A 111,758-nucleotide genomic window follows, 5' to 3' on the forward strand; every position below is an offset into this window, starting at 1 on the left:
GTCAGCACCCCGGCCGCCCGGCCGCCCACCAGCACCACCACGGCCGGGTGCCCGCCGCCGCCCGCCAGCAGCGCCCGCGCCTCGGCCGCCGACTGCCCGACCCCCACCGTCGGCAGGGCCGCCCCGAGCAGCGGGGCCACCGGGCCGTCCGGCTTGGCCGCGCCGTCCGCGAGCGCCGCCGCCAGCACCTCCCGGGACACCGAGCCGACCACCTCCGTCGCGCTCACCCCGAACGGGCGGGCGGCCCGCGCCAGTACGGCCGGGGCGACGCCGCCGGGCACCGCCCGCAGTGCCTCCAGCGCCTCACCCACGGTCGCGTCGGCCTCGACCACCACCAGCGGGTCGGCCTCGTCGAGCAGCGGGCGGAGGGTGTCGCCCTCCTCCAGGAAGCCCCACTCCCGCATCCACACGTCGCTGTGCACCTTGGACAGGTAGGAGCGCCCCGAGTCCGGCAGCACCACCACGACGAGGTCCTCCGGCCCCAGGCGGCGCGCCAGCCGCAGCGCCGCCGCGACCGCCGTACCGGAGGAGGGGCCGGCCAGGATGCCCTCCTCGCGGGCCAGGCGACGGGCCGTCAGCAGCGACTCGCGGTCCGGGATCCGCTCGTAGGAGTCCACCACCTCCCCCCGCAGCGCCTGCGGCCAGCGGTCCTCGACGGTGTCGGGGTGGAGGTAGTGCCCGATGCTCTCGACGAACCACGGGCTGCCGTCCCCGCCCCCGTAGGAGGAGGACTCCGGGTCCGCGCCGACCACGGTGACGGCGCCGCCGGACACCTGCTTCAGGTACTCGCCGGTGCCGGTGACGGTGCCACCGGTGCCGACGCCCGCGACGAAGTGGGTCACCCGGCCGCCGGTCTGCTCCCAGATCTCGGGGCCGGTGGTCCGGATGTGGGCGTCGGGATTGGCCAGGTTGTCGTACTGGTTGGCCAGCCAGGCGCCGGGGATCTCCTCGGTGAGGCGCTGGACCAGGTTGAACAGGTGCCGCGGATCCTCCTGCGGCACGGCGGTCGGCCCGAGCACCACCTCGGCCCCGTACGCCCGCAGGATGTCCGACTTCTCGGGCGCCGACTTGTCGGCCACCCCGACGATCACCCGGTACCCGCGCTGCCGCCCGACGATGGCCAGCCCGATGCCGGTGTTGCCGGAGGTCGCCTCGACGATCGTCCCGCCCGGCTTCAGCAGGCCCTCCCGCTCGGCGGCCAGCACCATGGACAGCGCGGCGCGGTCCTTGACGCTGCCGCCGATGTTGAGGAACTCGGCCTTGGCGTAGATCGGCGCGGCGAGACCGGCGCCGAGCCGGGCGAGGCGGAACAGGGGCGTCCCGCCGATCGCGTCGAGTACGGATTCATACACTGCGGCCATCATGGGCCCCTTTCACTGGCTGTCCGCCCGAGCCTGCCCAGGCCGGCGGCCCGCTAGACGGCGACGGCACCTCCCGTCATCCGCGCGCAACGTTGCCCTACGGGTCCGGGCGCGCGCGGGCCGACGGGCCCGCGCCCGCCTCGGCATCGCGGCGCAAAGAGGGGCGCGGATTGATCATTGCGCGCCCCGCAGACTCGACGCACTCCAAGTCGCGCAACGGTGCGGCGTGTGCCCGCCCCGCCGATCGGGGCGCACACGGAGAGTTACTGATCGTCAGATCAACGGCCCGAAGAGCCCGCGCTCCCAGTGCCCGAGCCAGGAGGCCGTGGCGGACGGCAGTTCCGCGTCCTCCGTGGACTCGTCGTACGGCAGCACGGCGGTCGGCGCGAACCAGCCCTCACCCGGCTCGATGCGGACCCGCAGGACGCTCAACCGCTTCCGCTCACCGACGTAGAACCGGACGTCGTCGGTGTGCGGGTGGTGGGTCTCGTAACGGTCGCGCACCGTCCGACAGATGGACTTGATGTCGCGGGCCGCGAGCAGGAGGAAACGGTCACCGGGGCCGAGGTTGACGCAGAGTCTGCGGCGCGCGGTGTCGCGGTCGGCGTACGACAGGTTCTGATGGTTGTCGATGTGCAGGCCGGGGCGCAGGCCGCTCTCCGGCAGTCGGTGGGTGACGGGTTCGCCGGGCGGGTCGTCCATCGCGGCGAGCGGGACGGGGTGGGGATCGCCCAACTCGTTGACCAGGACGGCGAGCGAGTGCCGGTCGGTGACGGTGGAGGGGAGCCGGAAGAACTCCACCAGGCCGCTGTCCTTGGTGAAGACGCACGGCGCGTACCGGGCGGGCAGGTCCTCGGACAGCGGGGCCCAGTCGCCGAGCGGGACCACGGCGCCCGACTCGTAGCCGGGTTCGCCGTGGAGGAGACGGACACCGCCGATCTCGCAGCGGTCCAGGAGGGCGGCCGGGTCACGGAAGGCGATCGCGGCGGGGTGCAGGTCAGTCATGGGGGGCGACCTCGGGATCAATCATCGTCGTCGGTGGAGCCGTTGTGGCGGGTGAGGCCGGTCATCAGGGCGGCGGCCAGGGTGGCCCACCAGACGACATCGGCGGTGGCCGGCTCGCGCGGAGGGACGAGCTCCGAGGCGAAGCAGGCGAGGGCGAGGCTGGCGAACGCGGTCGCGGCCGCGGCCGCGGGGGCGAGCTTGATGGGGATCAGCTCCCGGGCGGGGACGGGTCGTTGGCGGGGTGGAGCAGGATGCGCGCCCAGACCCGCTTGCCCGTGTCACGGCGGACGATGACGCCGAAGTCGCAGGCGAGCTGCCGGACGAGCTCGATTCCCCGGCCGCCTTCGGTCAGGCGGCGCGGTTTCGCCTGGTGGAGCCGGAGGTCGCCGCGCGGATCCCAGACTTCGAGGCGACAGTCGCCGCCGAACTCCTGGAGGAGGAGGCGGACTTCGTCCCGCCCCTGGCAGGCGTGGACCACGGCGTTGGTCACGAGCTCGGAGGCGATGAGGACGAGGTCGTCGACGGGATCACCGGTCCAGCCCCAGGAGGCGAGCTGGTCGCGGATCAGTCGGCGGGCGGTACGGACCGAGGTCGAGTGCTCGGTGAGGGTGGTCTCCCAGGTTCGGAGGACCGGGTTACGCAAGGTGGACATGAGTCACCCCACACCTTCAGTGGCGTGTTCAAGCGGTCACGTTGAGTGTGGAGCAATGAAAATCGAAATTGCAACCCGAACTCCTACAAGCAAAAAATAAATTAGTTGATCTTGTGGTTGAGTTGAGCCCCCGCAGCACAGCCAGCGAGACTGGGGCGGACCAAGGGAGGGACGTGTTGAGCGAGGACCCGTCAGCGATCAGGCAGATCCGCCTCGGAGACGAGCTTCGAACGTGGCGGACTGAGAACAACAAGACGCTCGCCGAGGTGACCGCCGGCCTGAGAGGCTGGAACCCGGCCCGGCTCAGCAAGATCGAACGAGCGCTGTTGCCAGTGACCGCCGCCGACTTGGCCGTATACCTGGATCATTGCGGGATCACGGGCCTTGAGAGGAACGAGATCGAGGCCCTCGCCACTGACCTCCCCTCCAGGCACTGGTGGCAGGACCACGAGTTCGCCGACACGATCACCTCGGCGTTCGCCGAGTTCCTCAGCCTCGAAGCCGACGCGACCCAGATGTTCGACTACTACCTGTCAGCCTTCCCTGGCCTGTTGCAGACCGAGGACTACGCCCGAGAGGTCATCGCCGCTGGCCTTGACGGCCTCAGCGAGGACCAGAACGAGGCTGCTGCCGAGATCCGCATACTGCGCCAACGTCGCCTCACCGAAGCTCCCCTGCTCCAACTCGACGCATACTTCGGAGAGGTGGCTCTCCTGGTCGGCGGTGACAAAGAAGTCCTTGTCGGCCAGATTCAGCACGTCATAAAGGTTGCGCAGTACCCCAACGTCACACTCCGGATGGTCCCGCTCAGTGCTGGCCGGCCCGGGATTCTGGCATCTGGGCTGACGCTTCTCCGCTTCCCAGGGAAGCCAGGAGAGGGCTTCGCCTTCGTCGAAGCTGTCGGAGGTATGCTCCCGCGTAAATCGGGACGCGAGGTCCGCCGGGCTGAGCGAGCCTTTGCCCGCCTGAAGCGCTGTGCGCTGTCACCGGACGCCACCGTTGCCGCCCTTGAACGCAAGTTGGAAGAGATCACGTGAGCGAGAAGCACGACCCCTACGACCACGCCCCCGCCTCCGCCGACTGGGTCAAGTCCCCTTTCTCCGGCGACTCCAACGGCAACTGCGTGATCATCGCGCGCTTCTCCAACGGCGACGTCTGGGTCGGCGACGACAAGAACCCCAACCGCCCCCACCTCGCCTTCAACCAAGCAGAGTGGACCGCCTTCATCCAGGCCATCGAAGCCCGCGACCCCCGCTTCACCGCCTGACCACCCAGCGCCCCCAGGAGAGCCCGGCCGCACGGCCGGGCTCTCCTGTCAAAAGTGCCCATGCGGCCGACCCGCGGGTGCCCTGGCCATACGAGCGGTCAATCCAGGAGCATTGCCCGCCTGTTCCGCGCGACCGGGGTTCCAGGCAGCGGACATCCAGCTTGGAACGGCTGGCCGAGCAGCGGTCCCGGGGCCGCTCCGCGTCGTCCGCTCCGCCACGGCGGTGGAGCCCGTCTGCTCGAACACCCACGGCTCCTCCCTGCGGTGACCCACCGTCCGCTGCGAGCGGCGAAAGTGCTCGTAGCGGACGGTGCGAGGCAGTTTCAGCACGTGCTGCTCGGTGTCGGGGAACCGGAGCCGTTCGTGCTCCGGCAGGCCCGCGGCAAGGAGACCGGCGGCAACCGCGCCGATTGCCGGTGGGGTCAAGCAGGCAGACGGCCAGCCACGAAACCCTGCGGTTCCCCCGGAACCTTCCCTGTGTTCAGGCGCCGCACCGCCTCCGCCGCGATCAGCGCGGTCAGGACGGCCGCGATCGGCACCGTCCACCACGGCAGGCCGACCCAGTACGCGAGCGCCGCGGGCGCGAAGCAGGAGAACAGTGTCCGGAAGAAGAGCGACCGGGCGAGGGCGACCGTGATGGGGCGGCCGGTGAACAGGAGCGTGCCCAGGGCGGCGGCGAGCACCGCCAGCATGGCGAGGAAGGTGCCCAACCCGGCCATGATCTGGGCCTCGTCGCGGGGTTCGGCGGCGGTGGACTGCGCGACGCCGGCCCGCTCCATGCGCGTCACGTGGCCGCGCCACAGTGTGCCGTTCACCTGGTCGCCGGGCTTCAGGTCCTCCAGCAGCGGCCCGTTGTTGATGAACTGCACCGTGCCGCTCCAGAACGGCGCGCCGTCCACGGTCGCGACGTGGTCCTTGGGCCGGACGACCGTGCTGTTGACGGTGAACGGCACGGTCCGCACGCACTCCTCGACCGCCGCGCCCGGGCTCCCGGCCGGGCAGGTCGCGGCGACCGCGTACTCGTGGGACCGTGCGGCGTCGTCCGGCATCCGGGTGTCGAACACGTACCAGGCGGCCGCTGCCGGGACGAGTGCCGACGCGGCGAGCAGCGCGCCGCCGGTGCGGGTCCATGGTGAGGGACGGTGGGTCATGATGGTTCTCCCCCCAGTCCGGCGCGTGGCCGGAACGCCTGGGTTGCCGTCGCCGGGGCGTGCCGCCCCGCCCCCTTCCGGGGTCGGACGGCACCGGGCGGCCGGAACGCCGGACGGTGTTTCAGTTCTCGGAATCTGTCCGAAGTCCACTGAAGCCCTGTGGACGGTGTGCAACGCCTGAGGGGGCCGGGGCCGGCGTGAGGGGCGGCAGGTCCGCAGCCGGGGCCGGGCCGACGACGTGCCGGCGGACCTCGCGTCGAGCGCCACGCACATCACCCCCGGATCGGCTCGCGGACACAGCTGTCCCTTGTTCGCCGACCAGGCTTCCCGGCACTCCTTCGTGCACGCTACCGGACTCCGCCCCGGCTTCGCACACGGGTTCGCCGGTCACCACCTCGGGAGAGTCGGCGGCACACATCCCGCAGCGTCGCCCGGGGAACGACCTCCGCGCGGCTGATGACCTCACCCGTCCACGCCGGATCGAACCTGATCGACCGGACAAGTCCTGACAGAGCGGTCCGCGTGCGGTTCGGACCCGGCCGCTACAAGCTCGTCCCTCCCGCCACGAGCATTCGAGCCGAACGGCTGACCACTCGCCGAACCGTCCCCAGACTGCCGCACGTGAATCTCGGACTACTTTCGTTGCTAGTGCTCATCGGGGGCTCTGCCTTGCTCGCCCTCACGATCCGGCGGGCGGCCAAGCGACGCAAGCACCTCATGGCCGTTGAGGAAGCGAGGTTGGAGCGCATCGTGAGCGCGACCGAGCAGCCCCGCACCGTGCACCACTACGAAGCCGGCGTCGTAGATGATTGGCGACCACAACAAGGCCCACGATGTCACCACTCACTTTGGTACCGACCAATCTGCGTCGCTGTTGCAGTTGGTCGCCGCTCTCGGTGCGGTGGCACAGAACGCCGAACTGCAACCGCAAGTGCGGGAAGCAGCCGGCCGGGCAGCCGAAGAGCTCGACGGGGCCGAACCGAGCCAGATCCCGATCATCATCGAGCGGATCCGGGGCATCGCGAGCGTCGCGGCGGCCGGTTTCGAGATCGTTCGCCCGATACTGGATGCGCTCGGCTCCATCAACTGACGGCCTGCTGAGCTTCGGATGCGCAACCCTGGTGCTGCTCCGCAGAGTTGGCTCCCCTCCCCCGACGCCCAGCCCTACGACGGCACGGCGGGCGAACTTCAGACAGCCCCGGAAGTCCGCGTGGAGTCCATCTGCGAGCAGCACCAGGCCGCCGCCGTCCTCAAGGCCGTCCGTGCCGTCCACCCGTACGAGGAGGCAGTGATCAACTTCCTCCCGATCTTCGAGCCCGTCCCCGGCTGAGTGCTCGTCAGCGACACGGGGGCAAGGAAAGCTCCGGTCCGGGCTGACCGCCACTACGGCCAGTCCACCCGCCTCGAACGACGAGTTCCCTGCGATCGCCCGAGCGAGCCGGTCCAAGGGCGTGCACGGCAACTTCGCGAGAGCCGGAAGCCGTCATTGATCGCCCTTTCGGTCCATTCCGCAGGCCGAGCGCAGGCCACGGCCAACTCGATCCGGCAGGATCGGTCGGGCCTGAGCCGGCAGCGGGCCGGCCGCTACGGAAGGAAGACGATGCTCCGCAGGACCGCAGCACTCACCTCGATCGCGCTCAGCCTGTTGATCGCCCTGTCGGCCCCGGCGTCGGCCGACGCCCCAGGACGGATCGGTGACGAGCAGCACCGGACATCGCCGTCACAGGACGCGTGCCTGGCGGCTGGGAAGGCCAGTATCCAGTCGGTGGTGCACTTGCTCAACGTCGGAGTCCAGGCCACGGAGGAAGAGCTGAAGCAGTGCGCCGCCGACGAGAGTGAGACCGCGATTCGCGACATCCTCGCCGATATTCCGGTGGTCGGCCCGGCCGCGTAGTGGTGCGAAGCCCGACATGCGCCCCGGCATAGCCGTCTGCTCAGCCCGATTCCGCCCATCAGCCGTTCGGGTTTCCGTCGCCGCGACGGGAACCCGAACGGCTTTCCGAGAAGGCGTCGATCCACGAGCCACTGACCGGGCACTACAGATTCAGACGCAGCCTCTCGGCGGCCGGGAACCGACAGACAGTGCCAACGGGCTCGAAGGCGGGGGGTTCCTCATGATCAACGCCAGGGACAAGTTCGGCTCCGACGCCGACCCGGCTCTCGCCACCCTGCACCTGGCCTCCCGGCCGACACACGCAGCGACCGTGACCGGCCGTCACCAGCCGCCCGGGTGGCGGGACAGCCAGTCGGCGTGGCGCTCCTTCAGGCGGTCGCGCTCCTCCGTCGTGGTCAGGTAGACGTCCGCGCCGCCGTCGTAGGGGTGGTAGAGCCGACGCAGGGCGGTGTCGGTGATGCTCACACCGGCCTCCTGTTCATCGGCGACGCGGCGCAGCAGCCAGTCCAGGCTGCCCGGCAGCCACCGTCGCCGCTCGACGAAGACGTGGCAGTGGGTGCGGAACTCCGGTTCGGGGTCGTCGGTCTGGAGCCAGCTCCGCCAGTGCTTCGCGTCCCGGCGCATGCGCGGGGCGCTCGCCCTGCCCGTCCACCTCGGCGTGAGGACGTACACCTCGGCACCGGCGAACAGTTCGTCCAGCACGGTGTTGTGGCGCTCCAGGACGATCGCGTACTCGCGCTCGTCGTCGGGGTAGCGCTTGGATTCCGGCAGGCTGTGGAAGCGCACCCACTGGTCCCGCCCCCGCTCGTCGAGCTCGTCGCCGATGGGCGGGCAGCCTGGCCAGCGCCGTTCCCAGAGCGCCGTCAGCGCCTCGCGATCCATCCGGTTCCTCTCCTCCTCGCCGGCAGGCGAGTCTGTCACACCCTCCCCACCAGTCCCGGCCTGGCGAAATTCCCTCGTCATGGCCACGTGGCTGCCGTAGCGTGGTTCGGTCGATCTTGAGGGCAGAACGGGGCACCACACCATGCAGCAGTACCAGGGTTGGGCCGACGAACGCTTCGGCGCCGTGGCCGACGTCTTCGCCGCCAACTTCGCCGAGTTCCCCGAACTCGGCTCCGCCGTCACGGTGTTCGCCGGCGGCCGCAAGGTGGTCGAGCTGTGGGGCGGCACCGCCGACGAGCGCACCGGGCGGGCCTGGACGCAGGACACCCTCGTCCCGGTGTTCTCCTGCGCCAAGGGCGCGGTGAGCATCAGCGCGCTGCTCCTCGCCCAGCGGGGGCGGCTCGACCTGGACGCCCCGGTCGCCCGCTACTGGCCCGAGTTCGCGCGCCACGGCAAGCAGTCCATCACCACCCGGATGATCCTCGGCCACCGGGCCGGCATCCCGGCCCTGGACGCGGTTCTCTCCTTCGAGGAGGTCGCCGCCTGGGATCCGGTGATCCGCGCGATCGAGGCGCAGAAGCCGCTCTGGGAGCCGGGCACCACCTACGAGTACCACGGCCATGTGCTCGGCTTCGCGGTCGGCGAGGTGGTCCGCCGGATCACCGGTCTGACGCCGGGCGCGTTCCTGCGCAAGGAGATCGCCGAGCCGCTCGGCGGCCTGCCGCTGTGGATCGGCCTGCCGGAGAGCGAACTCCCGCGTCTGGCCCGGCTGGTGGAGGCCGACGGCCGCCGCCCGATGCCGGGCCCGGAGCACCTGCTGACCCGGATCGTGACCATGAACGGCGCCCTGGTCTTCCCCGGCCTGGACGCGCCGCACGGCTGGAACGACCGGGCGCTGCACGCGATCGAGCTGCCCGGCGCGGGCGCCGTCGCCTCCGCCACCGGGCTGGCCGGCCTGTACGCGGCCGCGGTCACCGGCCTGGACGGCGGCGAGCGGCTGCTCTCGCACGACACCGTGACCGACGCGGTGCGTGAACTCTCCGCCGGCGCGGGCTTCCTGGGATTCGACCTGGGCGCCCGCTGGGGTTCGGGCCTGCTGCTCGACTCCCCCGCCTTCCGCCCGCTGCTCGGCGCCCGCAGCTTCGGCAACGACGGCGCCGGCGGCCAGTTCGCCTTCGGGGACGACGAGTTCGGCGTCGGCTTCGCCTATGTGGCGAACCGGATGATCGGCCACGGCGACGCCCGGGCGAACCGGCTGATCGAGGCGGTGCGCGGATGCCTGGGGTGACGGACTTCCTGGCCCGGCTCACCGAACTCGCCGCCACCGCCGACCTCGGCGGGCTGGGCTACGACGCCTCGCTGCCGCTGCTCGCCACCCGCTTCGGCGATCCGTACGACTGCGGGCGCGTCCACAGGAGCGACCGCTGGCCGCACGCCTTCGGCTGGGGCGACGCCTGGACGGTGTTCTGCCGCTGCCGCCGGCTCCGCTCCTTCTCCCTGCCGACCTGGCACGGGGAGCTCGAACTCCCGGTGGACGGCGGCGGGTTGCGCACGTACGACACGCGCGTCACCGAGTCCGCGCTGGTCGCCGCGCTGACCGCCGCCGGGTGTTCCTGGGAGACCGTGACGTACGAGAACATCCCCGGCCAGCGGACCCTGGAGGTCACGCCGGCCGAGGAGGTGCGGATCGGGTTCGTCCTGGTCGACCGGCTCGACTACGGCGAACCGCCGCTGGAGGACTGGCTGTTGTCGAAGGTCGGCCTCTGGGGCTACGACCACCCCGACTGCCCCGAGCCGGACCGCACCCTGCCCGACGACGGCTGGGGCGCGGGCCAGCCCTGAGGCGGCGGCGGGCCGTTCCGTCCCCTGTGCGGAACGGCCCGCCGCCGACCGGCTACTTCAGCAGGAAGTCGTAGACCGCCTGCCGCCCGATCGGGTTGGCCGCCCGGCTCTGCACCGAGTGCGCGGCCCCGGGGACGATCACGATCTCGGGGTCGTGGGCCAGCTCCGCCTCCTGGTAGAGCCACACGTTCGGTGTGGAGAGGTCGCGGTCGCCGCCGAGCAGCAGCACCGGCACGTTGGGCAGCTTGCGGTGCGCGGGCGGGGTCGGCGGGACCTGCTCCCGCGGCCAGTCCCGGCAGACCAGCAGGCTGCCCAGCCCGGTCGCGGTCGCCGGGTCGTACGGCCAGGTCTGTTCGGCGGTCAGCCGCTGTCGGGTGCGCTCCAGCGCGGCCGCCCGGCCCTGGACCGGGGTGTCGGTGGTGCCCCACGGGAAGTGCCCGTCGGCGCACAGGGCGGCGGCGTGCAGCCCCTGGCTGAGCGCCTCGGCCGGGGCGGCGTCGCCCTGGTGGACGGTCTCGATGAAGGACTGGAGCTTGGCCGGCTGTCCGGCGGCGGCCTCGTGCAGGGCCTCGGCGACGCCCCCGTAGTTCGGGTCGGTGAACTCGTAGCTGGTGAGCGCGTCCAGGATCTGCGCCCCGTCGCCGTACCGCCCGACGACGGTGGCGAGGTCGGCGGCCGGGTCGGTGGTGCAGCCGGTGGCCTGGCAGGCGGCCCGCAGGACGCGGGCGCTGGCGGGCAGTGCGGCCAGGTCGAGGGGGTCGTAGCCCTCCTGCGGCACCACCGAGTCGAGCACCAGCCGGGCCACGTGCGCCGGGTGGGCGAGCGCGTACCGCTCGGCGACGAAGGTGCCGTACGAGACGCCGTCGATGGTCAGCCGGTGGTCGCCGAGGGCCCGGCGCAGCAGGTCCATGTCGGCGACGGTGTCGGCGGTGCTGTAGAAGCGGGCGTTCGGGCCGAGGGTGGCGGCGCAGTCGGCGACGGACTGCGGGCGGGGCACGGCGAGGTCGGAGGAGCCCATGTCCTCCTGCAGGCCGGCGCACTGCAGCGCGGTGCCGCCGGTGCCGCGCTGGTCGAACATGACCAGGCGGTAGTCCTTCAGGACGGCCTCCATCTTGCCCGCGATCCGCTTGACCAGCGGCACCCCGGGCTGGCCGGGGCCGCCGGTGAGGAAGAGGAGGTCGCCCTTGGGCGCGTCGGTGTTGCCGGCCACGGCCACGTTGAGCCGCAGGGTACCGGGGGTGGCTCCGCTGTGGTCGAGCGGCACGGTGAGGGTGCCGCAGGTGAAGCCGGGCACGTCCGGGCAGGGGGCCTGGCCGGTGAGTCCGCCGCCGGGCCGGGCCTCGGCCGAGGCCCCGGCGCCGTCGCCGGCGGGGGTGGCGCCTGCGGGGGTGGCCAGCGTGGTGCCGGCGACCACCGCGACGGCGCCCAGCAGGGCGGCGATGCGGCCGCGCGTGCTCGTCATGTCGGTCCTTCCGCTCGCACCGCGTCCGGGCTGACGCGGTCACGGAAGTAGCTTGTGCCTGGCGCGACTTCGAGCGCGAGCGAAAATACGGGCATTCGGCCGGGTCCGAATGCCTCCGTTCGGGTTGACCGGGCGAACGTTGACCCGGGCGGACGTCGGCTCAGGGGCTGGCGTCGACTCAGCCGAACGACGGCTCAGACTGGCGTCGACTCAGCCGAACGTCGGCTCAGCCGAACGTCGGCTCAGCCGAACGTTGACTCAGCCCAGCACCCGCGGCACGACCACCCGGACCCACTCCTCCGGCTGCGACAGGTGCGGGGAGTGACCGGCGCCCTCGTACAGGTACCGCTCGGCCGTCGGCAGGGCGAGGTCGATCAGGTCCAGCACCTCGCCGAACACCTGCGCACTGTCGTGGCTCTGTGTGAGCAGCGCGGGGTCGGCGAAGCGGCCCAGCTCGGCGAGGTCGAGGTCGAGCGCGTCCGGGTCGCGCAGCTCGTCCAGGTAGGTCGGCGCGTTGCGGATGTACGTGTGCCGCACCGGCGCGGGCAGTTGCTCCCAGGCTCCCGGGCCGAAGGCGAGGCTGTCCACGTACAGCTCGGCCGCCGCCGCGGACTCGGCCTGTTCCAGCAGCTCGCGGACGGCGGTGATCCGCTCGGCGTAGTCGGTACCGATCGGGCGCAGGGACGGGTCGGCGAGCAGGACGCCGGTACCCGGCGGCTCGTGCACGGCGATGCCGCGCAGCAGGTCCGGCCGGGCGGCGGCGAGCCGGAGCGTGACCAGCGCGCCGTAGGAGTCCCCGTAGACGAAGGCGGGCGCGAGGCCGAGCCCGTGGATCAGCCCGGCCAGGTCGGCCGCGTCCTCGTACACCGAGCCCGGGGTGAGCGGGTCCTCGCTGCGGCTGTGCCCGCGCCGGTCGTAGGTGACGGCGGTGGTGGACTCCGCCAGGCCCGGCAGTACCCGCGCCCAGGCGTCCGCGTCGCTCCACGACCCGTGCACCAGCACCACCCCGGGGCCGGTGCCGTGCGCCTCGTAGTGCAGCGACACCCCGTTCACCCTGATCTCGGCCATCGCCAACCTCCCGGTCTCGGCGGTGCTCCTCCCCCAGCCTGACACAACCGCCCGAAAGGCTCAGCCCTCGACGATGGTCACACTCGGTGACGGAGAGGCCGCGCTCAGCTCATCCCCCGCACCGGCGGCTCGTCCCTGGTCCCGTCCTCGGCCACCACGGTGAACCGGCCCGTGCCCGTGGCCGAGAGGTCCACCGGGTACAGCGAGGCGGTGTCGTTGACGTCCAGCTCCCGGCTCCGACGGCCGGTGGCGCCGTCCACCCGGGTCAGCCGGTCGCGGGTCATCGCCCACACCGAGGTGCCGTCCACCAGCACGCCGGTGACCTGGTCGTCCAGACCGGCGGTCCACCGCTTCCCGCCGTCCACCAGCGAGTACGCGACCAGCCGACCGGTGGAGGTGCGGCTCGGGTGCCTGCCGCCGCTGATACTGACGTCGCCGGGCTTCTCGCCCGGCACGATGAACAGGTCCCCGACCACCACCCCGCCGAACAGCGGCCGGGCGGTGAACTCGTCGAAGGCGTGCACCCCGCCCAGCATCACGTCCAGGTCGTACTCGTCGCCGGAGACCGGTATCGAGGCGCGCTGCCGGCCCTCCCGGTCGTAGCTGAGCACCGCGTGGGTGCCGCGCTCGGCCTGGGCGTCGACCCACACCGCGAGCGGCTCGACCGACACCACCGCGAGGTTCTTCAGCCCGCCCGCGGCCGGGAGGGTGATCCGCGACCGCTCCTGCCCGTCCGCCGGTGCCAGCGAGCGCAGGACCGGCGCCGCCTGGCCGCACTGCGCGACCGTCACCACGTCCTGGTCACCGCCGGCGACCTCCAGCGGCGAGCACCCGGCGTCGGGGGCGCTGTGCCAGAGCTCCCGGCCGTCCGTCAGGCTCACGGCCCGCCAGCCGGCCTTGTCCTGCAGCACGGCCTGGGTGCCCGCCACCGCGACCAGGTCCGAATCGGCGGTGTCGCCGTCCCGGCCGGGCGCGTCCACGGCGGCGGTCCAGCCGCCCCGGCCGTCCGCGAGGTCCAGCGCCGTCACCGCCGCGCAGGGCTTGCCGTGCGGCGAGTGCCCGATCAGCCCGGTGCCGCCGGGGCCGATCCCCCGGCTCATCGTGCACACCGAGTCCTCGCCGGGCGGCGACCACCGCCAGGCGACGGCGCCGGTGGCGCTGCGGTACGCCACCACCTGGTCGGGCCGGACCCGCACCACCAGGTCGCCGCTGGTCCAGCTGCCCACCGCACGGACGGTGGACGGCCGGTCCTGCGCGGCCTTCCAGGAGTCGTTGAGGCCGTCCCCGGCGAAGCCGAGGAAGACGCCCAGCCCCAGCAGCGCCCCGACGGCCGCCGACGGGAGCCCGCGCCGGGGGTGGATCAGCGCCCAGACGAACCCGGCGCCGCAGGGCATCAGCCCGAGGATGCTGATGGCGCCCAGGTACGAGAGGCTGTCACCGCCGAACCCGTACCGGGGGCCGAGCAGCACCGCGAGCCCCATGCTCGCGAACATGGCGCCCAGCACCCCGCCGGAGACCACCATCCAGGTCTCCTTGTCCAGGGCGAACCTGGTCCTCCTGGCGGGCCTGGTGCTCCCGGTGCTCCTGGTGTTCCTGGCGAACCTGGCACGCCATCTCGTCCGCGCCCGGACGACCCTGTCCTCGGGCCCCTCGGCCATGCCGGTCTCTCCCCTGCAACGCGCCGCCCACCGCATCAGGGCGACGATCATCGGATCGTCGCAGAGCCTGCCAAGATCCGAAACAAAGAGAAGGGAAAACCCCGCCCTTTCCTGCACATAGGAAGGCACAGAAAGGCCCCGACCTGCCCATTCGCCGAGAATCACGACCACGCCAGGCCTCATCGGGCCAACCTTCGCCCCCCATGCGCAGGAAGTCGGCCGAACCGGCTACGACGCCCCCTGCTCCCCACCCGGCACCCAGTTGCCGTGCAGCCCCAGCGGCACCCGCACCGGCAGGTGGATCCTGGCGACCGGCTCCCCGGAGAAGTCCTGTGCGGCGAGGATCACCAGGTCCGTCGCGCCCCGCGCCGGGTCGAAGACGTACGCCATCAGGTACCCGTCGTCCTCCGCCGCCGGGGACTCGGCGGCGACGAACACCCCCTCGCCGACGGCCCCGAACCGCCCGAACTCGTGCGCCTCGACCGTCCCCCGGACGAGGTCGTGCTTGAGCAGGGCGTTGCTGAAGCCCTCGTCCGGCCGGTCGCCCCCGGGGCCGGTGGGCGGGGCGTAGAGCTCGACGGCGGCCGCGTAGCCGTAGCGGTACGGGCGACCGGTGTGCGCCGGGTTGAGGCGCGGAAACTCCTGGATCCGGTCGTCCAGCCGCTCCTCCTTCGCCGTCCCCGCCGCCAGGTCGATGGTCCAGCGGTCGAGCGTGGGCCGGCTCGCGCCGATGTCGCGCAGGTCCATGCCCTCGGGGTGCCGCACGACGTCGACCACCAGCGAGTCCGCCGTCCGCTCGTACGCGTTGAGCGTGTGCCCGACCAGGTGCGGCGCGAGCTCGAACCACCGCACCTCGCCGCCCTCGCGCGGCATCACCCCGACCCGGGCGGCGCGGCGGCCGTCCCAGGTGAAGGGCACGCCGGTGGCCAGGTGGGCGGCGCTGAACACCACCGGCGTGTCGTACAGCACCACGTACCGCTCGGTGAGCGCGAAGTCGTGCATGTACGGGTTCCCGGGCACCGGGATCAGCGTGCTGCGCCGGACGGTGCCGGCGGCGTCCATCACGATGTGCTGCACGTGCTCCGAGCCGTACAGGAAGGCGAGCGAGTGCAGTTCGCGGGTGTGCGGGTCGAGGATCGAGTGCGCGTTGGCGCTGTAGCCCTCGGGCGTGGCCCCCAGCTCGCAGGGGCCCACCGTGTCCAGCTCGTAGGTGAGTTCGTACGGGCGGATGCCGCCCTCGATGAGCGCGTAGGTGCGCCCGGCCAGAGCCGCGACCTGCACGTTCGGGGAGATGTCCAGCCTCTCGTCGACGGGCGTGCCGCGCCGGGGCTCACCGAGTCGGTCGGCGACGGCCCCGGAGCGCACCCAGCGGTTGCGGTACCACTCGGCGCGCCCGTCGCGGATCCGGACGCCGTGGACCATGCCCGCGCCGAGGGTCCACAGGTGCGCGGCCGGGTCCTCGATGCCCAGCGGGTTGGGGCCGTTGCGCAGGTAGCGGCCGTCGAGGTGGGCCGGGATCCGCCCGGTGACGGGCAGGTCGTGGGCGGTGACCTCCTCCGTCACCGGGGCGAAGTTCCCGGACAGGTAGCGGTTTCGGCTCATGGTGTCGGCCTCTCGTCGGAAGTCGGTGGACCGGCTGCGAAGGACCGCCCCAGTGCGGCCATCAGCGCCTCGTAGCGCGCCCCCGCCTCGTCCGGGGTGAAGTGCCCGGCGAGTTCCAGGCTCACCGCGCCGTGGGTGGCCGCCCAGAAGAGCTTGGACACCTCGTGGGCGTCCCCGGGCCGGAAGACCCCGGCCGCCATGCAGGCGGCCACGGCGGCCGCCGAGACGTCGAAGGCGGTCCTGGCGACCGCCAACGCCTCGGCGCCGGGCCGGAATTCGGGCACCGGCTGCTCGAACATCACGCGGTAGTAGGCGGGTTCGGCGAGCGCGCGCTCCCGGTAGGTCCGGCCGAGCGCGGTCAGGTACGCCAACGGGTCGCCCCCGTGCGGGACTTGGTCCTGCGCCCGGCGCAGCCGCGCGAAGCCCTCCCGGTACAGCGCGTCGAGCAGGCCCTCCTTCCCGCCGAACATGGTGTACAGCACCTTGGTCGAGGAGCCGACCTCGGCGGCGATCCGCCGCACGGTCAGCGCGGCGGACCCTTCGGCGACGAGGAGGGTGATGGCGCGGTCGAGGATCACGGCGCGAACGGCGTCCTGGCCGTGTCGCAGCGCGTCCTGGTAGGGCGTGCTCATGGGTAACAACGTAACCCATGGGAAACAGTGTTACCGCCCTTTTCCGGAACGGGCCGCCGGACGAGGCCGTCAGCCCGCGAAGACGGGCCGGTCCTTCGCGAACTCCACGTACTCGAACACCGCCCCGCCCGGGTGCCGGGCGGTCGCGTTGCGCCCGGTCGGCACCTCGTTGGGGCCGTCCAGCAGCTCGCCGCCGTGGTCGCGCAGCAGCTGCCCGAGGCCGTCCAGGTCGTCGACCAGCACCGTGGCCTGCACCCTGCGGAACGGCGCCAGCGCCTCGTCGTCGCCCGCCACGACCAGCAGGCCGCCGATCCGTGCGACCTCCACGCCGGCGTACGGGAAGCGCAACCCCACCTCCTCGCCGGTGAGTTCCCGCAGCGTGGGCAGCGCCGCGTCCAGGTCGTCCACGTACACCCGGGCGAGTGTCACCAGTGCCTTCATCGTCCAACCTCCGAGATCCGGTCAACCGTCGTTATCAATTCGACTTTCCCGAACTGTCGAACCGAGATACTAGACAGCGCACCGCCCCGGCACCAGATCCAGCACCGCACCAGCACCAGCACCAGCAGCCGACCGACCCGAGGACCCCGATGCGGACCCTGCCCCAGCCCCACCCCGAGGACTTCGACCTCGCCACCGTGCTGCACGCCCTCGGCGACCCGGTCCGGCTTCAACTCGTCCGGCGCATCGCCGAGGACGGCGAGACCACCTGTAGCCCCGAAGGGCTCGACGTACCGCGCTCGACCCTCTCCAACCACTGGCGGATACTCCGCGAGGCCGGCGTCGTCTCCGTCCGCACCAGCGGCAAGAACCGCCTGGTCACCCTGCGCCGGGAGGCCCTCGACACCCGCTTCCCGCAGCTGCTCGGCGCCGTGCTGGAGGCGCCGTCGCCCGGCCGCAGCGGGTGACGGACCGGCAGGTCGGCGCGGTAGGTTGAGGAGGGCCGGATCGCGGAAGGGGCGGGGGATGCAGCCGGGCGAGGTACTCGACGGACGGTACGCACTGGTCGAGCAGATCGGCGAGGGCGCGTTCGGGGCGGTCTGGAAGGCCCGCGACGCGCGCATCCAGCGCCTCGTCGCCGTCAAGGTGATGCTCCCGGGCGGCGACTCCCCCAAGGACGCGGCCCGGTTCGCCCGCGAGGTGGCCACGGCGGGCGCGCTCAACCACCCGTCCATCGTCACCGTGCACGACTTCGGGCGGCACGGCACGGCCGAACGCCCGCTGTTCTTCCTGGTCATGGAGCTGCTCGACGGCGTCCCGCTCAGCCGCCACCTGGCCGACGGCCCGCTGCCGCTGCGCCAGGCCCTCGGCTGGGCGGTCCAGATCGCCCAGGCGCTCGCCACCGCGCACCGCGCCGGGGTCGTCCACCGGGACGTCAAACCGGCCAACGTGATGATCCAGTCCTCCGGGGCGGTCAAGGTCGTCGACTTCGGCATCGCCCGCACCGGCACCGCCGACGACGGCGTCACCAGCACCAACGTCATCGTCGGCACGCCCGCCTACATGGCCCCCGAGCGCTTCGACAGCCGCGGCCTGGACGCCCGCTCCGACCTCTACGCCTTCGGCTGCCTGCTGCACGAGCTGCTCACCGGCCGCACGCCGTTCCGCGGCACCCTGTACGAGCTGATCCGCCAGCACGGCGAGGTCCCGCCCACCGCCCCCGGCGCCCTGCGGCCCGGCCTGCCCGCCGAACTCGACGCCCTCGTCCTCGACCTGCTCGCCAAGGACCCGGCCCACCGCCCGGCCGACGCCGGCCTGGTCGCCGAACGGCTGCTCCGGCTCATCGAGTGGATCGAGTCGGCCGAACGGCAGCAGGCCGGACGCCACGCCACCGTGCGCGAGGTGCACGCCCCCGGGGAGGACCCGTACGTCCTCGCCCGCCGCCACGAGGCGGACGCGCTCCTCGCCGGCGCCCAGGAGGAGGTCACCCGGCTCAGGCAGCGCTTCGAGACCGACGTCGCCCACCACCGCCGCCAGGCCGAACAGGACCTGGCCGACATCCGGGCCCACACCGAGAGCGTGGCGCAGCAGATCATCGCCGACGCCCGGGCGCGCGGCGCGCAGATCGAACGCGAGGCCTCCGCCCGAGCCGCCGCCAGCCTCAGACAGCTCGGCGAGGCCGAGCGGCGCGACGACCCGGACGGGCCGTACAACAGTCCGGCCGGGCAGCGGTACGGCCTGGCCGAACAGCGCGGCGGCAGCCTGACGGAACAGCGCAACGACCTGCTGAGCCGGCAGGCCGACAAGCTGCGCAACGACGCGGAACAACTGCGGCGCAGCATGGACAACGCCCGTCGGCAGGCCTCCGACTTCCTGGCCGACGCGGTGGCCAAGGCCGGCCTCGGCCCGGCCCCCGAGGCCCGGCAGCAGCCGCGCGAACTGGCCGCCCCGCCCGCCTCGGCGGCGCCGCCCGCTCCGTCCACGCCACCCGCGCCGCAGCGGCGCAAGCTTCCGAGCATGCAGGAGCTGCTGTCCGGACGCGCCCGGTCCGCCGCCGAGGGCGAGGAGCAGCGGCGCCGACGCTGAGTCACCTCCGCGCTGCCGGCCCGACAGTCGACCGCACGGCAGGCTTGCCCCGACACCCCTCCGACGCCCCGCCGGCGCCCCGCCTCCGACGCCCCGCCGCCGTGCTCGCCGCCGTGCTCGCCCGACCGGGTGAGCGTCGGCGGGCGGCCGTACACGCACGCGGGGCGACTCGTTCTGCTGTACATGATCCCCCCGCTCTCCCCGGCTCGGGCGCGGCCCGAGCCCAGCGACACCGCGAGACTTCCGTGGCCGTGATCGGCCGGGCGACGGCCTCGGTGGTCTCGCTGTCCATCCTGCTGGTCCCGGCGGCCGTCAGCCCGGGCGACGTACGGGCCTCCGAGGTCGGGGCCGGGTGGTGGGAGGTCTCCGCGAACGCCGCCAACGTCCGGATCGACCACTTCGGCGGCGACGCCGTGATCGGGCTCGCGAGCTCGGGCGACCAGGTCGAGGTCGTGGACACCTGGACCTCGCCGCTGGGCGCCCGCTGGGCGAAGGTCATGGTCGACCGCACCCGGGTCACCGGCTGGGTGCTGTGGTCCCTGCTGGAGCACCGCGACCCGGCCGCGGAACCGTAGAATCCGCCTGTCCCCCGGCACGACCGTCCGCTTCGGCAGCGGTCCGGCGTGCTCCGAGCAGGAAGGACGGGAGTGTTCCGAGCGCAGCGTCCGCGCACCGCACGACTGACCCCGTGGGAGGGCGACGGCCCGGCCGCGGGCGTCGCCCTGCTGCTGCCCGGCGGGTTCCTCCGGAGCCGCCGGAGGCCGTTGCGGGCCGCCGAACTGGGCGTGCGGGAGCTCGCCACCGAGCTGGCCGACCGCGGCCGGCCGCACGGCCTCGCGGTGCACCTGCTGCGCTACCGCTACGGCGGCTGGAACGGCGCGGACGCCGACACCGCGGTGGACACCCGCTGGGCGCTGGACGAGCTCGCCCTCCGCCACCCGGGCGCGCCGGTGGTGCTGATCGGCAACTCGCTCGGCGGGCGGGCGGCCTTCTGGTGCGCCGGGCACCCGAGCGTGGTCGCGGTGGCCGGGATCGCGCCCTGGCTGCCCAGCGGCGACCGGGTCGAGCAGTTGGCCGGGCGGCGGGTGCTGATCGTGCACGGCACGGCCGACCGCACCGAGGCCAGTGCCGCGCGGTCCCTGGAGTACGCGCTGCGCGCCCGGCGGGTCGTACCGGACCTGGCACGGTACGAGGTGCCCGGCGGCAACCACTACCTGATCCGGCAGGCCGCCGACATCAACGCGCTGACCACGGACTTCACGCTCGCCGCAGTGGGCGGGGAGGCCGCACCGCCGGCGGCGGGGACGGTCTGCTCCCGGCTGCCGGTGCGGGCGGGGCGGGGTTCCACGGGGGTGTGAGCCCCGGTTCCGGCCCCGCCGGCCCCTGCCGATCGGCAGGGGCCGCTCCGCGGAGTCCCCGCGTGAGATCTACCGATCGGCACATGTGCTGAGGGGGTGTCGGCGATCAGTCTTGGAGGCACCGAGACGGCGGCCGACCGGGCCGCCGCGGAAGGGAGTCTCCACCGTGTTCCGCACGCACCACCTGTCCTCCGCGTCCCACGCGTTCCGCAGCGAACGGGTCCCGCAACTCCTCGGAAGGAAAGTGCAACTGATCGATTCTCAGATTCGTGTTCTCCATGGCGGGCCGCTCCGCACCCCGTTCTTCCCGCCCGCCCCGACGACCTCGGAGACCACATGGCCATCGCCAAGCGCACCGCCCTCGCCCTCGCCGGACTGCTCCTCGCCGCCACGCCCGCGCCCGCCCTGGCGGTCGGCCCGAACCCGGCGAACGGCCCTGATCCGGCCGCCCTGAGCGCCGCGATAGCCGCCCACCCAGGGGATCCGGCGGCGGGCGTGGTCGCCCGGGTGACGGTCGACGGCCGGGTCTGGCGCGGGACGGCCGAGGACCCGGTGAGCGGGCGGCCGGTCGCGCCCAACGCCGCCTTCCGGATCGGCAGCATCAACAAGCCCTTCGTCGCCGCCGTGCTGCTCCAGCTCTCCGCCGAGCACCGGATCGACCTGGACGGCGCCGTCCAGCAGTACCTGCCCGACATCTCACTGACCGACGCCTTCCAGCAGGTCACCGTCCGCCAACTCCTCAACCACACCAGCGGACTGCCGCAGGCCGTGGAGGGCCCGGACGTCACCGACGACGACGGCCTGATCGCCCAGCGCTTCGGGCTCGAAACGCTGGAGGAGGTCGCCCAGCGGACGCTGCATCCGGAGGACAACTCCAAGCCGAAACCCACCCCGGCTTTCACTCCCGGCACCCGGCAGCAGTACAACAGCTTCAACTACCGACTGGCGGGCCTGGTCATCGAGCGCGTGACCGGGCACTCGATCAAGGAGGAGGTGACCGCCCGCATCCTGAAGCCGCTCGGCCTGCGGCACACCGAGGTTCCCGAGGGCCGGCCCGAGATGCCCGAGCCACACCTCACCGGCTGGTACCTCAACACCGCCGGCACCCCGACGGACGTCTCCGAGCAGGGCGGCAACCCCGAGTCCATGGTGTCCACCCCCTCCGACGTGGACCGCTTCCTGCGGGCCCTGCTGGACGGTGAACTCCTCGCGCCGCAGCAGCTGCACGACCTGCTCGCCCTGCCACGCGACGCCTCGGGTCAGCTGGTGCCCTACTACGAGGGCGGGGACTGCCTGTTCGGCCCGGACAAGGGCAAGGCCTGCTACAGCGCCGGGCTGATGGCCATCCCGCTCCAGGACGGCACGGTGGTGTGGGGCAAGACCGGGCACGACCTCGGCTACTCGGACGGCGTGTTCGCCACCTCCGACCTGAGCAAGCGCCTGGTCTACTCCGTCGGCACCGGCCCCGGCACCCCCGCCCCGGCGCTCCGCCTCGCCGCCACCGTCTTCGGTCCCTTCGCCCGCTGACCGTGCGCTGCCGGGCCCGCCCCACCGGGCCCGGCAGCACGGAAATCGCATTGGCGGTCCGCCACCTCTCTTGCCTATCGTCTGGAGCATGACCACCCGAACCTTCCGCATCATGGTGCGCGGCGTCTTCGACGGCCTCACCGACGCCCAGCGCGCCGAGCTCCTCGCCGCCGCACCTCAGCACGACGTCCTGCACGCCGCCTTCACCCACGAGGGCCACCTCAGCTACGACCTCAACGCGCGGGCCGCCTTCACCTTCCGCTTCCTCGACCAGGGCGAAGCCGAGGAGGACATCCTGGAGGCCACCGAACGGGCCGAGCAGGCGGCGCAGGCCTGGCTGACCGAACGCGGCTACGGCCACAAGAACTTCCGCTCCCAAGCCGAGGACCTCTCCCAGGCCCCCCTCGGCAAGCGCCAGCGCCGCGCCGCCAACACCACTCACTGACCCACCCCCCTCCGCCACCTCCTTGACGGCTCCGCATCGACATATACTTGAGTAGTCAAGGAGGTGGCAATGACAGACCCCACGACCGACCCGACCACACCGCCCGCCGCAGGACCCGCCCCGCTGGGCACCGACCCGCTGGACACCGACCCGCTGGACACCGCACTGCGCCTGGTCCGCGCCCAGGCCGCCGTCGTCAAGCGCTTCGACGCGAGCCTCAGCGGCCTGCACGGCGTGAGCCTGTCCGACTTCACCCTGCTGCTGCACCTCTCCCAGGCCCCCGGCGGCCGGATGCGCCGGGTCGACCTGGCCGAGGCGCTCGGCCTCACCGCCTCCGGCGTCACCCGCGGCCTCGCCCCGCTGGAGCGGATCGGCCTGGTGAGCCGCGAGGCCGCCGCCCGCGACGCCCGGGTCGCGTACGCCGCCCTCACCCCGACCGGCCGCGAACGCCTCGCCGAGATGCTGTACACCGCCCGCCAGGTCGCCGCCGACCTCTTCGCACCCGACCAGTGGAGCAGCGAGGACGGCACCCGCCTGTCCACCCTCCTCACCCGCCTCGGCGGCACCGCCCCCTCCGTACCGCCCGCCCCACCCCACGTCCTAGGCTGAGTCCGCACCACCCACACCACCAGCACCACCCGCACCACCGGACACCCCGCGAAGGGCAGCCCCATGACCGACACCCCCGGCACGCCGGCCGACCGGGAGCCCGCCCTCGCCGACGACCAACGGGCGCACTGGCAGCGGACCTACCAGGCCCACCCCGGGATGTACGGCGAGCAGCCCTCCACCCCCGCGCGGTACGCCGCCGAGGCCTTCGCCGCCGCCGGCGCCCGCGAGGTGCTCGAACTCGGAGCGGGCCACGGCCGCGACGCCCTGCACCTCGCCCGCGCGGGCTTCACCGTGCTGGCCGCCGACTTCAGCCCGACCGGCCTGGAACAGTTGCGGGCCACCGCCGTCGAGCAGGGCCTGGCCGACCGGATCCGCACCATCGTCCACGACGTCCGCGAACCACTGCCCCTCCCGGACGCCTCCGTCGACGCGGTCTTCGCCCACATGCTGCTCTGCATGGCGCTCTCCACCGGGGAGATCGAGGCACTGGTCGCCGAGGTCCGAAGGGTCCTGCGCCCGGGCGGCACCTTCGTCTACACCGTCCGTCACACCGAAGACGCCCACTACGGCGCGGGCACCGGCCACGGTGACGACATCTGGGAGCACGGCGGCTTCGCCGTCCACTTCTTCCCCCGCGAACTGGTGGACCGGCTCACCGAGGGCTGGCACCTCGTCGACGTCCACCCCTTCGAGGAGGGCGAACTGCCCCGCCGCCTCTGGCGCATCACCCAGGAGACCCCGCGATGACCGAGCGCACCACTCCCGACGCCACTTCCGACGCCACCCCCGACCACACGGCCGCCGACCTCACCGTCGACGGCACCGGCCTGCTCTGCGTCCAGTTGCTGCTCCGTCTGCGCGCCCGGATCGCCCACCTCCCGGCCGGCGCCGTGGTCCACATCCGGACCACCGACCCCGCCGCCCCGCTCGACCTGCCCGCCTGGTGCCACCTGACCGGCCACGCCTACCTCGGCCCGGTGCCGACCCAGGCCGCCGACCACGCGGTGTACGCGCTGCGCCTCACCTCCACCCCGGTCCAGACCCGCGCCGACCGCCCCTGGCACCCGGCCCCCGACAACACCGACAGCACCACCACCGGCTGACCCCACCCGGCTCATCCCTCCCGACCGGTTCGGCGTCCGCCTCGCCCTGGTCCGCGAGGGCGACCACGAGTTCCTCGTCTCCCCCGAGGCCCGCCGCCTGCCCGCCGCCTGCCCGCCGAGCACGACACCACCGCGCTCGACCACCGCCCGCTGCGACGAGCCCGGCGATCCGCTGGACGACCGGCCGCGCCCGAGCCCCACCGGCAGCCCGGTGTGCCACGATGATGGGAACCGAACGGCCGGGCGCCACAGGGAGGTTGACCACCATGGACCCGATCCTCAGCTGCCGTTGGCACGACCAGGACGGCGAGTGGGCACTGACCGTCAGTCACAACAGCGGCAACTGGGAGCTGCTCGCCACCGCACCGCTGTGGTCCGAGTCGCTCCCGTTCGCCGGTCCGGACGAGGTCCGCCGGCTCGCCCAGGCCCTCCTCGACCTGCCCGCCGAGCCCGAACCGTACGAGTTCGAGTGGCAGCTCTCCCGCACCGAGTTCGCGCGCACCGAGAACGAACGGGTCCACTTCGCGACCTTCGCCGTCGGGCTCGACCCCACCGACGGACACCGGCCGTACCTCGCCTACCAGTCCTACTACCACCGGGGCCAGGCCACCGGCCTCGGTCTGGAGGTGATCTGCGAGGACCCTCCGGTCGACCACCTGCGGGCCCAGGCCCACGCCTTCCTCACCAGCTACTCCGGCCCCACCCGCAGTCAGCGCTAGCCCGCCCATGCGAGGGCGCGCACCGCCCAGTCCAGCACCTCCGCCGAACTCCTCGGCGGCGCCCACCCGTTGACCACCGCCAGCAGCTCCAGGTACCGCTCCCGTCGTGGGTCCGCCATCGCCCTCAGCCGTTCCACCAGCCGAGCCCGCAACGAACCATCGACACCATCAACACCGCCGACACCGCCGACACCACCGGCACCCGCGAGCCCCGCGTACCGCTCCAGCAGCACGGCGACCACCCCGGCCGCCTCCGCCGACCCCGGAGCCACCCCCGCCGCGACCGCCGGCCCCGCCAACTCCCCCACCAGCACGGCCAGTCCGGGCCGGGGCACCGAGCCCGGAACACCTTCCGCGACCTCCCCCTCGGTCAGCCCGCGCAGCAGCTCCCGGAACCCCGCGTCACCGGCCAGCCGCGCCAGCTCCACCCACGCCTCGACCTGTCCGGCCGAGGGCTCCTCCGGCAGCTCCGGCGTCAACGACCGGGCCACACCCGCGAATTCACCCCCGACCCGCACCCCGCCGAACACCTCGTCGGGCACCCCGCCGAACACCTCGGTCAGGAACTCCCCGATCAGGCGCTCCCGTTCGCTCTCCGTCAACCGGGCCAGTCGGTGCATTCCCGTCAGCTCCTCTGCGGTCGCCCCGCGCCGGGCCACCGCCCGCAGCACCGACTGCCGCAGCCGCAGCACCCGGATCCGGACCTCGATCGCCTCGGCGTGCGCCGCCGCGACCTCGGGCAGCGTGAGCTCGCGCTCCAGCACCTGCCGGATCGCCGGCAGGCCGAGCCCGAGCTCACGCAGGGTGCGCACCAGATCCAGGCGGACCACGGCGTCCGCGCCGTACCGCCGGTGGCCGGCCGGGTTGCGGTCGGCCGGCGACACGATCCCCTGGTCCGAGTAGAACCGGACGGTCTTCACCGTCAGCCCGGTCCGCCGGGCCAGCTCACCGATCGAGTGGAGCGTGTCGCCGTTCATGGCCACCACCCTGCCGCCTCCCCCTACGGGAGGTGCAAGCTACCGGAGGTCCAAGGGGAGCCTCAGGCCGTCCGCCGCAGCAGCGCCAGGTACATCGCGTCCGTCCCGTGCAGGTGCGGCCACAGCTGCACGTCGGGCCCGTCCCCGAGCGCCGGAACGCCCGGCAGCAGCGGCCGCGCGTCGATCCACTCGACCCGGCCGCCCTCCCCGCGCAGCACGTCGTCGACCACGGCGCGGGTCTCCGCGAGGTGCGGCGAGCAGGTCGCGTAGCCGACGACCCCGCCGACCCGGGTGGCCTCGATGGCCGAGCGCAGCAGGTCCCGCTGCAACGGTCCGAAGGCCGCGACATCGGCGGGCCGGCGACGCCAGCGCGCCTCCGGGCGGCGCCGCAGCGCGCCCAGGCCGGAGCAGGGCACGTCGACCAGCACCCGGTCGAAGCCGCCGGAGCGCCAGGCCGGGCGGGTCCCGTCCGCCGCGATCACCGTGTACGGGCCGGGGTTGCCCTCCAGCGCCCGCGCGACCAGCCGGGCCCGGTGCGGCTGCTTCTCACTCGCGACCAGCGCCGCGCCCCGCTCGGCGGCCAGCGCCCCGAGCAGCGCGGCCTTGCCGCCCGGCCCGGCGCAGCCGTCCAGCCAGAGCCGGTCCGGGCCCTCCACCGGCGCCGCGGCCAGCGCCAGTGCGACCAGCTGGCTGCCCTCGTCCTGCACACCCGCCCGGTTCTCCCGGACGGCGTCCAGCGCGCCCGGGTCGCCGCCCTCGGCGAGCCGCAGCGCGAACGGGGACCAGCGGCCCGGCTGGGCCTCGGGCAGCGCGTCGGACAGCTCACCGACGGTGACCCGGCCCGGGCGGGCGACCAGGGTGACCTCGGGCCGCTCGTTGTCGGCCCGCAGCAGCTCCTCCACCGCGCTGCGCCCGGAGGCGTCCGGCTGCCAGCGGCCGAGCGAGTCCCACAGCGCGGAAACGACCCAGCGCGGGTGCGAGTGCACGACTGCCAGGTGGTCCTCGGCGTCCTGCTCGTACGGCGGGGCGACCTGCTCGATCCAGGTGTCCAGGTCGTGGGCGCTGATCCGGCGCAGCACGGCGTTGACGAACTTGGCCTTGCCGTCGCCGAGCACCACCCGGGCCAGCTCGACGGTCGCCGAGACGGCCGCGTGGCTGGGGATGCGGGTGGTGAGCAGCTGGTGGGCGCCGAGCGAGAGCACGTCCAGCACCGGCGGGTCGACCTTGCTCAGCGGCCGGTCGATGCAGGCCGCGATGATCGCGTCGTAGGTGCCCTGCAGCCGCAGGGTGCCGTAGACGAGTTCGGTGGCGAGGGCCGCGTCGCGGCGGTCCATGCCCTTCTGCTCGGCCTCGCGGAGCAGCGAGGGCAGGATCAGGTTGGCGTACGCGTCGCGCTCGTCGACGGCGCGCAGCGCGCGGAACGCGACGATGCGGGCCGGGTCCTTCTTCGGCCGGCGGTGCGGACGGGGGGCGCGCTTGGCGCTGGGGGTGCTCACAGGTGCCTCAAGGTGCTGCGGTGGTTATCGGTGGATCTCGAACGAACAACAGTCGAATGGAACGGCGATCGAACAACGAAGCGATCGAATAATCGAACAGTAGCGCCTGTCCGGGGCCTCAGCCCTCGGAGCCGCCCGCCTGGGCCCCGAAGCGCTCCCCGGCCTCCAGTCGCGCCCCGCGCGCCCAGTCGGCGGCCCGCATCTCCTTCTTCCCCTGCGGACGCACCTCCCCCAGCTCGATGTCGTGGCTCCCGGTCCCGACCCGCACGCTGTTCTTGCCGGCCATCGCGACCTCGCCCGGCGCCAGCTCGGCGGACTCCGGGAGCAGCCGGACCGGACCGGTGACCTTCAGCCGCTCGCCCCGGAACTCGGTCCAGGCGCCCGGCGCCGGTGCGCAGCCGCGCACCACCCGGTCGATCCGCAGCGCGGGGTGGTTCCAGTCGATGCGCGCGTCCTCGACGGTGATCTTCGGCGCGAGCGTCACGCCCTCGGCCGGCTGCGGCACGGGGTGCAGCGAGCCGTCCTCGATGCCGTCCATGGTGGCGGCGAGCAGCCGCGCGCCCGAGAGCGACAGCCGGGTGAGCAGTTCGCCGCTGGTGTCGGTCGGGCGGATCTCCTCGGTGATCACGCCGTAGACCGGGCCGGAGTCCAGGCCCTGCTCGATCAGGAAGGTGGACGCGCCGGTGACCTCGTCGCCGGACAGCACCGAGTGCTGGACCGGGGCCGCGCCGCGCCAGGAAGGCAGCAGCGAGAAGTGCAGGTTGACCCAGCCGTGCTTGGGGATCTCCAGGGTGCCGGGCCGCAGCAGCGCGCCGTACGCCACCACCGGGCAGCAGTCCGGGGCGAGTTCGGTGAGCCGGGCGACGAACTCCGGGTCGCTGGGCTTCACCGGCTTGAGGACCTCGATCCCGGCCTCCTCGGCGCGCTGGGCGACGGGGCTGGCGACCAGCTTGCGCCCGCGCCCGGCGGGCGCGTCGGGGCGGGTGACCACCGCGACGACCTCGTGCCGGTCGGAGGCGAGCAGCGCGTCCAGGGCGGGAACGGCGACCTCGGGGGTGCCGGCGAAGACGAGACGCATCAAGTGCCTTTCTGCAAACGGAAGTTCAGATATCCGGAGGACCGGGGAGAATCAGCGCGCCGCGCCGAAGGTGCTGTGGGGCGAAACCTTGACCACCGGCGCCGGGCCGTCGCCCCATTCCGCCTCCCGGATCGCCTTCAGCGCGGCCTTGCGCTGCTCGCGGTCGAGCCGGTCGATGAAGATGATGCCGTCCAGGTGGTCGGTCTCGTGCTGGATGCACCGGGCGAGCAGCTGGGTGCCCTCCAGCGTGACCGGGTCGCCGTACATGTTGAAGCCCCTGGCGACCACGCCGTACGCCCGCCGGGTGTCGTAGCGCAGGCCAGGCAGCGAGAGGCAGCCCTCCGGGCCCTCCTGCTCCTCCTCGGTCAGCGACAGGTCGGGGTTGATCAGGTGCCCGGTCACACCGTCCACGTGGTACGTGAACACCCGCAGCGAGACGCCCAGTTGGGGCGCGGCAAGACCGGCGCCGGGCGCGGCGAGCATGGTTTCGGTGAGGTCGCCGACCAGGTTGCGCAGTTCCTTGTCGAAGGTGGTCACCGGCTGGGCGGTGGCCCGCAGGACTGGGTCTCCGAAGAGACGGATCGGCTGGATCGCCACGAGGTACGGGCTCCTGTCCACAAGGGCATCGGGCTACGGGCAACGACGGGTGCACCGCCAGTCTATGCAACCCTCCCGGGCGCCCACGGGCCCCGTCCGAGACCACCGGCGTACCCCGACTGTGCCGAGCGGCGTTACCCCGGCCCCCGCTTCGGCGTTGGTCAAGAGAGATTGACCGGGGCCGGGCGCACGGGACACCGCGCCCCGGCCGAGCTGAACCGTACGGAAGGTGGCACGTAGGCCATGGCCGAGCAGATCAATCACGACGCCCGAGCGCGGGCGAGCCTCCACCTGCTGGTGCGGGACATCGAGCGGGTGCGGCGCCAGGTCGACGCGCTGCGGACGCTCACCGCCCAGCTGGGCAACGTCTACCGGCCGCGCCGCCCCAGCACCTCGGCCGGCTTCGTCGTGTACGGGCGGGCGCCCGCGCCGACCGTGCGGCTGGCGCAGGAGCTGCGGGAGAGCGTGGAGACCCTGGTGGCGGCGGCGGTCGAGTTCGACCGGGCGCTGGGCTTCTCCTGGGACTCGGTCGGCTCCGCCCTCGGGGTCACCAAGCAGGCGGTGCACCGCCGCTACGGCATGCGCCGCCCGACCAGCGAGCTCCTCGCCGCCGGCGGCGCCGTCCCGGGCCAGAGCCGCCCGGACCGCTCCGAGGAACTGCCCGCCGCCACCGAGCGCGGCGGCCTGGCCACCACCGTCCCGGCGGCCCGCCAGGGCGGCCTGGACCGCAGCAGCCTCGACCGCGCGCCGATGGACCGCAGCCCGATCGACCGCACCGCCCTCGACCGCGCCCCGATGGACCGCAGCCCGATCGACCGAGCCCCCCTCGACCGCACCCCTCTCGACCGTCCCCAGACCGACCGCACCGGCATCCCGCTGCGCGGCTGACCGAACCGAACCGACCGAACCGACCGAACCGACCTGACCGGGCCACCCGGGGCGGGGTGGCCCACTCACCCCGCCCCCCAGTCAGCCGATGTCCCCCGTCAGCCGATGTCCATCGGATCCACCCGTACCCGCACCGGCTCCGCCGTCCGCAGCGCGATCCGCGCGATCTGCGCCGCCTTGAGCGCCGCCGCCAGCGCGGCCCCCTGCCCAGGCGGCACCCGCAGCAGGGCGCGCTCCTGCTCCTCCCCCCGCAGGACGGGCACCGGCACCGGCCCGAGCACGTCCGCCCCCTCCGGCAGCCGGATCAGGTTCAGCAGGTCGGCGACCGCCGCCGGGCTCCCGCTCACCGAGGCCATCCGCGACACCGGCGGGAAGTGCAGCTGCGCCCGTTCGTCCCGCTCCAGCCCGGCGTGCCCCAGCGGGTCCCACCGCACCAGCGCCTGCACCGGGCGGGCCGAGGGCTCGGCGACCACGACCACCGTGCCGCCCTCCGTCGAGGGCCGGACCAGCGCGGCGGCCGCCAGCCAGAGCCGCAGCGCCTCCTCCCCGGCCCGCAGGTCCGGTCGGCTGAGCAGCGCCCAGCCGTCCAGCAGCAGCGCGGCCCCGTACCCGGATCCGTCCTCGACCACCGGCTCCGCGCCCGGGGTGGAGATCACCAGCGAGGGCTCGTCCGGCACGGTGGCCAGCACCGCGTCCCGCCCCGAGGTCCGCACCGGGATCCGGGGGAACGCCTTGCCCAGCTCCTCGGCCGTCCGCCGGGCCCCGACCACCTGGGCCCGCAGCCGGAACGAACCGCACTCCGGGCAGTGCCAGTCGTTCTCCGCCTCCCCGCACCAGCCGCAGTGCAGCGCGGCGTCCGCCGAGGGCGCCTCCAGCGGCCCCTCGCAGCGCCGGCACCGCGCCGGGGTGCGGCAGCGCCCGCAGGCCAGCCTGGGCACGTAGCCCCGCCGGGGCACCTGGATGAGCACCGGGTGCCCCGCCGCCAGCGACTCCCGGGCGGCCTCCCAGGCCACCGAGGGCAGCCGGGCGGCCTGTGCGGCGGCGTCCCGGTGCTGGTCCTGGTCGGTGACGGTCCGCACCCTCGGCGCGACCTGCCGCACCGTCTCCCGGTCCGCGACCAGCGGCCGCGCCCAGCCGGTGCTGACCAGCTGCGCGCCCTCCACCGTCACCGCGTGCCCTCCGAGCAGTACGGCCGCGCCCTCCTCGGCGGCGCGCAGCAGGGCGACCTCGCGCACGTGCGGGTGCGGGGCGCGCGGATCGCTGTGGCTGCCGTCGCCGTCCGACCAGACCACGACCAGCCCGAGGTCGCGCACCGGCGCGAACATGGTGGCCCTGGTGCCGATCGCGGCGTGCACCGAGCCGCGGCTGACCGCCAGCCACCGCCGGTAGCGCTCGCGCGGGCCCAGCTCGGCCTCCAGCGCCATGTGCATCCCCGGCCCGAGTAGTTCGGTGAGCGCCTGGTCCACCCGGGCCACCGACCGCCGGTCCGGCAGCACGACCAGGGCGCCGCGCCCGCCGGCGAGCGTGGCCGCCACCGCCCGGGCGATCTCGTACGGCCAGCCGGGCCCGGGCAGGGCCGTCCACACCGCGCGCGGCGAGCCGCCCGCGGTCAGCGAGGCGAGGAAGTCGGGCCCGGCCGGGTAGCGCTGCCAGCCGCCGGGTGCGGGGGGCTGCGGGCGCGGCAGCGGCGGCGGCGAGGGCTCGGCCTCGGCCTTGGCGTGCCGGGGCGGGACGGCCAGCTGCAGCACGTCGGCCAGCGTCCCGGCGTACCGGTCGGCGACGGTGCGGCAGAGCCGCAGCAGCTGCGGGGAGAGCACCGGCTCGGGCGAGAGCACCTGGGCGAGCGGGGCGAGCGGGCCGGGGAAGTCGCTCTTCTCCAGCCGGGCGACGATGAACCCGTCGTGCAGTTCCCCGCCCTCGCGCTGGCCCTTCACCACCCGCGCCCCGAAGCGCACCCGCACGCGGGCGCCCGGACGGGCCTCCTCGGCCATGGCGGCCGGCACCTCGTAGTCGAAGAACTTGTCGATGGTGAGCACGCCCTTGTCCACCACGACCCTGGCCACCGGCAGGTGCTCGGCCCGCTTGGCCCCGCGCCACGTCCGCGGCTTGGCGCGCTTGACCGTCTCCCGGATGAACGCCAGCTGCTCCGGCTCGACGGCCCCGTTCTCCCCTGTGCTGCTCATCGCTCCCAACTACTACCAGGTCACACCGACAATCCGGGCACGCGGCGGTGCCCGCCCCCGGAACGGAACCGGAACCGGGCACGCAGCGGCGCCCGTCCCCGGAACCGGGGACGGGCGCCGCAACGAGGAGCCGGGACGTCAGTCCTGAACGGCGGCCTTCAGCTGCTCCACCCGGTCGGTGCGCTCCCAGGTGAAGTCCGGCAGCTCCCGGCCGAAGTGGCCGTACGCCGCCGTCTGCGAGTAGATCGGGCGCAGCAGGTCGAGGTCGCGGATGATCGCGGCCGGACGCAGGTCGAAGACCTCGGAGACGGCCTTCTGGATGGTCAGCACCGGCACGGTCTCGGTGCCGAAGGTCTCCACGAACAGGCCGACCGGCTCGGCCTTGCCGATCGCGTACGCGACCTGCACCTCGGCGCGGCGGGCGAGCCCGGCGGCGACGATGTTCTTGGCGACCCAGCGCATCGCGTACGCGGCCGAGCGGTCCACCTTGGACGGGTCCTTGCCCGAGAAGGCGCCGCCACCGTGGCGGGCCATGCCGCCGTAGGTGTCGATGATGATCTTGCGGCCGGTGAGGCCGGCGTCGCCCATCGGGCCGCCGATCTCGAAGCGGCCGGTCGGGTTGACCAGCAGGCGGTAGCCGTCGGTGACCAGCTTGATGCCCTGGTCGGCCAGCGCCTTCAGCTCCGGCTCGACCACGAACTCGCGGATGTCCGGGGTGAGCAGCGACTCCAGGTCGATGTCACTGGCGTGCTGGGTGGAGACGACCACGGTGTCGAGGCGGACGGCCTTGTCGCCGTCGTACTCGATGGTGACCTGGGTCTTGCCGTCGGGGCGCAGGTACGGGATGGTCCCGTTCTTGCGGACCTCGGTCAGCCGGCGGGAGAGGCGGTGCGCCAGGGTGATCGGCAGCGGCATGAGCTCGGGCGTCTCGTCGGACGCGTAGCCGAACATCAGGCCCTGGTCACCGGCGCCCTGCTTGTCGAGATCGTCCTCGTCGCCCTCGACCCGGGCCTCGTACGCGGTGTCGACACCCTGCGCGATGTCGGGCGACTGGCTGCCGATGGACACCGAGACGCCGCAGGAGGCGCCGTCGAAGCCCTTCTTGGAGCTGTCGTAGCCGATCTCCAGGATCTTGTCCCGGACGAGCTGGGCGATCGGCGCGTACGCCTTGGTGGTCACCTCGCCGGCCACGTGCACCTGGCCGGTGGTGATGAGCGTCTCCACGGCGACCCGGGACGTCGGGTCCTCACGCAGGAGAGCGTCAAGGATGGTGTCGCTGATCTGGTCAGCGATCTTGTCGGGGTGTCCCTCGGTCACGGACTCCGAGGTGAACAGGCGGCGAGACACAGCGCTCCCTGGGGTTGCAGCGGCTGCTGACTGAAGGCCCCCGGCGAACCGGGGGCGCTCCGGAAAGACTTGATTCCTGGAGTGTAACGGTCTGGTTCCGTCGAACGTCACCCGCTTCCGGAAATCAAGACCGCTGTCGACCAGGCCGGGATCAGTTCCCGGCCGTTCCCAGTCGCTCCACGACCAGGTCCCAGACGACGTCGGCCAGGGCCTCCTTCGGCCCCACCGGGACGGGCGTCTCACTGCCGTCCGAGCCCAGTACCACGGCCTCGTTGACGTCCGAGCCGAAGGCCTTGCCGTTGCCCACCTCGTTGACGACCAGCAGGTCACAACCCTTGCGGGCGAGCTTGGCGCGGCCGTTGGCGAGCACGTCGTCGGTCTCCGCCGCGAAACCCACGACGAGTTGACCCGAACGGGGGCGGTGCGCCGACAGCTCGGCCAGCACGTCGGGGTTGCGGACCAGCGCGACCGGCGCCGGCTCGACCCCCTCGACCTTCTTGATCTTGCCGGTGGCGTACTCGGCGGGCCGGAAGTCCGCCACCGCCGCGGCCATCACCACGGCGTCCGCGTCCCCGGCCGCCTTGAGCGCCGCCTCGCGCAGCTCCAGCGCGGTCGAGACGTGCACCACATCCACCCCGGCCGGGTCCGGCAGCTCGGCGTTGGCCGAGACCAATGTCACTCGCGCCCCACGCGCCGCGGCCGTCACGGCGAGCGCGTAGCCCTGCTTGCCGGAGGAGCGGTTGCCGAGGAAGCGCACCGGGTCCAGCGGCTCCCGGGTGCCGCCGGCCGAGACCACCACGTGCCGGCCGGCCAGGTCGGTGGGCACCGCCCCGCCGCGGCGCAGCACGGCCCGGCAGGCGTCGAAGATCACCGAGGGCTCGGGCAGCCGCCCCTTGCCGGTGTCCTTGCCGGTCAGCCGGCCGACGGCGGGCTCCAGCACGATCACGCCCCGGCGGCGCAGCGTGGCGACGTTGTCCCGGGTGGCCGGGTGCTCCCACATCTCGGTGTGCATGGCGGGCGCCAGCACGACCGGGCAGCGGGCGGTGAGCAGGGTGTTGGTCAGCAGGTCGTCGGCCAGCCCGTGGGCGGCCTTGGCGATCAGGTCCGCGGTGGCCGGGGCGACCACCACCAGGTCGGCCTGCTGCCCGATCCGCACGTGCGGCACCTCGTGCACGCGCTCCCAGGTCTCGGTGGCGGCCGGGCGGCCGGACAGCGCGGCCCAGGTGGCCTCGCCGACGAAGTGCAGCGCCGCCGCGGTGGGCACCACGGTGACCTGGTGGCCGGACTCGGTGAACCGGCGCAGCAGCTCGCACGCCTTGTAGGCGGCGATCCCGCCGCTGACACCGAGAGCGACGCGAGGAGCTTCCGCAGTCGAGCTCATGTACCGACCTTTCCTCCGGGTCTCGAACCCGCCCACCCTACGGCTCGGCGGCGATCACCCGCACCGTGGTGCCGCCCACAATGCCGAAGGGCCCGGCGGAAACGATTCCGCCGGGCCCTTCCGGAAAGCGCGGGTGCGCGCAGCCGCCTCAGGCGGCCTCGATCGCCTCGGCGGTCAGCATGCCCGCGTTGATCTCGCGCAGCGCGATCGACAGCGGCTTCTCGTGCACGTGGGTGTCGACCAGCGGGCCGACGTACTCCAGCAGGCCCTCGCCGAGCTGGGAGTAGTACGCGTTGATCTGGCGCGCGCGCTTGGCGGCGTAGATCACGAGGCTGTACTTCGAGTCGGTGGCCTCAAGCAGCTCGTCGATCGGCGGGTTGATGATGCCCTCGGGCGCGGTCATGGAAGAGGACACGCGAAAACCTTCCGAAAGGGTGGGAAAGACTGACAGGTCAGACTACACCGAGCAAGGCTAGCAGTTCGGCCGCTACCTGCTCGACGGAGGTGTTGACAAGGGTCTCGTCGAACTCGGGCTCGGCCGCGAGTTCGACCTTGGCCGCCTCCAGCCGCTTCTCGATGACGTCCTGGGGCTCGGTGCCCCGGCCGGTCAGCCGCCGGACCAGCTCGTCCCAGCTCGGCGGGGCCAGGAAGACCAGCTGGGCCTCCGGCATCGACTCGCGCACCTGACGGGCGCCCTGCAGGTCGATCTCCAGCAGGACGGGCTCGCCGCGCTCCAGCTTCTCCAGCACCGCCGCACGCGGGGTGCCGTACCGGTTGCCGGCGAACTCGGCCCACTCCAGCAGTTCGCCGTTGGCGATCAGCTTGTCGAACTCGTCGTTGTCGACGAAGTGGTACTGCACCCCGTTCTTCTCGCCCGGCCTCGGGTGGCGGGTCGTCGCCGACACCGAGAGCCAGACTTCGGGGTACATCTTCCTCATATGAGCGACGACCGTGCTCTTGCCGACCCCCGAGGGGCCGGAGAGCACGGTCAGCCGCGGACGCTCACTCATGCACCGATTATCCCGGATCGCGGACGCTCCCGGGACCACGGGGGCACGGTCAGGCGGCGCCACCGCCGAACTCCCGCTCCAGGGAAGCGATCTGGTTCGTTCCGAGACCGCGGACACGCCGGCTCTCGCTGATGCCGAGGCGCTCCATGATCTGCTTGGCACGGACCTTGCCGACGCCCGGAAGGGACTCCAGCAGGGCCGAAACCTTCATCTTGCCGATGACGTCATTGTCGTTCTTGCCGGCCTTGATCACCTCGTGCAGGGAGGCGCCGGAGTGCTTGAGCCGGTTCTTGACCTCGGCGCGCTCCCGGCGAGCCTCGGCGGCCTTGGCGAGCGCGGCGGTGCGCTGTTCAGGGGTAAGGGGCGGAAGAGCCACGCCGTTCACCTCAGGGTGTGGAAGGAAGGGATAGAGCTATGACTGGTTCGGTACCGAGGACACCGTCCGCAAGGGGAACCACAGGGCCCTGACCTGCGGGAGCTACGGGTTCGCGGCTCGCCGATGACCTATCGCCGGACACTACCCGCATTGCGGCGCCACGTCAGGAAAAGAACACGAAAAGTCCTGGTCAGCCAAGGCCGACCAGGACTTTCCAGGGCAAAATGACCGCGATTGCGAAACTTTGACGGGGTCGATGTGACGGCGCTCACGTCAACTCCGCTGCCGCGCCGCCGTCCTGCGGACACTGCGCACGGTCACCGCGCGGCTACCGGTCGGCGGGCTTCCGCTTACCGGCCGCGCCCGCCGCCGCACCGGCCCGCGCCCGCGGCCCTACTTGACGGCGTCCGCGAACTCCCCGACGAAGCGCTCCGCCGCCTCGCGCAGCGCCGCCGCCGACGGCCCGTGCTTGAGCACGTCCCGGCTGACGCTGGGCACCACGTTGATCACCGAGGCGCCGAACACCCGCGGCAGGTCCGCCATGGTCGCGCCCTGGGCCCCGATCCCGGGGGCCAGCAGCGGGCCGTTGATGGCCAGTTCGACGCCCGCGTCGGCCAGCGTCGCACCGACCACCGCACCGAAGGAGCCCAGCGGCTCCGCGCCCGCGTTCTCGGCCGCCAGCTGCCGCAGCACCGCCGCCGCGACCGGCTCGCCGTCCGCGCCGACCGCGCGCTGCACCTCGGCGCCCTCCGGGTTGGAGGTGAGCGCCAGCGCGAACACGCCGCAGCCCTGCTCCCGGGCCAGGTCCAGGGCCGGACGCAGCGAGCCGAAGCCCAGGTACGGGCTGACCGTGACGGCGTCCGAGAACAGCGGGCTGGCGGGCGACAGGAAGGCCTCCGCGTAGGCGGCCATGGTGGAGCCGATGTCGCCGCGCTTGGCGTCCATCAGGACCAGCGCACCGGCCGCCCGGGCCTCCTCGACGGTCTTCTCCAGCACCGCGACGCCCTTGCTGCCGAAGCGCTCGAAGAAGGCGGCCTGCGGCTTGAGCACGGCCACCCGGTCGGCCAGCGCCTCGACCACGGTCCGGCTGAAGGTCTCCAGCCCGGCGAGGTCGTCGCCGAGCCCCCAGGCGGCGAGCAGGGAGGCGTGCGGGTCGATGCCGACGCAGAGCTGGCCGCGGGTGTCGAGGGCCTGGCGCAGCCGGGCTCCGAACGGGGCGAGGGTCATGTCGTCCTTTCCGGGGTTTCCGGTACCGGTCGGGCCGGAACCGGTGGAGGGGGTCACGAGCTGCGGACGGCGCTGCCGACGGCCGCCGCCAGGTTGCGGAAGCCCGCCGCGCGGACCCGGGCGGACAGGCCCTTGTGGATCCGGCGGCACCAGAACGGGCCCTCGTAGATGAAGGCGCTGTAGCCCTGGACCAGGTCCGCGCCGTGGATGATCCGCTGCCAGGCGTCCTCGGCGGTCTCCACGCCGCCCACCGAGACCAGCGTCAGCCGGCCCTCGGTGCGGGCGCGCAGCCGCTGCAGCACCTCCAGGGCGCGGGCCTTGAGCGGGGCGCCGGACAGGCCGCCCATGCCGATCTCCTCGACCCGCGCGGCGTCGCTGCGCAGGCCCTCGCGGCCGATCGTGGTGTTGGTGGCGATGATGCCGTCCAGGCCGAGCTCCAGGGCCAGGTCGGCGACCGCGTCGACGTCCTCGTCGGCCAGGTCGGGGGCGATCTTCACCAGCAGCGGCACGTGGTGCGCGGTGGTGCGGTCGGCGGCCTCGCGCACGGCCGACAGCAGCGGGCGCAGGTGGTCGACGGCCTGGAGGTTGCGCAGCCCCGGGGTGTTCGGCGAGCTGACGTTGACCACCAGGTAGTCGGCGTACTGGGCGAGGCGCTCGGTGGACTTGACGTAGTCGGCGACGGCCTCGGCCTCCGGAACGACCTTGGTCTTGCCGATGTTGACGCCGATCACCGGGGTGGAGCTGGTGTGCGGGCGGGCGGCCAGCCGGGCGGCGACCCGGGCCGAGCCCTGGTTGTTGAAGCCCATCCGGTTGATCAGCGCGCGGTCCTCGACCAGGCGGAACAGCCGGGGCGTCGGGTTTCCGGGCTGGGGCTCACCGGTGATGGTGCCGATCTCGACGTAGTCGAAGCCGAGCATCGCCAGGCCGTCGATGCCGACGCCGTTCTTGTCGAAGCCGGCCGCGAGCCCGAACGGGCCCGGCAGGTCGAGGCCGAGGGCCCGGGTGTGCAGCGCACGGTCGCGCGGGGCGAGGACCAGCCGCACCAGGGTGCGCAGGCCGGGCACCGAGGAGGCGAGCCGGATCCAGAAGAAGGCGAGGTGGTGCGCCTTCTCGGGGTCCATCTTCTTGAAGACGAGGTCGAACAGCAGCTTGTACAAGGGGGGGGTCAACTCCCGGATCATGAACCGGACTTGGGCATACGAGTGGGGGGCACCAACTGGTTCCGGTGCCCCCCACTGCGGTGGCGCTACTTGCGGCCGGCGTTGATCAGCTCGGCGTGCTCCTGGAGCGACATGACCCCGACCTCGTCGCGCAGCAGCGCGTCCATGCCCTGGACCGCCGCGCCCATCGCCTGGACGGTGGTCAGGCACGGGACGCCGCGCGAGACGGCCGCGGTGCGGATCTCGTAGCCGTCGAGGCGCCCGCCGGTGCCGTACGGCGTGTTGATGATGAGGTCGACCTCACCGTCGTGGATCAGCTGGACGATCGTCCGCTCGCCGTTCGGGCCCTCGCCCTCGCTGTGCTTGCGCACCAGGGTGGACGGGATGCCGCCGCGGTGCAGCACCTCGGCGGTGCCGGCGGTGGCGAGCACCTCGAAGCCGAGGCCGACCAGCGCCCGGGCCGGGAAGACCAGGTTGCGCTTGTCCCGGTTGGCGACGGAGACGAAGACCTTGCCCTTGGTCGGCAGCGCGCCGTACGCGCCGGACTGCGCCTTCGCGTACGCGGTGCCGAAGACCTTGTCGATGCCCATGACCTCACCGGTCGAGCGCATCTCCGGGCCGAGCACGGTGTCCACGCCGCGGCCGTGGATGTCGCGGAAGCGGCTCCACGGCATCACGGCCTCCTTGACCGCGATCGGCGCGTCGGCGGGCAGCGTGCCGCCGTCGCCCTCGGCCGGGAGCAGGCCCTCGGCGCGCAGCTCGGCGATGGTGGTGCCGAGCGAGATCCGGGCGGCGGCCTTGGCCAGCGGCACCGCGGTCGCCTTGGAGGTGAACGGGACGGTGCGCGAGGCGCGCGGGTTGGCCTCCAGCACGTAGAGGATGTCCCCGGCCAGCGCGAACTGGATGTTGATCAGGCCGCGGACGCCGACGCCGCGCGCGATGGCCTCGGTGGAGGTGCGCAGGCGCTTGATGTCGTAGCCGCCGAGGGTGATCGGGGGCAGCGCGCAGGCGGAGTCGCCGGAGTGGATGCCGGCCTCCTCGATGTGCTCCATGACGCCGCCGAGGTAGAGCTCGGTGCCGTCGTAGAGCGCGTCGACGTCGATCTCCACCGCGTCGTCCAGGAAGCGGTCGATCAGCACCGGGTGCTCGGAGATCAGACCGGCGTGCCGCTCCAGGTAGGAGGCGAGCGAGGCCTCGTCGTAGACGATCTCCATGCCGCGGCCGCCGAGCACGTAGGACGGGCGGGCGAGCACCGGGTAACCGATCTCGTCGGCGATCGCCTTGGCCTCCTCGAAGGAGAAGGCGGTGCCGTGCTTGGGGGCGGGCAGCCCGGCGTCGCGCAGCACGCGGCCGAAGGCGCCGCGCTCCTCGGCGAGGTCGATCGCCTCGGGCTGGGTGCCGACGATCGGCACGCCGTTGTCCTTGAGCGCCTGGGCCAGGCCCAGCGGGGTCTGGCCGCCGAGCTGGACGATCACACCGGCCAGCGGGCCGGCCTGCTGCTCGGCGTGGACGATCTCCAGGACGTCCTCCAGGGTGAGCGGCTCGAAGTAGAGCCGGTCGGAGGTGTCGTAGTCGGTGGAGACGGTCTCCGGGTTGCAGTTGACCATCACGGTCTCGTACCCGGCGTCGGCCAGCGCGAAGGAGGCGTGCACGCAGGAGTAGTCGAACTCGATGCCCTGGCCGATGCGGTTGGGGCCCGAGCCGAGGATGATCACCGCGGGCTTGGTGCGCGGGGCGACCTCGTTCTCCTCGTCGTAGGACGAGTAGAAGTACGGGGTCTTGGCGGCGAACTCGGCGGCGCAGGTGTCGACGGTCTTGAACACCGGGCGGATGCCGAGCGCGTGGCGCACCTCGCGGACGACGTCCGGCTTCAGACCGCGGATCTCGCCGATCTGCTGGTCGGAGAAGCCGTGCCGCTTGGCGTGGCGCAGCAGCTCGGGGGTGAGCTCGACGGACTCGGCCAGCTCGGCGGCGATCTCGTCCAGCAGGAAGAGCTGGTCGACGAACCACGGGTCGATCTTCGTGGACTCGAACACCTCCTCCGGGGTGGCACCGGCCCGGATGGCCTGCATCACGGTGTTGATCCGGCCGTCGGTCGGCACGGCGGCCTTGACCAGCAGCTCGGCCTTGTCCCCCACCGGGCTGGTCCAGTTGAACTGGGAGCCCTTCTTCTCCAGCGAGCGCAGCGCCTTCTGGAGCGCCTCGGGGAAGTTGCGGCCCAGCGCCATGGCCTCGCCGACGGACTTCATGGTGGTGGTCAGCGTGGCGTCCGCGCTCGGGAACTTCTCGAACGCGAACCGCGGGACCTTGACCACGACGTAGTCGAGGGTCGGCTCGAAGGAGGCCGGGGTCTCCTCGGTGATGTCGTTGGGGATCTCGTCCAGGGTGTAGCCGACGGCCAGCTTGGCGGCGATCTTGGCGATCGGGAAGCCGGTGGCCTTGGAGGCGAGCGCCGAGGAGCGGGAGACGCGCGGGTTCATCTCGATGACGATGACCCGGCCGTCGACGGGGTTGACGGCGAACTGGATGTTGCAGCCGCCGGTGTCGACGCCGACCTCGCGGATGACGGCGATGCCGATGTCGCGCAGGATCTGGTACTCGCGGTCGGTGAGCGTCATCGCCGGGGCGACGGTGATCGAGTCACCGGTGTGCACGCCCATCGGGTCGAAGTTCTCGATGGAGCAGACGACCACGACGTTGTCGTTCCTGTCGCGCATCAGCTCCAGCTCGTACTCCTTCCAGCCGAGGATGGACTCCTCCAGGAGCACCTCGGTGGTCGGCGAGAGGGCCAGGCCCTGGCCGGCGATGCGGCGCAGGTCCTCCTCGTTGTGGGCGAAGCCGGAGCCGGCGCCGCCCATGGTGAAGGAGGGGCGCACCACGACCGGGTAGCCGCCAAGGGTGTCGACGCCGGCCAGCACCTCGTCCATGGTGTGGCAGATGACCGAGCGGGCGGACTCGCCGTGGCCGATCTTGGCGTTGACGGCCTCGACGACGCCCTTGAACAGGTCGCGGTCCTCGCCCTTGTTGATCGCCACGACGTCGGCGCCGATCAGCTCGACGCCGTACTTCTCCAGCGTGCCCGCACCGTGCAGCGAGATCGCGGTGTTGAGCGCGGTCTGGCCGCCCAGGGTCGGCAGGAGCGCGTCGGGGCGCTCCTTGGCGATGATCTTCTCGACGAACTCCGGGGTGATCGGCTCGACGTAGGTGGCGTCGGCGATCTCCGGGTCGGTCATGATCGTGGCCGGGTTGGAGTTGACCAGGATGACCCGCAGGCCCTCGGCCTTGAGGACGCGACAGGCCTGCGTGCCCGAGTAGTCGAACTCGGCGGCCTGGCCGATGACGATCGGGCCGGAGCCGATCACCAGGACGGACTTGATGTCAGTGCGCTTAGGCACGCTGGCCCTCCATGAGCTTCACGAAGCGGTCGAACAGGTAGGCGGCGTCGTGCGGGCCGGCGGCCGCTTCGGGGTGGTACTGCACGCTGAAGGCGGGCACGTCGAGCGCCTGGAGGCCCTCGACCACGTCGTCGTTGAGGCAGACGTGGGAGACCTCGACCCGCCCGTAGGGGGTGTCGCTCACCTTGTCCAGCGGCGCGTTCACGGCGAAGCCGTGGTTGTGGGCGGTCACCTCGACCTTGCCGGTGGTGCGGTCCTGCACCGGCTGGTTGATGCCGCGGTGGCCGTACTTGAGCTTGTAGGTGCCGAAGCCCAGGGCGCGGCCGAGGATCTGGTTGCCGAAGCAGATCCCGAAGAACGGGGTCCTGCGCTCCAGCACGCCCTGCGCCACGGCGACCTGGTGGTCGGCGGTGGCCGGGTCGCCCGGGCCGTTGGAGAAGAAGACGCCGTCGGGGTTGACCGCGTAGACGTCCTCCAGGGTGGAGTTGGCCGGCAGCACGTGCACCTCGATGCCGCGCTCGGCCATCCGCTGCGGGGTCATCGCCTTGATGCCGAGGTCCAGCGCGGCGACGGTGAACTTCTTCTCACCGATCGCGGGCACCACGTAGGACTCGGTGGTGGCGACCTCGGCGCACAGGTCGGCGCCCTTCATCTCGGGCGACTGCTGCACCCGGTCGAGCAGGGTGGCCGGGTCGGCCAGCGCCTCGCCCGAGAAGATGCCGCAGCGCATCGCGCCGCGCTCGCGCAGGTGGCGGGTGAGCGCGCGGGTGTCGATGCCGCTGATGCCGACGACGCCCTGGCGGACCAGCTCCTCGTCCAGCGAGCGGCGGGAGCGCCAGTTGGACGCCACCCGGGAGGGGTCGCGCACGATGTAGCCGGCGACCCAGATCTGCTGGGACTCGTCGTCCTCGTCGTTCCAGCCGGTGTTGCCGATCTGCGGGGCGGTCATCGCGACCACCTGGCGGTGGTACGACGGGTCGGTCAGGGTCTCCTGGTAGCCGGACATGCCGGTGTTGAAGACCGCCTCGCCGAAGGTCTCGCCGATGGCGCCGTAGGCCTGGCCGCGGAAGACCTTGCCGTCTTCCAGGACGAGCACGGCGCTGCGACGATCCAAAGACGTACGCTCCCGCCGTTGGCGCTGGGTGGTGGGGGCAGGTGCGGTCATTGAGCGGCCTCTTCCGTCTTCGTCTTCGTACGTGTTGCGAGTTGAGCGACCGCCTCGACCCAGGCGGTGTGCTCATCGGGGTGGTCGGCCCGGAAACCGGAGTCCAGCTCGGTTCCCTCGTGCGCCCAGGTGACGACGAGGAGACCGGAGGGGACGACCTTGCCGGCGATCCCGGAGTCCGTACGGGCACCCAGCAGGTGCTCGGCCGGGATCCAGAAGTCGACGTCGCCGGGGCGCCGCACCAGCAGGCCGTCCTCGCCGAGGGTGAGGTCGGCGCGGCTGCGGGTGCCGAGGCCGTGCGCGACGACCCGGTCGAGCCAGTTCCCGGCGGTGGTGGTGCCGTGGTACCGGCCGCTGGTCTCCAGGATGGTCCGCCCCGCGCGGGCCGGCACGGCGGGCAGCGGCGGGATGCCGGACTGGAGGGTGCGCCGCCAGTTCCAGCCCTGGCGCATCAGCCAGTAGATCAGGGCGATGATGATCAGCAGCCCGACCGACCAGCCGATGTAGCCCGGCCAGTTGGTGACCTTCGCCTGCTCCTGGGCGAGCGTGGCGTAGTCCATCACACCAGGCCGTCCCGCTCGGCGAGTTCGCCGGCCAGCACGGTGGCGCGCCCGCGCAGGAAGGTGGCGTGCACCCGTCCGGGCAGGTCCATCCCCCGGTAGGGGGTGTTGCGGCTGCGGGTGGCGAAGCTGTCCGGGTTCACGGCTCCACGGTACGCGGGGTCGAACAGCACCAGGTTCGCGGGCTCACCCACCGAGACCGGCCGGCCGTGCCCGGTGAGACGGCCGATGCGGGCCGGGCGGTGCGACATCCGGTCCGCGACGCCCTCCCAGTTCAGCAGGCCGGTGTCGACCATGGTCTGCTGCACGACCGACAGCGCGGTCTCCAGGCCGACCATGCCCATCGCGGCCACGGCCCACTCGCAGTCCTTGTCCTCGGCCGGGTGCGGCGCGTGGTCGGTGGCGACGGCGTCGATGGTGCCGTCGGCGAGCGCCTTGCGCAGCGCCTGGACGTCCTCGGCGGTGCGCAGCGGCGGGTTCACCTTGTACACCGGGTCGTAGGAGCGGACCAGCTCGTCGGTGAGCAGCAGGTGGTGCGGGGTGACCTCGGCGGTGACGTCCCAGCCCTTGCCCTTGGCCCAGCGGATGATCTCGACCGAGCCGGCCGTGGAGACGTGGCAGACGTGCAGCCGGGAGCCGACGTGCGCGGAGAGCAGCACGTCGCGGGCGATGATCGACTCCTCGGCGACGGCCGGCCAGCCGCCGAGCCCGAGCTCGCCGGAGACCTGGCCCTCGTTCATCTGGGCGCCCTCGGTCAGCCGCGGCTCCTGGGCGTGCTGGGCGACGACGCCGTCGAAGGCCTTGACGTACTCCAGGGCGCGGCGCATCAGCACCGCGTCGTCCACGCACTTGCCGTCGTCGGAGAAGACCCGCACGCCGGCGGCGGACTCGTGCATCGCGCCGAGCTCGGCGAGCTTCTTGCCCCCCAGGCCGACGGTCACGGCGCCGACCGGCTGCACGTCGCAGTAGCCGGCCTCCTGGCCGAGCCGCCAGACCTGCTCGACCACACCGGCGGTGTCGGCCACCGGGGTGGTGTTGGCCATCGCGTGCACGGCGGTGAAGCCGCCCATCGCGGCGGCCTGGGTGCCGGTCAGCACGGTCTCGGCGTCCTCGCGGCCGGGCTCGCGCAGGTGGGTGTGCAGGTCGACCAGGCCGGGCAGGACGATCATGCCGGTGGCGTCGATCTCGATGTCCGCCTCGACCGCGAGGCCGGTGCCGATCTCCTTGATCACGCCGTCGGCGAGGTGGAGGTCCTGCGGGGCTCCGCCGAGGATCTTGGCGTTGCGGATCAGGTAGCTGGTCACTGAGCGGTCTCCACGGAGTCGGTGCGGGCGGGTTCGGTGGGGCCGTCGGCAAAGACGGCCCCGCCGAGCAGCAGGTAGAGGACGGCCATCCGGACGGAGACGCCGTTGGCGACCTGCTCGACCACGGTGCAGCGCGGCGAGTCGGCGACCTCGGCGGTGATCTCCATGCCGCGGACCATCGGGCCGGGGTGCATCACGATGGCGTGCTCGGGCAGCTGCGCCATCCGCACGCCGTCCAGGCCGTAGCGGCGGCTGTACTCGCGCTCGGTGGGGAAGAACGCGGCGTTCATCCGCTCGCGCTGCACCCGGAGCATCATCAGCGCGTCGGTCTTGGGCAGCACGCTGTCCAGGTCGTAGCTGATCTCGCACGGCCACTGCTCGATGCCGATCGGCAGCAGGGTCGGCGGGGCGACGAAGGTGACCTGGGCGCCGAGGGTGGTGAGCAGGTGGACGTTGGAGCGGGCGACCCGGCTGTGCAGGATGTCGCCGACGATCGTCACCCGGCGGCCCGCGAGGTCCTTGCCGGAGCCCGGGTTGAGGTGGCGGCGCATGGTGAAGGCGTCGAGCAGCGCCTGGGTGGGGTGCTCGTGGGTGCCGTCACCGGCGTTGATCACACTGCCGTGCAGCCAGTCGGACTGGGCCAGCCGGGCCGGCGCGCCCGAGGCGTGGTGGCGGATGACCACCGCGTCGGCTCCCATCGCCTGCAGGGTCAGCGCGGTGTCCTTGAGGCTCTCGCCCTTGGAGACCGAGGAGCCCTTGGCGGAGAAGTTGATGACGTCGGCGGACAGCCGCTTCTCGGCGACCTCGAAGGAGGTCTTGGTGCGGGTGGAGTCCTCGAAGAAGAGGTTGACGACGGTGCGACCGCGCAGCGTGGGCAGCTTCTTGACGGCCCGGCCGGAGAGCTGGGCCAGCTCCTCGGCGGTGTCCAGGACCAGCAGCGCGTCGTCGCGGCTGAGATCGGCGGCGGAGACGAGATGGCGCTTCACGCGGTTTACTCCGGGAGGTGCGGTTCGGTGGGCTGGGAGGCCAGGGCCTGCGAGCTGCGGGCGGCGTAGTCGCGGTCGCCGACCAGGACGGCGTCCACACCGTCGGCGTCGGACAGGCGCACCTGCACGGCCTCGCGCAGCGAGGTGGGGAGGTTCTTGCCCACGTAGTCGGCCCGGATCGGCAGCTCACGGTGGCCGCGGTCGACCAGGACGGCGAGCTGGACGGCGCGCGGGCGCCCGATGTCGTTCAGCGCGTCCAGCGCGGCGCGGATGGTGCGCCCGGAGAAGAGCACGTCGTCGACCAGGACGACCAGCTTGCCGTCGATGCCGCCGGGCGGGATCTCGGTGTGCTCCAGGGCCCGGGCCGGCTTCAGCCGCAGGTCGTCCCGGTACATGGTGATGTCCAGGGTGCCCAGCGGGATCTCGCGCCCGGTGATCTGGGCCAGCCTGCCGTGCAGGCGGCGGGCGAGGTGGACGCCCCTGGTGTGGATGCCGAGCAGCACGACGTCCTCCGCGCCCTTGGCGCGCTCGACGATCTCGTGCGCTATCCGGGTGATGACCCGGGCGATGTCCGTGCCGTCCAGCACCTGGTGCGGCGGCCGCGGCGTCGGTTCTTGGTGTGTGGTCATGCCGAAGCGGACCTCCTTCCCCGCCTCACGGGACGGGCCTTAAAGGATGTCTGGGGTTCTGCCCCCGCCGACCGGGCGTGGGCTTCGGGTCATCCTATCAGCGTGCCGAGAGGCAAAATGGAACTCCATCATTCCGCTTCACCGGGTTTACGTCCCGGATGCGCCAACGATGCGGTCCATTCGCACGACTGCCCCATTCGGCTTGACGCAACTATCTTACTCTACGTAACCTTACAGTGAGTTACGAGATGGGCGTCGAACCTACCGGTAGCGACGTCGGCAATCGTCCGTGACCCATCACTGAACGCGAAGCAATCTCGTCCGGGGAGATCAATGTCCAGCGACTACGCGAAGCAGCTCGGAGGCAAGCTCCGAGCGATCCGCACTCAGCAGGGTCTGTCCCTGCATGGTGTCGAGGAGAAGTCCCAGGGGCGCTGGAAGGCAGTCGTCGTCGGCTCGTACGAGCGCGGCGACCGTGCGGTCACCGTGCAGCGGCTGGCCGAGCTCGCCGAGTTCTACGGCGTTCCGGTGCAGGAGCTCCTGCCCGGTGGCACTCCCGGCGGCGCGGCCGAGCCGCCGCCGCGCCTGGTCCTCGACCTGGAGAGACTGACTCAGGTCCCCTCCGAGAAGGCCGGCCCGCTGCAGCGCTACGCGGCGACCATCCAGAGCCAGCGCGGCGACTACAACGGCAAGGTGCTCTCGATCCGCCAGGACGACCTGCGCACCCTGGCCGTGATCTACGACCAGTCGCCGTCGATCCTCACCGAGCAGCTGATCTCCTGGGGCGTGCTGAACCCCGACGCCCGCCGCGCGGTGCGCGAGGAGGACGCGAGCTGAGGCTTGCCGCACCGGCTCCCGCCAGCGGAAACCAGCAGCGCCCAGCAGTAGCCAGCAGAAACGTCACGGCGCGGTCCCGGAGATCCGGGGCCGCGCCGCGGTGTTGCGGCGATCGCGGCCGGCCCAGGGCCTGTTCGGCGACTCCTGTCGGATCAGGCGAGGATCCGCCGGACAAGCCCTAACAGACCGTCCCCAGGCTGTAGCCCGGCTGCGCCGCCACCCCGTCCAGCCGCACCGGGCCGGCGGCCGGCGCCCAGTCCGGCCCGCCGCTCGACCAGGCCCAGGCGGCCGGCAGGTACTCCCCGCAGGAGGCCGCCGAGCCCTGCGAGCCGTGCAGCACCGCGACGCCCGGCAGCTCCAGCGCCAGCCCGGCGCACAGCACCGCGCAGACCAGCTCCAGGTCCTCGTCGTTGACCCGCACCACCCCGTCCTCCCACTGGAGCACCCGGGCCGCCGCGGTGAGCCGGCCGCCCGGTGCGTCCACCTGGAGGCGCAGCTCGTAGACCCCGGCGCCCGCGCCGATCAGCATCCGGCGGAACACCTCGCCCCCGCGCTGGTAGGCGGCGCGCACCCAGCGGATGTGCTCCTCGTCGGCGCCGCCCGCGCCCCCGTACAGGCCGCCGTCCAGCAGCAGGTCGGCGTGCGCGAGCGTCAGCCCGTTCTCCCGGGCCCGGACCAGCCGCGGCACGAAGTCGCCGGCCAGCTCCTCGCCCTGGTAGGCCAGCAGCTGGGTCTGGAGCGGCGGGTTGACCAGGTAGCGGTCGCGGGCGGCGGGCTCGGCCGGGTCCAGCCCGTGCAGCAGGCAGAACTCCTCGAAGTCCTGCGGGTGGAACATCCGGGCCCGGACGCTGTCGAAGCGCTCCAGCGCGTCGGCCAGCAGCTCGGCGGTCTCGCTCAGGTAGCGCTCGTGGTCGGCGGCGTCGGAGATCCCCCAGGCGCGGGCCCGGGCGAAGTCCGCGGCGCTGGTGAGCACGCCGATGACGAACGCCTGCTCGGCCCCCTCGCCCCGCCGCGAGCGGTGCGGAGCCCGCAGCGCGGGCCGCAGGCCGCCGGCGGTGCAGTCGGAGTTACGGCGGGCGCGTCCCTTGCGGCTGGTCATCGGAGGCTCCTGGCTTCGGCGGGCGACCGTCGGCGGTGACGGTCAGCGGCGAGCTGGCCGCTGGCCGTCTTCCTCCCCAATCCCGCGCGCCGCACACGTACGGCGTGTCACAGGAATGTAACCACCGGTAATAGCGACGGTCTCAGGCGGACCGCGGCACCCGGGCCAGCTGGCGGGACTGGGCGACCAGGCGGCCGGTCTCGTCCCAGATCTCGGCGTCCTCCTCGAAGTAGCCGCCGGCCAGGTTGCGGGTGGCGTGGGTGACCCTCAGCCAGCCGGGCGCGGGCTTGGCGCGCAGGTGGACGGTCAGTTCGACGGTCGGGGCCCAGCCGGGCATGCCGAGGTCGAAGGTGACCGGCGGCAGCGCGTCGGCGACCAGCAGGAGCAGCAGCGGGTCGGGCTCGCGGCCGTCGGCGAGCCGGAACCAGCCCTGGATCCGGCCGTTGCCGGAGGGCTGCCCGAGCGCCCAGCCGACGGTCGCCGGGTCGAGCCGCAGGTCGAAGCGCTCCAGCAGGGCGGCCTGCTCGACCAGCTGCCGGGGCGCGTGCTCGATGCCGATGCACTGGTCCGGCGGCGGCAGCTGCGGCGGGGTGGCGGTGGTGCGCACCTCGCCCTCGGCGGTGGCGAGGTCGCCGTGGCTGGCCACCACCCGCAGCCGCTCGACGCCGTCCTGGCTGAGCGAGGCGGTGCCGGTGGAGAGGCCGCGGCCGGTGCGCAGCACCTCGGTGTGGACGGTGGCCGGGCCGGGGGTGGAGGCGGACAGGTAGTAACCGCTGATCGACACCGGGTCCGGGTGCTGCCCGTGCTCCAGCGACAGCGCGTGTCCGGCCACGGCGAGCAGCAGGCCGCCGTTGACCCCGCCGCCGATCTGCCAGCCGGTGCCGAGCTCGGCCTCGTAGCGGCCGGGCTCCTCGGGGTGTCTGGTCAGGGCGATGCCCTGGTCGAACTCGCTGCGGATCGCGGTGGTCATGGGGGTGGCCTGCCCTTCACACGGGGTCCCGGACGCCAAGTTACTGGCGAGTAGGGCACCACCTTACGCCGCCCGGGTGAAACGCGCGATGACCTCGAACACGTGAACGGCCGCCGGACCCGTTGTTCGGGTCCGGCGGCCGTTCACGAGGATGACCTGCTACCGGCGGATGCTCGGCTTCAGCTCCAGGAAGCGGGCGAGCAGACCGTTGACGAAGGCCGGGGAGTCGTCCGTGGAGAACTCCTTGGCGATCTCGACGGCCTCGTCCAGGACGACCGCGTCCGGGACGCCGTCCTCCCAGATCAGCTCGTAGGCACCGAGCCGCAGGACGTTGCGGTCCACGATCGGCATCCGGTCGAGGGTCCAGCCCACGGCGTACTGCTCGATCAGGTCGTCGATGCGACGCGCGTGCTGGACGTACCCCTCGATCAGCTCCATCGTGTACTCGGCGACCTGCGGGGTACCCTCGTCGGGCTTGGGCTCGCGGGCGCGGGCCACCCAGTCGGCGAGGACCTGCTGCGGGTCGACCCCGCGGTGGTCGGCCTCGAAGAGGATCTGGAAGGCCCGGGTGCGGGCCTTACTGCGTGCGGCCGACACGGACTTACTTCACCCGGCCGAGGTAGCTGCCGTCGCGGGTGTCGACCTTGACCTTCTCGCCGGTGACGACGAAGAGCGGGACGGCGATCTCGGCGCCGGTCTCCAGGGTGGCCGGCTTGGAGCCACCGGTGGAGCGGTCGCCCTGGACGCCCGGCTCGGTGTGGGCGATGGTCAGCTCGACCGCGGCCGGGAGCTCGATGTACAGGACGGCACCCTCGTTGGTGGCGACCAGGGCCTCGAAGCCCTCCAGCAGGTACTTGGCGGCGTCGCCGACGACGGCCGGCTCGACGGTCAGCTGGTCGTAGGTGTCCATGTCCATGAACACGAAGTTCTCGCCGTCCTTGTACGAGAACTGCATGCCGCGCTTGTCGACATTGGCGGTCTCGACCTTGGTGCCCGCGTTGAAGGTCTTGTCGACGACCTTGCCGGTCAGGACCTCCTTGAGCTTGGTCCGCACGAAGGCCGGGCCCTTACCGGGCTTGACGTGCTGGAACTCGACGACGGACCAGAGCTTGCCGCCCTCCAGCTTGAGGACCATGCCGTTCTTGAGATCGTTCGTGGAAGCCACGGGCGCACTTACTCCTGGATATAGCTGTCAAGGAACCAAGGGTCGCGTCCTGCCGCCGACGGCCTTCGGGGGCCGCCGTCACAGGGCGAGGAGCTCCTTGGTGGTGATGGTGAGCAGCTCGGGCCCGCCCTCTTCGAGGGGGCGCACGACGAGCGTGTCCTCGATCCGGACCCCGCCCTTGCCCGGGAGGTGCACCCCTGGGCCGACGGTGACCGGTACGCGGCTGTCCAGTTTACCCATGTCCGAAGGACCGAGGCGCGGCGCCTCCCGGATCTCCAGGCCGATGCCGTGGCCCACCGGGTGAGGGGAGAGCTCGGTGTGGCCCGCCGCCTCCAGGACCTGCCGGGCGGCCCGGTCGGGTACGCACTGCTCGACGCCCGGTCCGAGGGCCTCCCGGCCGGCCCGCTGGGCGCGGAAGACCAGCCGGTGCAGCTCGACCTGCCAGGGCGCGGGGGCGGCGCCGATCACGAAGGTCCGGGCGGTCGAGACGCCGTAGCCGCGGTAGCGGGCGCCCATCACCACGGTGAGGAAGTCGCCCTCCTCCACCCGGCGGTCGGTCGGCTGGTGGGCGGGCTGGCCGGAGTGGCTGCCGGTGCCGACCGAGACCGGGAAGGCTGCCCGGTCCGCGCCGTGGTCGATCATCCGGCGCTCCAGCTCCATCGCCAGGTGCCGCTCGGTGCGGCCGACCAGGATCGACTCCAGCAGTTCGCCGAGCGCCTGGTCCGCGATCTCGGCGGCGATCCGCAGGTCGGCGATCTCGTGCTCGTCCTTGACCACCCGCAGCCGCTCGACCATCTGGCCGAGGTCCGCCAGCCGGGCCCCCTCCAGCAGCCCCGCCACCGCCCGGTGCCGGGTCACGGTCAGGTCGTGCTCCTCCACCGCGAGCTTCCGCAGGCCCATCCGCCCGGCGTCGGCCGCGGCGGCCAGCGCGGTGTCCGCCCCGGACGGCACCGGGACCTGGATGACGTCGGCGGCGATCAGGTGCTCCCCCGAGTCGTCCGGTGGCAGGTCGTCCGGCAGCGACAGCAGCGCCCGCTCCCTGGTCAGCAGCAACGTCGCGCCGCAGGGCGCGCAGCCCGTCAGGTACCGCACGTTCGCCGCCCGGGTCACCAGTGCCGCGTCGACCCCGGCCGCACCGCAGTGCTCCCGCACCCGCTCCCGCCGACCCGCGTACGCATCCGCCATGCGTCGAGCCTACGAACCCCCACCCCAAACCGCCCGCCGAGCACCCCCCACCGGGGCGCTCACCGCCCCCCTTCGTCACGGCCCTACGCCTCCTTTTCCTCGATCAGCCCCCGGCGGTAGGCCGGGACCAGGTTCCGCGGGACGAGCACCTCCCGGCCGTTCAGGGTGATCGGGACCAGTTCCGGGGCCGTCGCCTTCCACTGGGCGCGGCGGTGCCTGGTGTTGCTGCGGGAGGTCCTGCGCTTGGGGACTGCCATCGAGGGCTCCTATCGGGTGGTGCCGGAGGTGTACGGGAGGGGGGCCGTCTCCCGGGCGTTCCTGACGGCCCGGGCGATCGCCCGCTGCTGCTGGACGGTGAGGCGGGTGACCCTGCGATGGGGGCACCTTCCGGCCGAAGGCTGGGGGAGGGTCTTGCCCCGGTCGGAGACGAAGCGGCGCAGCAGGTCGTTCTTGGCGATCTTGCTCTGCTTGGCCATCAGACCTTCTCCCCCCGGGCGCGGATGCGGGCCACGGCGGCCTCGATGCCGATCGTGTCGACGGTGCGGATGCCCTTGGCGCTCAGCACGAGCCGGACGTACCGGCCCTCGCCGGGCAGCCAGTAGCGCTTGCGCTGGATGTTGGGGTCGAAGCGGCGCGGTGTCCGGCGGTGCGAGTGCGAGATCGCGTTGCCGAAGCCGGGCCGGCGGCCGGTGAGCTGGCAGTGGGCGGACATGGGTGCTCCCTGGCGTTCGGGAATGGGCAGGACGGAGCTCACGTTACACCAGATGAAAATGACTTCCATTTCGGTGTACGGTCTCGATCCAACCCTTCGAACCGAACGCCCCGAGGCCCCAGGAGGACCCCGATGGCCCGCAGTGAACTGCGCCCCGTGATCAAGCTCCGCTCCACGGCCGGGACCGGCTACACGTACGTGACCCGCAAGAACCGCCGGAACGACCCGGACCGGATGATCCTGCGCAAGTACGACCCGGCCGCCGGCCGGCACGTCGACTTCCGCGAGGAGCGCTAGGAACAACAACACCTGCGCCAGGAACAACACCCGGAGGAGCCCAGTCATGAAGTCCGGAATCCACCCCGAATACCGCCCGGTCGTCTTCCGCGACAAGGTCGGCGGCCTCGCCTTCCTCACGCGGTCGACCATCACCAGCGACAGCACGGTCGAGTGGGAGGACGGCAACACCTACCCGGTGATCGACGTCGAGATCTCCTCGGCGAGCCACCCCTTCTACACCGGCCAGTCCCGGGTGCTCGACACCGCCGGCCGGGTCGAGCAGTTCCGTCGGCGCTACGGCGACCGGCACTGAGAACACGAAGCGGCGCCCCCCCACCCAGGGGAGGCGCCGCTTCCCGCGTCCGAACGGCCTCAGCGCGGCGGCGGCACCGAGACCACCATGGTCAGCCGCAGCACCTGCTCCCCCGCGTTGCGGTAGGCGTGCGCGTACGAGGCGTCGAAGGAGACCGTGCTGCCGGCCGGCACCGGGTGCGGGTGACCGTCGTGCACCAGGGTCAGCTCACCCTCCTCCACGCGGACGATCTCGACCGTCCCGGCCGGGTGCGGCTCGGAGGAGTACTCCTCGCCCGGCGCCATCCGCCAGTCCCACAGCTCCAGCGGCCCGGGGGCCTCGATCCCGTGCAGCAGGGTGCCGGTGCCGCCACCCGGGCCGGTCCAGAGCGGGACGGCCTGGTCGCCGGGGATGATCCGGACGTCCGGGCCCTCCTCGTAGTCGAGCAGCGTGGCGATCGAGACACCGAGCGCGTCACCGAGCCGGACGACGGTGGCCACGCTCGGGTTGGTGCGGCCCTGCTCGATCTGGACGATCATGCCGCGGCTCACTCCGGAGCGGGCGGCGAGGGCGTCCAGGGTGTGGCCGCGCTCGGTGCGCAGCCGCTTGACGTTCCGGGCGAGGGCCCGGGAGACGAGGTCGGGATCCGGCACGCGGGCAGCCCTCCGGTGTCCACAGTTCGAGACTGTACAAAATAATGTTCTGCCGAGTTCAGTTCATTGCACTACGCTGCGATTCCGGCAACGAGTCCATCCGACTGTACTGCGGAGTGCATTGTGCTGTCCTCAATCCCCGGGTCCCTCCGGTGACCGCCCTGCTCGCCCTCTCCGCCAGCCTGCTCACCGGCCTGGCCGACTTCGGCGGCGGCGTGCTCACCCGCCGGCTGCCCGCGCTCGCCGTGGTGGTCGTCTCCCAGGCGCTGGCAGCCACCGCGCTGCTCGCCGCCGTCCTGGCCACCGGCGGCTGGGCCGACGCCTCCCCCGCGCTCTGGTACGCCGTCGCCGCCGGGGTGATCGGCCCGTTCGCGATGCTCGCCTTCTACCGCGCGCTCGCGCTCGGCCCGATGGGCGTGGTGTCCCCGCTGGCCACCATCGGCGTCGTGGTGCCGGTCGGGGTCGGGCTCGCGCTCGGCGAGCGGCCCGGCCCCGGCCAGGCGGCCGGCATCGCGGTGGCCGTGGCCGGGGTGGTGCTGGCCGGCGGCCCCGAGCGCGGCGGGCCGTCCGCCGCCCGCACGGCCCTGCTGCTCACCCTGGCCGCCGCGTTCGGCTTCGGCGCCAACATGGCCCTGATCGCGCACGCCTCGACCGGCGGCGGACTGCTGCTCGTGCTGTGCGTACAGCGGCTGGTCAACATCGCCGTCGGCGGCACCGCGCTGCTGATCGGCCTGCGCGGCACCGACACCTCCGGGCTGCTGCCGGAGCTGCGCTCCCGGCTGCCGCTGCTCACCGCCGTCGGGCTGGCCGACGTCGCGGGCAACGCCACGTACGCGATGGCCTCGCACGGCGGCTCGGCGGCGGTGGCCGCCGTGCTCGCCTCGCTCTACCCGGTGGTCACCGCGCTGATGGCGCGCGGAGTGCTGAAGGAGCGGCTGCGCCCGGTCCAGGTGGTCGGCGCCGGGCTCGCCGTCGCGGGCACCCTGCTGCTCGCGGCCGCGTGAACCGGGCTCAGGACCCCTGGGGCTTCCAGCGCTTCTCGACCCCGCCGAGCTTCCAGTAGGCGATCGCGATGGCCCAGACCACCACGAAGAGCCCGGCTATCGCGTAGCCGACGTTGTCCAGCGAGATGTCCGCGATGAAGCCGGTGACCGGGTCGGTCAGGTCGAGCTTCTCGTGCAGCACGCCGACCAGCTCGATGGTGCCGATGATGAAGGCCACCGCGATCGACAGCCCAGTGATGGTCAGGTTGTAGTACACCTTGCGCACCGGGTTGGCGAAGGCCCACTGGTACGCGACGTTCATGAAGGTCCCGTCCAGGGTGTCGAACAGGCTCATCCCGGCCGCGAACAACAGCGGCAGGCAGACGATCGCGTACCAGGGCAGCCCGGCGGCCGCGCCCGAACCCGCCATCACCATCAGGGTGACCTCGGTCGCGGTGTCGAAGCCCAGGCCCAGCACCATGCCCACCGGGAACATCTGCCCGGGCCGGGTGATCGAGCGGGTCGCCCGGTTCAGCACCCGGGCCATGAGGCCGCGCGAGTTGAGGTGCTCCTCCAGCTCCGCCTCGTCGTACTGCCCGGCCCGCATCGAGCGGAACACCTTGAGGATGCCCAGCAGCGCCGCCAGGTTGAGCGCGCCGATCAGGTAGAGGAAGGCCCCGGAGGCGGTCGTGCCGACCACGCCGAGCCACTTGTGGGTGGCCGACTCGTCGTCCATCAGCGTGTTCGCCAGCTGCGCGCCGCCCGCGACCAGGGCCGCCATCAGCACGACCATCGAGGAGTGCCCGAGGGCGAACCAGAAGCCCACCGAGACCGGCCGCTTGCCGTCCGCCATCAGCTTGCGGGTGGTGTTGTCGATCACCGCGATGTGGTCGGCGTCGAAGGCGTGCCGCATGCCCAGGGTGTACGCCGTGATGCCCAGCCCGACCCCGAACACCTGGGCGCCGACGGCGTACCGCTCGGGCGCGACCAGGAAGATCAGGGTCCCGAAGGCCACCACGTGCATGGCCACGATCACCCCCATCAATCCGGCCGTACGGACGGTGTCCTCGCGCTTCCACTGGAACGTGGGCAGCCCGGACGGCGTCGCCGTCGCCTCGGCCGCAGTGGTTTCGGGCAGGGTCATCGTGGGATCACGCTCCAGCACCTCGTGGAATGACGTCGTGAGATGCCGTGGCCGGTCTCCTGGCTTACGGGAAATCCGCACCCGCCTTCCCAGGCGCGCGAGGCGCCCAGTGGCTTCATGGGTACGGACGTCACTCCCCCGACAAGGAGGGAGTGGCCCGATCACAGTGGCGAGGGCCGCTCCGGGCTGGGACCCACTGAGGGTCCGTCACCGGTCTTCCCGAGCACCACGGCGGGGAACACCGTAGGGGCCCGGCTCCACCCCCGCAAGCCTGCGCACCTGTGCAGGTGTCCAGGATCACAGCGACCGGCCTGCGAGAATGTGCGCATGCATCTCGTACCGGCCGACCGCGCGGGCCACCGCACCATCGACGGCCACCGGGTCTGCGAGGCCATCGCCGCGATCGGCGACACCGGGCACGTCCGCACCTGGGCCGAGCGGTTCTCGCTGCTCGCCGACCCCGGACGGCTCGCCCTGCTGCTCGCCCTGCACCGGGCCGGGCCGCTCGCCGTCACCGACCTGGCGGTCGCCACCGGCATGCGCGACCCCGCCGTCTCCCAGGCCCTGCGGCTGCTCCGTACGGCGGGCGTGGTCGAGGGCGACAAGGACGGACGTGTGGTGCGCTACCGGCTCGTGGACGACAGCGTGCGCCCCCTCCTCGACGAGTGTGCCGCCGGCGAGCACCAGGAGCCGATCACAGCGACCGGCTGACCGACCGGGGGCCGATCGATCGCGGACTGACCGACACTCGGGAAACGACCCCACGGCGGGGCCGGATGAGTACGATCATGGTGTGCCGTCCCACCCCCACGCCTGGCCCGCCGACCGCTGGAACACCCGACCGGTCAGGGCCCGCGTGCTGGCGGTCGCCCGCACCCTCACCTCGGCCACCCGGGTCCTGGACGTCCTCACCCTGCTGAACCAGGACGGCATCGAGCGGTACTTCACCGTCAACCCCGGCTCCGCCTTCGCCGACAGCGCCCTCGACGAGTACCTGCACGGCCTTCCCGGCTACACCGTGCTGGACTGGGAGGACGCCGTCCGCCACCGCTTCGACCTGGCCGTCTCCTGCGCCGTCCACGCCTCCATGCACCGCCTGGACGCCCACCTGGTCGTCCTCCCGCACGGCGCCGGGTACAACCGGCTGGTCACCGAGTCCACCGGCGACACCGTCAGCGCCGCCGGCCTCTCCCGCAACGAACTCACCCACCGGGGCCGGGTGTTCGTGGACGTCCTCGGCCTCTCCCACCCCGAACAGCTGGACCGGCTGCGGCTCTCCTGCCCCGAGGCGCTGGACGTCGCCCGGGTGGTCGGCGACCCGTGCTTCGACCGGATCCTCCGCAGCGAGCGCTCCCGGGACGGCTACCGCGCCGCGCTCGGCGCCGTCGACGGCCGCCGCCTCATCGTCGTCAACTCCACCTGGAGCGAGCACTCGTTATTCGGCCGCCGACCCGACCTGCCCCGACGCCTGGTCCGCCAACTGCCCGCCGACGAGTACACGGTGGCCGTCGTGCTGCACCCCAACATCTGGAGCCGGCACGACCCCGAGAGGCTCCTCGACGACGCCCGCCGGATGGGCCTGCGGCTCATCCCGCCCCACCAGGGCTGGCAGGCCGCCCTCGTCGCCGCCGACTGCCTGATCGGCGACCACGGCTCGGTCTCCGTCTACGGCGCCGCCCTGGAACGCCGCACCCTGCTCGTCGCCACCGGAGCCGCCGAACTCGACCCGCACTCCCCCAGCTACGCCTTCGGCCAGGCCGCGCCCCTCCTCGACCCCGACGGCGACCTCGCCGCCCAGCTCGAACGGGCCCTGCACCAGGACCCGGCCGGGCTGCGCGAGCTCACCGACCGCTCGCTCGCCCACCGCGGCACCTCCGCCCGGGTGCTGCGCCCGCTGCTCTACTCCTTCCTGACCGCGCTCGACGAACCCGCCGACGAACCGGTCCTGCCGCCCTACCCCAAGCCCGTCCCCCGCCCCGGGACCACCGACGGGCCCACCGCGTACGACGTCGAGGGCAAGAGCGAAGGGGCGGAGGTGAGCCTGCGGCGCTACCCCGTCGCCCCGGACAACCACACCCCGCGCGGCATCCACGCGCTCGCCGACGACCACCCGGGCGAGGACCTGCGCCACACCGCGGAGGTGCTGGCCCGCACCGAGCCCCGCGCCGAGCTGCCCGCCACCCGCTGGCTCGCCGACACCTTCGCCGAACTCCCCGGCCTCGCCGTCGCGGTGGCCGCCCTCGGCCCGGCGCTCCACCTGCTGCGGCTGCACACCGGCCTGGTGCTGGAGGCCCGCGCCGAACGGGACTGGGCCAACCCGGAGCCCCGCCTCGACCCGCTGCTGCTCGGCTCTGCCGTCGCCTGCTGGCTCGCCGACGGCGGCGACCCGACCCGCCTCCCCGAGCACGGGCTCACCGTCCGCACCGGCGAGCACCGCACCCGGGTCTCCTTCACCACCGGGCCCTGAAGACGGGCCCTAGGCCCTGTCCGGCCGATCTTGCCGGGCGCGCGACGCCGGATCATCCCGCCTGGACGCACGGCCGAACCGCCCAAGTACGCCCAGTACGAGGACGGTCCGGCCACACGCCCAGCCGGGCGCCCGACGCCGCGCGCTGATCCGGCAAGATCGGACGGACAGGGCCTAAGGCTGGATCTCCCGCAGCCTCGCGCGGCTGCGCTCCGCCAGCTCCGGGTCGTCCCGCTCCTCCGCGAGGGCGACCAGCAGGGTGTGCGCCTGGGCCTCCTTCGGGTACTGCTTCCGGGCCCTGGCCCGGTCGGCGCAGTCTCCCGCGTGCAGGATCGCCAGGTCGAGCTGGCCGAGCGCACGGTGCGCCCGGGCGCGGACCAGCGGCAGCTTGGTCAGCATGTCGTGGTCCCCGGTGGCCTCGGCCAGTTCGGTGGCCCCGTCCAGGACGGCCAGCGCCTCCTCCGGGCGGTCGTCCCCGATCAGCGCCTGCGCCACGTTGTAGCTCTGGACGATCTCGCCGTGGGGATCGCCCCGGTTCTCCGCCAGGGCCAGTGTGAACCGCTCCACCGCCAGGTCGGGACGGCCGTCGGCCAGGCACAGCAGGCCGTCCGTCTCGTGGAGCACGCCCACCACCTGGCGGTTGGCCACCAGCGGCAGCTGCTCCGCGGCGAGCGCCAACTGCTCGGCCGCCAGCACGAACTCCCTGCGCTCGTAGTGGGCGCGGGCGAGCTGGTTGCGCATCCGGACCACCGCGTCCGGCTGGTTGTCCCACTGCGCCGACTCCACCCCGCACTCGTGGGTGGCGATCCAGTCCAGGTAGAGCTTGCGGCCGTGGTAGAGCGGCCAGAGCGACTCGCAGAGCCGCCACACCTCGCCGTGCCACCCCTGCCGGGCGGCCTCCTCCACCACCGCGCGCAGGTTGGCCCGTTCCGCGTACAGCCACTCCAGCGCCGCCTCACCGGAGGCGAAGCCGGGCAGCTCCTCGCCGCTCGGCTCCTGAAGGCGCAGCCGCGGCCCCATCAGCGCCCGGTCCGCCAGCGAGGCCCGGCCGCGGTGGTACGCCACGACGCGGGCGAGCAGTTCGGCCCGGCCGGGCAGTTCACGGGTCCGGCCGAAGGCGTGCAGCCGGACCACGTCATGGGCGCGGAAGCGCGTCTCGGAGTCCGCGTCGAGCACCTCGTCCACCAGGTGCACGGCGCGCAGTTCGTCCAGCGCCCTCGCGGGCTGCTCGACGCCGGCCGCGCGCGCCAGTTCGGCCGACACGAAGGGGCCGGGGTGCACGCCGATCAGGCGGTAGAGCGCCCGGCCGCGCTCCGACAGCCGCTCGTAGACCAGGTCGTAGGTCGGGCCGAGGTCGCTCCCCTCGTCGTCCAGCATGGCCAACCGGCCCTCCCTGTCGTGCAGTTCGGCCACGACCCGGGCGATCGGCAGGCTCTCGCGGTCCAGCAGCTGGCCCCCGACCGCGTTGAGCGCGAGCGGCAGCCCGCCGCACAGCTCGACCAGTGCCGCCAGCTCCTCCTCGGTGCCCCGCTCCGAGCCCAGCCACCTGCGCACCAGCTCGGCGCCGGCACTCGCGCTCAGCGGCCCGAGCTGCCGCACCTCGGCGCCGTCCATCCGCAGCGCGGGCAGCCGCCGACGGCTCGCGACCACCACCAGCCCGCTGGACGGGAGCAGCGCGCGGACCTCGGCGGCGTGCTCGACGTTGTCCAGGAAGAACAGGCACCGGCGCTCGGCGGTGACCGTCCGGAACATGGTGAACCGCTCCGCCTCCACCGTCGGCGGCTTCGCGCCGAGGTCACGCAGGAAGCCGGCCAGCAGCCCGGGCAGGTCCACCCCGCCCTGGTGCCGGTAGGCCCGCAGGTCCGCGTAGAGGTCCCCGTCCGGGAAGCGCCACCGGTACCTCTCGGTGAACTCGGCGATCAGCTCGGTCTTCCCGACCCCGCCGAGGCCGGTGAACACCACGATCGCCGGCCCGCCCGACTCGGCCCGGCCCAGGGCCGCCGTCAGCGCGGCGAGTTCCGGCTGCCGGTTGACGAAGGGGCCGTGCGGCGGCCGGATCTGACGCGGCCTCACCGCAGCCGTCCCGTACGCGGGGTGCCGCTCCCGCACGCCGCGGCCGTCGACCGCGCCTGATGCTCCATCCGCCTGCTCCCTCCGACCGGCCCGGGCCCCAGCCTACGGGCTGCGCGCCGGACCGGAGGGCCGATCACCCCCTCAGGCGGCCTGGCAGCCCGGGCACCAGAAGAGGTTGCGCGCGGCGTGCTCCTCGGTGCGGACGTCGGTGCCGCAGACCAGGCAGGGCATCGCGGCGCGGCGGTAGACGTAGACCTCGCCGCCGTGGTCGTCCACCCGGGGCGGGCGGCCCATCGCCTCGGGGGTGTGCTCGGGGCGGACGGTGTCGATCCGGCCCGCGGCGACGCCCTCGTGCATCAGGGCGACCAGGTCGGCCCAGATCGCGTCCCACTCGGCGCGGGTGAGGTCGCGGCCGGCCCGGTGCGGGTTGACGTGGTGGCGGAACAGCACCTCCGCGCGGTAGACGTTGCCGACCCCGGCCAGCACCTTCTGGTCCATCAGCAGCGCCGCGACGGTCGTGCGGCTGCCCGATATCCGGCGCCAGGCGGCCTCCGGGTCGGCGTCGGCGCGCAGCGGGTCGGGGCCGAGGCGGGCGGCGACGGCGGCCTTCTCGGCGTCGGTGACCAGCGCGCAGGTGTTGGGGCCGCGCAGGTCGGCGTAGCCGTCGTCGTTGGCCAGCCGCAGCCGGACCATACCGACGGGCTCCGGCGCGGGGCCGGTGCCGAAGGTGAAACCGCCGTAGAGCCCGAGGTGGACGTGCACCCAGGCGCCCTCCTCGAAGCCGAGGAAGAGGTGCTTGCCGGTGGCCTCCGCACTCGTCAGCAGCTGCCCGTCGATCGCCTTGGCCTCGTCGGCGAAGCGGCCCTGCGGGCTGGAGACCTGCACCGGGCGGCCGGCGAAGGCCTTGCGGTTCTCCGCGGCGAGGCGGTGGATGATGTGGCCTTCCGGCACGGGCGTCAGCTCCTCCGGGTGCTGCGACGGGACGGTTCCATCATCGCAGCCCGCACCGACAGGCCCTCGGCTCTCCGGTCAGCGGACCGGCATGCCCATCAGCCGGGCCAGGATGACGCGGTCCAGCTCGGCGGCCGTACCGGCGACGTCCAGGTGGGAGTTGTCGATGATCGGCAGCCCGGAGTTGTACCAGCCGGCCATCCGCCCGTGGATGCGCGCCACCTCCTCGTCGCCGAGCCGCCGGTTGCCGCTGCGGCGGGCGTTGCGGCGCAGCACCGAGTCCAGGCTGGGCAGCAGGACGACCGGGAGCATGCCGGGCCCGATGTGCCGCTTCCAGCCGCCGAGTCCGATCGCCGGGCGGTCGGGGAAGACGGCGTCGTCGATGATGCAGGATATGCCGTTGGCCAGGTAGTTGCGGCAGGCGAAGCCGCAGGTGCGGCGGGCCAGCCGGTACTGCGCCTCGGAGGCGTTGTTCCAGCCGGACTGCGGGTTGGCGAAGCCGGACTGCACCCACTCGCGGACGTCGTCCAGGCTGATGTGGGCGGTCGGGGTGGTCCGGCGCTCGGCCCAGTACCGGGCGACGGTGGTCTTGCCCGCCCCGGCCGGTCCGATCAGCAGGACGGCGATCGGCCCGGCGGGCGCGTGCCGCTGCGACGGGTGGGCGGGGAGCTGGACGGGCGTGCCGGCGGGCAGCACGAAGTGCCCGGTGCCGCCCGCCGGTACGGGCGCGGACGGCGGCGGTGCCGCCACCGGAACAGGGGCCGGAACAGGAGCCGGAACGGGACCGGGAACAGAACCGGGAGCAGGCGCCGAAGCGGGAGCCCGCACGGGCGGGGCCGCCGGACGGACCGGCGGCGGAACCGGCGGAACAGCGGGACGCGGCGGGACCTGCCCGCCCCCGGTGTACTGCGTCACGGCACCTCCCGACACCTCTCAGCGGGGACACTACACGGCGGCCCGGCGGCGGGCACAGTCCGCCGCCGGGCCGCCCGGTGAGGGTCAGCGCGTGGCGAGCCGCTCCGCCAGCGCCCGCAGCGCCAGCTCGTACGACCCGATCCCGAACCCGGCGATGGTGCCGGAGGCGACCGCGGAGATCACCGAGTTGTGTCGGAAGGTCTCCCGGGCGTACGGGTTGGAGATGTGCACCTCGATCAGCGGCGCGGTGCGCTGCGCGGCGGCGTCCCGCATCGCGTACGAGTAGTGGGTGAAGGCGCCCGGGTTGATCACCACGGGCACCTGCCCGTCGGCCGCCTCGTGCAGCCACTCCACCATCTGCTGCTCGGAGTTGGTCTCGTGCACCTCGACCTCGAAGCCGAACTCCTTGCCCAGCGCGGTGCAGCGCTCGACCAGCCCGGCGTACGAGGTGGCGCCGTAGACGTCCGGCTCGCGGCTGCCCAGCCGGCCGAGGTTGGGCCCGTTGAGCACCATCACCCGGGTCATGCCGACACCTCCGCGTACGCGGCGACCAGCAGGGACGGGTCCGGGCCCTCCAGGACGGAGGTCTTGCCGAGGCCGTCCAGGACGACGAAGCGGATCAGGTCGCCGCGCGACTTCTTGTCGATCTTCATCGCGTCCAGCAGCTTCGGCCAGGCGTCCGCCCGGTAGCTCAGCGGCAGACCGACCGAGGCCAGCACGGTGCGGTGCCGGTCGGCGGTCTCGTCGTCCAACCGCCCGGCCAGGCGGCCGAGTTCGGCGGCGAAGACCATGCCGATGGAGATCGCCGCGCCGTGCCGCCACTTGTAGCGCTCGTTACGCTCGATGGCGTGGCCGAGGGTGTGGCCGTAGTTGAGGATCTCGCGGCGGCCGGACTCCTTGAGGTCGCCGGAGACCACGTCGGCCTTGACCTGGATGGCCCGGCGGATCAGCTCGACGGTGTGCGGGCCGGCCGGGGTCTTGGCGCCCTCCGGGTCGGCCTCGATCAGGTCGAGGATGGCCGGGTCGGCGATGAAGCCGCACTTGATGACCTCGGCGAGGCCGGAGACGTAGTCGTGCTTGGGCACGGTCTCCAGGGTGTCGAGGTCGGCCAGCACGCCCACCGGCGGGTGGAAGGCGCCGACCATGTTCTTGCCCTCGGCGATGTTGATGCCGGTCTTGCCGCCGACGGCCGCGTCGACCATGCCGAGCAGCGTGGTGGGCATCGAGATCCAGCGCACCCCGCGCAGCCAGGTGGCCGCGACGAAGCCGGCCAGGTCGGTGGTGGCACCGCCGCCGAGGCCGAGGATGACGTCACTGCGGGTGAAGCCGGTCTGCCCGAGCACCGACCAGCAGTACGCGGCGACCTCGGCGCTCTTCGCCTCCTCGGCGTTCGGCACCTGCAGCACGATCGCCTCGTAGCCCTCGCCGAGCAGGTCCTCGCGGATGGCGTCGGCGGTGGCGGTCAGCGCCTCCGGGTGGATGATCGCGACCCGCTTGGCGCGGGGGCCGATCAGCGGCGCCAGCTCACCGAGCAGCCGGTGCCCGATCAGCACGTCGTACGGGTCGTGGCCGGCACTGCCGCCGACGTGGATCCTGACGGTGTTGTCAGTCATGGGGGGTCTTCAGCTCCAGTGCTTCCAGTACGGCGTCCGCGACCTGCTCGGGGGTGCGTCCGGCGGTGTCGACCACCACGGTGGCCACGTCGAGGTAGAGGGGGCGGCGGGCCTCCATCAGCTCGCGCCAGCGGGCCCGCGGGTTGACGGCCAGCAGCGGGCGCGGGGCGTCGAGGCCGGTCCGCTTGACGGCGTCGCCCAGCGGGACCTCCAGGAAGACCACCGGCAGCTCGCGCAGCAGCTCGCGGGTGGCCTCGGCCATCACCGCGCCACCACCGAGCGCCAGCACCCCGCCGTGCTCCGCCGCGGCCGCGCGCACCGCGCGGATCTCCAGCTCGCGGAAGTGCGGCTCGCCCTCGTCGATGAAGATCTCCGGGATGGGCTTGCCGGCCACCGCCTCGATGTCGGCGTCGGTGTCCCGGAAGCCGACTCCGAGGCGCTCGGCCAGGGCCCGCCCGACGGTGGACTTGCCACTGCCGGGCGGGCCGACCAGCACAATGATCGGTGAGCTCATCGGATGATCAGGTTGTCGAGGTAGCCCTGCACGTTGCGGCGGGTCTCGGAGACGTTGTCGCCGCCGAACTTCTCGTTCACCGCGTCGGCCAGCACCAGCGCGACCATCGCCTCGGCGACGATGCCCGCGGCGGGCACCGCGCAGACGTCCGAGCGCTGGTGGTGCGCCTTGGCCGGCTCGCCGGTGCGCACGTCCAGGGTCTGCAGCGCCCGCGGCACGGTGGCGATCGGCTTCATCGCGGCGCGCACCCGCAGCACCTCGCCGGTGGACAGGCCACCCTCGGTGCCGCCGGAGCGGCCGGAGGTGCGCTTGACGCCCTCCGCCGTCGGGACGATCTCGTCGTGCGCCTTCGAACCCGGCACCCGGGCCAGCTCGAAGCCGTCGCCGACCTCGACGCCCTTGATCGCCTGGATGCCCATCAGCGCGGCGGCCAGCCGGGCGTCCAGGCGGCGGTCCCAGTGCACGTGCGAGCCGAGGCCCACCGGAACGCCGTACGCGAGCACCTCGACCACGCCGCCGAGGGTGTCGCCGTCCTTGTGCGCCTGGTCGATCTCGGCGACCATCGCCTTCGAGGCGTCCGCGTCCAGGCAGCGCACCGGGTCGGCGTCCAGCCGGGCCTCGTCCGAGGGCAGCGGCAGCACGCCGGCCGGTGCCTTGGCCGCGGCCAGCTCGACCACGTGGGAGACGATCTCGATCCCGGCCACCTCGCGCAGGTACGCGCGGGCGACGGCGCCCAGCGCGACCCGGGCGGCCGTCTCCCGGGCGCTGGCGCGCTCCAGGATCGGCCGGGCCTCGTCGATCGAGTACTTCTGCATGCCGGCCAGGTCGGCGTGGCCGGGCCGGGGGCGGGTCAGCGCCTCGTTGCGGGCCAGGCCCGCCAGCACCTCGGGGTCGACCGGGTCGGCCGACATGACCTGCTCCCACTTCGGCCACTCGGTGTTGCCAACCATGATCGCCACCGGGCTGCCCATGGTCAGGCCGTGGCGGACCCCGCCGAGGAAGGTGACCTCGTCCTGTTCGAACTTCATCCGCGCCCCGCGGCCATAGCCGAGCCGGCGGCGCGCCAGCGCGTCGGCCACCACATCGGTGGTGACCGGTACACCGGCGGGCAGGCCTTCCAGCGTCGCGACGAGTGCGGGGCCGTGCGACTCCCCCGCCGTCAGCCAGCGCAACGTACCCAACGGAGCTCCTTCATCAGCGGGCCGGCCCACGGCACCGCCGCGGCCCGCCCGAGCGTGCCTTCCGACTGAATCCTTTCATGCCCCAGCAGCCCCCGGGGGCACAGTCCGCGTGACGGACGGCAACGGCCACGATTCCGGCCCCGCCCCGCCCCGGCTCCGGCTCAGCGCCCGGCCAGCGCCTTCTCCCCCGCCTCGCGCATCGCCGCCAGCGGGCCGGGCACCCGCCCGGTGAAGGCCTCGCTCTGCAGGACCGCCTGGTGCACCAGCAGGTCCAGCCCGCCGAGGACGGTCGCCCCGCGCTCGGCGCAGGCGGCCGCCAGCGCCGTCGGCCACGGGTGGTAGAGCACGTCGAACAGCGCCCCCGGCGCTGCGGTCAGCGCGTCCGCGAAGCCGTCGGTCGCCCCGACGGGCGTGGTGGAGACGGTCAGCGGCCGCTCCAGCGCCTCGGCGCCGCGCTCCCAGTCGGCGGTCCGCAGCGCGAGGCCCAGCCGCTCGCCCAGCTCGGCCATCTCCCGGGCCCGCTCGGCGCTGCGCACGTAGACCGTCACCTCGCCGGTGCAGATCTGGGCGAGCGCGGCCAGCGCCGAGGAGGCGGTCGCCCCGGCGCCCAGGACGGCGGCGGCCGGCACCTCGGTGATGCCGCGCTCGCGCAGCGCGTTCACCAGCCCGGGGACGTCGGTGTTGTCCCCGGTGCGGCGCCCGTCGGCGGTGAACACCACCGTGTTCACCGCGTCCACCGAGCGGGCCGTCGCGCTGACCTCGTCGAGCAGCGGGATGATCGCCCGCTTGAGGGGCATGGTCAGCGACAGCCCGGCCCACTCGGCCTCGTCCAGCCCGGCGACGAAGCCGGGCAACGCGGCCTCGGCGACGTCGAAGCGGTCGTAGCGCCAGCCGTCCAGCCCGAGCGCCGCGAAGGCGGCCCGGTGCAGGTCCGGCGAGAGCGAGTGGGCGATCGGCGAGCCGAGAACGGCCGCCCGGTGCTTGCTGGTCAACGCTGCCTCTCCGCGAACTGTCGTGCGGCCGTGGTCACTTCTTGGTGGTGCAGTGGCCGCGCGCCTCGTCGAAGCCCTGCCCGGCCGCCTGGCAGTACTCCTTGACGTTGGCGTAGTGCTCCTTGCTCGTCTCGGCGAACCGGGTCTCGGTCGGGGACATCGCGATGAAGTACAGCCACTTGCCGTCCGCCGGGTGCAGCACCGCGTTGAGCGCGTCGTCGCCGGGGTTGGAGATCGGACCGGGCGGCAGGCCCGGGTTGATGTAGGTGTTGTACTTGTTGGACGCGTCGTCCATGTCCTTCTTGTCGAGGTCCTTGCGGCCCAGCGAGTACTGGAGCGTGGTGTCCATGCCGAGCTTGTGGTTGATCTCGCCGCCGGCGGCCAGCCGGTTCTGGATGGTCTTGGCCATCTTGGCGAAGTCCGCCGGGTTGTTGCCCTCGCGCTGGAGGATGCTCGCCTCGATGAGCACCTCGTAGCCGGTCTTCAGCCCCACCGAGGCGGCCTGGGAGTCCAGGTTGGCGTACTTCTCGGTGGCGTTCTTCACCATCTGCTTGAGCAGGTCCTCGGGCTTCATGCCCTCGGCGAGGTTGTAGCGGGTCGGCCAGAGGAAGCCCTCGATGTTGCCGTTCGCGTACGCGGGCAGGCCGAGGTCGTTGACCTGGGCCTTGGCGACGCCCGCCGTGGTGCCCGCCTGGAGCTTCAGCTTGCCGTCGATCAGGGCGTAGATCTCGGTGGAGTTCTTGCCCTCCGGGACGACGATCGCCGCACCGCCCGCCTGGGTGAGCAGTTCGTTGAGCGCGGCGGCGGCCGGCATCTCCTTCTTCAGCCCGTAGTAGCCGTACTGGATGTTGCCGCACTTGGGCTCGGCGTTGCAGGCCGTGGTGAACGCGTCGACGCTCTTGACCACGCCGGCGTTCTTCAGCGCCAGGCCGATCTGCCCGCCGACGGCGCCCTTCTTGACCTCGACCTGGACGGACCCGGTGCCCTCGCCGGTGTAGTCCGGCGGCGGCCCGAAGTGGTTCTGGTAGAAGCCGTAGCCCCACCAGCCGGCCCCGCCCACGGCGCCGAGCAGCACCAGGGCGACCAACAGGCAGGCACCGCCGTTGCGGCGGCCCGACTTCTTGCCCTTCTCCTTGCGCTTCTTCTGCCCCTCGCGCGAGTCGTCCTGCTCGCCGAGGAAGCCGATCTCCTCGGCCTCGGCGTGCTCGTCGAGGTAGCCGCCGTCCTCCAGGTGGGCGTCCTCGTGGCCGTCCCACTCCTCGGTCTCGGCCTCGTGCACGGCGCCCACCGGGTCGGCGCCGGACTCCAGCGCGGCGGCCTCGGCCTCCCAGTCGATGCCGTCCGGGCCCAGGCCCGAGGCGGGCGCAGCCGGCTGGGCCTGCGGCACCTGCTGCTGGACCTGCTGCTGAACGGGCTGCTGCTGGATCGGCATCTGCTGCTGCGGCGGCACCATCTGCTGCGGGTGACCCTGCTGCGGCATCTGCTGCTGGGACTGCATCTGCTGCTGGGGATAGCCCTGCTGCTGGGGCTGCATCATCTGGTCGGGATAACCCTGCTGCTGCGCGTACCCCTGCTGCGGCATCCCCGGCTGCATCGGCACCTGCTGCTGCATCATCTGCTGCGGGTGGCCCTGCTGCGGCATCTGCTGCTGGGACTGCATCATCTGCTCGGGATAACCCTGCTGCTGGGGGTACCCCTGTTGCGCGTACCCCTGCTGCTGCCCGTCCCCGTACGGCTGCTGGCCCTGCTGGACCTGCTGCCCCTGCTGCGGGTACTGCTGCTGCCACTGGCCGTCCTGCTGGCCGGGGACCGGCTGCTGGCCGCCGTACCCGGGATCACCGGGGTGCCACGGCTCGCCCTGGGGGCCGTAGCCCCGACCCAGATCGGTCATTGATCCCCTTAACCGACGGTGACGGCCGGAGGATCGGACCGGCCGTCCGGGACGACGCCGTCCCGGCTGATTCTCGAACCGGCGTGCTAGCGCAGCGCCTGGGAGGAGACGTTACCGTACCGCAGTCATACCTCTGCCCGGACGGACGTACCGTCAGTGAGCGACCTCACCCTCGGCACACGAGGCGCTCACGGTCCCGTCACGGCGTCGCCGCGGCCGTGGCCGAACCGGACGGGGAGCCGGAGGCCGAGGAGCTCGGCTTGGACGTGGGCCGGTTGGCGTTGAACTCCGCGACGTTGCGCTGGTGCACGTCGAAGCTGTCGGTGAAGCGGGTGTCCCCCGGCTTCACGGTCACGAAGTACAGCCAGTCCCCCGGCGTCGGGTCCAGCGCCGCCATGATCGCCTGCCGCCCCGGGTTGGAGATCGGGGACGGCGGCAGCCCCGCGTGCACGTAGGTGTTGTACGGGGAGTCCAGCCTGGTGTCGGTGACGGTGGTGTCCAGGGTCGACCGGCCGAGAGCGTAGTTGATCGTGGAGTCCAGCTGGAGCGGCATGCCCTTGGCCAGCCGGTTGTAGATGACACGGGCGACCTTGCCCATGTCCTCGGTGTTGTCGGCCTCGCCCTGGACCATGCTGGCCACGGTGACCAGCGCGTACACGCTCTGCCCGAGGTTCTGCGCGACGACGACGGCGTCGTCCCGGGTGAATTCCCTGCCGGCCCGGTCGACCATCTGCTTCAGGAGGTCCAGCGCGTTGGTCCCGTCGGTGACGCTGTACTTCGCCGGGAACAGGTAGCCCTCCGGGCTGCCCTTGGTGAAGTCCGGCAGGCCCAGCTCGGCGGCGTGCTCCTGGGCGGTGCGCTGGGCGGTGCCCGGCGGCAGGTTGAGCTTCTTGTCGATCGCCGCGTAGATCTGGTAGCCGCGCCAGCCCTCGGGGATGGTCAGGCCGTTGGCGTTGGCCGGGTCGATCAGGATGGCCAGCGCGGCGGCCGCCGACATCTTCTGCTTCAGCGTGTACGTGCCCGGCTGGATCCGCCCGGCGGCCGCCACACTGCCCCTGGCCGCCCGGGTGAAGGCGAGCGAGCTGGCCACCACGCCGTTGCGGACCAGTGCGGACGCGATCTGGGTCAGGCCCGCGCCCTCCGGGACGGAGACCTGGACGCTGCCGTCGCCCTGCCCCGCGAAGTCGGCGGCGGCCGGGGGTTTGCGCTGCGCCCGGTACCAGGTGTAGCCGGTCAGCCCGATCCCGCCGAACACCGAGACCAGCGCGAGCGCGGTGAGCCCGCAGGCGAGTCCGTTACGCCGTCGGTGCGGATCCGGCGCATCGAAGCGCGGCCGGGGCGCGCCCGGCGGACGGCCCTCCGGCTCCAGCACCGGCGCACCCAGGTGACCGGGCGTGAGCCCCGGGTAGAAGTCCTGGTCGGTCATGGCTCGCGCCCCCTCGGCGGTCCCGAATCGGTCCGAGTCGGTCCGTTTCCCTTCCTGATCGACCTGAAATCGATCGGGAAACGGAGTCGAACGAAAAGGGGTCCGTGCGGACGCGTCCGCACGGACCCCTCAACGGGACGTTAGATCAGGCCGGTCAGCCGACCGCCTCGACGCTCTCACCGGGCGGGCGTCCGCTCACCCGTTCGGACTCAAGGGCGGTCTGGAGGATCACCACGGCGGCGGCCTGGTCGACCACCGAACGGCCCTTCTTCGCCTTGACCCCGGAGGCGCGCAGCCCGTGGGTCGCGGTGACGGTCGACATCCGCTCGTCCACCAGCCGCACCGGCACCGGGTAGAGCCGGTTGGCCAGCCGCGCCGCGTACGCACGGACCTTCTCCGCCGCCGGGCCCTCCTTGCCGCTGAGCGAACGCGGCAGCCCGACGATCACCTCGATCGCGTCGTACTCCTCGGCGATCGCGGCGATCCTGGCCTGCGACTTCACCCCCGCCGGGACGGTCTCCACGGGCGTGGCGAGCACCCCGTCGGGGTCGCAGGACGCGACCCCGATCCGGGCGTCACCGACGTCGACGGCGATCCGCCGCCCACGCCGGAAGGGCCTCTCCTCGAACTCCATCAGGAAGCGCGCTCCGCCACCAGTCCGCGCACCGCCGCGATGGCCTCGCCGACCGCGGCCGGGTTGGAGCCGCCGCCCTGGGCGACGTCGTCCTTGCCGCCACCGCCGCCGCCGAGGGTCTTGGCGGCGGTCCGGACCAGCTCGCCGGCCTTGATGCCGCGGCCGCGGGCGTCCTCGTTGGTGGCGATCACGGTCAGCGGGCGGTCGTTCGCCACGGTGAACGCGGCGACCACGGCCGGGCGCGAGCCGAGGCGGCCGCGCACGTCCAGGACCAGCTTGCGCAGCTCGTCCGCGCCCACGCCGTCGGCGACCTGCGCGGCGACCACGGCGATGCCGTGCACGTCCTCGGCCGAGTCGGCCAGGCCCGCCGCGGCGGCCAGCACCTTCTCGGCGCGGAAGCGCTCGATCTCCTTCTCGGCGTCCTTGAGCTTGGCGAGCATGCCCGAGATCTTCTCCGGCAGCTCCTCCGGGCGGCCCTTGACCAGCTCGGTGAGCTGGGAGACCACGGTGTGCTCGCGGGCCAGGAACTTGTACGCGTCGACGCCGACCAGCGCCTCGACACGGCGCACGCCGGAGCCGATCGAGGACTCGCCGAGCAGCTTCACCAGGCCCAGCTGGGCGGTGTTGCCGACGTGCGTGCCGCCGCACAGCTCCTTGGAGAAGTCGCCGATCGAGACGACCCGGACCTCGTCGCCGTACTTCTCGCCGAACATCGCGATGGCGCCGGCCTTGCGGGCCTGGTCCATCGTCATGACCTCGGCGGTGACCTCAAGCTCGCGGCCCAGCACGTCGTTGATCTTCTGCTCGACGTCCACCAGCACGCTGCCCGGCACGGCCGCGGGCGAGCCGAAGTCGAAGCGGAAGCGGCCCGGGGCGTTCTCGGAGCCGGCCTGGGCGGCCGTCGGGCCGAGCGCGTCGCGCAGCGCCTGGTGGGTCAGGTGGGTGGCCGAGTGGGCGCGGGCGATCGCCCGACGGCGCTCGGTGTCGATCGTGGCGTACGCCGAGGCGCCGAGCACGACCTCACCGAACAGCACCCCGCCGGAGTGCACGATAACGCCCGGGACGGGCTGCTGCACGTCCCGGATCTCCACCACCGCACCGGACTCCAGCCGGATCCGGCCGTGGTCGGCGAGCTGGCCACCGCCCTCGGCGTAGAACGGGGTGCGGTCGAGGATGATCTCGACCTCGTCGCCCTCGGAGGCGGCCGGCGCCGGAACGCCGTCCACCAGCAGGCCGACCACGGTGGCCTCGTTCTCGGTCAGCGAGTAGCCGGTGAAGACGCTCGCGCCGGCCTTGTCGGCGACGTCGCGGTAGGCGGCGACGTCGGCGTGGCCCATCTTCTTGGCCTTGGCGTCCGCCTTGGCGCGGTCCCGCTGCTCCTGCATCAGGCGGCGGAAGCCGGACTCGTCCACCTGGAGGCCCTGCTCCTCGGCCATCTCCAGGGTGAGGTCGATCGGGAAGCCGTAGGTGTCGTGCAGCTTGAACGCCTGCTCGCCCGAGAGCACCACGCCGCCGGACTGCTTGGTCTCGGTGACCGCGGCGTCCAGCAGGTTGGTGCCGGCCTTCAGGGTCTGGAGGAAGGCCGCCTCCTCGGCGACGACGACCGTCTCGATGCGCTTGCGCTCGGTCTCCAGGTCCGGGTACTGCGGGGCCATCGCCTTGATGGTGATGTCCGTGAGCTCCTTGGCCACCGGCTCGGTGGCGCCCAGCAGGCGCATGTTGCGGATGGCGCGGCGCAGGATGCGGCGCAGCACGTAGCCGCGGCCCTCGTTGCCGGGGGTGACGCCGTCGCCGACCAGCATGATCGCGGTGCGGATGTGGTCGGTGACCACGCGCAGCGAGATGTCCGACTTGTGGTCGGCACCGTAGGTGTGGCCGGTGAGCTCGGCGGCGCGGTCGAGGATCATCCGGCTGGTGTCGATCTCGAAGAGGTTGTCGACGTCCTGCAGGATGGCGGCGAGGCGCTCCAGGCCGAGGCCGGTGTCGATGTTCTTGCTCGGCAGGTCGCCGAGGATCTCGAAGCCGTCCTTGCCGTCGCCGTGGCCGCGCTCGTACTGCATGAAGACCAGGTTCCAGATCTCCAGGTAGCGCTCGCCGTTGACGGCCGGGCCGCCCTCCTCGCCGTACGCGGGGCCGCGGTCGTAGTTGATCTCCGAGCACGGGCCGCACGGGCCGGGGACGCCCATCGACCAGAAGTTGTCCTTCATCCCGAGGCGCTGGATGCGCTCCGACGGGACGCCGATGACGTCACGCCAGATCTGCTCGGCCTCGTCGTCGTCCTTGTAGACGGTGATCCAGAGCTTCTCCTTCTCCAGGCCGTAGCCGCCGTCCGCGACGGGAGTGGTGAGCAGCTCCCACGCGAACTTGATGGCCCCTTCCTTGAAGTAGTCGCCGAAGGAGAAGTTGCCGCACATCTGGAAGAAGGAGCCGTGCCGGGTGGTCTTCCCGACCTCCTCGATGTCCAGGGTGCGCACGCACTTCTGGACGCTGGTGGCGCGCGAGAACTGCGGCTTGACCTCGCCCAGGAAGTAGGGCTTGAACGGCACCATGCCGGCGTTGACGAGCAGCAGGGTGGGGTCGTCGGCGACCAGGGACGCCGACGGAACGACGGTGTGGCCGCGCTCCTCGAAGAAGCGCAGCCAGCGGCGGCGGATCTCAGCCGACTCCATTAGTGGTCCTTCCGGTTCGGGGTGCCGCCCCGCGGCGGCAGCGCGCGGCGGGGCGTTTCTTCGATGTCTTGGGGGGTGGTGCGGGCCCCGCTGGATTCAGAGCGGGGGCGGGAGGGGGGCAGGGCGGCGGCCGGGCTACCGGGCGCCGCCGAGATAGCTCGGTACTGCGGCTCGCCGCGCAGGACCCGGCGGGTGGGCCGGGGCTCCACCACGGCGGTGCCGCGCAGCCCGAGGTCGTCCTTCAGCTGCTCCTCGCGCTCGGCCATGCCGGCCTTCACGTCCTGGGCGAACTGCTTGGCCAGGTCCCCCAGGTGCAGCGCGCCGCGCGCCGCGGTGCCGGAGAGGCTGTCCGGGGTGAGCCGGTGGACGGCCTCGTTGGCCTTGTTCATGGCCCAGACGGTGGCGCCGGCGCCGACCGCCATCCAGAAGATGCGTCGCACCATGCCGTCAGCCCCTCACCGCGCGCCGGACCCGGGAGAACAGACCGCTCCTGGGCGCGGTCGCGGCGCGCACCTCGGCCCGGATCAGCCGGGCCAGCTCCTCGCGCTCACCGGCCTGCAGCGGCACGCTCGGCGCGCCGCCCTGCTGCTTGGAGACGGCCTTGCGGACGCCGTAGCTGAAGGCGGCGACCTTCACCAGCGGTCCGCCCAGGGTGGCGGCCACGGTGGAGGAGAGCGCGTTGGCGTTGGCGGCGGCGTCCTGCACGTTGGCGGTGATCTCGTCCACCCGTTCGAGCTGCTCGTTGGCGCTGCGCACCGCGGCGCCCGCGTCGGTCAGCAGCGGCACGGCCTGCTCGGTGACCGCGGAGACCAGGACGGTGGCCTCCTTCAGCACCCGCGAGAGGCGGACCAGCACCACGGCGAGCAGGGTGACCAGGACCGCCCAGAAGACGGCGACGAGCAATCCGGCCAGCTCTCCCACGGACACCTTTGCGCGCTCCCTCGCCTTGCTCCTCTACAGGGGGAACCCTATCGCGCCCGGGCCCGGTTTCCGGACCGGGTTACCGGCCGTGGCCTCGTCCGGGTGTGCGAGCCGCGCGCGGAACCTACCGACCGGTCACCCCGCCCCGTCTGGCGCGGCGGGGAATAGTTGAAACTTGTCCGTTGCTTGAGGAGGCAAGGATCCACCCGGAAGGAGCATCATGGCCATCCACGACGAGTACCGCCTCGCGACGTTCCACTTCGAGTCCAAGGCGTACACCGACGCCGCCCGCATGCTGGAGGGCGTGCTGGCCGAGGAGCCGGCCAACCTCTCCGTCCGGCTGCTGCTGGCCCGCAGCTACTACCACTCCGCCCAGCTCGGCCGCGCCGAGGCCGAACTGCGCCGGATCCTCGAAATCGACCCGGCCGAGGACTACGCCCGGCTGATGCTCGGCCGCACCCTGGAGCGCCAGGGCCGCGCCGAGGAGGCCCGCCCGCACCTGCGGCTGGCCGCCGCGATGGCCGGCGAGGAGATCTGAGGCCGGAGGGCCCGGAAAAGGGGCGAGCCCCCGCCGCCTCGAAAGGCGACGGGGGCTCACTCGTGGTCCCGCGAGGAGCGGGACCACTCGCGGGTCAGCGCGAGTAGTACTCGACGACCAGCTGCTCGTCACAGATCACCGGGACCTCCTTGCGCTGCGGCGCACGGTCCAGGCGGAAGGCCAGGGCCTTCAGGTTGACCTCAAGGTACTTCGGGGTCTGGCCCTCACCCGCGTAGCCACCCTCACGGGCGACCTGGAAGGGGACCTTCTCCTTGCTGCGCTCGCGGACGGTCACCACGAAGCCCGGCTTCATCTGGAACGACGGCTTGTTGACCTTGCCACCGTTGACCTCGATGTGGCCGTGGACGACCATCTGACGGGCCTGGTAGATGGTCCGGGCGATGCCCGAACGCAGCACCAGCGAGTCCAGACGGGTCTCCAGCTCGGCGACGAGCGCCTCACCGGTCTTGCCCTCGGCCTTCTTGGCGCGGTCGAACGCGCGCGACAGCTGCTTCTCGCTCAGGTCGTACTGAGCGCGCAGACGCTGCTTCTCAAGCAGACGGACCTTGTAGTCCGAGTTCTGCTTGCGGCCACGGCCGTGCTGGCCGGGCGGGTACGGGCGGGCCTCGAAGTACTTGACGGACTTCGGGGTCAGCGGCACGCCGAGCGCACGCGCGATCTTGACCTTGGGACGCTTCTGGTTCGCCATGAACCAAACCTTCCTTGCTTACGAATACGGCTTCACCAGGTGTTGACGGAGGTCGCATGTCGCGGCCCGGAGAAAGCCCCGCCGCCTGCGCGAGGGGCCAGCCGCTCTCCGGAGCCGGGCACGTAAGTGCTGGTCACACGAAGGGCCCGGAAACCGGGCCGTCCGCGACACCGAAACGGTGCGCGACGCTCCTGGTGCGGGCCTCCCGGAGGAGGCCTACGGCCGATGTCCCGCTGGTGCGGCCGGTCGGTGGGGTCTCCCCCGCCGCCGTCCCGGGACATGGCACTCCGACGAAGTATACCGGTGGATCACTCGCCCTTTTCCCGGGGCTGCCGATCCGGCTGCTCCGCCGCCTTCCCGGCCTTCTTCTCGGCCTTCTTCTCGCTCCTACGCTCCCCCCGCAGCCGCCCGCGCGTCCACTCCACGGTGTCCGCGTACCGGACCTCGCCGCCGCGCCGGTTCGGCTGGTAGTACTCCCGGCCGTGCACCGAGTCCGGCGCGTACTGCTGGGCCGCGATGCCCTCCGGAAGGTCGTGCGGGTACTGGTAGCCCTTGCCGTGGCCGAGCTTGCCCGCGCCGCCGTAGTGGGCGTCCCGCAGGTGCGGCGGGACGGCGCCCGCCAGGCCCTGCCGGACGTCCGCCAGCGCCGCGTCGATCGCCAGGTAGGCCGAGTTGGACTTGGGCGCCAGGGCCAGCGCGATCGCCGCCTGGGAGAGGATGATCCGGGCCTCCGGGAAGCCGATCAGGGCGACCGCCTGGGCCGCCGCCACGGCCGTCTGCAGGGCCGTCGGGTCCGCCAGGCCGACGTCCTCGCTGGCCGAGATCATCAGCCGCCGGGCGATGAAGCGCGGATCCTCCCCCGCCTCGATCATCCGGGCCAGGTAGTGCAGGGTCGCGTCCACGTCGCTGCCGCGGATCGACTTGATCAGCGCGCTGGCCACGTCGTAGTGCTGGTCGCCGTCCTTGTCGTAGCGCACCGCCGCCTGGTTGACGGCCGTCTCGGTGGTGGCCAGCGAGATGCTCGCCTCACCCTTCTCCAGCGCCGCCCCGGCCGCCGCCTCCAGCGTGGTGAGCGCCCGCCGGGCGTCCCCGCCCGCCAGGCGCACCAGGTGGTCCTCGGCCTCCGCCGTCAGCTCCAGCGCGCCCTCCAGGCCGCGTTCGTCCGCCACCGCGCGGCGCAGCAGCGCCCGGATGTCCTCGTCGGTCAGCGACTCCAGGGTGAGCAGCAGCGAGCGGGACAGCAGCGGGGAGATCACCGAGAAGTACGGGTTCTCGGTGGTCGCCGCGATCAGGGTGACCCACCGGTTCTCCACGGCCGGCAGCAGCGAGTCCTGCTGGGCCTTGGAGAACCGGTGGATCTCGTCCAGGAAGAGCACCGTCTCCCGGCCGGACATGCCCACCGCCCGCCGGGCGCCGTCGATCACCGCCCGGACCTCCTTGACCCCGGCGGTGATCGCGGACAGCTCGACGAAGCGGCCCTCCACGGCCTGGCTGATCACGTGCGCCAGGGTGGTCTTGCCCGTCCCGGGCGGCCCCCAGAGGATCACCGAGCTGGTGGCCGCCGGCCCGCGCGAGTTCGCGACCAGCCGCCGCAGCGGGGATCCGGGCTTCAGCAGCTGCCGCTGCCCGGCCACCTCGTCCAGGGTGCGCGGGCGCATCCGCACGGCCAGCGGCGCCCGGCCGGGCTCCCTGGTCTGTCGTTCCTCGGCTGCGGCGGTGAAGAGGTCCGGTTCGTCCACACCGGAAGCCTATGCGAGGCCACCGACGGCCCGTCCTGCTACTCCAGCCGGGCCGCGTGGTCCGGGACGTACTTCTGGAGGTCGCGCGGGGGCCGCTGGTAGCCGCGCGGGGCCGGGCGGGGCGGCAGCTCGATCCGCGGCGGGGTGATCTCGTGGTACGGCACGGTGGAGAGCAGGTGGGCGATCATGTTGATCCTCGCCCGGCGCTTGTCGTCGCTCTCCACCACGTGCCAGGGCGACTCGGGGGTGTCGGTGTGGAGGAACATCTCGTCCTTGGCCCGCGAGTAGTCCTCCCAGTGGTTGATCGACTGGACGTCCATCGGGGAGAGCTTCCAGCGCTTCATCGGGTCCTCCAGCCGCTCCTGGAAGCGCCGCTGCTGCTCGGTGTCGCTCACCGAGAACCAGTACTTGCGCAGCAGGATGCCCGCCTCGATCAGCATCTGCTCGAAGGTCGGGCACTGGCGCATGAACTGCCAGTACTCCTCGTCGGTGCAGAAGCCCATCACCCGCTCGACGCCGGCCCGGTTGTACCAGCTGCGGTCGAACAGCACGATCTCCCCGGCCGCCGGGAGGTGTTCGACGTACCGCTGGAAGTACCACTGGGTCTTCTGTCGCTCGGTCGGGGTGGGCAGCGCCGCGACCCGGGCGATGCGCGGGTTCAGGTACTCCGTCACCCGCTTGATGGCACCGCCCTTGCCGGCCGCGTCCCGCCCCTCGAAGATCACCACCACGCGGGCGCCTTCGACCCGCACCCACTCCTGGAGCTTCACCAGCTCCTGCTGGAGCCGCAGGAGCTCGCGCTCGTACGGCTTCCTCTCCAGTCGCTCCGACTTCGCGGTTCGCTGGTCCATGGCCACCCCGGTGTCCTCCGTCCGACTGCTGATGATCTTTCACCGTAGGCGCAGAACGGCGAATCCGCAGGTCGGCGGGGAACACACCCCGGGAATCAGACCTCGACGAAGGGCTCGGGATAGCGGCAGAGCCCGCGCGGGCCGCCGTCGTAGGCCGCCAGCGGCAGCGCCTGGAAGTACGCCTCCGGCACCTCGAACGGGCCGGTGACCTCGTGCCGCCCGGCCGGGGCGAAGCCGAACCGCGCGTAGTACTCCGGGTCGCCGAGGACGACCACCAGCCGCTCCCCCGCCTCCTCGGCCGCCGACAGCGCGGCCCGGACGACGAGCTCGCCGACGCCCTGGCGCTGCCACTCGGGCGCGACCGCGACCGGCGCGAGCGCCAGCGCCTCGCCGTCGCCGACGCGCAGCCGGGACAGCAGCGCGTGCCCGATCACCAGCCCCGCGTCGTCCACCGCGACCATCGAAAGCCCGGGCACCCAGGCCGGATCGCGGCGCAGCGCGTCCACCAGGTCCGCCTCGTCCGGGCCGGGGAACGCGGCCATGTGGACCCGTCTGGTCGCCGGAGCGTCCTGCGGACATTCGACTCTCGTTGTGACCTGCATGAGTCAACCCTCCCTGTGTCGCACGCCGTTGTGGACCGACCCCGGACGGTGGGTGGACCGTCCGGGGCCGTTGCAGGTTAGCGGATGACGCGACGTCAGGACTTGGGCTGAGCCTCGCCCTTCGCGTCCTCGCGGACCTTCGGCTGGGCGTCCACGCCGGCCTCGCGGCGCTGCGCCGGGGTGATCGGGGTCGGGGCACCGGTCAGCGGGTCGCCGCCGGTGGACGTCTTCGGGAAGGCGATGACGTCCCGGATGGTGTCGTACCCACCCAGCAGCGTGACGATCCGGTCCAGGCCGAAGGCGACACCACCGTGCGGCGGCGGGCCGTAGTTGAAGGCGTCCAGCAGGAAGCCGAACTGCGAGGCCGCCTCCTCCTCGGAGAGGCCGATCGCGTCGAACGCCCGCTTCTGGACGTCCCGCTGGTGGATACGGATCGAACCGCCGCCCAGCTCCGAGCCGTTGAGGACCAGGTCGTAGGCGTTGGACAGGGCCGAGCCCGGGTCGCTGTCGAAGGTGGCCAGCGACTCCGCGGTCGGGGCGGTGAACGGGTGGTGCACCGCGTGCCAGCCCTGGAACTCGCCCTTGTCGTCCTCGATCGGCTCGAACATCGGGAAGTCGACGACCCAGAGGAAGGCCCACTTGGACTCGTCGATCAGCTCGCAGCGGCGGCCGATCTCCAGACGGGCGGCGCCGAGCAGCTCCTGCGAGGCGCGCTCCTTGCCGGCCGCGAAGAAGATCGCGTCGCCGTTCTTGGCGCCCGCGGCGGCGGCCAGGCCGGCCAGGTGCTCCTCGGAGAGGTTCTTGGCGACGGGGCCGCGCAGCTCGCCGGTCTCGGCGTCGATGAGCACGTAGGCGAGGCCCCTGGCGCCGCGCGCCTTGGCCCAGTCCTGCCAGGCGTCCAGCTGCTTGCGCGGCTGCGAGGCACCACCCGGCATGACCACGGCGCCGACGTACGGGGCCTGGAAGACGCGGAACTCGGTGCCCTTGAAGTACTCGGTGAGGTTGGTGAGTTCCTGGCCGAAGCGGACGTCCGGCTTGTCGGAGCCGTAGCGGCCCATCGCGTCCGCGTAGGTCATCCGCGGCAGCGGGTTCGGGATCTCGTAGCCGTGCACCTCGCGCCAGATGGAGCCGACGATCTTCTCGCCGAGGGCCAGGATGTCCTCCTGGTCGACGAAGGAGGCCTCGATGTCCAGCTGGGTGAACTCCGGCTGCCGGTCGGCGCGGAAGTCCTCGTCGCGGAAGCAGCGGGCGATCTGGTAGTAGCGCTCCATGCCGGCCACCATCAGCAGCTGCTTGAACAGCTGGGGCGACTGCGGCAGGGCGTACCAGTGGCCGGGCTGCAGGCGGACCGGGACGAGGAAGTCGCGGGCGCCCTCGGGGGTGGAGCGGGTGAGGTACGGCGTCTCGATGTCGAGGAAGTCGTTCTCCTCCATCACCCGGCGGATGATGTTGTTGACCTTGGAGCGCAGCCGCAGGCCCTTGGCCGGGCCCTCGCGGCGCAGGTCCAGGTAGCGGTAGCGCAGCCGGACCTCCTCGTTGACCGTGCCCGGCTCGTACTCGGCGACCGGGAAGGGCAGCGGGGCGGCCTCGGAGAGCACCTCGATCTCGCTGACGACGACCTCGACCGCGCCGGTCGGGATGTCCGGGTTCTCGTTGCCCTCGGGGCGCACCCGGACGTCGCCGACGACCTTGACGCAGTACTCGGCGCGCAGGCCGTGCACCGAGTCGAGGTCGCGGACCACGATCTGCACGGTGCCGGAGGCGTCGCGCAGGTCGATGAAGGCCACGCCGCCGTGGTCGCGGCGGCGGGCGACCCAGCCGGCCAGGGTGACGGTGGTGCCTGCGTGCTCCGGGCGGAGCGTGCCCGCGTCGTGCGTGCGGATCACAGCTGCTTCTCCTTCAGGGTGGTGACGAGTGCGTCGAGGGCGACGGGGTTCTGCTCGCCGGTGCTCATGTCCTTGAGCTGGACGACGCCCTCGGCGAGGTCCCGGTCCCCGGCGATCAGGGCGAAGCGGGCGCCGGACCGGTCGGCGGACTTCATGGCGTTCTTGATGCTCTTGACGCCGAAGGCGAGGTCGGTGGCCACGCCGGCCCGGCGCAGCTCGATCACCTTGGCGAACAGGACGTTCTTGGCCTCCTCGCCGAGCGCGACGGCGTAGACGGAGGTGGCGGCCGGCAGGTCGAGGGAGACGCCCTCGGCCTCCAGCGCCAGGTACGTGCGGTCCACGCCGAGGGCCCAGCCGACGGAGGGCAGCACCGGGCCGCCGATCATCTCGGACAGGCCGTCGTAGCGGCCGCCGCCGCCAATCGCGGACTGGGCGCCGAGGCCGTTGTGCACGAACTCGAAGGTGGTGCGGGTGTAGTAGTCCAGGCCGCGGACCAGCTTCGGGTCGTCCACGAAGGCGACGCCGGCGGCGGTGAGCAGCTCGCGGACCTTCTCGTCGTACGCCTTGCACTCCTCGCACAGGAAGTCGCGCAGCATCGGGGCGCCGACCAGCTGGGCCTGCACGGACTCGCGCTTGTCGTCGAGGACGCGCAGCGGGTTGATCTCGGCGCGGCGGCGGGTGTCCTCGTCGAGGTCCAGGCCGGAGAGGAACTCGATCAGGGCGGCGCGGTAGACCGGGCGGCACTGCTTGTCGCCGAGGCTGTTGAGCAGCAGCGAGTAGTCGCTCAGGCCCAGCGAGCGGAAGGCGTCGTCGGCCAGGATGATCAGCTCGGCGTCCAGCGCCGGGTCCTCGGCCCCGATCGCCTCGGCGCCGACCTGGGCGAACTGGCGGTAGCGGCCCTTCTGGGCGCGCTCGTAGCGGTAGTACGAACCGGAGTACCAGAGCTTGACCGGCAGGTTGCCCTGCTTGTGCAGGTTGGCCTGGAGCGCGGCCCGCAGCACCGAGGCGGTGCCCTCCGGGCGCAGCGCGAGCTCGTCGCCGCCCTTGGTCGTGAGGTTGTACATCTCCTTGGTGACGATGTCGGTGGACTCGCCGACGCCGCGGGAGAAGAGCTTCACGTCCTCGAAGACCGGGGTCTCGATGTAGCCGTAGCCGGCCCGGCGGGCGGGAGCGGAGAGGCGCTCGCGGATCGCCAGGAAGGTCGCGGAGCTGGGGGGCAGCAGGTCGTAGGTGCCCTTGGGGGCGGTGAAGGTGCTCAACTTCTCTTCCGTCACATTCCTCGTCGCGGGAAAGCCGGGGCGCCGTCCGCCCCCGCTGCCTGTCGGAGGTAGGGGTTGGTGGCGCGCTCGCGGCCGATGGTGGTCTGACCGCCGTGGCCGGAGAGGACCACGGTGGAATCGTCGAGGGGCAGGCATACCCGGGCCAGCGACCGCATGATCGCCTCGCTGTCCCCGCCCGGGAGGTCGGTACGCCCGATGGAGCCGGCGAACAGCAGGTCGCCCGAGAACAGCACCGGGGGGAGGTCCTCGGCACCGGGCGTCCGGAAGGTCACCGACCCCCCGGTATGGCCCGGGGCGTGGTCCACGGTGAGCTGTAGGCCGGCCAGCTCCAGCACGGCGCCGTCGGTGAGCTCGCGCACGTCGTCGGGCTCGCCGACGGTGAGGTCGCCCAGCAGCTGGGTGCCCAGGGAGCGGCCGATCGCCTTCTCCGGGTCGGACATCATGTACCGGTCCTCGGGGTGGATCCAGGCCGGGACGCCGCGGGCGCCGCAGACCGGGACCACCGAGGCGACGTGGTCGATGTGGCCGTGGGTGAGCAGGACGGCGACCGGCTTGAGCCGGTGCTCGCGGATGAGCTCCTCGACGCCGCGGGTGGCCTGGTGGCCGGGGTCGACGATGACGCACTCCTCGCCCGCCGCCGGGGCGACCAGGTAGCAGTTGGTGCCCCAGGCTCCAGCGGGGAATCCGGCGATGAACACGCGCGTCCTTCGGGTGTGCGGCGACAAGCTGCGACGGCTACCAGTAGTGATGCTGTCAGTAATGACGTAACCGCAGCCTACCGGCGGTCCGGGTCCGGTTGCGAACCAGATAGCGCCGACGGGCCCGCCCGTCTGACAGGTTCACCGCGTTCTTACGGGCCCGGTCCCTACACTTGGCCGCCGATGGATGCGATGATCCGCTTCGGAATCCATCCACTCTTCCCGCACATCCTCAGGAGACACGGCCGGTGGTCAGCAGCGAACAGCGGCGGCGGCAGCTCGCCCGCGAGAAGTACGAGCGCCAGTTGGAGCGCCGCGCCGAGGCGGCGTCCGCTCGCAAGCGACGCAACACGATCCTGGGCGCCTCGCTCGCCGTCGTGGTGCTGGCCGGCGGCGGCACGCTGATCGCCACCGGCGCGTTCAGCTCGGACGACAAGAAGACCTCGGCGGCCGCGACGCCCCAGGCCGTGCCGACCGCGACGGACGAGCCGACCACCCCGACCCGCAAGCCGGTCGAGGGCTGCGCCACCCCGGCGCCGGGCGCGCCGAACGGCAAGCAGTGGAAGACCGAGCCGGCCATGTCGATCGACCCCAGCGCGTCGTACACCATGGCGCTGGAGAGCAACTGCGGCAAGGTGACCATCGCGCTGGACGCGGCCAAGGCCCCGCACACCGTGAACTCCTTCGCCTTCCTGGCCGGTGAGCAGTACTTCGACCACACCAAGTGCCACCGCCTCACCACCGACGGCATCTTCGTGCTGCAGTGCGGCGACCCGACCGCCAGCGCGAGCGTCCCGGGCGGCACGGGCGGCCCCGGCTACCAGTTCAAGGACGAGAACCTGACCGGCGCCACCTACCCGGCGGGCACCGTGGCGATGGCCAACTCCGGCCCGGACACCAACGGGAGCCAGTTCTTCCTGGTGTACAAGGACACCCAGCTGCCCGCGAAGTACATCCCCTTCGGCAAGATCACCGGCGGCCTGGACGTGGTGCAGAAGATCGCCGCCGCGGGCACCCTGGAGGGCTCCACGGACGGCCACCCGATGGCCGACGTCACCTTCAACTCGGTTACCGTTACCAAGGGTTGACCGACCCCGGGAGCACCGGCGGCGGGCGTCCACGACGCCCCCGCCGGGCCCGGACCGAAATCGCCCGGCCCGGATGCGGACAGCACCGGTCCTGGTCGCCTATGTTGGCGTTGTATAGGGTGCCCGGACCCGCCCAGCCGTCACCCTCGGCAGCAAGGCGCGGCGGACGGGACGGCGGACTCATCGGTCCGCCGCACATCAACTGTGGACGACGGACGCGTACCGCCCCGGCGCGGGCGCGACGTCATGTGGAGGACGCGCTATGAGCAGCGACCCGTGGGGCCGTGTGGACGAGCAGGGCACGGTGTACGTCAGGACGGCCGACGGCGAACGCGCCGTGGGTTCCTGGCAGGCCGGCTCGCCCGAGGAGGCCCTCGCCTACTTCGAGCGCAAGTACCAGGGCATCGAGGTGGAGATCGGCCTGCTGGAGAAGCGGGTGCGCACCACCGACCTGGCCGCCAAGGACGCCCAGACCGCGCTGGAGCACCTGCGCGCCCAGGTCGTCGAGGGGCACGCGGTGGGCGACCTGGACGCGCTGGCCAAGCGGCTGGACACGCTGACGGGTGAGATCGAGACGCGGCGGGAGGAGCGCAAGGCCGCCCGCGCCAAGGCCCAGGACGAGACCCGCACCGCCAAGGAGGCCCTGGTCTCCGAGGCCGAGCAGCTCGCCGAGTCCACCCAGTGGCGGGAGGCCGGCGACCGGCTGCGCGCCCTGGTGGACACCTGGAAGGGCCTGCCGCGGCTGGACCGCAAGAGTGACGACGAGCTGTGGCACCGCTTCTCGCACGCCCGCTCGGTCTTCTCCAAGCACCGCAAGGCGCACTTCGCGACCCTGGACGCCGAACGGGAGAAGGCCCGGCAGACCAAGGAGGCGCTGGTCTCCGAGGCCGAGGCGCTGTCCGCGTCCACCGACTGGGGCAGCACCGCGGCCGCCTACCGCGACCTGATGGCGCGCTGGAAGGCCGCCGGCCGGGCACAGCGGGACGTCGAGGACGAGCTGTGGGCGCGGTTCCGCGGCGCGCAGGACGTCTTCTTCCAGGCCCGTTCCTCGGTGTTCAGCGAGCGGGACGCCGAGCAGGTGGAGAACCAGAAGCTCAAGGAGGCGCTGGCGACCGAGGCCGAGGCGATCCTGCCGATCACCGACCTGAAGGCCGCCAAGGCGGCGCTACGCGAGGTCAACGAGCGCTGGGAGGCCATCGGGCACGTGCCGCGCGACATCCGTCCGAAGCTGGACGGCCGGCTGAACGCGGTCGAGCGGGCCATCCGCGAGGCCGAGGACACCGAGTGGAAGCGCTCCAACCCGGAGGCCAAGGCCCGCGCGGCCGGCATGGTGGGCCTGTTCCAGGCGAAGGCCGACAAGCTCCAGGCCGACCTGGACAAGGCCCGTACGGCCGGCAACAGCTCCAAGGCCGCCAAGCTGGAGGCCGAGCTCGCCGGGGTGCGGACCCTGCTGGACCAGGCGCACAAGAGCCAGGAGGAGTTCAGCGGCTGAGTCCGGCTGAACGGTGAAGGCCCCCGGGGAGCTCCCCGGGGGCCTTCCTCATGCCGTCGTCACCCGTGTGCCGTCACTTGCGGGCGGAGGTGACGCGGTAGACGTCGTACACGCCCTCGACGCCGCGCACCGCCTTGAGCACGTGGCCCAGGTGCTTCGGGTCGCCCATCTCGAAGGTGAAGCGGCTCATCGCCACCCGGTCCCGGGAGGTCTGCACCGCCGCCGACAGGATGTTGACGTGCTGGTCGGAGAGCACCCGGGTGACGTCCGAGAGCAGCCGGGAGCGGTCCAGCGCCTCGACCTGGATGGCCACCAGGAAGACCGAGGACTGGGTGGCCGCCCACTCGACGTCGATCATCCGCTCGGGCTGCTGGTTGAGCGCCTCGACGTTGACGCAGTCGGCGCGGTGCACCGAGACGCCGTTGCCGCGGGTAACGAAGCCCACGATCGGGTCGCCCGGCACCGGGGTGCAGCAGCGGGAGAGCTTGACCCAGACGTCCTCGACGCCCTTGACGATCACGCCCGGGTCGCCCTTGGCCCGGCGGCGGGCCGCCCGGCGGGTGTCGTGGGTCGGGGTCGCGGTCTCGGCCAGGTCCTCGGTCGCGCCCTCCTCGCCGCCGAGCGCCTGGACCAGCTTCTGCACGATGTTCTGCGCGGTGACGTGGCCCTCGCCGATCGCGGCGTAGAGCGAGGAGATGTCGGGGTAGCGCATCTCGTGGGCCAGGGTGACCAGCGAGTCGCCGGTCAGGATCCGCTGGATCGGCAGGCCCTGCTTGCGCATCGCCCGGACGATCGCCTCCTTGCCGTGCTCGATCGCCTCCTCGCGGCGCTCCTTGGAGAACCAGGCGCGGATCTTGTTGCGGGCGCGCGGCGACTTGACGAAGCCCAGCCAGTCCCGGGAGGGGCCGGCGTTCTCCGCCTTGGAGGTGAACACCTCGACGGTGTCGCCGTTCTCCAGGGTCGACTCCAGCGGCACCAGCCGCCCGTTGACCCGGGCGCCGATGGTCCGGTACCCGACCTCGGTGTGCACCGCGAAGGCGAAGTCGACCGGGGTCGCCCCGGCCGGCAGGGCTATCACGTCACCCTTGGGCGTGAAGACGAAGACCTCGTTGCTGGCCAGGTCGAAGCGGAGCGACTCCAGGAACTCGCCCGGGTCGGCGGTCTCCTTCTGCCAGTCCAGCAGCTGCCGCAGCCAGGCCATCTCGTTGACGGCGCCGGCCTTGTCGTCCTTGCGGACCTGGGTCGGGGTGTCGGTGCGGACCTTGGAGGCCCCGGCGACGGCGCGCTGCTTGTACTTCCAGTGCGCGGCGATGCCGTACTCGGCCCGCCGGTGCATGTCGAAGGTGCGGATCTGGAGTTCGACGGGCTTGCCGCCGGGACCGATCACCGTCGTGTGCAGCGACTGGTACATGTTGAACTTGGGCATCGCGATGTAGTCCTTGAACCGCCCCGGCACCGGGTTCCACCGCGCGTGGATGGTGCCCAGCGCCGCGTAGCAGTCGCGGACGGTGTCGACCAGGACCCGGATGCCCACCAGGTCGTAGATCTCGGCGAAGTCCCGGCCCCGGACGATCATCTTCTGGTAGACCGAGTAGTAGTGCTTCGGCCGGCCGGTGACGGAGGCGGTGATCCGGGCGCCGCGCAGGTCCGCCTGGACCTGGTCGATGACGGTCGCCAGGTACTCGTCCCGCTTGGGGGCGCGCTCGGCGACCAGCCGGACGATCTCGTCGTACATCTTGGGGTAGAGGATCGCGAAGGCGAGGTCCTCCAGCTCCCACTTGATGGTGTTCATGCCCAGCCGGTGCGCCAGCGGGGCGTAGATCTCCAGCGTCTCGCGGGCCTTCTTCTCCTGCTTCTCCCGCTTGAGGTAGCGCATCGTGCGCATGTTGTGCAGGCGGTCGGCCAGCTTGATGACCAGGACCCGCGGGTCCTTGGCCATCGCCACGACCATCTTGCGGACGGTCTCGGCCTGCGCGGCCTCGCCGAACTTGACCCGGTCGAGCTTGGTGACGCCGTCGACCAGCAGGGCCACCGAGTCGCCGAAGTCCTTGCGCAGGGTCTCCAGGCCGTAGTCGGTGTCCTCGACGGTGTCGTGCAGCAGCCCGGCCATCAGGGTCGGGGCGTCCATGCCGAGCTCGGCGAGGATGGTCGCGACGGCCAGCGGGTGGGTGATGTACGGGTCGCCGCTCTTGCGCTTCTGCCCGCGGTGCCACTTCTCGGCGACGGCGTAGGCGCGCTCTATGTCGCGCAGCAGCGCCGGGTCGGCCTTGGGGTCGTTCGCCCGGATCGAGCGGAACAGCGGCTCCAGCACGGGGTTGAGCACGCTGGAGCGCTGGCCGCCGAGGCGGGCCAGGCGGGCGCGCATGCCGCCGCCGGAGCCGGAGCCCCGGCCGAGCGGGGCGAGCGGACGCGAGGAGGTCGGCGCAGGGCGTGCCGGGGTGGCCCCCGAGGGCGTGGGACGGTCTTCGGGGGCGGCCGCTGCGGCCGTGGGCACAACCTCGTCGGGCAAGGACACTCCTCGGGGCACCGGGGCCGACCCCTGCCGAGGCCCGTGCGTCCGGGCACAACCGGGAGGGGATGAATCTTCATGGTACCGAGCCGGGCGCCCCGGTGTTCATCCGGCTGGGCCCGGAAACGGAAGAACGGCGGTCGGATGATCCGACCGCCGTCCTTCGTCCGGGTCCCGTTCAGGCCCCTCAGACCGTGACGAGCGTCTCCAGCGGAGCCCCGTTCAGGTGCCCGACCAGCCGCTCGCGGCCGTCCAGGAAGCCCAGCTCCATCAGCACCACGACGCCCACCAGCTCGGCGCCGGCCTCCTTCACCAGGTCCAGCGAGGCGCCGATGGTCCCGCCGGTGGCGAGCACGTCGTCCACCACCAGCACCCGCTCACCGGGCACGAAGGCGTCGCACTGCACCTCCAGCGTCGCCGAGCCGTACTCCAGCTCGTACGAACGCCGGAACACCTCGCCGGGCAGCTTGCCCTGCTTGCGGATCGGCACGAAGCCCAGCCCGGCCGCGAAGGCCGCCGGGGCCGCCAGCACGAAGCCGCGCGCCTCCAGGCCCACCACCTTGGTCGCCCCGAGCGCCTTCGCCCGGTCCGCCAGCGCCCTGGTCAGGGCGCCGAAGGCCTCGGCGTCGGCGAGCAGCGGCGCGATGTCCTTGAACAGCACACCCGGCTTCGGGTAGTCCGGGACGTCCCGGATCCGGCTGTTCAGCAGGTCGGCCAGTGCGGTGTCGGCGGTGGTCACGGTGGGTGTCCTCACGGTCTGTTTCGGTTCAGCGCTTGCTGGACGGACGGCCCTTGGCACGCGGGGTGCCGGCCGACCGGCCACGCTGACCGACCATACCCGCCGGCTGGTCCTCGTCCGCGGCCTCCTCGTCCGTCGGCGCACCGTCGACGGCCTCGGCCTTGGCGGCCGCTGCGGCCCGGTGCTGCAGGACCTTCTTGCGCAGCGCCTTCAGGTCCGGCTGCTCCTCCTTGAGCTGCGCCAGCAGCGGGGTGGCGACGCAGATCGAGGAGTAGGCACCGGCCGCGAGGCCGATGAACAGCGCGAGCGAGATGTCGTTCAGGGTGCCGGCGCCCAGGAGGCCGCCGCCGATGAACAGCAGCGCGGCGACCGGGAGCAGCGCCACCACGGTGGTGTTGAGCGAGCGCACCAGGGTCTGGTTGAGGCCCGCGTTGGCCGCCTCGCTGTAGGTGAGCTTGTTCTGCTTGGTGAGCCCCCGGGTGTTCTCCTTCACGGTGTCGAAGACGACGACCGTGTCGTAGAGCGAGTACCCGAGGATCGTCAGGAAGCCGATCACCGTACCGGGGGTGACCTCGAAGCCCACCAGGGCGTACACGCCGATGGTGATCAGGAGGTCGTGGATCAGGGCGACCAGGGCGGCCACCGCCATCCGCCACTCGAAGGCGATCGCCAGGTAGACCGTCACCAGGACCATGAAGATGATCAGGCCGGTGAGCGCCTTCTGAGAGATCTGCTTGCCCCAGCTGGGGCCGATCACCTGGGCCTCGACGGTGTCCAGCGGCACGTTGAGCTTCTGGGAGAGCTCGGAGCGGATCTGGTCCGAGCTCTTCGTCTCGTCGGTGCTGACCTGGATGCGGATCTTGCCGTTGTCGGACGACTGCACCAGCGGGTGCGAGGAGGCGACCTCATTGGCCGTGTCCTGCGCCTGGGAGACCGTCAGCCCCGGCTTGCTCACGGTGTAGACCGAGCCGCCCTTGAACTCGATGCCCAGGTGCAGGCCCATGGCCAGGCCGATCGCCGCGACCAGCACGATCACACCGGAGATCGAGTACCAGAGCTTGCGGCGCCCGACGAAGTCGAAGCTGACCTCGCCCTGGTAGAGCCGGTGGCCCAGATTGGAGAAGCGTGACACGGTGTCAGGCCTCCTTCACGGCGGCAGAGGAGGGGCTACGACGACGGGTGCTGCGCAGCGGCGGGCGGGCGCCCAGCCGCTTCGGGTCCAGACCGGACCACGGGTGGCCCTCGGAGAAGAACTTGCGCCGGGCCAGCAGCGTGATCAGCGGCTTGGTGAAGAAGAAGATCACCACCACGTCGAGCGCGGTGGTCAGACCCAGCGTGAAGGCGAAGCCCTGGACCTTGCCGACCGAGACCACGTAGAGCACGGCGGCACAGAGGAAGGACACGAAGTCCGAGACCAGGATGGTGCGCCGGGCGCGCGGCCAGGCCCGCTGGACCGCCGGGCGCAGCGGGGCACCCTCGCGGACCTCGTCGCGGATGCGCTCGAAGTACACGATGAAGGAGTCGGCGGTGATACCGATCGCGACGATCGCACCGCAGACCGCCGGCAGGTTCAGCGCGAAGCCGATCGCGCCGCCGAGCAGGCTCATGATCGAGTAGGTCAGGGCCGCCGAGACCAGCAGACCGGCGATCGAGACCAGGCCGAGGCCGCGGTAGTAGATCAGCGAGTAGGCGACCACCAGCACCATGCCGATGAGTCCGGCGATCAGACCGGCCTTGAGCTGGTCGCTGCCGAGCTGCGGGGAGACAGTGGTGACGTCGCCCTTGCTGAACTCCAGCGGCAGGGCGCCGTAGCTCAGCACGTTGGAGAGGTCCTGCGCCTCGGTCTGCGAGAACCGGCCGGTGATGACCGCGCTGCCGCCCGGGATCGGGCCGTTGACCTGCGGGTGCGAAACGACCTGGTTGTCCAGGACGATGGCGAACTGGTTGGTCGGCGGGGTCTGGGTGGCCAGCTGGCCGGTGATCTTGGAGAAGGCGTCGGTGCCGGTGCTGTTGAACTGGAGCTGGACCTGCCAGCCGGCGCCGGTCTGGGTGTCGAGGCCGGCCTGGGCCTTGGAGACGTCCGAGCCCTTCACGGCGACGGGGCCGAGGGCCAGCTTCTCGTAGTAGCCGTTCTCGGCCTTCTGGGAGCAGGCGACGACGGCCTTGTCGTCGGCGCCGGTCTGGGCGGCGCGGACCTCGGGCTTGGAGCAGTCCAGGGCGGCGAAGGCGGCGGACAGCTCCGGCGGCACGGTGCCCTGGGTCATCGCGGCGCTGATGTCCGCGGCGCTCGGCTGGGTGGCCTGGGCGCTCGGGGTACCGCTGGCGGACGGGGCCGCGCTGCCGGTGGCGGACGGAGCGGCGCCGGCGCCCGTGGCGGCGGCGCTCGGGCTGGCGCCCTCGGCGGCCAGCGCCTCGCTCGCGGCGCGGCCCTGCTTGGTGGCGCTCGCGGTCGCGGACGGGGAGCCGGTCGCGGCGGGCGTGCCGCTCGCGGCGCCGGCCGACGGGGTCGCACCCGGGGTGCCGGTGGCACCGGCGGACGGGGAGCCGGTGGGCGCCGGCGCGGTGAGACCGCTGGGCGCCACGGCCAGGACGGGGCGGAAGAACAGCTTGGCGGTGGTACCGACCTGGTCCGCCGCGTTCTGCCGGTCGCCGCCCTTGGGGATGTTCACGATGATCGTGTCAGAGCCCTGGGTCTGGACCTCCGCCTCGGAGACACCCATCCCGTTGACCCGGCGCTCGATGATCCCCACGGCGATGTCCATGTTGGACTTGTTGAGCGCCTTGGGATCGGTCGACTTCGCGGTCAGCGTGATGCTGGTGCCGCCGGCGAGGTCGATTCCGAGCCGGGGTTTGGTGTTGCCCGTCCCGAACATGAGGGCGACCAGTCCGACGGTGACGACCAGGATGAGGGCCAGCGCCCGCCCTGGGTAGCCGTCGCGCGGGCGCGACTTGGGTGTTGCCACCTTGCTCGTTTCTCCCTGTCCATGCCACGTTCCCGACCGGCCCCCCGACCGGCACGTGGCTGAGCGGGGGGCTGGCGGTTCTGCGGCCCTGAGGTCCTGTGGGCTCGCGGCACTGCGCCGCGCGGCCGAGCGGGTTGCCCGGCCGTACTACTTGCTCGCGGGAGCCCCGCCCTCGGCATCGCCCTTCTCGGCGCTGTCCTTGGTCAGCGTCAGCGGCTTGTCCTCGACCGGCGCGGCGTCGACGTCCTCGGCCTCCGGCTCGGGCAGCTCGTCGTCGGCGGGGCGGCCGTTGATGATCGCGTCGTACTCCTGGGGGTCCAGGACGGCCGCGATGGCGCTCTTGGTGAAGTGGGTGACCACACCGGGCGCGATCTCCAGCTCGACGGTCTCCTCGTTCACCGCCTTCACCTGGGCGTACAGGCCGCCGATGGTGCGCACCCCCGCCCCGGGCTCCAGCGCCGTCTGCATCTGCTGCATCTGCTGCTGGCGCTTCTTCTGCGACCGGAACATGAGCACGATCGCGATGATCGGGAGGAGAAGGATGATGAGGTTCACTGCAGCCAGGGTCCTTTACGGGCCGCCGAGCAGCGGCCTGTGTGGTATGGGTCGGCCCGTCAGGTGAGAGGGGCGGTCCGGCGGAGTCTAGGCGACCCCGAACTGATCGGACAACGCCAAGCATCGCATCCTGTCGCCGAAAGTGGCGACCCTCCGCCTGCACGGATTCCCCGGACTTCACCCCCGGCTCCTCCGTGTGGCGCTTGACCGGCCCGGGGTGGGAACCCGCAGGCCGTCTCACCCGTTCAGCGCAGTCCGGTCAACTTTCGTCCGCGGGGAACAGCTCCGACTGGGCCGTCGACCTGCCGCGGGTGGTCTGCACCGGCGGGGTCTGCACCGGCGGAGTGAGGCCGAGGTGCTGCCAGGCGGCGGCGGTGGCGATCCGCCCGCGCGGGGTGCGGGCGAGCAGGCCCTCGCGGACCAGGAAGGGCTCGGCGACCTCCTCGACCGTCTCGGCCTCCTCCCCCACGGCGACCGCGAGGGTGGACAGGCCGACCGGCCCGCCGCCGAACAGCCGCAGCAGCGCGTCCAGCACCGCGCGGTCAAGGCGGTCCAGACCGCGGGCGTCCACCTCGTAGACGTCCAGCGCCTGGGCGGCGATCCCTGAGGTGACCACGCCGTCGTGCCGGACCTGCGCGTAGTCGCGGACCCGGCGCAGCAGCCGGTTGGCGATGCGCGGGGTGCCGCGCGAGCGCCCGGCGATCTCGGCCGCGCCGGCCGGGTCTATCTCGACGTCCAGCAGCGTGGCCGAGCGGTGCACCACCCGCTGCAGCTCGGCCGGGGCGTAGAACTCCATGTGCCCGGTGAAGCCGAAGCGGTCGCGCAGCGGGGGCGGCAGCAGGCCGGCCCGGGTGGTGGCGCCGACCAGGGTGAAGGGCGGCAGCTCCAGCGGGATGGCGGTGGCGCCCGGGCCCTTGCCGACGATCACGTCGACCCGGAAGTCCTCCATCGCCATGTAGAGCATCTCCTCGGCGGGCCGGGACATCCGGTGGATCTCGTCGAGGAAGAGCACCTCCCCCTCGGTGAGCGAGGAGAGGATCGCCGCGAGGTCGCCCGCGTGCTGGATGGCCGGGCCGGAGGTGATCCGGATCGGGGCGCCCAGCTCGGCCGCGATGATCATGGACAGGGTGGTCTTGCCGAGCCCGGGAGGCCCGCTCAGCAGCACGTGGTCCGGCGCGCTGCCCCGCTTGCGGGCCGCCTGGAGCACCAGGGACAGCTGCTCGCGCACCCGCTCCTGGCCGATGAACTCGTCCAGCAGCTTGGGGCGCAACGCCGCCTCCACCGCCTGGTCCTCGCCGTCGGCGGCGGCCGTGACCAGCCGGTCCACGGGTTCCGGGTCGTACATCCTCGCGGGCTCCCAAGTCTCCAGAGTCGACAAACGGACAGATCGTCAGGTGGACTCAGCGGGCCCGGTTGAGGCCGCGCAGCGCCAGCCGGAGCAGGGCGCCGACATCCGGCGTCCCCTGCGCCTCCGCCTCCGGGGTGACGGCCGTGACCGCCTCGTCGGCCTCGCGCGGGGCGTAGCCGAGGCCGGTCAGCGCGGAGTGCAGCTGCTCGCTCCACGGCGCCGGGCCGCTCGCGATCGGCTTCTGCGCGGGCACCGCGCCGTGCGGGGCGCCCAGCTTGTCCTTGTACTCCAGCAGCAGCTTGGCCGCCTTCGCCTTGCCGATGCCCGGCACGGCGACCAGCGCCTTCTCGTCGCCGCCGGCCACCGCGGCGCGCAGCGCGTCGGGGCTGTGCACGCCGAGGATCGCCTGGGCCAGCTTGGGGCCGACGCCCGGCGCGGCCTGGAGGATCTCGAAGACGGCGCGCTCGTCGTCGTCCGCGAAGCCGAACAGGGTCAGCGAGTCCTCCCGGACCACCAGCGAGGTCGCGAGCCGGGCCGGCTCGCCCAGCCGCAGGCCGGCCAGGGTGTTCGGGGTGCACTGCACCGCCATGCCGACGCCGCCGACCTCGACCACCGCGAGGCCGGAGGAGATGGCCGCCACGGGCCCTTGCACGAAGGCGATCACCGGATGGTTCCTTTCAAGCGCGTGGAGCTGGGGGCGGAGCGGGCGGCCCGGACGGCGGCCTCCAGCCGGTTGGTCGCCCCGCCCCGCCAGATGTGGCAGATGGCCAGTGCGAGCGCGTCGGCAGCGTCGGCGGGCTTGGGCGGCTCGTCCAGCCGCAGCAGGCGCTGCACCATGGCCGTGACCTGGGCCTTGTCCGCCCGGCCGGAGCCGGTGACGGCGGCCTTGACCTCGCTGGGGGTGTGCAGCGTGACGGGTATGCCGCGCCGGGTGGCGCAGAGCATCGCGACCGCGCTGGCCTGGGCGGTGCCCATCACCGTCCGGACGTTGTGCTGGGCGAAGACCCGCTCGACCGCGACCAGGTCGGGCCGGTGCTCGTCCAGCCAGGCCTCCAGGCCCTGCTCGACCAGCAGCAGCCGCTGCCCGATCTCGGCGTCGGCGGGGGTGCGCACCACGCCCACCCCGGCCATCCGCAGCGGCCGGCCCGGAGTGCCCTCGACCACGCCGACCCCGCACCTGGTCAGCCCCGGGTCCACACCCAGTACCCGCACCTCGCGCCCCGCCTCTCGTTGATCGCCGCCCGTCTCCGCGCTCGACGGCCCGGTGCCGACGCTCCTCGGCCCACGGCGGGCGACCTGCGAAGGCTACCGTCCGGGTCCGACAACCCCGCCGACGACACCGGCCCGGCGGTCCTTGGACCACCGGGCCGGGCAGTGAGAACGATCACTCACCGACGATCACTGGGCAGTGATCACTCGGCGTCGAGCTGCGCACCGACCTCGTCGGAGATGTCGAAGTTGGCGAAGACGTTCTGCACGTCGTCGCTGTCCTCCAGCGCGTCGATCAGCTTGAGGATCTTGCGGGCGCCGTCGACGTCCAGCTCGACCTGCATGCTCGGGAGGAAGTTGGCCTCGGCCGAGTCGTAGTCGACGCCGGCGTCGACCAGCGCGGTGCGCACGGCGACCATCTTCGAGGCCTCGGAGACGATCTCGAACGAGTCGCCGAGGTCGTTGATCTCCTCCGGCTCCTGGTCGAGGACGACCTCGAACAGCTTGTCCTCGTCCACGCCGTCAGCCTTGGGGACGATGACGACGCCCTTGCGGGTGAACAGGTACGACACCGAGCCCGGGTCGGCCATCGAGCCGCCGTTGCGGGTCATCGCGACGCGCACGTCCGAGGCGGCGCGGTTGCGGTTGTCGGTGAGGCACTCGATCAGGACCGCGACGCCGTTCGGGCCGTAGCCCTCGTACATGATGGTCTGGTAGTCGGCGCCGCCGGCCTCCAGACCGCCACCGCGCTTGACGGCGCGGTTGATGTTGTCGATCGGGACCGAGCTCTTCTTCGCCTTCTGGATGGCGTCGTAGAGGGTCGGGTTGCCCTGCGGGTCGGGACCGCCCGTGCGCGCCGCCACCTCGATGTTCTTGATCATCTTGGCGAAGAGCTTGCCGCGCTTGGCGTCGATCACGGCCTTCTTGTGCTTGGTGGTAGCCCACTTAGAGTGGCCGGACATCGCCAGCTCCTTTACGTCGCCAAAGGGAAATGAACAGATGAGATCTTACCGGTGTCGTCACCGGTGAGGCGCACACGGCCGTCGGCGCCCTACGCGCCCGCGAGGTGCTCCTCGACCATCTTCACGAAGTAGGCGTGCACGCGGTGGTCGCCGGTCAGCTCCGGGTGGAAGGAGGTGGCCAGCAGGTTGCCCTGCCGCACGGCCACGACCCGGCTGTCCGGACCGTCCGCGGCGGGCAGCTCGGCCAGCACCTCGACGGCCGAGCCGACCTCCTCGACCCAGGGGGCGCGGATGAAGACGCCGTGCACCGGCACGTCGTCCAGGCCCTGGAAGGCGATCCCGGACTCGAAGGACTCGTTCTGGCGGCCGAAGGCGTTGCGGCGCACCGTCATGTCGATGCCGCCGACGGTCTCCTGGTCCTCGCGGCCGTCCAGGATCCTGTCGGCCAGCATGATCATGCCCGCGCAGGTGCCGTACACCGGCATCCCGTCCGCGACCCGCTTGCGCAGCGGGTCCATCACGCCGAACAGCAGCGCCAGCTTGGACATGGTGGTGGACTCCCCGCCGGGGATCACCAGCGCGTCGACCTCGGCCAGCTCCTCGGCACGGCGCACCGGACGGGCGAGCGCGTCGGCCTCGGCCAGCGCGACCAGGTGCTCGCGGACGTCGCCCTGCAGGGCGAGGACGCCGATGACTGGAGTGCTCACGGTCTTCAACCTCAATCGATCGTTACTACGGAAGTACGCGGCACGGCCCGCCGAGCGCCGAGGCGCTGCGGCGGGCCGGCACCGTGGAGGGGGCGACTACCAGCCGCGGTTGGCGTAGCGCTCGGTCTCCGGCAGGGTGTCGCAGTTGATGCCGACCATGGCCTCGCCCAGGTTGCGGGAGGCGTCCGCGATGACCTTCGGGTCGTCGAAGAACGTGGTGGCCTTCACGATGGCGGCGGCGCGCTTGGCCGGGTCGCCCGACTTGAAGATGCCGGAGCCGACGAAGACGCCCTCGGCGCCCAGCTGGCGCATCAGCGCGGCGTCGGCCGGGGTGGCCACGCCACCGGCGGAGAACAGCACGACCGGCAGCTTGCCGAGCTCGGCGACCTCCTTGACCAGCTCGTACGGGGCGCGCAGCTCCTTGGCGGCGGCGAACAGCTCGTTGTTGTCGAAGCCGCGCAGCTTGGCGATCTCGTTCTTGATCTGGCGCAGGTGACGCACGGCCTCGACCACGTTGCCGGTGCCGGCCTCGCCCTTCGAACGGATCATGGCCGCGCCCTCGGCGATGCGGCGCAGGGCCTCGCCCAGGTTGGTGGCACCGCAGACGAAGGGGGTGGTGAAGGCCCACTTGTCGGAGTGGTTGACCTCGTCGGCCGGGGTCAGCACCTCGGACTCGTCGATGTAGTCGACACCGAGCGACTGGAGGACCTGGGCCTCGACGAAGTGGCCGATCCGGGACTTGGCCATCACCGGGATGGAGACCGCCTCGATGATCTCCTCGATCATGTTCGGGTCGGACATCCGAGCCACGCCGCCGTCCTTGCGGATGTCGGCCGGAACCCGCTCCAGCGCCATGACGGCCACCGCGCCGGCGTCCTCGGCGATCTTGGCCTGCTCGGCGTTGACCACGTCCATGATCACACCGCCCTTGAGCTGCTCGGCCATCCCGCGCTTGACCCGGGCGGTGCCGATCTGCGGCTGGTCTGCGGTGGTGGGGGTGGTGGACACGTGAGACCTCACTCGAAGATGAACCAGTGCTATCGCCCTATGGTAGGCGGAGGGGGTGCCCCCTCCATGCGCCACCAAGTCCAGCGGGGGCGACGGGATGCGACAAACGGGCCGTATCCGCAGACAGCCTAAGCAGGGGCGCCTTCGGGCGTGAGGGCGGGAGGCGGGGCGTCGTCCATCTCGAAGGCCATCGGGAACGGCGCCTTTCCGGCCAGCCGGAAGTACCGCACCAGCCGGTGCTCGCGCACCGCCCGCGCCGCCCGCACCGCGTCGTTGTGGAAGCGACGGGCCATCGGCACCCGGCGCACCGCGGCCGTCAGATCACGAACCGCGTCCTCGCCTCCCGGCTCGGCCACCAGCGCCGCCACCTGCTCCGGCTCCTCGAACACCGCCCGCAGCGCCAGGCTCAGCTGGCTCTCGGCCACCTCACGCTGCTCGTCCTCGGCCTGCCGGGCCGCGTGCGCCGCGTCCAGCAGCAGCAGCGAGGCCGCCGGATCCATCAGCGAGGACGTCGCCAGCTCCACCGCCACCGACGCCCGACGGACCAGCTGCGCGTCCAGCGCCGCCCGCGCGGCGTCGATCCGGGCGTGCAGCCGGTCCAACCGGCCGGCCGTCCAACTCAGGTACATGCCGAACAGCACCACGGCCACGCCGGCCCAGATCCAGGTAGTCACGGGCCGCTACGTTACCGGGTGTCACGATCTCAGCCCTGGGCGGTCGCGCTCCGGTAGGCCTTGTCGTCGATCTCGGTGACGCTCACCGCGGTGAACAGCCGGGTGCCCGGCTTCGGCCGGACGTACTCGGCCACCAGCGCCAGCACGCCCTCGCTCAGCGCCGTCCTGGCCTCCGGCGCACGGCCCGGGAAGATCTGGAACTCGACGAACACCTGGGCGTCGCCGGCGACCCCGCTGGTGCCCACCACCAGCTCCTCGTTCGGCCGGAACACCGTCTTGCAGGACTCCGGCTTCGCGCCGATGGTCTCCTCCGTGAGCCGGTTGATCGCCAGACCCAGCCCCCGGCGGTCGAAGGTCCCGGTCAGGCCGGCCGAGTAGTCGACGGAAATCTGCGGCATCGGTTGCCCCCATGAATAGCGGTGACGCGGTCGCCCGACCCTAACGCCGCCGATCAGTCCCGGGCCAGACCGAACCGGCCGCGCCGACCGCTGCGCACGTCCTCCTGGACCGCCACCGCCTCCCCGGCCGTCACCGTCTCGTACACGGCCAGGATGTCCGCGCCGACGGTCGACCAGTCGAAGCGCCGCACGTGCCGCGAGGCCGCCGACCGCAGCTCCGCCAGCCGCGCCGGATCCCCCAGCAGCCGCAGCGCCGTACGGGCCAGCGCGTCCGCGTCCTCCACCGGGAACAGCTCGCCCGCGTCCCCGCCGTCCAGCACCTGCTTGAACGCGTCCAGATCGCTGGCCAGCACCGGCGCGCCCGCCGACATCGCCTCGACCAGGATGATCCCGAAGCTCTCGCCACCGGTGTTCGGCGCCACGTACAGGTCCACGCTGCGCAGCAGCCGCGCCTTCTCCCGGTCGGACACCATCCCGAGGAACTCCACCTGCGCGCGGACCTCGGGCGCCAGGCCCGCGACGGCCTCCTCCTCGTCGCCCTTGCCCGCCACCAGCAGCCGCACCCCCGGCCGCTCGGCCAGGATCCGCGGCAGCGCCGCCAGCAGCGTCGGCAGGCCCTTGCGCGGCTCGTTGATCCGGCCGATGAAGCCGATCGTGCCCGGCTCCCCCGACGCCGCGCCACCGGTCCAGCGCTCGTCCGGCTCGGCCTCCGCGAAGAAGCCGACGTCCACGCCGTTCGGGATCACCACCGCGTCCCCGCCCAGGTGCTCCACCAGGGTGCGCCGGGCGTACTCCGACACCGCGATCCGCGCCCGCATCTTCTCCAGGCCCGGCTGCAGGATCGGCGAGGCCGCGATCATCGCCCGCGAACGCGGGTTCGAGGTGTGGAAGGTGCCCACCATCGGCCCGGTCGCCGACCAGGCCGCCAGCATCGACAGGCTCGGCGAGGCCGGCTCGTGCACGTGCAGGATGTCGAAGCGCCCCTCGTGCAGCCATCGCCGCACCCGCGCCGCCGACAGGATCCCGAAGCTCAGCCGCGCCACCGACCCGTTGTACGGCACCGCCACCGCCCGCCCGGCCGAGACCACGTACGGCGGCAGCGCCTCGTCGTCCTCGGCCGGCGCCAGCACCGACACCGTGTGGCCCAGACCGATCAGGTGCTCGGCCAGGTCCCGGATGTGGAACTGCACCCCGCCGGGGACGTCCCAGTCGTACGGGCAGACGATGCCGATCTTCACGGGTTCCTCAAGCTCCTTCGGGCAGGTTGTACGGGCGGGCTCAGGCCCCGGGGGCCTCGGCCGCGGGCTCCGCGGACCGGACCGCCGCACCCGGCCGCGCGGTCGTCCCCTTCACCGTCTCACGGGCCGGCAGGTCGGCCAGCCAGAACTTCTGCAGCATGTGCCAGTCCTGCGGGTGCTCGGCGATCCCCCGCTCCCACACGTCCGCCATCGCCTGGGTCATCGCCAGGGTCTTCGCCTTGCGGTCGCCCTCCTCGGGCGCCACCACCTCGGGGTGGATCCGCCCCCGCATCACCGGACCGTCGTACCAGAGCGTCACCGGCAGCAGCGCCGCCCCGGTCCGCTGGCACAGCGCCGCCGGACCGGCCGGCATTCGGGTCGCCTCACCGAAGAACGACACCTCGATGCCCGCGTCCGAGAGGTCCCGGTCGCCCACCAGGCAGACCAGCCGTCCCTCGCGCAGCCGCCGCGCCAGCGTGCCGATCACGTTCACCCCGCCACCGGTCAGTGCCAGGACCTCCATGCCCTGGCCCTCCCGGAACGCCACGAACCGGTCGAACAGCCGCTCCGGCTTCAACCGCTCCGCGACCGTGGTGAACGGGTAGCCCTGCTGCGCCACCCAGGTGCCCGCCAGGTCCCAGTTGCCCATGTGCGGCAGGGCTATCACCGCGCCCCGCCCGGCCTCCAGCACCTCGCGCAGGTGCTCGAAGCCCTCCACCTGGACGTCCCGGGCGATCCTGGCCCGGCTCCACACCGGGAGCCGGAAGGACTCCATCCAGTACCGCAGGTACGACCGCATCCCGGCCCGGGACAGCGACCGCAGCGCGGCCCCGTCCAGCTCCGGACGGACCCGGCGCAGGTTCGCCTCCAGCTGGAGCACCCGCTTGCCGCGCCTGCGCCACGCGTAGTCCGCCAGGCCGTCGAACAGCGCCCGCGCCACCGGCTCCGGCAGGTGCTTCAGCACCGCCCACCCCAGCGCGTACGCCCAGTACACCAGTCGGTCCGTCACCGCAGGACGCCCCCCATCAGCTCCCGGCCGCCGCTCGGTCGGCCTCGAACGCCTCCCGGCGCACGGTCAGCATCCGCTGGAACACCGTCACCAGGCTGCCCACCGCCACCAGCCACAGCGCCACCGGCAGCAGCCACTCCACGTACGGCACCCCGAACACGTGCAGGCCCGCGACCCCGGCCGCCACCAGGCTGATCACCAGCCGCTCGGCCCGCTCCACCAGCCCCGACACGTCGCACGGCAGGCCCTGGCTCTGCGCCCGCGCCTTGGTGTACGACACCACCAGGCCGCTCGCCAGGCAGAAGATCGCCACCGCGCACAGCAGGTTGTTGTCACCCTTGCCCGCGTACCACATCGCCAGGCCGCCGAAGATGGCCGCGTCCGCGACCCTGTCCAGGGTGGAGTCCAGGAACGCGCCCCACTTGGTGCTCCGGCCCAGCTGGCGGGCCATGTTCCCGTCCACCAGGTCCGAGAAGATGAACAGCGTGATCGTGATGGTGCCCCAGAAGAACTCCCCGCGGGGGAAGAACACCAGCGCACCGGCCACCGAACCGGCGGTACCGATCAGCGTCACGGCGTCCGGACTCACGCCCAGACGGATCAGGAACGCGGCGAACGGGGTCAGAACACGTGTGAAGAAGGCACGCGCGTATTTGTTGAGCATGGCCTTCCCAGCCGCTCCGATCTCCCAGATACCCACCTGGCGCAGCACGCGCAGCAGGCGTCCGGACGAATGAGCACGCCCGGCGCACCCATCGTAGCCACGCCGACGACACGCTCCGGCGCACGCACCGCCCGACGGCACACCAGCCACACCGCACACACGCACGGTCACCGATCGCCCGTACGACACGCGCCCGCCGGACCCCGACCCTAAACTGCCAAGGACAGCCCCGGCGCGACGGGAGGAGACCCCGATGCCCGACCGCAGCACGGCCCGCGCCAACCAGGCGCCCACCGTCACCGGCCCCCGGGACCTGCGCAACGTCGTCCTCATCGGCCCCAGCGGTGTGGGCAAGACCACCCTCGCCGAATCCCTCGCCCTCGCCGCCGGCGCCACCGGCCGCGCCGGACGCGTCACCGACGGCACCACCGTCTCCGACCACGAGGAGATCGAGCACCAGCAGCAGCGCTCCGTCCAGCTCTCCCTGCTCCCGCTCGAATGGAAGGGCGTCAAGATCAACCTGATCGACCCGCCCGGCCACCCCGACTTCACCGCCGACCTGCGCGCCGCCCTCCACGCCGCGGACGCCGCCGTCTTCGTCGTCTCCGCCACCGACCCGGTCACCGCGCCCACCCGCGCCCTCTGGCGCGAATGCGCCGCCGAAGGCATCCCGCGCGCCATCGCCGTCGCCAAACTCGACCTCGCCCGCACCGGCTTCGAGGACATCCTCACCGCCTGCCACGACGCCTTCGGCCTGGGCCCCGACACCCTCCGCCCGCTCTTCCTGCCCGTCCTCCACGACGGACACCCCGACGGCAGCGTCGACCTGCTCACCGGCGACACCTACGGCGACACCGACCCGCTCCCCGACACCGGCCCCGCCCACGACAGCCTCGTCGAGGCCATCTCCGGCCAGGACGACACCCTCATGGAGCGCTACCTCGCCGGCGACACCCTCGACACCGACGCCCTCGAAGCCGGCCTGCGCCGCGAAGTCCTCGACTGCACCCTCCACCCCGCCGTCCCCACCAGCGAGAACGGCCTCGGCGCCACCGAACTGCTCGACCTCATCGCCCACACCTTCCCCGACCCCACCGAACGCACCCGCCCCGCCCCCGACTGCGACCCCGACGCCCCGCTCGCCGCCCAGGTCGTACGCGTCACCGGCGACGCCTACGTCGGCCGGATCAGCCTGCTGCGCCTGTACGCCGGCACCCTGCGCCCCGACACCCGGATCCACCTCGCCGGCCCCGCCCACACCGCCGACCAGAACGGCGAGGAACGCGTCACCACCCTCACCAGCCCCTTCGGCAGGCTCCAGCGCCCCGTCCCGCACGCCCTCGCCGGCGACCTCGTCTGCGCCGCCAAACTCACCACCGCCCGCGCCGGCGACACCATCCACGACCCCGGCCACCCCGTGGAACTCGACGGCTGGACCCTCCCCGAACCCCTGCTGCCCATCGCCGTCGAAGCCCACAGCAAGGCCGACGACGACAAGCTCTCCCAGGCCCTCACCCGCCTCACCGCCGAGGACCCGGCACTACGCCTGGAACAGAACCCCGACACCCACCAACTCGTCCTCTGGTGCACCGGCGAGGCCCACGCCGAGGTCGTCCTCGACCGGCTGCGCACCCGCCACGGCGTCCACGTCGACACCGTCGAACCCCTGGTCGCCCTGCGCGAGACCTTCGGCACCGCCGCCGCCGGCCACGGCCGCCTGGTCAAACAGTCCGGCGGCCACGGCCAGTACGCCATCTGCGACCTCGAAGTCGAACCCCTCCCGGCCGGCTCCGGCTTCGAGTTCCAGGAACACGTCGTCGGCGGCGCCGTCCCCAAGCACTTCATCCCCTCCGTCGAGAAGGGCGTCCGCGCCCAACTCGCCAAGGGCGTCGGCACCGGCCACCCGCTCGTCGACATCCGGGTCACCCTCACCGACGGCAAGGCGCACTCCGTCGACTCCTCCGACGCCGCCTTCCAGAACGCCGCCGCCCTCGCCCTGCGCGACGCCGCCGAGCACGCCGTCATCCGCCTGCTCGAACCCGTCGCCGCGGTCAGCGTCCTGCTGCCCGACGACTACCTCGGCGCCGTCCTCGGCGACCTCTCCGCCCGCCGGGGCCGCGTCCTCGGCACCGAGACCGGCGGCCCCGGCCTCACCCTGCTGCGCGCCGAGGTCCCCGAGCTCGAACTCGTCCGCTACCCGATCGACCTGCGCTCGATCACCCACGGCACCGCCGAGTTCTCCCGCGCCTACCTGCGCCACGAACCCATGCCGGCCGCCCTGGCCGACCGCTACACCGACTGAGCCGCCTTCCGGGCCGACAGCGCACACGCCGCCGTACCCCCCGGCATCCGGTGCCGGTTGCGCGCCACCCAGCGGTACGCCAGCGCCGCCACCGGCCGCACCGGCGCCAACGTCAACACGGCGCCCAGGTACGCCCACGGCCCACCGGAGCGCATCAGCAGCCGCGCAACCGCCTGCGCGCCCCCGTACACCCGGCCCGCCGGAGTCACCCACAGCACCTCGCGCTCGGCCCGCTCGGCCGACACCGATCCCCCGCCGCCCGCCAGCGCGTCCAGCGCCGGAAGGTCCGCGAACTGGAACGGCTCCGCCTCCCAGCCCCCCGAGGCCAGCGTCTGCCGCAGGTACCGCTCGGCCCACCGCACGCAGGACGAACAGAACGCGCAGTCCCCGTCGAAAACCAGCACCGGATCCTTCACGGCGGCTCCCTTCCTCGCTCCCACCATCATCCTGCCCCACCCCGATCCGGCCGGTACGGACGGGTATCGAGCCGACCGAACCTGGGCATCATGCCTCTCAGGCCGCATGCGGCTCGATCGTGACGGTACTTCAGACGATCATCGGCGCAGGGGTGCCGCGGCACGGTACCCTGCCGCTGACAAGGGGAGGAGGGGACGCCACCGTGACCACACTCGACATGACCCCGGGTGCGCAGATACCCCGGACCGACGCCGGCCCGCAGACCGCCGTCACCCAGGCGCTCTCCTCGGCCGCCTACCGCGACGGCGAGGTCAACAAGTTCGTCGCCGACGTCGCCGACGCCAAGGAGAAGAAGGGCCGCTTCGCGCTCTTCCGCCCCAATATCGGCGAGGCCTTCAGCAAGGCGCTGATCTCCCGGGCCCTGGGCGGCGACCGCAAGCCCCTCGTCCCGGCCTTCGGTGTCGACACCCGCCAGGTCGTCGAGCACTGCCTGGCCGCCGAGGAACTGCGCAACGCCCGCGACCGACAGCTCAGCACCGTCACCGTCGTCACTGGCCTGCTCTTCCTCCCCGGCACCCTGATCTGGCTCGGCGCCTTCCAACTGCGCGCCTGGCTCAAGCGGGACAACACCCGCGGCGCCGACGCCTACGGAGCGCTCGCCCTCATCGGGGCGGCCGCGCTCGCCGCGCTGCTCCTGTTCCGCCCGCCGGCCGCCGGGTTCCTCGGCATCTACCTGCGGATCACCATGCTCGCCCCGGTCATCGGCTGGTACCTCGCCCGCCGGATCGTCGAGCGCTCCGCCGTGGACCTGCGCTCCCGCTGGCAGGACCTGGTCGGGGGCAGCGCGGTCGCCGCCACCGTGGCCAAGGCCGTCCCCCGCGACGACCTGGACAAGAAGGCCAACGAGCTGCGCGACAAGCTCGGCCGCCTGGACGCGGAGCAGGAGACCAACGTCCACCACTACGCCGGCCCCAAGGGCATCCTGGGCGCCGGCCGCCGCTGGGGCGAGTGGCGCCTGGCCGACACCCTGCACCCCGCCGAGGGCCACGCCGACTTCCGCGCGTTCCACCCCTGGGACCTGGTCCGCCGGATCTCGGCCCACCTCAAGGGCCTCGGCGTCAGCCACGTCGCCAACAGCGGCATCCCCAACGTCCACATCAAGCAGTGGGTCGTCTTCGACGTCAGCGAGGGCGCCGACGAGATCAGCCGCCCCGGCAGCGCCGACATGGACGGCGACCGGATGCGCGACTTCGCCGTGCAGAGCATCGCCGACAAGCAGACCTTCCCCGGCGGCCCCCGGCACTATCTGGCCACCCAGTTCATCACCCACGACGGCAAGCTGATCATCACCTTCACCGTCACGGTGACCCTGCTGGCCAACGTCCTGAGCATCTCGGTGGCCGGATACGCGCTCGGCCCGGTCAAGGGCGTCTTCTTCGACAAGCCCAAGGACAAGGAGAAGTCGGTCGCCAAGACCGTGAAGTTCTGGGAGGAGCGCACCGTCAAGCTCCCCCTGATCGACAACGACGAGGTCGTCCGCCAGGCCGTCCGCGCCCCCTTCCACCGGATGCCCGGCCTGCTCGGCTGGCTGGGCGGCGGCCTCGGCCTGCCCGAGCCCTTCGGCCTGCGGCACGCCTGGGTCGGCACCGCGTGGAACAACCGCTCCATGGTCGACAACGCGCTCAACGCGTCCGTCCCGGTGCTCAACGCGGTGCACTCCGCCACCCTGGAGTTCCTCCAGGAGCACGACCTGGACGCCGACCGCTTCTTCAAGACCCGCACCTCGATCATCAAGTCCGAGGCGCAGGGCACCCGGCCGTACAAGGTCGACGAGTTCAACGCCGGCTGACCGGCACGCACGCGAAAGGGGCCTGCCCGCCGAACTCCTCGGCGGGCAGGCCCCTTTCGTACGCGCGCCCGTCCCGGACGCGTGCTCGGCGGATCAGCCCTGCGGCCAGACCTCGGCCAGCATCTTCCGGGTGTCCGCCAGCAGCTGCGGCAGCACCTTGGTGTGGCCGACCACCGGCATGAAGTTGGTGTCCCCGCCCCAGCGCGGCACCACGTGCTGGTGCAGGTGCGCCGCGATCCCGGCACCGGCCGCCGCGCCCTGGTTCATCCCGATGTTGAACCCGTGCGCCCCGGAGGCGGCGCGCAGCGCGGTCATGGCCTTCTTGGTGAAGTCGGCCAGCTCGGCCGTCTCCGCGCCGTCCAGGTCGGTGTAGTCGGCCACGTGCCGGTACGGGACCACCATGAGGTGCCCGCCGTTGTACGGGTACAGGTTCAGCACCGCGAACACGGCACTCCCCCGGGCGATGATCAGCCCCTCCTCGTCGGTCAGCGACGGGATCGAGCAGAACGGACAACCGTCGTCCGGAGCCGGGCCGGTGGGCTTGTTCTCACCCTGGATGTACGCCATCCGATGGGGGGTCCACAGGCGGCGGAAGCCGTCCGGCTCACCGACACCCCGCTGCAGTTCCGGCTCAGTCGTCATGCTGATCAGCATATTCGCCCGACGGTGCTTGCAAAGCCGCGCGGGGCAGACTCTTGGAGAGCCTGCCCCGCGCGTGATGGTCCGACTACGGCGTCACACCTGGATGCGGTTCTTCACCGCGTCCACGATCTCCTGGACGGCGTCCGCCACCGGGACGCCGTTCTTCTGCTCGCCGTTGCGGTAGCGGAAGGAGACGGCACCGGCCTCGACGTCGTCGTTGCCCGCGATGAGCATGAACGGGACCTTGGTCTTCTGGGCGTTCCTGATCTTCTTCTGCATGCGGTCGTCCGAGGTGTCCACCTCGACCCGGATCCCGTGCTTCCTGAGCTCGGCCGCGACCTCCAGCAGGTACGGCACGTGCTCGTCGGTGATCGGGATGCCGGTCACGGTGACCGGGGCCAGCCACGGCGGCATGGCGCCGGCGTAGTGCTCCAGCAGCACCGCGAAGAAGCGCTCGATCGAACCGAAGAGCGCACGGTGGATCATGACCGGCCGCTGACGCGAGCCGTCCGCGGCGGTGTACTCCAGATCGAAGCGCTCGGGCAGGTTGAAGTCCAGCTGGATGGTCGACATCTGCCAGGTCCGGCCGATGGCGTCCTTGGCCTGCACCGAGATCTTCGGGCCGTAGAAGGCCGCGCCGCCCGGGTCCGGCACCAGCGGCAGACCCTGCTTCTCGGCCACGCTCGCCAGGACGCGGGTGGCCTCCTCCCAGGTCTCGTCGCTGCCGACGAACTTCTCCGGGTCCTTGGTCGACAGCTCCAGGTAGAAGTCGGTCAGACCGTAGTCGCGGAGGAGGTTGAGCACGAAGGTGAGCGTCGAGTCGAGCTCCTCCGCCATCTGCTCACGGGTGCAGTAGATGTGCGCGTCGTCCTGCGTGAAGCCGCGGGCACGGGTGAGACCGTGGACCACGCCGGACTTCTCGTAGCGGTACACCGTCCCGAACTCGAAGAGGCGCAGCGGCAGTTCACGGTACGAGCGGCCGCGCGCGTCGAAGATCAGGTTGTGCATCGGGCAGTTCATCGGCTTGAGGTAGTAGTCCACGCCCTCGTCGAGCTGCATGGGCGGGTACATACCGTCCGCGTACCAGTCGAGGTGGCCGCTCTTCTCGAAGAGCTTCCCCTTGGTGGCGTGCGGGGTGTAGACGAACTCGTAGCCCTCCTCCTCGTGCCGCTTGCGCGAGTAGTCCTCCATGGCGCGGCGGATGATGCCGCCCTTGGGGTGGAAGACGGCGAGGCCGGAGCCGATCTCCTCGGGGATGGAGAAGAGGTCGAGCTCGTTGCCGAGCTTGCGGTGGTCGCGCTTCTCGGCCTCGACGAGGAAGTCGAGGTGGGCCTTGAGCTCGTCCTTGGTCGGCCAGGCGGTGCCGTAGATGCGCTGCAGCATCGGGTTCTTCTCGCTGCCGCGCCAGTAGGCGGCCGCGTTGCGCATCAGCTTGAACGCCGGGATGTGCCGGGTGCTGGGCAGGTGCGGGCCGCGGCAGAGGTCGCCCCAGCACTGCTCGCCGCTCTTGGCGTCCAGGTTGTCGTAGATGGTGAGCTCGCCGGCGCCGACCTCGACGTCGGCGCCCTCGCCGGCGGTGGCGGCGGAGCCCTTGAGACCGATCAGTTCGAGCTTGTACGGCTCGGCGGCCAGCTCCTCGCGGGCGGACTCGTCGGTGACCACGCGGCGGGAGAACTTCTGCCCGCGCTTGATGATCTCCTGCATCTTCTTCTCGATGGCCTTGAGGTCATCGGGGTGGAAGGGCTTCTCGACGTCGAAGTCGTAGTAGAAGCCGTCCTTGACCGGCGGGCCGATGCCGAGCTTGGCCTCGGGGAAGAGCTGCTGCACGGCCTGGGCCATGACGTGCGCGGTGGAGTGGCGCAGGATGTCGAGGCCGTCCTTGCTGCCGATCGCGACCGGCTCGACCTCGTCGCCGTCCTGGAGGACGTGGGCGAGGTCCTTGAGCTGGCCGCCGACGCGGGCGGCGATGATCGAGCGGTCGTCGGCGAAGAGCTCGGCGGCCGTGGTGCCCGTCGTCACCACGCGCTCTTCCCGATCGGGTTCGCGGCTGATGATTACCCGGACGTCCGTCACCGGTCTCTCCTGACGTGCTGGATTTCAGAGGACGCAACACTGCGCTGCGCGTGACGATGGTACCGAGAGCGCCGCCCCCGCCGTCCACCTACGCCCCTTCTCCCCCGTCCTCTCCTCCGTCCTGGAGCCCCTTGAGCAGCCGCTCGCGGTCGCCCTCCTCCCAGCCGCGGAGCTCCAGGCCGTGCGGCCTGGTCAGCGTGCGGAAGCCGTCGCGCCGGTCCAGGCGGCCGGAGACCCGTACCGGGGCGCCGGCCAGGTGGGCCTCGGCGGCGAGCCGGTAGTCGGGGTCGGGCAGGCGGAGCTTGAGCTCGCGGACCTCGGCGCCGCCGAGCACCCGCAGCCGTACGGTGCCCGGTCCGGCCGGGTCGGCGCGCTTGAGCCGGACGACCAGGCCGACCACGGTGACGTCGACGGCGGGTTCGATCCGTTCCAGCAGGTCGGCGGCCTCGGCGAGGGCGGGCAGGTCGCCGGGCGAGAAGTCGAGCTCGATCCGGCGGTCGCCGAAGCCGCCCGGGGTCCCGGCGGCGGGCGACCAGGCGACGGTGAGCCGGGCCGCGGTCGCGCCGCGGACCAGTTCGTCGACGGACTGGACGAGCTCCCGGCTGACTCCGGCCTGGACGGCGTTCTCGAAGGCCTCGGGCCCACCGCTGACCCGGCGGTAGTCGACCGCGTCGCGCAGCGCCTCCAGGGCGCGGACCAGGGTGGTGACGGCGGCCCGGCCCTCGGGGGCGGGGGTGTGGGCGGTGAGGACGGCGCCCTGTTCGACGACGAGCACGCGGTCCAGGAAGTCCTCGGCGAGGCCGTCCAGCCGGGCGCCGAAGTAGGCGGCCCTGGTCCGTCCGGCCTTGGCCCCGGCGGCGAGCATCGCCCGTGCCGCCTGCCGGAGCCGTTCGGCCTCGTCCCAGGGGACGGCGTCGGCCGGGCCGGGCAGTTCCCGGCGCCAGCGCAGTTCGTCGCCGGGGACGGCGAGGGCGAGCAGGATCGAGCGGGCGGTGGGGGTGCGGGAGCGGGAGAGCGCGGTGACGGCGTCGGTGAGGAGTTCGACGGCGTCGTCGAAGCCGTCCCCGGCGGGGACGAGGAGGCTGGTGCCGGCCTCGCCGTCGGGCGGGGTCCAGCGGCCGTACCGGGCGGCGGGGCCGCCGCGCCGGACCCAGCCGTGCCGGGCGAGCAGGGTGGCGAGCACCGCGGGGTCGACGGTGGCCGGGTCGGGCAGGGCCGGGTTCGGCTCCTCCGGTCCGTGCGGCAGGGTCATGGTGGCTCTCCCTCGCTGCCGGGGCCGGGCGGTCACGGGCTGCCGCCCGCGCCGACCCGGGCCATGATGTCGCAGAGCGCGCGGTCGTCGAAGACCTTGGCGGTGGGCACCCGGACGTTGGTGCGCCGTTGGCCGGTGACGGGGTGGCCTGCGAGGTTGACCCAGTAACAGCAGTGCCGCAGCTCCAGGGCGTCCGGGCGGGCGCGGAGCCAGCGGTCGACCCGGCGCGGCAGCAGCATCACGACCAGGATGCGCGGGACGGCGACCCGGGCGCGGGCGAGCTTGCGCAGGTGGTCGTTGTCCAGGGTGAAGCTGAAGAACGGCCCGGCGGGGTCGGGCGCGATCTGCTGGGTCGCCTTGAGCTGGATCTTGATGGTGACCTCGTCGTCCACCTCGTGCGCCCGGGAGCCGTGGCTGACGTGCCAGTCGATGCCGTTGTCCGGGAACGGCTGGGAGAGCGAGCAGCCGGCCGCGGCGGCGACCGCGTGCAGGTAGCCGACCTGCAGCGTCTCCATGCAGGCGGTGACCGCGAGGTTCCCCCGTAGTACGGCCGCCGCCCCCTCGGGCTGCGGCTGGGTCAGTGCCATCGCCCCGTGGCCTCCCCCGGCTCCGGGCCCGTCCGGAGCCGGACGGGACAGTCATGGGCAGGATCCCCGGTCGGGCCTGGGCCAAACGGTTGAACGGCCGTCAGAACCGGGTATCACCAGGGCGCGCCGAACGCACGCCTGAGGGGCAGTCATGCAGCAGCACTGGTACACCGGCCCACTCGCCTCCTTCGACACCGAGACCACCGGCGTGGACGTGGAGACCGACCGGATCGTCTCGGCCGCCCTGGTCGTCCAACCCGCCCCGGGCGCACCGGTGCGGACCACCACCTGGCTCGCCGATCCGGGGGTGCCGATCCCGGACGGCGCCCGGGCGGTGCACGGCATCACCGACGAACGGGTCCGGGCGCACGGCCGGCCGGCCCGCGCGGTGGTGGCGGAGGTCGCCCGGGCGCTGGCGGACCAGGCGCGGGCCGGCTGCCCGGTGGTGGTGATGAACGCGCCGTACGATCTGACGCTGCTGGACCGGGAACTGCGCCGCCACCACGGGCTGACGCTCGCCGGCGGGCTGGACGGCGCCGGACTGGTGGTGCTGGATCCGCGGGTGCTGGACAAGCACGTGGACCGCTACCGCAAGGGCCGCCGGACGCTGACCGACCTGTGCGCCCACTACGGCGTGGAGCTGGCCGGGGCGCACGACGCGGCGGCGGACGCCACGGCGGCACTGGCACTGACCCGGCGGATAGGCGCCCGCTACCCGGCGGCGCTGGGCGGGCTGACGGCGGCGGAGCTGCACCTGCGGCAGGCGGTCTGGCACGCGGCGCAGGCGCGCGGGCTGCAGAGCTGGTTCGACCGCTCGGGGGTGCCGGAGCGGGTGGACCTGTCCTGGCCGCTGCGGCCGGCCCGGTGCGTCTGCGGCCGCCGGCTGGAGCCCGGACACGGCTGCGAGGCGGCGGCGTAGCGGTCGACCGGGCCCGAACGCGCCGCAGGCCCTGACCGGTTTCCTGGTCAGGGCCTGCGTGCTGTCCGGTGGGCGATACTGGGATCGAACCAGTGACCCCTTCGGTGTGAACGAAGTGCTCTCCCGCTGAGCTAATCGCCCGGGCAACGAGAAGAACCATAGCACCATTCGGGGGGCTTCGTACAACTCGCCCCTTCCGGGAGGCGGCCGACAGATCCGCAGAACTCGCGCTCCGCACGGGAGATGACTGAGCCTCAGCCGGATTACGGACGGCGGTCCGGGGTTGATTCCGGAAATACACGTGAGGCCCAGCCGATAATCGGCTGGGCCTCACATATCACAACGCATTCCGGTGGGCGATACTGGGATCGAACCAGTGACCCCTTCGGTGTGAACGAAGTGCTCTCCCGCTGAGCTAATCGCCCGGGTGCAGGGAAAACATTACCGCATCCCGGGGGGTGGTCCGAACACCCTCAGGCCTCCGCCCGCCCCCGGACCGGTCGGCCGGTCCCCCGCCGGGCGGGGCCGCGACGGCACACCCGCCCGGCGGCCTCGCCGACCTCGCGACGGGTCCGGCGCCGATCCGCCCGCCGGGGAGGATCACGACCCCGGTCGGGCGCCCGGGCCGGGCGCCGGGGTCCAGCCGGGGCCCGTGGGCCGACCACCCGGCCCCGTCAACGGACACGCCGCCCGGAGCGACGGGTTCACCCGTTCTCGTGTTCCTGCGCCCCTTGTCGTTTCGCACAGTCAAGCCGGGAAA

Annotated in this window: 113 protein-coding genes, 2 tRNA genes and 1 riboswitch; of the genes, 31 read left to right on the forward strand and 84 right to left on the reverse strand. The window is 72.4% G+C overall.

From position 1 onward, the window contains the following. The 3 genes from RZ50_RS21675 to RZ50_RS21685 all read right to left on the reverse strand — a co-directional run. Positions 1 to 1,361, reverse strand: a 1,361-nt coding sequence (locus RZ50_RS21675; RefSeq protein ID WP_217680719.1) for a pyridoxal-phosphate dependent enzyme, incomplete at its 3' end; no start/stop codon positions are given. A gap of 273 nt (positions 1,362 to 1,634) precedes the next feature. After that, the gene (locus RZ50_RS21680; RefSeq protein ID WP_196950365.1) at positions 1,635 to 2,366 is read right to left on the reverse strand and encodes a hypothetical protein; all 732 of its coding nucleotides are present in this window, start codon (positions 2,364 to 2,366) and stop codon (positions 1,635 to 1,637) included. A 208-nt stretch (positions 2,367 to 2,574) separates the two neighbouring features. Then, positions 2,575 to 3,018, reverse strand: coding sequence for an ATP-binding protein (locus RZ50_RS21685; protein ID WP_196950364.1), 444 nt, complete (start codon positions 3,016 to 3,018; stop codon positions 2,575 to 2,577). 176 nt (positions 3,019 to 3,194) lie between these two features. Here RZ50_RS21685 and RZ50_RS21690 point away from each other — a divergent pair, with 176 nt between their 5' ends. Then, positions 3,195 to 4,055, forward strand: a complete 861-nt coding sequence (locus RZ50_RS21690; protein ID WP_196950363.1) for a helix-turn-helix transcriptional regulator — start codon at positions 3,195 to 3,197, stop codon at positions 4,053 to 4,055. Next, positions 4,052 to 4,285, forward strand: a complete 234-nt coding sequence (locus RZ50_RS29400; protein WP_196950362.1) for a DUF397 domain-containing protein — start codon at positions 4,052 to 4,054, stop codon at positions 4,283 to 4,285. Before RZ50_RS21690 ends, RZ50_RS29400 begins: the two co-directional genes overlap by 4 nt. Before the next feature lie 48 nt (positions 4,286 to 4,333). Here RZ50_RS29400 and RZ50_RS30350 read toward each other — a convergent pair whose 3' ends face one another. Further along, on the reverse strand, positions 4,334 to 4,711 hold the full coding sequence (locus RZ50_RS30350; RefSeq protein ID WP_374199969.1) for a DUF5988 family protein: 378 nt from the start codon (positions 4,709 to 4,711) through the stop codon (positions 4,334 to 4,336). Next, positions 4,708 to 5,436 (reverse strand): hypothetical protein, encoded by a 729-nt coding sequence (locus RZ50_RS21700; protein WP_196950361.1) that lies wholly within the window; start codon positions 5,434 to 5,436, stop codon positions 4,708 to 4,710. Before RZ50_RS21700 ends, RZ50_RS30350 begins: the two co-directional genes overlap by 4 nt. Before the next feature lie 805 nt (positions 5,437 to 6,241). Here RZ50_RS21700 and RZ50_RS21705 point away from each other — a divergent pair. The 3 genes from RZ50_RS21705 (at position 6,242) to RZ50_RS21715 (ending at position 7,330) form a co-directional block, all read left to right on the forward strand. Beyond that, positions 6,242 to 6,526: a hypothetical protein gene (locus tag RZ50_RS21705; protein ID WP_196950360.1), complete on the forward strand. Its 285-nt coding sequence runs from the start codon at positions 6,242 to 6,244 to the stop codon at positions 6,524 to 6,526. 18 nt (positions 6,527 to 6,544) lie between these two features. Next, positions 6,545 to 6,766, forward strand: coding sequence for a hypothetical protein (locus RZ50_RS21710; protein WP_196950359.1), 222 nt, complete (start codon positions 6,545 to 6,547; stop codon positions 6,764 to 6,766). 270 nt (positions 6,767 to 7,036) lie between these two features. Beyond that, complete coding sequence (locus RZ50_RS21715) at positions 7,037 to 7,330, forward strand: hypothetical protein (protein ID WP_196950358.1); 294 nt, start codon at positions 7,037 to 7,039, stop codon at positions 7,328 to 7,330. 321 nt (positions 7,331 to 7,651) lie between these two features. On the opposite strand, the gene RZ50_RS21720 is transcribed toward RZ50_RS21715, so the two are convergent. Continuing rightward, entirely contained in the window at positions 7,652 to 8,212 is a 561-nt protein-coding gene (locus tag RZ50_RS21720; RefSeq protein ID WP_254803011.1) for a hypothetical protein, read from the reverse strand. Between the two features lie 142 nt (positions 8,213 to 8,354). On the opposite strand from RZ50_RS21720, the gene RZ50_RS21725 reads away from it, so the two are divergent. Both RZ50_RS21725 and RZ50_RS21730 read left to right on the forward strand, forming a co-directional pair. Continuing rightward, positions 8,355 to 9,500 (forward strand): serine hydrolase, encoded by a 1,146-nt coding sequence (locus RZ50_RS21725; RefSeq protein WP_196950357.1) that lies wholly within the window; start codon positions 8,355 to 8,357, stop codon positions 9,498 to 9,500. Beyond that, the gene (locus RZ50_RS21730) at positions 9,488 to 10,054 is read left to right on the forward strand and encodes a hypothetical protein (RefSeq protein ID WP_217680720.1); all 567 of its coding nucleotides are present in this window, start codon (positions 9,488 to 9,490) and stop codon (positions 10,052 to 10,054) included. Before RZ50_RS21725 ends, RZ50_RS21730 begins: the two co-directional genes overlap by 13 nt. Positions 10,055 to 10,106: 52 nt before the next feature. Here the strand turns inward: RZ50_RS21730 and RZ50_RS21735 are convergent, their stop codons facing one another. The 6 genes from RZ50_RS21735 to RZ50_RS21760 all read right to left on the reverse strand — a co-directional run bounded on the left by RZ50_RS21735 (position 10,107) and on the right by RZ50_RS21760 (position 16,917). Beyond that, positions 10,107 to 11,516 (reverse strand): alpha/beta fold hydrolase, encoded by a 1,410-nt coding sequence (locus RZ50_RS21735; protein WP_196950355.1) that lies wholly within the window; start codon positions 11,514 to 11,516, stop codon positions 10,107 to 10,109. 258 nt (positions 11,517 to 11,774) lie between these two features. Continuing rightward, entirely contained in the window at positions 11,775 to 12,584 is an 810-nt protein-coding gene (locus RZ50_RS21740) for an alpha/beta fold hydrolase (protein WP_196950354.1), read from the reverse strand. Positions 12,585 to 12,688: 104 nt separating this feature from the next. Then, entirely contained in the window at positions 12,689 to 14,242 is a 1,554-nt protein-coding gene (locus RZ50_RS21745; RefSeq protein ID WP_196950353.1) for a PQQ-binding-like beta-propeller repeat protein, read from the reverse strand. A gap of 228 nt (positions 14,243 to 14,470) precedes the next feature. Next, positions 14,471 to 15,844, reverse strand: coding sequence for a carotenoid oxygenase family protein (locus RZ50_RS21750; RefSeq protein ID WP_196950352.1), 1,374 nt, complete (start codon positions 15,842 to 15,844; stop codon positions 14,471 to 14,473). Then, positions 15,841 to 16,476 carry a TetR/AcrR family transcriptional regulator gene (locus RZ50_RS21755; protein WP_196950351.1) on the reverse strand — a complete coding sequence of 212 codons (636 nt, stop codon included), beginning with the start codon at positions 16,474 to 16,476 and terminating at the stop codon, positions 15,841 to 15,843. The genes RZ50_RS21750 and RZ50_RS21755 overlap by 4 nt, the downstream gene beginning before the upstream one ends. A 69-nt stretch (positions 16,477 to 16,545) precedes the next feature. Further along, positions 16,546 to 16,917 (reverse strand): VOC family protein, encoded by a 372-nt coding sequence (locus tag RZ50_RS21760; RefSeq protein WP_196950350.1) that lies wholly within the window; start codon positions 16,915 to 16,917, stop codon positions 16,546 to 16,548. 149 nt (positions 16,918 to 17,066) lie between these two features. On the opposite strand from RZ50_RS21760, the gene RZ50_RS21765 reads away from it, so the two are divergent. From RZ50_RS21765 to RZ50_RS21810, 10 genes are all read left to right on the forward strand, one after another. Then, positions 17,067 to 17,384 (forward strand): helix-turn-helix transcriptional regulator, encoded by a 318-nt coding sequence (locus RZ50_RS21765; RefSeq protein WP_196950349.1) that lies wholly within the window; start codon positions 17,067 to 17,069, stop codon positions 17,382 to 17,384. A gap of 58 nt (positions 17,385 to 17,442) precedes the next feature. After that, positions 17,443 to 19,002, forward strand: a complete 1,560-nt coding sequence (locus tag RZ50_RS21770) for a serine/threonine-protein kinase (protein WP_196950348.1) — start codon at positions 17,443 to 17,445, stop codon at positions 19,000 to 19,002. 245 nt (positions 19,003 to 19,247) lie between these two features. Further along, positions 19,248 to 19,577, forward strand: a complete 330-nt coding sequence (locus RZ50_RS21775) for a hypothetical protein (RefSeq protein WP_196950347.1) — start codon at positions 19,248 to 19,250, stop codon at positions 19,575 to 19,577. 72 nt (positions 19,578 to 19,649) lie between these two features. Beyond that, on the forward strand, positions 19,650 to 20,360 hold the full coding sequence (locus RZ50_RS21780) for an alpha/beta hydrolase (RefSeq protein WP_196950346.1): 711 nt from the start codon (positions 19,650 to 19,652) through the stop codon (positions 20,358 to 20,360). A gap of 336 nt (positions 20,361 to 20,696) precedes the next feature. Next, a complete protein-coding gene (locus RZ50_RS21785) occupies positions 20,697 to 21,887 on the forward strand; it encodes a serine hydrolase (protein ID WP_196950345.1) in 1,191 nt (396 codons plus the stop codon). An 88-nt stretch (positions 21,888 to 21,975) separates the two neighbouring features. After that, positions 21,976 to 22,332 (forward strand): DUF6204 family protein, encoded by a 357-nt coding sequence (locus tag RZ50_RS21790; protein ID WP_196950344.1) that lies wholly within the window; start codon positions 21,976 to 21,978, stop codon positions 22,330 to 22,332. A 69-nt stretch (positions 22,333 to 22,401) separates the two neighbouring features. After that, positions 22,402 to 22,941 carry a MarR family winged helix-turn-helix transcriptional regulator gene (locus RZ50_RS21795; RefSeq protein WP_196950343.1) on the forward strand — a complete coding sequence of 180 codons (540 nt, stop codon included), beginning with the start codon at positions 22,402 to 22,404 and terminating at the stop codon, positions 22,939 to 22,941. Between the two features lie 63 nt (positions 22,942 to 23,004). Beyond that, complete coding sequence (locus RZ50_RS21800; RefSeq protein ID WP_196950342.1) at positions 23,005 to 23,691, forward strand: class I SAM-dependent methyltransferase; 687 nt, start codon at positions 23,005 to 23,007, stop codon at positions 23,689 to 23,691. Then, positions 23,688 to 24,047, forward strand: coding sequence for a sulfurtransferase TusA family protein (locus tag RZ50_RS21805; protein ID WP_196950341.1), 360 nt, complete (start codon positions 23,688 to 23,690; stop codon positions 24,045 to 24,047). Before RZ50_RS21800 ends, RZ50_RS21805 begins: the two co-directional genes overlap by 4 nt. 266 nt (positions 24,048 to 24,313) lie before the next feature. Further along, on the forward strand, positions 24,314 to 24,766 hold the full coding sequence (locus tag RZ50_RS21810; protein WP_196950340.1) for a hypothetical protein: 453 nt from the start codon (positions 24,314 to 24,316) through the stop codon (positions 24,764 to 24,766). Here RZ50_RS21810 and RZ50_RS21815 read toward each other — a convergent pair. The 4 genes from RZ50_RS21815 to def all read right to left on the reverse strand — a co-directional run bounded on the left by RZ50_RS21815 (position 24,763) and on the right by def (position 28,914). Then, entirely contained in the window at positions 24,763 to 25,743 is a 981-nt protein-coding gene (locus RZ50_RS21815) for a MerR family transcriptional regulator (protein WP_196950339.1), read from the reverse strand. The two genes, RZ50_RS21810 and RZ50_RS21815, sit on opposite strands and share 4 nt — an antisense overlap. A 62-nt stretch (positions 25,744 to 25,805) precedes the next feature. Continuing rightward, positions 25,806 to 27,239: an RsmB/NOP family class I SAM-dependent RNA methyltransferase gene (locus RZ50_RS21820; RefSeq protein WP_196950338.1), complete on the reverse strand. Its 1,434-nt coding sequence runs from the start codon at positions 27,237 to 27,239 to the stop codon at positions 25,806 to 25,808. Between the two features lie 118 nt (positions 27,240 to 27,357). Further along, the gene (gene fmt / locus RZ50_RS21825; RefSeq protein WP_196950337.1) at positions 27,358 to 28,317 is read right to left on the reverse strand and encodes a methionyl-tRNA formyltransferase; all 960 of its coding nucleotides are present in this window, start codon (positions 28,315 to 28,317) and stop codon (positions 27,358 to 27,360) included. A 51-nt stretch (positions 28,318 to 28,368) separates the two neighbouring features. Continuing rightward, positions 28,369 to 28,914: a peptide deformylase gene (def, locus tag RZ50_RS21830; RefSeq protein WP_196950336.1), complete on the reverse strand. Its 546-nt coding sequence runs from the start codon at positions 28,912 to 28,914 to the stop codon at positions 28,369 to 28,371. A gap of 243 nt (positions 28,915 to 29,157) precedes the next feature. Between def and RZ50_RS29405 the strand changes: the two genes are divergently transcribed. Continuing rightward, positions 29,158 to 29,802, forward strand: coding sequence for a hypothetical protein (locus tag RZ50_RS29405; RefSeq protein ID WP_254803012.1), 645 nt, complete (start codon positions 29,158 to 29,160; stop codon positions 29,800 to 29,802). A gap of 98 nt (positions 29,803 to 29,900) precedes the next feature. On the opposite strand, the gene RZ50_RS21840 is transcribed toward RZ50_RS29405, so the two are convergent. From RZ50_RS21840 to pyrR, 14 genes are all read right to left on the reverse strand, one after another. After that, the gene (locus tag RZ50_RS21840; RefSeq protein ID WP_196950335.1) at positions 29,901 to 31,985 is read right to left on the reverse strand and encodes a primosomal protein N'; all 2,085 of its coding nucleotides are present in this window, start codon (positions 31,983 to 31,985) and stop codon (positions 29,901 to 29,903) included. A gap of 138 nt (positions 31,986 to 32,123) precedes the next feature. After that, positions 32,124 to 33,332, reverse strand: coding sequence for a methionine adenosyltransferase (gene metK / locus RZ50_RS21845; RefSeq protein ID WP_196950334.1), 1,209 nt, complete (start codon positions 33,330 to 33,332; stop codon positions 32,124 to 32,126). Between the two features lie 151 nt (positions 33,333 to 33,483). Continuing rightward, on the reverse strand, positions 33,484 to 34,713 hold the full coding sequence (gene coaBC, locus RZ50_RS21850; protein ID WP_196950333.1) for a bifunctional phosphopantothenoylcysteine decarboxylase/phosphopantothenate--cysteine ligase CoaBC: 1,230 nt from the start codon (positions 34,711 to 34,713) through the stop codon (positions 33,484 to 33,486). A 148-nt stretch (positions 34,714 to 34,861) separates the two neighbouring features. After that, a complete protein-coding gene (gene rpoZ, locus RZ50_RS21855) occupies positions 34,862 to 35,128 on the reverse strand; it encodes a DNA-directed RNA polymerase subunit omega (protein ID WP_030240625.1) in 267 nt (88 codons plus the stop codon). A gap of 37 nt (positions 35,129 to 35,165) precedes the next feature. After that, positions 35,166 to 35,723: a guanylate kinase gene (gmk, locus tag RZ50_RS21860; RefSeq protein WP_196950332.1), complete on the reverse strand. Its 558-nt coding sequence runs from the start codon at positions 35,721 to 35,723 to the stop codon at positions 35,166 to 35,168. Between the two features lie 49 nt (positions 35,724 to 35,772). Next, positions 35,773 to 36,099, reverse strand: coding sequence for an integration host factor, actinobacterial type (mihF, locus tag RZ50_RS21865; protein WP_030290269.1), 327 nt, complete (start codon positions 36,097 to 36,099; stop codon positions 35,773 to 35,775). 393 nt (positions 36,100 to 36,492) lie between these two features. After that, positions 36,493 to 37,326: an orotidine-5'-phosphate decarboxylase gene (gene pyrF, locus RZ50_RS21870; protein ID WP_196950331.1), complete on the reverse strand. Its 834-nt coding sequence runs from the start codon at positions 37,324 to 37,326 to the stop codon at positions 36,493 to 36,495. 53 nt (positions 37,327 to 37,379) lie between these two features. Further along, positions 37,380 to 38,483 (reverse strand): quinone-dependent dihydroorotate dehydrogenase, encoded by a 1,104-nt coding sequence (locus RZ50_RS21875; RefSeq protein ID WP_196950366.1) that lies wholly within the window; start codon positions 38,481 to 38,483, stop codon positions 37,380 to 37,382. An 89-nt stretch (positions 38,484 to 38,572) separates the two neighbouring features. Continuing rightward, on the reverse strand, positions 38,573 to 41,881 hold the full coding sequence (gene carB / locus RZ50_RS21880) for a carbamoyl-phosphate synthase large subunit (RefSeq protein ID WP_196950330.1): 3,309 nt from the start codon (positions 41,879 to 41,881) through the stop codon (positions 38,573 to 38,575). Further along, positions 41,874 to 43,046 carry a glutamine-hydrolyzing carbamoyl-phosphate synthase small subunit gene (gene carA, locus RZ50_RS21885; protein WP_254803013.1) on the reverse strand — a complete coding sequence of 391 codons (1,173 nt, stop codon included), beginning with the start codon at positions 43,044 to 43,046 and terminating at the stop codon, positions 41,874 to 41,876. Before carA ends, carB begins: the two co-directional genes overlap by 8 nt. Then, positions 43,043 to 43,606: a hypothetical protein gene (locus RZ50_RS21890; protein ID WP_196950328.1), complete on the reverse strand. Its 564-nt coding sequence runs from the start codon at positions 43,604 to 43,606 to the stop codon at positions 43,043 to 43,045. Before RZ50_RS21890 ends, carA begins: the two co-directional genes overlap by 4 nt. After that, complete coding sequence (locus tag RZ50_RS21895) at positions 43,606 to 44,910, reverse strand: dihydroorotase (RefSeq protein WP_196950327.1); 1,305 nt, start codon at positions 44,908 to 44,910, stop codon at positions 43,606 to 43,608. The genes RZ50_RS21890 and RZ50_RS21895 overlap by 1 nt, the downstream gene beginning before the upstream one ends. Next, positions 44,907 to 45,896 (reverse strand): aspartate carbamoyltransferase catalytic subunit, encoded by a 990-nt coding sequence (locus tag RZ50_RS21900; protein WP_196950326.1) that lies wholly within the window; start codon positions 45,894 to 45,896, stop codon positions 44,907 to 44,909. Before RZ50_RS21900 ends, RZ50_RS21895 begins: the two co-directional genes overlap by 4 nt. Positions 45,897 to 45,901: 5 nt before the next feature. Continuing rightward, positions 45,902 to 46,525: a bifunctional pyr operon transcriptional regulator/uracil phosphoribosyltransferase PyrR gene (pyrR, locus tag RZ50_RS21905; RefSeq protein ID WP_196950325.1), complete on the reverse strand. Its 624-nt coding sequence runs from the start codon at positions 46,523 to 46,525 to the stop codon at positions 45,902 to 45,904. A gap of 333 nt (positions 46,526 to 46,858) precedes the next feature. Between pyrR and RZ50_RS21910 the strand changes: the two genes are divergently transcribed. Beyond that, positions 46,859 to 47,362, forward strand: a complete 504-nt coding sequence (locus RZ50_RS21910; protein ID WP_030056198.1) for a transcriptional regulator — start codon at positions 46,859 to 46,861, stop codon at positions 47,360 to 47,362. A 178-nt stretch (positions 47,363 to 47,540) separates the two neighbouring features. Here the strand turns inward: RZ50_RS21910 and RZ50_RS21915 are convergent, their stop codons facing one another. The 8 genes from RZ50_RS21915 to rpmB all read right to left on the reverse strand — a co-directional run bounded on the left by RZ50_RS21915 (position 47,541) and on the right by rpmB (position 52,493). Continuing rightward, complete coding sequence (locus tag RZ50_RS21915; protein WP_196950324.1) at positions 47,541 to 48,461, reverse strand: hypothetical protein; 921 nt, start codon at positions 48,459 to 48,461, stop codon at positions 47,541 to 47,543. A 142-nt stretch (positions 48,462 to 48,603) separates the two neighbouring features. After that, positions 48,604 to 49,431, reverse strand: coding sequence for a thioesterase family protein (locus RZ50_RS21920; protein WP_196950323.1), 828 nt, complete (start codon positions 49,429 to 49,431; stop codon positions 48,604 to 48,606). A gap of 159 nt (positions 49,432 to 49,590) precedes the next feature. Then, positions 49,591 to 50,028, reverse strand: a complete 438-nt coding sequence (gene nusB / locus RZ50_RS21925; RefSeq protein WP_196950322.1) for a transcription antitermination factor NusB — start codon at positions 50,026 to 50,028, stop codon at positions 49,591 to 49,593. A 4-nt stretch (positions 50,029 to 50,032) separates the two neighbouring features. Further along, positions 50,033 to 50,596: an elongation factor P gene (efp, locus tag RZ50_RS21930; RefSeq protein WP_196950321.1), complete on the reverse strand. Its 564-nt coding sequence runs from the start codon at positions 50,594 to 50,596 to the stop codon at positions 50,033 to 50,035. A gap of 78 nt (positions 50,597 to 50,674) precedes the next feature. After that, positions 50,675 to 51,781 (reverse strand): aminopeptidase P family protein, encoded by a 1,107-nt coding sequence (locus RZ50_RS21935; RefSeq protein WP_196950320.1) that lies wholly within the window; start codon positions 51,779 to 51,781, stop codon positions 50,675 to 50,677. Positions 51,782 to 51,864: 83 nt separating this feature from the next. Then, positions 51,865 to 52,038, reverse strand: coding sequence for a 50S ribosomal protein L32 (gene rpmF / locus RZ50_RS21940; RefSeq protein ID WP_196950319.1), 174 nt, complete (start codon positions 52,036 to 52,038; stop codon positions 51,865 to 51,867). Between the two features lie 9 nt (positions 52,039 to 52,047). Further along, complete coding sequence (locus RZ50_RS21945; protein WP_196950318.1) at positions 52,048 to 52,257, reverse strand: bS18 family ribosomal protein; 210 nt, start codon at positions 52,255 to 52,257, stop codon at positions 52,048 to 52,050. Further along, entirely contained in the window at positions 52,257 to 52,493 is a 237-nt protein-coding gene (rpmB, locus tag RZ50_RS21950; RefSeq protein ID WP_196950317.1) for a 50S ribosomal protein L28, read from the reverse strand. Before rpmB ends, RZ50_RS21945 begins: the two co-directional genes overlap by 1 nt. Positions 52,494 to 52,625: 132 nt before the next feature. On the opposite strand from rpmB, the gene rpmG reads away from it, so the two are divergent. Further along, positions 52,626 to 52,790: a 50S ribosomal protein L33 gene (gene rpmG / locus RZ50_RS21955; protein WP_196950316.1), complete on the forward strand. Its 165-nt coding sequence runs from the start codon at positions 52,626 to 52,628 to the stop codon at positions 52,788 to 52,790. A gap of 46 nt (positions 52,791 to 52,836) precedes the next feature. Then, positions 52,837 to 53,085 carry a type B 50S ribosomal protein L31 gene (locus RZ50_RS21960; RefSeq protein WP_196950315.1) on the forward strand — a complete coding sequence of 83 codons (249 nt, stop codon included), beginning with the start codon at positions 52,837 to 52,839 and terminating at the stop codon, positions 53,083 to 53,085. Positions 53,086 to 53,144: 59 nt separating this feature from the next. Here RZ50_RS21960 and RZ50_RS21965 read toward each other — a convergent pair whose 3' ends face one another. Further along, positions 53,145 to 53,717, reverse strand: a complete 573-nt coding sequence (locus RZ50_RS21965; protein WP_196950314.1) for an XRE family transcriptional regulator — start codon at positions 53,715 to 53,717, stop codon at positions 53,145 to 53,147. A gap of 152 nt (positions 53,718 to 53,869) precedes the next feature. On the opposite strand from RZ50_RS21965, the gene RZ50_RS21970 reads away from it, so the two are divergent. Next, entirely contained in the window at positions 53,870 to 54,721 is an 852-nt protein-coding gene (locus RZ50_RS21970; protein WP_217680722.1) for an EamA family transporter, read from the forward strand. A gap of 7 nt (positions 54,722 to 54,728) precedes the next feature. On the opposite strand, the gene RZ50_RS21975 is transcribed toward RZ50_RS21970, so the two are convergent. Beyond that, positions 54,729 to 55,844, reverse strand: coding sequence for a HoxN/HupN/NixA family nickel/cobalt transporter (locus tag RZ50_RS21975; RefSeq protein ID WP_196950402.1), 1,116 nt, complete (start codon positions 55,842 to 55,844; stop codon positions 54,729 to 54,731). Between the two features lie 31 nt (positions 55,845 to 55,875). After that, positions 55,876 to 56,090, reverse strand: a riboswitch (cobalamin riboswitch). Between the two features lie 81 nt (positions 56,091 to 56,171). Between RZ50_RS21975 and RZ50_RS21980 the strand changes: the two genes are divergently transcribed. Further along, on the forward strand, positions 56,172 to 56,555 hold the full coding sequence (locus RZ50_RS21980; RefSeq protein WP_196950401.1) for a metalloregulator ArsR/SmtB family transcription factor: 384 nt from the start codon (positions 56,172 to 56,174) through the stop codon (positions 56,553 to 56,555). Between the two features lie 82 nt (positions 56,556 to 56,637). Next, on the forward strand, positions 56,638 to 58,311 hold the full coding sequence (locus RZ50_RS29940) for a hypothetical protein (protein ID WP_308272032.1): 1,674 nt from the start codon (positions 56,638 to 56,640) through the stop codon (positions 58,309 to 58,311). A gap of 174 nt (positions 58,312 to 58,485) precedes the next feature. On the opposite strand, the gene RZ50_RS21990 is transcribed toward RZ50_RS29940, so the two are convergent. From RZ50_RS21990 to mltG (RZ50_RS22030), 9 genes are all read right to left on the reverse strand, one after another. Then, a complete protein-coding gene (locus tag RZ50_RS21990; RefSeq protein ID WP_196950430.1) occupies positions 58,486 to 60,384 on the reverse strand; it encodes an AAA family ATPase in 1,899 nt (632 codons plus the stop codon). A gap of 141 nt (positions 60,385 to 60,525) precedes the next feature. Beyond that, positions 60,526 to 61,335 (reverse strand): Fpg/Nei family DNA glycosylase, encoded by an 810-nt coding sequence (locus RZ50_RS21995; RefSeq protein WP_196950431.1) that lies wholly within the window; start codon positions 61,333 to 61,335, stop codon positions 60,526 to 60,528. A gap of 78 nt (positions 61,336 to 61,413) precedes the next feature. Further along, entirely contained in the window at positions 61,414 to 62,250 is an 837-nt protein-coding gene (locus RZ50_RS22000; RefSeq protein ID WP_308272034.1) for an AAA family ATPase, read from the reverse strand. An 84-nt stretch (positions 62,251 to 62,334) separates the two neighbouring features. Further along, positions 62,335 to 62,775 carry a type II 3-dehydroquinate dehydratase gene (aroQ, locus tag RZ50_RS22005; protein ID WP_196952113.1) on the reverse strand — a complete coding sequence of 147 codons (441 nt, stop codon included), beginning with the start codon at positions 62,773 to 62,775 and terminating at the stop codon, positions 62,335 to 62,337. Beyond that, positions 62,772 to 63,863 carry a 3-dehydroquinate synthase gene (aroB, locus tag RZ50_RS22010; RefSeq protein WP_196952112.1) on the reverse strand — a complete coding sequence of 364 codons (1,092 nt, stop codon included), beginning with the start codon at positions 63,861 to 63,863 and terminating at the stop codon, positions 62,772 to 62,774. The genes aroQ and aroB overlap by 4 nt, the downstream gene beginning before the upstream one ends. Beyond that, positions 63,856 to 64,377, reverse strand: a complete 522-nt coding sequence (locus RZ50_RS22015) for a shikimate kinase (RefSeq protein ID WP_196952111.1) — start codon at positions 64,375 to 64,377, stop codon at positions 63,856 to 63,858. The genes aroB and RZ50_RS22015 overlap by 8 nt, the downstream gene beginning before the upstream one ends. Beyond that, positions 64,374 to 65,558, reverse strand: coding sequence for a chorismate synthase (gene aroC / locus RZ50_RS22020; RefSeq protein WP_196952110.1), 1,185 nt, complete (start codon positions 65,556 to 65,558; stop codon positions 64,374 to 64,376). Before aroC ends, RZ50_RS22015 begins: the two co-directional genes overlap by 4 nt. 161 nt (positions 65,559 to 65,719) lie before the next feature. Further along, positions 65,720 to 66,550, reverse strand: a complete 831-nt coding sequence (locus tag RZ50_RS22025) for a shikimate dehydrogenase (protein ID WP_196952109.1) — start codon at positions 66,548 to 66,550, stop codon at positions 65,720 to 65,722. Positions 66,551 to 66,584: 34 nt separating this feature from the next. Beyond that, positions 66,585 to 68,213, reverse strand: coding sequence for an endolytic transglycosylase MltG (gene mltG, locus RZ50_RS22030; protein WP_196952108.1), 1,629 nt, complete (start codon positions 68,211 to 68,213; stop codon positions 66,585 to 66,587). 36 nt (positions 68,214 to 68,249) lie between these two features. Between mltG (RZ50_RS22030) and RZ50_RS22035 the strand changes: the two genes are divergently transcribed. Then, complete coding sequence (locus tag RZ50_RS22035) at positions 68,250 to 68,444, forward strand: hypothetical protein (protein ID WP_196952107.1); 195 nt, start codon at positions 68,250 to 68,252, stop codon at positions 68,442 to 68,444. A gap of 196 nt (positions 68,445 to 68,640) precedes the next feature. On the opposite strand, the gene mltG (RZ50_RS22040) is transcribed toward RZ50_RS22035, so the two are convergent. The 5 genes from mltG (RZ50_RS22040) to RZ50_RS22060 all read right to left on the reverse strand — a co-directional run bounded on the left by mltG (RZ50_RS22040) (position 68,641) and on the right by RZ50_RS22060 (position 74,097). Continuing rightward, entirely contained in the window at positions 68,641 to 69,867 is a 1,227-nt protein-coding gene (gene mltG, locus RZ50_RS22040; RefSeq protein ID WP_196952106.1) for an endolytic transglycosylase MltG, read from the reverse strand. Positions 69,868 to 70,021: 154 nt separating this feature from the next. Next, positions 70,022 to 70,501 (reverse strand): Holliday junction resolvase RuvX, encoded by a 480-nt coding sequence (ruvX, locus tag RZ50_RS22045; RefSeq protein ID WP_196952105.1) that lies wholly within the window; start codon positions 70,499 to 70,501, stop codon positions 70,022 to 70,024. Then, positions 70,501 to 73,170 (reverse strand): alanine--tRNA ligase, encoded by a 2,670-nt coding sequence (gene alaS, locus RZ50_RS22050; protein WP_196952104.1) that lies wholly within the window; start codon positions 73,168 to 73,170, stop codon positions 70,501 to 70,503. The genes ruvX and alaS overlap by 1 nt, the downstream gene beginning before the upstream one ends. Continuing rightward, a complete protein-coding gene (locus RZ50_RS22055) occupies positions 73,170 to 73,613 on the reverse strand; it encodes a DUF6167 family protein (RefSeq protein WP_196952103.1) in 444 nt (147 codons plus the stop codon). Before RZ50_RS22055 ends, alaS begins: the two co-directional genes overlap by 1 nt. Before the next feature lie 4 nt (positions 73,614 to 73,617). Continuing rightward, positions 73,618 to 74,097, reverse strand: coding sequence for a DUF948 domain-containing protein (locus RZ50_RS22060; protein WP_196952102.1), 480 nt, complete (start codon positions 74,095 to 74,097; stop codon positions 73,618 to 73,620). A gap of 214 nt (positions 74,098 to 74,311) precedes the next feature. Here RZ50_RS22060 and RZ50_RS22065 point away from each other — a divergent pair, with 214 nt between their 5' ends. Further along, the gene (locus tag RZ50_RS22065) at positions 74,312 to 74,629 is read left to right on the forward strand and encodes a tetratricopeptide repeat protein (RefSeq protein WP_196952101.1); all 318 of its coding nucleotides are present in this window, start codon (positions 74,312 to 74,314) and stop codon (positions 74,627 to 74,629) included. Between the two features lie 94 nt (positions 74,630 to 74,723). On the opposite strand, the gene rpsD is transcribed toward RZ50_RS22065, so the two are convergent. From rpsD to RZ50_RS22100, 7 genes are all read right to left on the reverse strand, one after another. After that, complete coding sequence (gene rpsD, locus RZ50_RS22070) at positions 74,724 to 75,338, reverse strand: 30S ribosomal protein S4 (protein WP_196952100.1); 615 nt, start codon at positions 75,336 to 75,338, stop codon at positions 74,724 to 74,726. A 308-nt stretch (positions 75,339 to 75,646) separates the two neighbouring features. Next, positions 75,647 to 77,077 (reverse strand): replication-associated recombination protein A, encoded by a 1,431-nt coding sequence (locus RZ50_RS22075; RefSeq protein WP_308272039.1) that lies wholly within the window; start codon positions 77,075 to 77,077, stop codon positions 75,647 to 75,649. A 38-nt stretch (positions 77,078 to 77,115) separates the two neighbouring features. Continuing rightward, positions 77,116 to 77,928 (reverse strand): polyphosphate kinase 2, encoded by an 813-nt coding sequence (gene ppk2 / locus RZ50_RS22080; protein ID WP_196952099.1) that lies wholly within the window; start codon positions 77,926 to 77,928, stop codon positions 77,116 to 77,118. Positions 77,929 to 78,023: 95 nt separating this feature from the next. After that, entirely contained in the window at positions 78,024 to 78,470 is a 447-nt protein-coding gene (locus RZ50_RS22085) for a GNAT family N-acetyltransferase (RefSeq protein WP_254803014.1), read from the reverse strand. 155 nt (positions 78,471 to 78,625) lie between these two features. Beyond that, positions 78,626 to 80,416 carry an aspartate--tRNA ligase gene (aspS, locus tag RZ50_RS22090; RefSeq protein WP_196952097.1) on the reverse strand — a complete coding sequence of 597 codons (1,791 nt, stop codon included), beginning with the start codon at positions 80,414 to 80,416 and terminating at the stop codon, positions 78,626 to 78,628. Beyond that, a complete protein-coding gene (gene hisS / locus RZ50_RS22095) occupies positions 80,413 to 81,675 on the reverse strand; it encodes a histidine--tRNA ligase (RefSeq protein ID WP_196952096.1) in 1,263 nt (420 codons plus the stop codon). The genes aspS and hisS overlap by 4 nt, the downstream gene beginning before the upstream one ends. 11 nt (positions 81,676 to 81,686) lie before the next feature. Next, a complete protein-coding gene (locus tag RZ50_RS22100; RefSeq protein ID WP_196952095.1) occupies positions 81,687 to 82,394 on the reverse strand; it encodes an MBL fold metallo-hydrolase in 708 nt (235 codons plus the stop codon). A gap of 248 nt (positions 82,395 to 82,642) precedes the next feature. Here RZ50_RS22100 and RZ50_RS22105 point away from each other — a divergent pair, with 248 nt between their 5' ends. Continuing rightward, positions 82,643 to 83,482 (forward strand): peptidylprolyl isomerase, encoded by an 840-nt coding sequence (locus tag RZ50_RS22105; protein ID WP_196952094.1) that lies wholly within the window; start codon positions 82,643 to 82,645, stop codon positions 83,480 to 83,482. Positions 83,483 to 83,744: 262 nt separating this feature from the next. Continuing rightward, positions 83,745 to 84,974, forward strand: a complete 1,230-nt coding sequence (locus RZ50_RS22110) for a DUF349 domain-containing protein (protein WP_196952093.1) — start codon at positions 83,745 to 83,747, stop codon at positions 84,972 to 84,974. Between the two features lie 73 nt (positions 84,975 to 85,047). Here RZ50_RS22110 and RZ50_RS22115 read toward each other — a convergent pair whose 3' ends face one another. The 16 genes from RZ50_RS22115 to pgsA all read right to left on the reverse strand — a co-directional run bounded on the left by RZ50_RS22115 (position 85,048) and on the right by pgsA (position 100,957). After that, positions 85,048 to 87,489 carry a bifunctional (p)ppGpp synthetase/guanosine-3',5'-bis(diphosphate) 3'-pyrophosphohydrolase gene (locus RZ50_RS22115; RefSeq protein ID WP_374199970.1) on the reverse strand — a complete coding sequence of 814 codons (2,442 nt, stop codon included), beginning with the start codon at positions 87,487 to 87,489 and terminating at the stop codon, positions 85,048 to 85,050. A 181-nt stretch (positions 87,490 to 87,670) separates the two neighbouring features. Continuing rightward, positions 87,671 to 88,222, reverse strand: a complete 552-nt coding sequence (locus RZ50_RS22120) for an adenine phosphoribosyltransferase (RefSeq protein ID WP_196952091.1) — start codon at positions 88,220 to 88,222, stop codon at positions 87,671 to 87,673. Between the two features lie 28 nt (positions 88,223 to 88,250). Further along, the gene (secF, locus tag RZ50_RS22125) at positions 88,251 to 89,354 is read right to left on the reverse strand and encodes a protein translocase subunit SecF (RefSeq protein ID WP_196952090.1); all 1,104 of its coding nucleotides are present in this window, start codon (positions 89,352 to 89,354) and stop codon (positions 88,251 to 88,253) included. Positions 89,355 to 89,358: 4 nt separating this feature from the next. Beyond that, a complete protein-coding gene (secD, locus tag RZ50_RS22130) occupies positions 89,359 to 91,185 on the reverse strand; it encodes a protein translocase subunit SecD (RefSeq protein WP_374199971.1) in 1,827 nt (608 codons plus the stop codon). A 147-nt stretch (positions 91,186 to 91,332) separates the two neighbouring features. Continuing rightward, positions 91,333 to 91,740, reverse strand: coding sequence for a preprotein translocase subunit YajC (gene yajC / locus RZ50_RS22135; RefSeq protein ID WP_196952240.1), 408 nt, complete (start codon positions 91,738 to 91,740; stop codon positions 91,333 to 91,335). Positions 91,741 to 91,999: 259 nt separating this feature from the next. After that, entirely contained in the window at positions 92,000 to 93,085 is a 1,086-nt protein-coding gene (ruvB, locus tag RZ50_RS22140) for a Holliday junction branch migration DNA helicase RuvB (protein WP_254803016.1), read from the reverse strand. A 55-nt stretch (positions 93,086 to 93,140) separates the two neighbouring features. Then, on the reverse strand, positions 93,141 to 93,752 hold the full coding sequence (ruvA, locus tag RZ50_RS22145; protein ID WP_196952241.1) for a Holliday junction branch migration protein RuvA: 612 nt from the start codon (positions 93,750 to 93,752) through the stop codon (positions 93,141 to 93,143). Then, the gene (gene ruvC / locus RZ50_RS22150) at positions 93,749 to 94,300 is read right to left on the reverse strand and encodes a crossover junction endodeoxyribonuclease RuvC (RefSeq protein WP_196952242.1); all 552 of its coding nucleotides are present in this window, start codon (positions 94,298 to 94,300) and stop codon (positions 93,749 to 93,751) included. The genes ruvA and ruvC overlap by 4 nt, the downstream gene beginning before the upstream one ends. A 200-nt stretch (positions 94,301 to 94,500) precedes the next feature. Beyond that, entirely contained in the window at positions 94,501 to 95,259 is a 759-nt protein-coding gene (locus tag RZ50_RS22155) for a YebC/PmpR family DNA-binding transcriptional regulator (RefSeq protein WP_196952243.1), read from the reverse strand. An 89-nt stretch (positions 95,260 to 95,348) separates the two neighbouring features. Continuing rightward, complete coding sequence (gene pdxT / locus RZ50_RS22160; RefSeq protein ID WP_196952244.1) at positions 95,349 to 95,966, reverse strand: pyridoxal 5'-phosphate synthase glutaminase subunit PdxT; 618 nt, start codon at positions 95,964 to 95,966, stop codon at positions 95,349 to 95,351. Between the two features lie 96 nt (positions 95,967 to 96,062). Then, positions 96,063 to 96,974: a pyridoxal 5'-phosphate synthase lyase subunit PdxS gene (gene pdxS / locus RZ50_RS22165; protein ID WP_196952245.1), complete on the reverse strand. Its 912-nt coding sequence runs from the start codon at positions 96,972 to 96,974 to the stop codon at positions 96,063 to 96,065. Positions 96,975 to 97,102: 128 nt separating this feature from the next. Beyond that, a complete protein-coding gene (locus RZ50_RS22170) occupies positions 97,103 to 97,648 on the reverse strand; it encodes a hypothetical protein (RefSeq protein ID WP_374199972.1) in 546 nt (181 codons plus the stop codon). 29 nt (positions 97,649 to 97,677) lie between these two features. Continuing rightward, positions 97,678 to 98,046, reverse strand: a complete 369-nt coding sequence (locus RZ50_RS22175) for a 5-carboxymethyl-2-hydroxymuconate Delta-isomerase (protein WP_196952246.1) — start codon at positions 98,044 to 98,046, stop codon at positions 97,678 to 97,680. Between the two features lie 53 nt (positions 98,047 to 98,099). After that, the gene (locus RZ50_RS22180) at positions 98,100 to 99,284 is read right to left on the reverse strand and encodes a glycosyltransferase family 4 protein (protein WP_196952247.1); all 1,185 of its coding nucleotides are present in this window, start codon (positions 99,282 to 99,284) and stop codon (positions 98,100 to 98,102) included. Between the two features lie 40 nt (positions 99,285 to 99,324). Next, positions 99,325 to 100,293 (reverse strand): phosphatidylinositol mannoside acyltransferase, encoded by a 969-nt coding sequence (locus RZ50_RS22185; RefSeq protein ID WP_308272043.1) that lies wholly within the window; start codon positions 100,291 to 100,293, stop codon positions 99,325 to 99,327. 16 nt (positions 100,294 to 100,309) lie between these two features. Continuing rightward, a complete protein-coding gene (gene pgsA, locus RZ50_RS22190; RefSeq protein ID WP_196952248.1) occupies positions 100,310 to 100,957 on the reverse strand; it encodes a phosphatidylinositol phosphate synthase in 648 nt (215 codons plus the stop codon). A gap of 253 nt (positions 100,958 to 101,210) precedes the next feature. Between pgsA and RZ50_RS22195 the strand changes: the two genes are divergently transcribed. After that, positions 101,211 to 103,259, forward strand: a complete 2,049-nt coding sequence (locus tag RZ50_RS22195) for an elongation factor G-like protein EF-G2 (protein ID WP_196952249.1) — start codon at positions 101,211 to 101,213, stop codon at positions 103,257 to 103,259. Here the strand turns inward: RZ50_RS22195 and RZ50_RS22200 are convergent. Beyond that, positions 103,247 to 103,675 carry a DUF393 domain-containing protein gene (locus tag RZ50_RS22200; RefSeq protein ID WP_308272045.1) on the reverse strand — a complete coding sequence of 143 codons (429 nt, stop codon included), beginning with the start codon at positions 103,673 to 103,675 and terminating at the stop codon, positions 103,247 to 103,249. The two genes, RZ50_RS22195 and RZ50_RS22200, sit on opposite strands and share 13 nt — an antisense overlap. Before the next feature lie 203 nt (positions 103,676 to 103,878). On the opposite strand from RZ50_RS22200, the gene RZ50_RS22205 reads away from it, so the two are divergent. After that, positions 103,879 to 105,525 (forward strand): hypothetical protein, encoded by a 1,647-nt coding sequence (locus RZ50_RS22205; RefSeq protein WP_196952250.1) that lies wholly within the window; start codon positions 103,879 to 103,881, stop codon positions 105,523 to 105,525. A gap of 93 nt (positions 105,526 to 105,618) precedes the next feature. On the opposite strand, the gene RZ50_RS22210 is transcribed toward RZ50_RS22205, so the two are convergent. The 4 genes from RZ50_RS22210 to RZ50_RS22225 form a co-directional block, all read right to left on the reverse strand. Beyond that, positions 105,619 to 106,179: an HIT domain-containing protein gene (locus RZ50_RS22210; RefSeq protein WP_196952251.1), complete on the reverse strand. Its 561-nt coding sequence runs from the start codon at positions 106,177 to 106,179 to the stop codon at positions 105,619 to 105,621. An 81-nt stretch (positions 106,180 to 106,260) separates the two neighbouring features. Beyond that, entirely contained in the window at positions 106,261 to 108,240 is a 1,980-nt protein-coding gene (thrS, locus tag RZ50_RS22215; protein WP_196952252.1) for a threonine--tRNA ligase, read from the reverse strand. An 88-nt stretch (positions 108,241 to 108,328) separates the two neighbouring features. Continuing rightward, a complete protein-coding gene (locus RZ50_RS22220) occupies positions 108,329 to 109,492 on the reverse strand; it encodes a hypothetical protein (protein ID WP_196952253.1) in 1,164 nt (387 codons plus the stop codon). Positions 109,493 to 109,524: 32 nt separating this feature from the next. Then, positions 109,525 to 110,079, reverse strand: a complete 555-nt coding sequence (locus tag RZ50_RS22225) for a DUF4365 domain-containing protein (protein ID WP_196952254.1) — start codon at positions 110,077 to 110,079, stop codon at positions 109,525 to 109,527. A 151-nt stretch (positions 110,080 to 110,230) separates the two neighbouring features. Here RZ50_RS22225 and RZ50_RS22230 point away from each other — a divergent pair, with 151 nt between their 5' ends. Then, positions 110,231 to 110,998 carry an exonuclease domain-containing protein gene (locus tag RZ50_RS22230; RefSeq protein ID WP_196952255.1) on the forward strand — a complete coding sequence of 256 codons (768 nt, stop codon included), beginning with the start codon at positions 110,231 to 110,233 and terminating at the stop codon, positions 110,996 to 110,998. 69 nt (positions 110,999 to 111,067) lie between these two features. Here RZ50_RS22230 and RZ50_RS22235 read toward each other — a convergent pair. Together RZ50_RS22235 and RZ50_RS22240 are read right to left on the reverse strand one after the other, a co-directional pair. Then, positions 111,068 to 111,139: transfer RNA gene (locus RZ50_RS22235), tRNA-Val, on the reverse strand. A gap of 212 nt (positions 111,140 to 111,351) precedes the next feature. Continuing rightward, positions 111,352 to 111,423, reverse strand: a tRNA-Val gene (locus RZ50_RS22240). Positions 111,424 to 111,758 lie beyond the last annotated feature (335 nt).

The sequence above is a fragment of the Kitasatospora sp. SUK 42 genome (assembly GCF_015776785.2).
Lineage (GTDB): Bacteria > Actinomycetota > Actinomycetes > Streptomycetales > Streptomycetaceae > Kitasatospora.

Coding starts and splice junctions, on each gene's coding strand:
- RZ50_RS21760 (WP_196950350.1), bottom strand. CDS start 16,917: ATGAAGGCACTGGTGACACTCGCCCGGGTGTACGTGGACGACCTGGAC.
- RZ50_RS21750 (WP_196950352.1), bottom strand. CDS start 15,844: ATGAGCCGAAACCGCTACCTGTCCGGGAACTTCGCCCCGGTGACGGAG.
- RZ50_RS21685 (WP_196950364.1), bottom strand. CDS start 3,018: ATGTCCACCTTGCGTAACCCGGTCCTCCGAACCTGGGAGACCACCCTC.
- RZ50_RS21790 (WP_196950344.1), top strand. CDS start 21,976: ATGACCACCCGAACCTTCCGCATCATGGTGCGCGGCGTCTTCGACGGC.
- ppk2 (WP_196952099.1), bottom strand. CDS start 77,928: ATGGACCAGCGAACCGCGAAGTCGGAGCGACTGGAGAGGAAGCCGTAC.
- RZ50_RS21725 (WP_196950357.1), top strand. CDS start 8,355: ATGCAGCAGTACCAGGGTTGGGCCGACGAACGCTTCGGCGCCGTGGCC.
- RZ50_RS22015 (WP_196952111.1), bottom strand. CDS start 64,377: ATGAGCTCACCGATCATTGTGCTGGTCGGCCCGCCCGGCAGTGGCAAG.
- RZ50_RS21745 (WP_196950353.1), bottom strand. CDS start 14,242: ATGGCCGAGGGGCCCGAGGACAGGGTCGTCCGGGCGCGGACGAGATGG.
- RZ50_RS21810 (WP_196950340.1), top strand. CDS start 24,314: ATGGACCCGATCCTCAGCTGCCGTTGGCACGACCAGGACGGCGAGTGG.
- mltG (WP_196952108.1), bottom strand. CDS start 68,213: ATGATGCAGTCCCAGCAGCAGATGCCGCAGCAGGGCCACCCGCAGCAG.
- RZ50_RS21785 (WP_196950345.1), top strand. CDS start 20,697: ATGGCCATCGCCAAGCGCACCGCCCTCGCCCTCGCCGGACTGCTCCTC.
- RZ50_RS21815 (WP_196950339.1), bottom strand. CDS start 25,743: ATGAACGGCGACACGCTCCACTCGATCGGTGAGCTGGCCCGGCGGACC.
- rpmF (WP_196950319.1), bottom strand. CDS start 52,038: ATGGCAGTCCCCAAGCGCAGGACCTCCCGCAGCAACACCAGGCACCGC.
- RZ50_RS21680 (WP_196950365.1), bottom strand. CDS start 2,366: ATGACTGACCTGCACCCCGCCGCGATCGCCTTCCGTGACCCGGCCGCC.
- RZ50_RS22230 (WP_196952255.1), top strand. CDS start 110,231: ATGCAGCAGCACTGGTACACCGGCCCACTCGCCTCCTTCGACACCGAG.
- mltG (WP_196952106.1), bottom strand. CDS start 69,867: ATGACCGACCAGGACTTCTACCCGGGGCTCACGCCCGGTCACCTGGGT.
- ruvB (WP_254803016.1), bottom strand. CDS start 93,085: ATGTACGACCCGGAACCCGTGGACCGGCTGGTCACGGCCGCCGCCGAC.
- RZ50_RS21910 (WP_030056198.1), top strand. CDS start 46,859: ATGTCCAGCGACTACGCGAAGCAGCTCGGAGGCAAGCTCCGAGCGATC.
- pyrR (WP_196950325.1), bottom strand. CDS start 46,525: ATGACCACACACCAAGAACCGACGCCGCGGCCGCCGCACCAGGTGCTG.
- RZ50_RS22110 (WP_196952093.1), top strand. CDS start 83,745: ATGAGCAGCGACCCGTGGGGCCGTGTGGACGAGCAGGGCACGGTGTAC.
- rpmB (WP_196950317.1), bottom strand. CDS start 52,493: ATGTCCGCCCACTGCCAGCTCACCGGCCGCCGGCCCGGCTTCGGCAAC.
- RZ50_RS21765 (WP_196950349.1), top strand. CDS start 17,067: ATGCGGACCCTGCCCCAGCCCCACCCCGAGGACTTCGACCTCGCCACC.
- RZ50_RS21710 (WP_196950359.1), top strand. CDS start 6,545: ATGCGCAACCCTGGTGCTGCTCCGCAGAGTTGGCTCCCCTCCCCCGAC.
- RZ50_RS21735 (WP_196950355.1), bottom strand. CDS start 11,516: ATGACGAGCACGCGCGGCCGCATCGCCGCCCTGCTGGGCGCCGTCGCG.
- rpsD (WP_196952100.1), bottom strand. CDS start 75,338: ATGGCGAACCAGAAGCGTCCCAAGGTCAAGATCGCGCGTGCGCTCGGC.
- RZ50_RS22175 (WP_196952246.1), bottom strand. CDS start 98,046: ATGCCGCAGATTTCCGTCGACTACTCGGCCGGCCTGACCGGGACCTTC.
- RZ50_RS21890 (WP_196950328.1), bottom strand. CDS start 43,606: ATGGACTACGCCACGCTCGCCCAGGAGCAGGCGAAGGTCACCAACTGG.
- fmt (WP_196950337.1), bottom strand. CDS start 28,317: ATGCGTCTCGTCTTCGCCGGCACCCCCGAGGTCGCCGTTCCCGCCCTG.
- carA (WP_254803013.1), bottom strand. CDS start 43,046: ATGACCGCACCTGCCCCCACCACCCAGCGCCAACGGCGGGAGCGTACG.
- RZ50_RS21935 (WP_196950320.1), bottom strand. CDS start 51,781: ATGGCGGATGCGTACGCGGGTCGGCGGGAGCGGGTGCGGGAGCACTGC.
- RZ50_RS21960 (WP_196950315.1), top strand. CDS start 52,837: ATGAAGTCCGGAATCCACCCCGAATACCGCCCGGTCGTCTTCCGCGAC.
- RZ50_RS21740 (WP_196950354.1), bottom strand. CDS start 12,584: ATGGCCGAGATCAGGGTGAACGGGGTGTCGCTGCACTACGAGGCGCAC.
- RZ50_RS22155 (WP_196952243.1), bottom strand. CDS start 95,259: ATGTCCGGCCACTCTAAGTGGGCTACCACCAAGCACAAGAAGGCCGTG.
- RZ50_RS22085 (WP_254803014.1), bottom strand. CDS start 78,470: ATGGCCGCGTTCCCCGGCCCGGACGAGGCGGACCTGGTGGACGCGCTG.
- RZ50_RS21915 (WP_196950324.1), bottom strand. CDS start 48,461: ATGACCAGCCGCAAGGGACGCGCCCGCCGTAACTCCGACTGCACCGCC.
- RZ50_RS21720 (WP_254803011.1), bottom strand. CDS start 8,212: ATGGATCGCGAGGCGCTGACGGCGCTCTGGGAACGGCGCTGGCCAGGC.
- RZ50_RS21975 (WP_196950402.1), bottom strand. CDS start 55,844: ATGACCCTGCCCGAAACCACTGCGGCCGAGGCGACGGCGACGCCGTCC.
- RZ50_RS22055 (WP_196952103.1), bottom strand. CDS start 73,613: ATGGTGCGACGCATCTTCTGGATGGCGGTCGGCGCCGGCGCCACCGTC.
- RZ50_RS21770 (WP_196950348.1), top strand. CDS start 17,443: ATGCAGCCGGGCGAGGTACTCGACGGACGGTACGCACTGGTCGAGCAG.
- rpmG (WP_196950316.1), top strand. CDS start 52,626: ATGGCCCGCAGTGAACTGCGCCCCGTGATCAAGCTCCGCTCCACGGCC.
- RZ50_RS21805 (WP_196950341.1), top strand. CDS start 23,688: ATGACCGAGCGCACCACTCCCGACGCCACTTCCGACGCCACCCCCGAC.
- RZ50_RS21920 (WP_196950323.1), bottom strand. CDS start 49,431: ATGACCACCGCGATCCGCAGCGAGTTCGACCAGGGCATCGCCCTGACC.
- RZ50_RS21705 (WP_196950360.1), top strand. CDS start 6,242: ATGATTGGCGACCACAACAAGGCCCACGATGTCACCACTCACTTTGGT.
- RZ50_RS22065 (WP_196952101.1), top strand. CDS start 74,312: ATGGCCATCCACGACGAGTACCGCCTCGCGACGTTCCACTTCGAGTCC.
- RZ50_RS21945 (WP_196950318.1), bottom strand. CDS start 52,257: ATGGCCAAGCAGAGCAAGATCGCCAAGAACGACCTGCTGCGCCGCTTC.
- aroQ (WP_196952113.1), bottom strand. CDS start 62,775: ATGACCCGGGTGATGGTGCTCAACGGGCCCAACCTCGGCCGGCTGGGC.
- coaBC (WP_196950333.1), bottom strand. CDS start 34,713: ATGAGCTCGACTGCGGAAGCTCCTCGCGTCGCTCTCGGTGTCAGCGGC.
- RZ50_RS21980 (WP_196950401.1), top strand. CDS start 56,172: ATGCATCTCGTACCGGCCGACCGCGCGGGCCACCGCACCATCGACGGC.
- RZ50_RS29405 (WP_254803012.1), top strand. CDS start 29,158: ATGGCCGAGCAGATCAATCACGACGCCCGAGCGCGGGCGAGCCTCCAC.
- RZ50_RS21800 (WP_196950342.1), top strand. CDS start 23,005: ATGACCGACACCCCCGGCACGCCGGCCGACCGGGAGCCCGCCCTCGCC.
- gmk (WP_196950332.1), bottom strand. CDS start 35,723: ATGAGTGAGCGTCCGCGGCTGACCGTGCTCTCCGGCCCCTCGGGGGTC.
- RZ50_RS22210 (WP_196952251.1), bottom strand. CDS start 106,179: ATGCTGATCAGCATGACGACTGAGCCGGAACTGCAGCGGGGTGTCGGT.
- ruvX (WP_196952105.1), bottom strand. CDS start 70,501: ATGGAGTTCGAGGAGAGGCCCTTCCGGCGTGGGCGGCGGATCGCCGTC.
- pgsA (WP_196952248.1), bottom strand. CDS start 100,957: ATGCTCAACAAATACGCGCGTGCCTTCTTCACACGTGTTCTGACCCCG.
- aroB (WP_196952112.1), bottom strand. CDS start 63,863: ATGACTGACAACACCGTCAGGATCCACGTCGGCGGCAGTGCCGGCCAC.
- RZ50_RS21755 (WP_196950351.1), bottom strand. CDS start 16,476: ATGAGCACGCCCTACCAGGACGCGCTGCGACACGGCCAGGACGCCGTT.
- RZ50_RS21730 (WP_217680720.1), top strand. CDS start 9,488: ATGCCTGGGGTGACGGACTTCCTGGCCCGGCTCACCGAACTCGCCGCC.
- RZ50_RS22225 (WP_196952254.1), bottom strand. CDS start 110,079: ATGGCACTGACCCAGCCGCAGCCCGAGGGGGCGGCGGCCGTACTACGG.
- RZ50_RS22195 (WP_196952249.1), top strand. CDS start 101,211: ATGCCCGACCGCAGCACGGCCCGCGCCAACCAGGCGCCCACCGTCACC.
- RZ50_RS22220 (WP_196952253.1), bottom strand. CDS start 109,492: ATGACCCTGCCGCACGGACCGGAGGAGCCGAACCCGGCCCTGCCCGAC.
- pyrF (WP_196950331.1), bottom strand. CDS start 37,326: ATGACCCTCGCCCCGTTCGGAGCCCGGCTGCGCCAGGCCCTCGACACC.
- RZ50_RS21715 (WP_196950358.1), top strand. CDS start 7,037: ATGCTCCGCAGGACCGCAGCACTCACCTCGATCGCGCTCAGCCTGTTG.
- RZ50_RS21840 (WP_196950335.1), bottom strand. CDS start 31,985: ATGAGCAGCACAGGGGAGAACGGGGCCGTCGAGCCGGAGCAGCTGGCG.
- RZ50_RS21700 (WP_196950361.1), bottom strand. CDS start 5,436: ATGACCCACCGTCCCTCACCATGGACCCGCACCGGCGGCGCGCTGCTC.
- alaS (WP_196952104.1), bottom strand. CDS start 73,170: ATGGAGTCGGCTGAGATCCGCCGCCGCTGGCTGCGCTTCTTCGAGGAG.
- RZ50_RS21795 (WP_196950343.1), top strand. CDS start 22,402: ATGACAGACCCCACGACCGACCCGACCACACCGCCCGCCGCAGGACCC.